General features: G+C 49.0%; 106 protein-coding genes (2 of these 106 cut by a window edge). 65 read left to right on the forward strand and 41 right to left on the reverse strand.

What is annotated here, in order from left to right:
* The 3 genes from KDN34_RS01765 to KDN34_RS01775 all read right to left on the reverse strand — a co-directional run.
* A protein-coding gene (locus KDN34_RS01765; protein ID WP_212595240.1) for a PepSY-associated TM helix domain-containing protein crosses the window boundary here: on the reverse strand, positions 1-131 show its beginning. The gene continues 1,900 nt to the left of window position 1, outside the view; the window shows 131 of its 2,031 coding nt (coding positions 1-131); it begins with the start codon at positions 129-131; its stop codon lies off the left edge, out of view.
* Positions 128-445: a hypothetical protein gene (locus KDN34_RS01770; protein ID WP_212595241.1), complete on the reverse strand. Its 318-nt coding sequence runs from the start codon at positions 443-445 to the stop codon at positions 128-130. The genes KDN34_RS01765 and KDN34_RS01770 overlap by 4 nt, the downstream gene beginning before the upstream one ends.
* A 106-nt stretch (positions 446-551) precedes the next feature.
* Positions 552-2,882, reverse strand: coding sequence for a TonB-dependent siderophore receptor (locus KDN34_RS01775; protein ID WP_212595242.1), 2,331 nt, complete (start codon positions 2,880-2,882; stop codon positions 552-554).
* Between the two features lie 389 nt (positions 2,883-3,271).
* Here KDN34_RS01775 and KDN34_RS01780 point away from each other — a divergent pair, with 389 nt between their 5' ends.
* Positions 3,272-4,555, forward strand: a complete 1,284-nt coding sequence (locus tag KDN34_RS01780; RefSeq protein ID WP_212595243.1) for a hypothetical protein — start codon at positions 3,272-3,274, stop codon at positions 4,553-4,555.
* 557 nt (positions 4,556-5,112) lie between these two features.
* Here the strand turns inward: KDN34_RS01780 and KDN34_RS01785 are convergent.
* The gene (locus KDN34_RS01785) at positions 5,113-6,873 is read right to left on the reverse strand and encodes a DUF885 domain-containing protein (protein WP_212595244.1); all 1,761 of its coding nucleotides are present in this window, start codon (positions 6,871-6,873) and stop codon (positions 5,113-5,115) included.
* A gap of 501 nt (positions 6,874-7,374) precedes the next feature.
* Between KDN34_RS01785 and KDN34_RS01790 the strand changes: the two genes are divergently transcribed.
* The gene (locus tag KDN34_RS01790; RefSeq protein WP_212595245.1) at positions 7,375-8,589 is read left to right on the forward strand and encodes a M24 family metallopeptidase; all 1,215 of its coding nucleotides are present in this window, start codon (positions 7,375-7,377) and stop codon (positions 8,587-8,589) included.
* A gap of 35 nt (positions 8,590-8,624) precedes the next feature.
* Here the strand turns inward: KDN34_RS01790 and KDN34_RS01795 are convergent, their stop codons facing one another.
* Positions 8,625-8,822 carry a hypothetical protein gene (locus tag KDN34_RS01795; protein ID WP_212596717.1) on the reverse strand — a complete coding sequence of 66 codons (198 nt, stop codon included), beginning with the start codon at positions 8,820-8,822 and terminating at the stop codon, positions 8,625-8,627.
* A 239-nt stretch (positions 8,823-9,061) separates the two neighbouring features.
* Between KDN34_RS01795 and KDN34_RS01800 the strand changes: the two genes are divergently transcribed.
* Both KDN34_RS01800 and KDN34_RS01805 read left to right on the forward strand, forming a co-directional pair.
* Positions 9,062-9,643: a sigma-70 family RNA polymerase sigma factor gene (locus KDN34_RS01800; RefSeq protein ID WP_212595246.1), complete on the forward strand. Its 582-nt coding sequence runs from the start codon at positions 9,062-9,064 to the stop codon at positions 9,641-9,643.
* Positions 9,640-9,834, forward strand: a complete 195-nt coding sequence (locus tag KDN34_RS01805) for a zf-HC2 domain-containing protein (RefSeq protein ID WP_212595247.1) — start codon at positions 9,640-9,642, stop codon at positions 9,832-9,834. The genes KDN34_RS01800 and KDN34_RS01805 overlap by 4 nt, the downstream gene beginning before the upstream one ends.
* A 205-nt stretch (positions 9,835-10,039) precedes the next feature.
* Here KDN34_RS01805 and KDN34_RS01810 read toward each other — a convergent pair whose 3' ends face one another.
* The 4 genes from KDN34_RS01810 to KDN34_RS01825 form a co-directional block, all read right to left on the reverse strand.
* Positions 10,040-10,435 carry an HvfX family Cu-binding RiPP maturation protein gene (locus KDN34_RS01810; protein ID WP_212595248.1) on the reverse strand — a complete coding sequence of 132 codons (396 nt, stop codon included), beginning with the start codon at positions 10,433-10,435 and terminating at the stop codon, positions 10,040-10,042.
* Positions 10,436-10,489: 54 nt separating this feature from the next.
* Positions 10,490-11,227, reverse strand: coding sequence for an HvfC family RiPP maturation protein (locus KDN34_RS01815; RefSeq protein WP_212595249.1), 738 nt, complete (start codon positions 11,225-11,227; stop codon positions 10,490-10,492).
* A complete protein-coding gene (locus tag KDN34_RS01820; RefSeq protein ID WP_212596482.1) occupies positions 11,217-12,050 on the reverse strand; it encodes an HvfB family MNIO-type RiPP peptide maturase in 834 nt (277 codons plus the stop codon). Before KDN34_RS01820 ends, KDN34_RS01815 begins: the two co-directional genes overlap by 11 nt.
* A gap of 78 nt (positions 12,051-12,128) precedes the next feature.
* Positions 12,129-12,500 (reverse strand): HvfA family oxazolone/thioamide-modified RiPP metallophore, encoded by a 372-nt coding sequence (locus KDN34_RS01825; protein ID WP_212595250.1) that lies wholly within the window; start codon positions 12,498-12,500, stop codon positions 12,129-12,131.
* 262 nt (positions 12,501-12,762) lie between these two features.
* Here KDN34_RS01825 and KDN34_RS01830 point away from each other — a divergent pair, with 262 nt between their 5' ends.
* A complete protein-coding gene (locus KDN34_RS01830) occupies positions 12,763-13,338 on the forward strand; it encodes a nucleotidyltransferase family protein (protein WP_212595251.1) in 576 nt (191 codons plus the stop codon).
* Positions 13,339-13,350: 12 nt separating this feature from the next.
* Here the strand turns inward: KDN34_RS01830 and KDN34_RS01835 are convergent, their stop codons facing one another.
* The 4 genes from KDN34_RS01835 to KDN34_RS01850 all read right to left on the reverse strand — a co-directional run bounded on the left by KDN34_RS01835 (position 13,351) and on the right by KDN34_RS01850 (position 18,599).
* On the reverse strand, positions 13,351-14,406 hold the full coding sequence (locus tag KDN34_RS01835; RefSeq protein ID WP_212595252.1) for an XdhC family protein: 1,056 nt from the start codon (positions 14,404-14,406) through the stop codon (positions 13,351-13,353).
* Positions 14,407-14,510: 104 nt separating this feature from the next.
* Positions 14,511-16,814, reverse strand: coding sequence for a xanthine dehydrogenase family protein molybdopterin-binding subunit (locus KDN34_RS01840; RefSeq protein ID WP_212595253.1), 2,304 nt, complete (start codon positions 16,812-16,814; stop codon positions 14,511-14,513).
* Entirely contained in the window at positions 16,798-17,280 is a 483-nt protein-coding gene (locus KDN34_RS01845; protein ID WP_212595254.1) for a (2Fe-2S)-binding protein, read from the reverse strand. Before KDN34_RS01845 ends, KDN34_RS01840 begins: the two co-directional genes overlap by 17 nt.
* Before the next feature lie 20 nt (positions 17,281-17,300).
* Entirely contained in the window at positions 17,301-18,599 is a 1,299-nt protein-coding gene (locus tag KDN34_RS01850; RefSeq protein WP_212595255.1) for a cytochrome c, read from the reverse strand.
* Between the two features lie 405 nt (positions 18,600-19,004).
* Between KDN34_RS01850 and KDN34_RS01855 the strand changes: the two genes are divergently transcribed.
* Positions 19,005-20,201, forward strand: a complete 1,197-nt coding sequence (locus KDN34_RS01855) for an MFS transporter (RefSeq protein ID WP_212595256.1) — start codon at positions 19,005-19,007, stop codon at positions 20,199-20,201.
* 251 nt (positions 20,202-20,452) lie between these two features.
* Entirely contained in the window at positions 20,453-21,169 is a 717-nt protein-coding gene (locus tag KDN34_RS01860; RefSeq protein ID WP_212595257.1) for a sulfite exporter TauE/SafE family protein, read from the forward strand.
* A 70-nt stretch (positions 21,170-21,239) separates the two neighbouring features.
* Here the strand turns inward: KDN34_RS01860 and KDN34_RS01865 are convergent, their stop codons facing one another.
* The 4 genes from KDN34_RS01865 to KDN34_RS01880 form a co-directional block, all read right to left on the reverse strand.
* On the reverse strand, positions 21,240-22,520 hold the full coding sequence (locus KDN34_RS01865) for a hypothetical protein (RefSeq protein ID WP_212595258.1): 1,281 nt from the start codon (positions 22,518-22,520) through the stop codon (positions 21,240-21,242).
* A gap of 125 nt (positions 22,521-22,645) precedes the next feature.
* Positions 22,646-23,701: a 4-oxalomesaconate tautomerase gene (locus KDN34_RS01870; RefSeq protein WP_228730394.1), complete on the reverse strand. Its 1,056-nt coding sequence runs from the start codon at positions 23,699-23,701 to the stop codon at positions 22,646-22,648.
* Positions 23,694-24,371, reverse strand: coding sequence for a 4-carboxy-4-hydroxy-2-oxoadipate aldolase/oxaloacetate decarboxylase (locus KDN34_RS01875; RefSeq protein ID WP_212595259.1), 678 nt, complete (start codon positions 24,369-24,371; stop codon positions 23,694-23,696). The genes KDN34_RS01870 and KDN34_RS01875 overlap by 8 nt, the downstream gene beginning before the upstream one ends.
* A 9-nt stretch (positions 24,372-24,380) precedes the next feature.
* On the reverse strand, positions 24,381-25,391 hold the full coding sequence (locus tag KDN34_RS01880; protein WP_212595260.1) for an amidohydrolase family protein: 1,011 nt from the start codon (positions 25,389-25,391) through the stop codon (positions 24,381-24,383).
* A gap of 174 nt (positions 25,392-25,565) precedes the next feature.
* On the opposite strand from KDN34_RS01880, the gene KDN34_RS01885 reads away from it, so the two are divergent.
* From KDN34_RS01885 to KDN34_RS01905, 5 genes are all read left to right on the forward strand, one after another.
* Positions 25,566-26,798: a LysR family transcriptional regulator gene (locus KDN34_RS01885; protein ID WP_212595261.1), complete on the forward strand. Its 1,233-nt coding sequence runs from the start codon at positions 25,566-25,568 to the stop codon at positions 26,796-26,798.
* A gap of 319 nt (positions 26,799-27,117) precedes the next feature.
* On the forward strand, positions 27,118-28,140 hold the full coding sequence (locus KDN34_RS01890; RefSeq protein ID WP_212595262.1) for a TRAP transporter substrate-binding protein: 1,023 nt from the start codon (positions 27,118-27,120) through the stop codon (positions 28,138-28,140).
* 55 nt (positions 28,141-28,195) lie between these two features.
* The gene (locus KDN34_RS01895) at positions 28,196-28,711 is read left to right on the forward strand and encodes a TRAP transporter small permease (RefSeq protein ID WP_212595263.1); all 516 of its coding nucleotides are present in this window, start codon (positions 28,196-28,198) and stop codon (positions 28,709-28,711) included.
* Positions 28,711-29,997 (forward strand): TRAP transporter large permease, encoded by a 1,287-nt coding sequence (locus KDN34_RS01900; protein WP_212595264.1) that lies wholly within the window; start codon positions 28,711-28,713, stop codon positions 29,995-29,997. The genes KDN34_RS01895 and KDN34_RS01900 overlap by 1 nt, the downstream gene beginning before the upstream one ends.
* Before the next feature lie 88 nt (positions 29,998-30,085).
* Complete coding sequence (locus KDN34_RS01905) at positions 30,086-31,345, forward strand: gallate dioxygenase (RefSeq protein ID WP_212595265.1); 1,260 nt, start codon at positions 30,086-30,088, stop codon at positions 31,343-31,345.
* A gap of 314 nt (positions 31,346-31,659) precedes the next feature.
* Here the strand turns inward: KDN34_RS01905 and fis are convergent, their stop codons facing one another.
* The 3 genes from fis to prmA all read right to left on the reverse strand — a co-directional run bounded on the left by fis (position 31,660) and on the right by prmA (position 33,986).
* Positions 31,660-31,965, reverse strand: a complete 306-nt coding sequence (gene fis, locus KDN34_RS01910) for a DNA-binding transcriptional regulator Fis (RefSeq protein ID WP_037441607.1) — start codon at positions 31,963-31,965, stop codon at positions 31,660-31,662.
* A 12-nt stretch (positions 31,966-31,977) separates the two neighbouring features.
* Complete coding sequence (gene dusB / locus KDN34_RS01915) at positions 31,978-32,949, reverse strand: tRNA dihydrouridine synthase DusB (RefSeq protein ID WP_212595266.1); 972 nt, start codon at positions 32,947-32,949, stop codon at positions 31,978-31,980.
* Positions 32,950-33,095: 146 nt separating this feature from the next.
* Positions 33,096-33,986 (reverse strand): 50S ribosomal protein L11 methyltransferase, encoded by an 891-nt coding sequence (prmA, locus tag KDN34_RS01920; RefSeq protein WP_212595267.1) that lies wholly within the window; start codon positions 33,984-33,986, stop codon positions 33,096-33,098.
* 369 nt (positions 33,987-34,355) lie between these two features.
* Between prmA and KDN34_RS01925 the strand changes: the two genes are divergently transcribed.
* The 6 genes from KDN34_RS01925 to KDN34_RS01950 all read left to right on the forward strand — a co-directional run bounded on the left by KDN34_RS01925 (position 34,356) and on the right by KDN34_RS01950 (position 42,400).
* Entirely contained in the window at positions 34,356-35,078 is a 723-nt protein-coding gene (locus tag KDN34_RS01925) for a fumarate reductase cytochrome b subunit (protein WP_212595268.1), read from the forward strand.
* Positions 35,079-35,228: 150 nt separating this feature from the next.
* On the forward strand, positions 35,229-37,217 hold the full coding sequence (locus tag KDN34_RS01930) for a fumarate reductase flavoprotein subunit (protein ID WP_212595269.1): 1,989 nt from the start codon (positions 35,229-35,231) through the stop codon (positions 37,215-37,217).
* On the forward strand, positions 37,214-37,954 hold the full coding sequence (locus tag KDN34_RS01935; protein ID WP_212595270.1) for a fumarate reductase iron-sulfur subunit: 741 nt from the start codon (positions 37,214-37,216) through the stop codon (positions 37,952-37,954). Before KDN34_RS01930 ends, KDN34_RS01935 begins: the two co-directional genes overlap by 4 nt.
* A gap of 232 nt (positions 37,955-38,186) precedes the next feature.
* On the forward strand, positions 38,187-40,349 hold the full coding sequence (gene uvrD / locus KDN34_RS01940) for a DNA helicase II (RefSeq protein ID WP_212595271.1): 2,163 nt from the start codon (positions 38,187-38,189) through the stop codon (positions 40,347-40,349).
* Positions 40,350-40,453: 104 nt separating this feature from the next.
* Positions 40,454-41,326: a 4-hydroxybenzoate octaprenyltransferase gene (gene ubiA / locus KDN34_RS01945; protein ID WP_212595272.1), complete on the forward strand. Its 873-nt coding sequence runs from the start codon at positions 40,454-40,456 to the stop codon at positions 41,324-41,326.
* Between the two features lie 48 nt (positions 41,327-41,374).
* Positions 41,375-42,400: an NAD(P)H-dependent flavin oxidoreductase gene (locus tag KDN34_RS01950; protein WP_212595273.1), complete on the forward strand. Its 1,026-nt coding sequence runs from the start codon at positions 41,375-41,377 to the stop codon at positions 42,398-42,400.
* A 13-nt stretch (positions 42,401-42,413) separates the two neighbouring features.
* Here the strand turns inward: KDN34_RS01950 and KDN34_RS01955 are convergent, their stop codons facing one another.
* A complete protein-coding gene (locus tag KDN34_RS01955) occupies positions 42,414-42,989 on the reverse strand; it encodes a nucleoside triphosphate pyrophosphohydrolase family protein (protein ID WP_212595274.1) in 576 nt (191 codons plus the stop codon).
* 144 nt (positions 42,990-43,133) lie between these two features.
* Between KDN34_RS01955 and KDN34_RS01960 the strand changes: the two genes are divergently transcribed.
* From KDN34_RS01960 to KDN34_RS01980, 5 genes are all read left to right on the forward strand, one after another.
* Entirely contained in the window at positions 43,134-43,484 is a 351-nt protein-coding gene (locus KDN34_RS01960; RefSeq protein WP_212595275.1) for a RidA family protein, read from the forward strand.
* Between the two features lie 27 nt (positions 43,485-43,511).
* Complete coding sequence (locus tag KDN34_RS01965; protein ID WP_212595276.1) at positions 43,512-43,799, forward strand: YciI family protein; 288 nt, start codon at positions 43,512-43,514, stop codon at positions 43,797-43,799.
* A gap of 118 nt (positions 43,800-43,917) precedes the next feature.
* Entirely contained in the window at positions 43,918-44,526 is a 609-nt protein-coding gene (locus KDN34_RS01970) for a glutathione S-transferase family protein (RefSeq protein WP_212595277.1), read from the forward strand.
* A gap of 129 nt (positions 44,527-44,655) precedes the next feature.
* Positions 44,656-45,762: an adenosylhomocysteinase gene (locus tag KDN34_RS01975; RefSeq protein WP_212595278.1), complete on the forward strand. Its 1,107-nt coding sequence runs from the start codon at positions 44,656-44,658 to the stop codon at positions 45,760-45,762.
* 162 nt (positions 45,763-45,924) lie between these two features.
* Entirely contained in the window at positions 45,925-46,458 is a 534-nt protein-coding gene (locus tag KDN34_RS01980) for a hypothetical protein (RefSeq protein WP_212595279.1), read from the forward strand.
* 52 nt (positions 46,459-46,510) lie between these two features.
* On the opposite strand, the gene KDN34_RS01985 is transcribed toward KDN34_RS01980, so the two are convergent.
* The 4 genes from KDN34_RS01985 to putP form a co-directional block, all read right to left on the reverse strand.
* Positions 46,511-47,614 (reverse strand): phosphoribosylaminoimidazolesuccinocarboxamide synthase, encoded by a 1,104-nt coding sequence (locus KDN34_RS01985; RefSeq protein WP_212595280.1) that lies wholly within the window; start codon positions 47,612-47,614, stop codon positions 46,511-46,513.
* Positions 47,615-47,894: 280 nt separating this feature from the next.
* Positions 47,895-49,142, reverse strand: coding sequence for a glutamate-5-semialdehyde dehydrogenase (locus KDN34_RS01990; RefSeq protein WP_212595281.1), 1,248 nt, complete (start codon positions 49,140-49,142; stop codon positions 47,895-47,897).
* Positions 49,139-50,287 carry a glutamate 5-kinase gene (gene proB / locus KDN34_RS01995; RefSeq protein WP_212595282.1) on the reverse strand — a complete coding sequence of 383 codons (1,149 nt, stop codon included), beginning with the start codon at positions 50,285-50,287 and terminating at the stop codon, positions 49,139-49,141. Before proB ends, KDN34_RS01990 begins: the two co-directional genes overlap by 4 nt.
* Before the next feature lie 71 nt (positions 50,288-50,358).
* A complete protein-coding gene (gene putP / locus KDN34_RS02000; protein WP_212595283.1) occupies positions 50,359-51,855 on the reverse strand; it encodes a sodium/proline symporter PutP in 1,497 nt (498 codons plus the stop codon).
* Positions 51,856-52,518: 663 nt separating this feature from the next.
* Here putP and KDN34_RS02005 point away from each other — a divergent pair.
* From KDN34_RS02005 to KDN34_RS02040, 8 genes are all read left to right on the forward strand, one after another.
* Positions 52,519-52,875, forward strand: coding sequence for a metalloregulator ArsR/SmtB family transcription factor (locus KDN34_RS02005; protein WP_212595284.1), 357 nt, complete (start codon positions 52,519-52,521; stop codon positions 52,873-52,875).
* A gap of 51 nt (positions 52,876-52,926) precedes the next feature.
* On the forward strand, positions 52,927-53,922 hold the full coding sequence (locus tag KDN34_RS02010) for a permease (protein WP_212595285.1): 996 nt from the start codon (positions 52,927-52,929) through the stop codon (positions 53,920-53,922).
* 10 nt (positions 53,923-53,932) lie between these two features.
* Positions 53,933-54,169, forward strand: coding sequence for a thioredoxin family protein (locus KDN34_RS02015; protein WP_212595286.1), 237 nt, complete (start codon positions 53,933-53,935; stop codon positions 54,167-54,169).
* Positions 54,170-54,184: 15 nt separating this feature from the next.
* Positions 54,185-55,204, forward strand: coding sequence for an ArsJ-associated glyceraldehyde-3-phosphate dehydrogenase (locus tag KDN34_RS02020; RefSeq protein ID WP_212595287.1), 1,020 nt, complete (start codon positions 54,185-54,187; stop codon positions 55,202-55,204).
* On the forward strand, positions 55,204-56,415 hold the full coding sequence (gene arsJ, locus KDN34_RS02025; RefSeq protein WP_212595288.1) for an organoarsenical effux MFS transporter ArsJ: 1,212 nt from the start codon (positions 55,204-55,206) through the stop codon (positions 56,413-56,415). Before KDN34_RS02020 ends, arsJ begins: the two co-directional genes overlap by 1 nt.
* Before the next feature lie 75 nt (positions 56,416-56,490).
* Positions 56,491-57,924 (forward strand): MBL fold metallo-hydrolase RNA specificity domain-containing protein, encoded by a 1,434-nt coding sequence (locus KDN34_RS02030; RefSeq protein ID WP_212595289.1) that lies wholly within the window; start codon positions 56,491-56,493, stop codon positions 57,922-57,924.
* 141 nt (positions 57,925-58,065) lie between these two features.
* Complete coding sequence (locus tag KDN34_RS02035) at positions 58,066-59,010, forward strand: DMT family transporter (protein WP_267459535.1); 945 nt, start codon at positions 58,066-58,068, stop codon at positions 59,008-59,010.
* 159 nt (positions 59,011-59,169) lie between these two features.
* Complete coding sequence (locus tag KDN34_RS02040; RefSeq protein ID WP_212595290.1) at positions 59,170-60,543, forward strand: alanine/glycine:cation symporter family protein; 1,374 nt, start codon at positions 59,170-59,172, stop codon at positions 60,541-60,543.
* Positions 60,544-60,613: 70 nt separating this feature from the next.
* On the opposite strand, the gene KDN34_RS02045 is transcribed toward KDN34_RS02040, so the two are convergent.
* Entirely contained in the window at positions 60,614-62,419 is a 1,806-nt protein-coding gene (locus tag KDN34_RS02045) for a M4 family metallopeptidase (protein WP_212595291.1), read from the reverse strand.
* Positions 62,420-62,818: 399 nt separating this feature from the next.
* Here KDN34_RS02045 and KDN34_RS02050 point away from each other — a divergent pair, with 399 nt between their 5' ends.
* Complete coding sequence (locus KDN34_RS02050; RefSeq protein WP_212596485.1) at positions 62,819-63,787, forward strand: PDC sensor domain-containing protein; 969 nt, start codon at positions 62,819-62,821, stop codon at positions 63,785-63,787.
* Positions 63,788-63,799: 12 nt separating this feature from the next.
* Here KDN34_RS02050 and KDN34_RS02055 read toward each other — a convergent pair whose 3' ends face one another.
* On the reverse strand, positions 63,800-63,982 hold the full coding sequence (locus KDN34_RS02055) for a PA3496 family putative envelope integrity protein (protein ID WP_212595292.1): 183 nt from the start codon (positions 63,980-63,982) through the stop codon (positions 63,800-63,802).
* A gap of 294 nt (positions 63,983-64,276) precedes the next feature.
* On the opposite strand from KDN34_RS02055, the gene KDN34_RS02060 reads away from it, so the two are divergent.
* The 3 genes from KDN34_RS02060 to KDN34_RS02070 are packed head-to-tail and all read left to right on the forward strand — an operon-like array spanning position 64,277 to position 68,587.
* Entirely contained in the window at positions 64,277-66,415 is a 2,139-nt protein-coding gene (locus KDN34_RS02060; RefSeq protein WP_228730395.1) for a CHASE domain-containing sensor histidine kinase, read from the forward strand.
* On the forward strand, positions 66,412-66,873 hold the full coding sequence (locus KDN34_RS02065; protein ID WP_212596487.1) for a response regulator: 462 nt from the start codon (positions 66,412-66,414) through the stop codon (positions 66,871-66,873). The genes KDN34_RS02060 and KDN34_RS02065 overlap by 4 nt, the downstream gene beginning before the upstream one ends.
* Entirely contained in the window at positions 66,854-68,587 is a 1,734-nt protein-coding gene (locus KDN34_RS02070; RefSeq protein ID WP_212595293.1) for a putative bifunctional diguanylate cyclase/phosphodiesterase, read from the forward strand. Before KDN34_RS02065 ends, KDN34_RS02070 begins: the two co-directional genes overlap by 20 nt.
* Before the next feature lie 186 nt (positions 68,588-68,773).
* Here the strand turns inward: KDN34_RS02070 and KDN34_RS02075 are convergent, their stop codons facing one another.
* The 3 genes from KDN34_RS02075 to KDN34_RS02085 all read right to left on the reverse strand — a co-directional run bounded on the left by KDN34_RS02075 (position 68,774) and on the right by KDN34_RS02085 (position 70,527).
* On the reverse strand, positions 68,774-69,472 hold the full coding sequence (locus KDN34_RS02075; protein ID WP_212595294.1) for a TorF family putative porin: 699 nt from the start codon (positions 69,470-69,472) through the stop codon (positions 68,774-68,776).
* A gap of 278 nt (positions 69,473-69,750) precedes the next feature.
* The gene (locus KDN34_RS02080; protein WP_212595295.1) at positions 69,751-70,023 is read right to left on the reverse strand and encodes an HU family DNA-binding protein; all 273 of its coding nucleotides are present in this window, start codon (positions 70,021-70,023) and stop codon (positions 69,751-69,753) included.
* 198 nt (positions 70,024-70,221) lie between these two features.
* Positions 70,222-70,527, reverse strand: a complete 306-nt coding sequence (locus KDN34_RS02085) for a hypothetical protein (protein WP_212595296.1) — start codon at positions 70,525-70,527, stop codon at positions 70,222-70,224.
* A gap of 197 nt (positions 70,528-70,724) precedes the next feature.
* Between KDN34_RS02085 and KDN34_RS02090 the strand changes: the two genes are divergently transcribed.
* Positions 70,725-71,273, forward strand: coding sequence for a DUF3016 domain-containing protein (locus KDN34_RS02090; protein WP_212595297.1), 549 nt, complete (start codon positions 70,725-70,727; stop codon positions 71,271-71,273).
* 230 nt (positions 71,274-71,503) lie between these two features.
* Here KDN34_RS02090 and KDN34_RS02095 read toward each other — a convergent pair whose 3' ends face one another.
* Entirely contained in the window at positions 71,504-71,818 is a 315-nt protein-coding gene (locus tag KDN34_RS02095) for a prephenate dehydrogenase (RefSeq protein WP_212595298.1), read from the reverse strand.
* A gap of 44 nt (positions 71,819-71,862) precedes the next feature.
* Here KDN34_RS02095 and KDN34_RS02100 point away from each other — a divergent pair, with 44 nt between their 5' ends.
* Complete coding sequence (locus KDN34_RS02100; protein WP_212595299.1) at positions 71,863-72,741, forward strand: TraB/GumN family protein; 879 nt, start codon at positions 71,863-71,865, stop codon at positions 72,739-72,741.
* Here KDN34_RS02100 and KDN34_RS02105 read toward each other — a convergent pair whose 3' ends face one another.
* Complete coding sequence (locus tag KDN34_RS02105) at positions 72,742-73,509, reverse strand: methyltransferase domain-containing protein (protein ID WP_212596488.1); 768 nt, start codon at positions 73,507-73,509, stop codon at positions 72,742-72,744.
* 183 nt (positions 73,510-73,692) lie between these two features.
* Here KDN34_RS02105 and KDN34_RS02110 point away from each other — a divergent pair, with 183 nt between their 5' ends.
* The 4 genes from KDN34_RS02110 (at position 73,693) to KDN34_RS02125 (ending at position 80,872) form a co-directional block, all read left to right on the forward strand.
* On the forward strand, positions 73,693-74,529 hold the full coding sequence (locus KDN34_RS02110) for a MaoC family dehydratase (protein ID WP_212596489.1): 837 nt from the start codon (positions 73,693-73,695) through the stop codon (positions 74,527-74,529).
* Between the two features lie 141 nt (positions 74,530-74,670).
* Positions 74,671-76,377, forward strand: coding sequence for a formate--tetrahydrofolate ligase (locus tag KDN34_RS02115; protein ID WP_212595300.1), 1,707 nt, complete (start codon positions 74,671-74,673; stop codon positions 76,375-76,377).
* A gap of 221 nt (positions 76,378-76,598) precedes the next feature.
* The gene (locus tag KDN34_RS02120) at positions 76,599-77,741 is read left to right on the forward strand and encodes an efflux RND transporter periplasmic adaptor subunit (protein ID WP_212595301.1); all 1,143 of its coding nucleotides are present in this window, start codon (positions 76,599-76,601) and stop codon (positions 77,739-77,741) included.
* Between the two features lie 2 nt (positions 77,742-77,743).
* Positions 77,744-80,872 carry an efflux RND transporter permease subunit gene (locus tag KDN34_RS02125; RefSeq protein WP_212595302.1) on the forward strand — a complete coding sequence of 1,043 codons (3,129 nt, stop codon included), beginning with the start codon at positions 77,744-77,746 and terminating at the stop codon, positions 80,870-80,872.
* Between the two features lie 66 nt (positions 80,873-80,938).
* On the opposite strand, the gene KDN34_RS02130 is transcribed toward KDN34_RS02125, so the two are convergent.
* The gene (locus KDN34_RS02130; RefSeq protein ID WP_212595303.1) at positions 80,939-82,534 is read right to left on the reverse strand and encodes a mechanosensitive ion channel domain-containing protein; all 1,596 of its coding nucleotides are present in this window, start codon (positions 82,532-82,534) and stop codon (positions 80,939-80,941) included.
* Between the two features lie 165 nt (positions 82,535-82,699).
* On the opposite strand from KDN34_RS02130, the gene KDN34_RS02135 reads away from it, so the two are divergent.
* Positions 82,700-83,026 (forward strand): hypothetical protein, encoded by a 327-nt coding sequence (locus tag KDN34_RS02135; protein ID WP_212595304.1) that lies wholly within the window; start codon positions 82,700-82,702, stop codon positions 83,024-83,026.
* Here the strand turns inward: KDN34_RS02135 and KDN34_RS17485 are convergent, their stop codons facing one another.
* On the reverse strand, positions 83,027-83,152 hold the full coding sequence (locus KDN34_RS17485) for a hypothetical protein (protein WP_267459536.1): 126 nt from the start codon (positions 83,150-83,152) through the stop codon (positions 83,027-83,029).
* A 283-nt stretch (positions 83,153-83,435) separates the two neighbouring features.
* Between KDN34_RS17485 and KDN34_RS02140 the strand changes: the two genes are divergently transcribed.
* A complete protein-coding gene (locus KDN34_RS02140; RefSeq protein WP_212595305.1) occupies positions 83,436-84,179 on the forward strand; it encodes a 1-acylglycerol-3-phosphate O-acyltransferase in 744 nt (247 codons plus the stop codon).
* Between the two features lie 30 nt (positions 84,180-84,209).
* Positions 84,210-84,620, forward strand: coding sequence for a ribonuclease E inhibitor RraB (gene rraB, locus KDN34_RS02145; protein WP_212595306.1), 411 nt, complete (start codon positions 84,210-84,212; stop codon positions 84,618-84,620).
* A gap of 65 nt (positions 84,621-84,685) precedes the next feature.
* On the opposite strand, the gene degS is transcribed toward rraB, so the two are convergent.
* Positions 84,686-85,762: an outer membrane-stress sensor serine endopeptidase DegS gene (gene degS / locus KDN34_RS02150; RefSeq protein ID WP_212596490.1), complete on the reverse strand. Its 1,077-nt coding sequence runs from the start codon at positions 85,760-85,762 to the stop codon at positions 84,686-84,688.
* A gap of 159 nt (positions 85,763-85,921) precedes the next feature.
* On the reverse strand, positions 85,922-87,280 hold the full coding sequence (locus KDN34_RS02155; protein ID WP_212595307.1) for a DegQ family serine endoprotease: 1,359 nt from the start codon (positions 87,278-87,280) through the stop codon (positions 85,922-85,924).
* 315 nt (positions 87,281-87,595) lie between these two features.
* On the opposite strand from KDN34_RS02155, the gene zapE reads away from it, so the two are divergent.
* The 8 genes from zapE to rlmB all read left to right on the forward strand — a co-directional run bounded on the left by zapE (position 87,596) and on the right by rlmB (position 95,282).
* Complete coding sequence (zapE, locus tag KDN34_RS02160; RefSeq protein WP_212595308.1) at positions 87,596-88,690, forward strand: cell division protein ZapE; 1,095 nt, start codon at positions 87,596-87,598, stop codon at positions 88,688-88,690.
* A 209-nt stretch (positions 88,691-88,899) separates the two neighbouring features.
* Complete coding sequence (rplM, locus tag KDN34_RS02165; protein WP_212595309.1) at positions 88,900-89,328, forward strand: 50S ribosomal protein L13; 429 nt, start codon at positions 88,900-88,902, stop codon at positions 89,326-89,328.
* A 14-nt stretch (positions 89,329-89,342) separates the two neighbouring features.
* Positions 89,343-89,735 (forward strand): 30S ribosomal protein S9, encoded by a 393-nt coding sequence (gene rpsI, locus KDN34_RS02170; RefSeq protein ID WP_212595310.1) that lies wholly within the window; start codon positions 89,343-89,345, stop codon positions 89,733-89,735.
* A gap of 89 nt (positions 89,736-89,824) precedes the next feature.
* Positions 89,825-90,013: a DUF2065 domain-containing protein gene (locus KDN34_RS02175; protein WP_212595311.1), complete on the forward strand. Its 189-nt coding sequence runs from the start codon at positions 89,825-89,827 to the stop codon at positions 90,011-90,013.
* Positions 90,014-90,078: 65 nt separating this feature from the next.
* Complete coding sequence (locus KDN34_RS02180) at positions 90,079-91,377, forward strand: adenylosuccinate synthase (protein ID WP_212595312.1); 1,299 nt, start codon at positions 90,079-90,081, stop codon at positions 91,375-91,377.
* A 119-nt stretch (positions 91,378-91,496) separates the two neighbouring features.
* Positions 91,497-92,111 (forward strand): tetratricopeptide repeat protein, encoded by a 615-nt coding sequence (locus tag KDN34_RS02185; protein WP_212595313.1) that lies wholly within the window; start codon positions 91,497-91,499, stop codon positions 92,109-92,111.
* Between the two features lie 32 nt (positions 92,112-92,143).
* Entirely contained in the window at positions 92,144-94,537 is a 2,394-nt protein-coding gene (gene rnr / locus KDN34_RS02190) for a ribonuclease R (protein WP_212595314.1), read from the forward strand.
* A 4-nt stretch (positions 94,538-94,541) separates the two neighbouring features.
* On the forward strand, positions 94,542-95,282 hold the full coding sequence (gene rlmB, locus KDN34_RS02195; RefSeq protein WP_212595315.1) for a 23S rRNA (guanosine(2251)-2'-O)-methyltransferase RlmB: 741 nt from the start codon (positions 94,542-94,544) through the stop codon (positions 95,280-95,282).
* A gap of 46 nt (positions 95,283-95,328) precedes the next feature.
* Here the strand turns inward: rlmB and KDN34_RS02200 are convergent, their stop codons facing one another.
* Positions 95,329-96,072, reverse strand: a complete 744-nt coding sequence (locus KDN34_RS02200) for a DUF481 domain-containing protein (protein ID WP_212595316.1) — start codon at positions 96,070-96,072, stop codon at positions 95,329-95,331.
* Positions 96,073-96,277: 205 nt separating this feature from the next.
* Here KDN34_RS02200 and rpsF point away from each other — a divergent pair, with 205 nt between their 5' ends.
* From rpsF to rplI, 4 genes are read left to right on the forward strand one after another with little or no spacing between them, the layout of a single operon-like run.
* The gene (gene rpsF / locus KDN34_RS02205) at positions 96,278-96,694 is read left to right on the forward strand and encodes a 30S ribosomal protein S6 (RefSeq protein WP_212595317.1); all 417 of its coding nucleotides are present in this window, start codon (positions 96,278-96,280) and stop codon (positions 96,692-96,694) included.
* Positions 96,695-96,702: 8 nt separating this feature from the next.
* Entirely contained in the window at positions 96,703-97,008 is a 306-nt protein-coding gene (priB, locus tag KDN34_RS02210) for a primosomal replication protein N (protein WP_212595318.1), read from the forward strand.
* Positions 97,009-97,020: 12 nt separating this feature from the next.
* Entirely contained in the window at positions 97,021-97,248 is a 228-nt protein-coding gene (rpsR, locus tag KDN34_RS02215; RefSeq protein WP_025009344.1) for a 30S ribosomal protein S18, read from the forward strand.
* A gap of 38 nt (positions 97,249-97,286) precedes the next feature.
* Entirely contained in the window at positions 97,287-97,739 is a 453-nt protein-coding gene (rplI, locus tag KDN34_RS02220) for a 50S ribosomal protein L9 (protein WP_212595319.1), read from the forward strand.
* Positions 97,740-98,078: 339 nt separating this feature from the next.
* Here the strand turns inward: rplI and KDN34_RS02225 are convergent, their stop codons facing one another.
* Entirely contained in the window at positions 98,079-101,075 is a 2,997-nt protein-coding gene (locus tag KDN34_RS02225; protein ID WP_212595320.1) for a TonB-dependent receptor, read from the reverse strand.
* A gap of 343 nt (positions 101,076-101,418) precedes the next feature.
* On the opposite strand from KDN34_RS02225, the gene KDN34_RS02230 reads away from it, so the two are divergent.
* Positions 101,419-102,590, forward strand: a protein-coding gene (locus tag KDN34_RS02230) for an IS3 family transposase (RefSeq protein WP_407695781.1) whose coding sequence is annotated in 2 segments (ribosomal slippage) — positions 101,419-101,662 and positions 101,662-102,590 — 1,173 coding nt in all. Because the reading frame shifts where the segments join, the coding sequence is not laid out codon by codon here.
* Positions 102,591-102,687: 97 nt separating this feature from the next.
* Here the strand turns inward: KDN34_RS02230 and KDN34_RS02235 are convergent.
* Complete coding sequence (locus KDN34_RS02235; RefSeq protein WP_212595321.1) at positions 102,688-105,621, reverse strand: TonB-dependent receptor; 2,934 nt, start codon at positions 105,619-105,621, stop codon at positions 102,688-102,690.
* 543 nt (positions 105,622-106,164) lie between these two features.
* Here KDN34_RS02235 and dnaB point away from each other — a divergent pair.
* The 6 genes from dnaB (at position 106,165) to KDN34_RS02265 (ending at position 111,920) form a co-directional block, all read left to right on the forward strand.
* Positions 106,165-107,574 carry a replicative DNA helicase gene (gene dnaB / locus KDN34_RS02240; RefSeq protein ID WP_212595322.1) on the forward strand — a complete coding sequence of 470 codons (1,410 nt, stop codon included), beginning with the start codon at positions 106,165-106,167 and terminating at the stop codon, positions 107,572-107,574.
* Positions 107,575-107,639: 65 nt separating this feature from the next.
* Positions 107,640-108,716, forward strand: coding sequence for an alanine racemase (alr, locus tag KDN34_RS02245; protein WP_212595323.1), 1,077 nt, complete (start codon positions 107,640-107,642; stop codon positions 108,714-108,716).
* Between the two features lie 195 nt (positions 108,717-108,911).
* Positions 108,912-109,667 (forward strand): flagellar basal body L-ring protein FlgH, encoded by a 756-nt coding sequence (locus KDN34_RS02250; RefSeq protein ID WP_212595324.1) that lies wholly within the window; start codon positions 108,912-108,914, stop codon positions 109,665-109,667.
* Entirely contained in the window at positions 109,667-110,113 is a 447-nt protein-coding gene (locus tag KDN34_RS02255; RefSeq protein ID WP_212595325.1) for an LPP20 family lipoprotein, read from the forward strand. Before KDN34_RS02250 ends, KDN34_RS02255 begins: the two co-directional genes overlap by 1 nt.
* Positions 110,101-111,261: a flagellar assembly protein T N-terminal domain-containing protein gene (locus KDN34_RS02260; RefSeq protein WP_212595326.1), complete on the forward strand. Its 1,161-nt coding sequence runs from the start codon at positions 110,101-110,103 to the stop codon at positions 111,259-111,261. The genes KDN34_RS02255 and KDN34_RS02260 overlap by 13 nt, the downstream gene beginning before the upstream one ends.
* 2 nt (positions 111,262-111,263) lie before the next feature.
* Positions 111,264-111,920 (forward strand): hypothetical protein, encoded by a 657-nt coding sequence (locus KDN34_RS02265; protein WP_212595327.1) that lies wholly within the window; start codon positions 111,264-111,266, stop codon positions 111,918-111,920.
* Between the two features lie 7 nt (positions 111,921-111,927).
* Here KDN34_RS02265 and KDN34_RS02270 read toward each other — a convergent pair whose 3' ends face one another.
* Both KDN34_RS02270 and KDN34_RS02275 read right to left on the reverse strand, forming a co-directional pair.
* On the reverse strand, positions 111,928-112,644 hold the full coding sequence (locus KDN34_RS02270; protein WP_228730396.1) for a response regulator: 717 nt from the start codon (positions 112,642-112,644) through the stop codon (positions 111,928-111,930).
* A gap of 2 nt (positions 112,645-112,646) precedes the next feature.
* A complete protein-coding gene (locus KDN34_RS02275; protein WP_212595328.1) occupies positions 112,647-113,426 on the reverse strand; it encodes an ATP-binding protein in 780 nt (259 codons plus the stop codon).
* Between the two features lie 613 nt (positions 113,427-114,039).
* Between KDN34_RS02275 and KDN34_RS02280 the strand changes: the two genes are divergently transcribed.
* Together KDN34_RS02280 and KDN34_RS02285 are read left to right on the forward strand one after the other, a co-directional pair.
* Entirely contained in the window at positions 114,040-114,462 is a 423-nt protein-coding gene (locus KDN34_RS02280) for a MarR family winged helix-turn-helix transcriptional regulator (protein ID WP_212595329.1), read from the forward strand.
* Between the two features lie 13 nt (positions 114,463-114,475).
* Positions 114,476-115,343, forward strand: partial view of an HlyD family secretion protein gene (locus tag KDN34_RS02285; RefSeq protein WP_212595330.1) — the 5' portion only. The gene runs 194 nt beyond the window's last position; 868 of the gene's 1,062 nt are visible here — the first part of the coding sequence; its start codon is at positions 114,476-114,478; its stop codon lies beyond the right edge, outside the window.

Here is a 115,343-nt window from a genome sequence, read left to right on the forward strand (position 1 = left end):
AGCTCTTGCCGATAAAAAGACAAGGTACCTGTGACAAAAATCGCAAACAGTAGCCAGCCCATCAATAAGCCGGTCCAGGTATGCACCCAAGTCATTGATTTACGAAGACTACGTGGTTGATCGAAGTTCATGCTACACCTCCAACCGGTAATAACCACAACATTAAGCCGGCAATGGCAGACGGAACTGCCAGACCGAGTGTGGCACGCATGATGGTGCGGGCCTGGAACGCATAAATGACGGCTAATAGCTGCACAATAAATCCAAGCATCAAAGCGCTCATCGTGGCGTCAGCACTGGTCATGGGGAAGGTTTTTGCTATCAACATGCCAATAATACTGGCAACGGCATAGCCGCCTGGGCCTGCAAGCAAGCAGCGTAAACTAATGTTCAGCCAAGGAGTCCGGTCAATGCTTCCTTGATGAGATATGGCGGATGTGGACATGGCATCTTCTCATAATTAATTAATAATTTATTAGAAATTTTCTACGTTTAGCAAACCGCACTCCACGGAGTGCGGTCAGCATCAAGTGCTAATTCACTGCTACAAATTAAAAGGAATATGTCGCCGAGGCATAGTAAGCCCGCCCCGGTTCGTTGTAGGTATTCGCCCCCTCTGATGCCCCGGTCGATTCTCGGAATAGACGGCGGTCAGTCAGGTTATTGATACCAAAGCCAAAGCGCCATGAATCGTTAAGGCGATAGTTGCCTCCCAAACTGAGCAAGCTGTATGGGTCTCGCTCTCGCAGATAGTCGCCTTCAGCGGCTGCTCCGGTGAAGGTAATCGTTTGTGGCTTTTGCTTTCCGTAGCGCGTCCAGGTGAATGACAACGTCAGATCATCCGTCGCTTCCCAGTCGAGCATGGAGTTAATGGTGTAGCGCGGGATGACAGACAGTGGTTGACCGGTATCTTCATTCCGGTTTTTATTCATATATGTCACATTGGTATTCCAGCTCAGGGTTGCACCATGTTCCCCAATTAGCGGTACTTTCAGGTTTCCTTCCACCCCTTCCACAATGGCCTTGGAGGCATTGGTCCACTGCAATAGATATGCGCCGGATTCTGTCTCACCATAAGGCACCATTCCGGAAACAATTTTGTTGTCATAATCATTACGAAAATAGGTGACACTGACATTCCAGCCTACATACTGGTATTGCAGTCCCAACTCTTTATTGATGCTGGTTTCCTGTGCCAGATTATCATTACCTAAGATGTAGCAGCCGCTACCTTGACTCGGATAATCGTTCGGGCAGCCAGTGCCACGGGTGTAGTACAGATAATTGGGATTAGATTGATACAGATTGGGTGCCTTAAATGCCTTGGCAATGCCAACTCGGAGTGTCAGGTCGTCAGTTAGCTCGTAAGCACTACTGAGATAAGGGCTCCAGTTATTGCCAAACTGATCATAGTGATCTAATCGCAGCCCCGCCGTCAGCATCCATTTATGGGTCAATTCAATGTTATCTTCAGCATAAAGCGCCTGGTATTTTGCTTCAGACTTGCCATCCCGATCGCTATCGCTGATCCCCTCGATGCTGCCGCCTCCGGAGGTAGTTTGCGATGTAGAATAAGGGTCATCTAACTTATCCTTACCGATTTCGAACCCAACGGTAGTGTTGTGGGCACGGTGCCATCGTTTAAACGGCACACTCGCGCTTCCAGTTAACAGTAAGGTTTCATAAGTTGAGGTGGACCAGCCACTGTCGTTAATGCTGCCTTCGACGCCGCCAACTAAACCTTCATTCATTCGGTAGTTGCGGGTATTTTCGTATGAGATGCTGAGGTTGGTATCACCCCAATCCCAGCTACCGCGATGGCTAATCGCACCGCTACTGCGATACATAACATTAGTTTCAGCCCCTTCATTCGCAAGGTCGGTCAAGGTTGTGGAGCCATTGCTATTTACCGCACGGTCACCGGAGTAGATATTGCCCTGACGGCTATACGATGCCTCAAATTCAACAACTTGTTGTTTGTTGGCATCCCAGCGGAGTAAGCCGCTGATATCTTTATTGCGTACACCTTCTCGGCCCGCGGGGGCGGTGGCGGTATCGCTGGTGGCGTATTTAGCGTTTAACAGCGGACTGTCGGCATCAGTTTTATTGATATTGCCGTAAGTCCGAAATGACAGATTGTCGGTTACGCCACCGGAGAGATTGAATCCAGCGCGCTCACTGCTGCCCTCAAGGTCATCTTCGGGCTGGCTGGTATAAAGATTAACCGATCCCTTCCAGGTTTTTGTGGGCGCTTTGGTGATGATGTTCACTACGCCTCCCGATGCGCCGGAACCGTAGCGAGCCGCCGCTGGGCCACGCAGGACTTCAATGCTTTCGACCGCTTCCGCTGGCACCCAATTGGAGTCGCCGCGACTGTTACGCTCTCCTGACTTGCCCATGCGCACGGAACTGCGCGATGACACAGGCTTACCGTCGACAAGGATCAGCGTATTTTCTGGCCCCATACCACGCAAATCGATTTGGCGGTTGTTACCATATTGCCCCGAGGCGCTATTACCGGTGAGGTTAACTCCGGGCATTTTGCGGATCAGTTCGGACAAATCGTTGGCCGGAGGTCGGCGTTCCAGGTCATCCGCAGTGATAATTGATACACCCAGTGATTGCTTTATCTGCTGTTCTGCAGTGCCAATGACGGTGATTTTTTCAATTTTCTGCTTAGCATCTTTTTGATGCTTTTTGCCCTTGTGGCCGTGATGCTTGTTGTTTTCATTGTCACTGTCACTGCTGGTTGTGCTACTCGTTGTTTGATCAATTACACTTTGACTTTCTGTATGATCTTCTGCCGCAGTGGCCATAGATGCACACAGCGCAATAGTGAGTGCGCTTGCCACTGAGATAGAGGTTGGGACTAGACGAGTCATTAATTACTCCATTTTAAATATTAATGATAATCGTTATCATCCGTATTCTTAACAAAATAGCGTTTTAATACAATAAAAAAATTGTAAATGAGCGATTGTGTGGTAGTTATTCGATGGTTATAGGTTTTTACGTCGGAAAATTTGGCGTGAGGTCATCTGAAAATACACAAGTCCAGCCGCATGCAAAACGCGATTTTTAGCGAAACTGCAATAACGCATAACCCCCATTGTTGCTACCAAAGATTGTGCTCTGCCAATCGCGAGAAGGTCATAATTGTTGCGCTGATGCCCATTATTCACTGGGGTAAACCTGTTACAATGGGCCAATTCCCGCGTTTTTGGACTGGTAGCGGGGCCAGGCCAGCGCAGTCCGGGTTTCAGGAAGGTTCATGTCATCGCTGTCATCTCATTTATCCCATAGTCAATTGGCTGGCTGGCTCATATTGGCTACCTGGGGTTTGTATCTGTTGGTACTGGCTTTAGGTTGGCCTCCTTATCTACCGGCACTGGCGGCTTGGTTGGCGATTGGCTATTGCTGGAATGTGCTGAGCCGCTCTGCGCGTAAGCAGTCTGCTATTTTGTTTATTGCCGGAGTGGCGATGCTGATCTGGGGCTTGGCGCATGGGGTTGGCCTGGATATTTTTAATGCTACTACCCGCAACCTGCCGTTGTTGTCGATGTTTGTCGCCGTGTCCTTTCTGGCGCTGACCAATCCTGAGCAGGAAGATCAATCACAGCCGACGGGCAACAAGGGTTTTTGGTCGACGATTCTGTCCTGTCATCTATTGGGCGCAGCGATTAACTTGTCGATTATCTTTGTTGTCGGTGATCGTTTGGTACGCAAGAGTCCGTTGACCGATGAGCAGATCCGCGTATTGATGCGTGGCTTCTGTGCTGGCGCTTATTGGTCACCATTCTTTGTCGCCTTTGGGGTCGCGATGACTTATGCCCCAGGTGCGCAGTGGACCTCTACGTTTCTGCCTGGGGTGATTATGGCGGGTCTGATGTTTGCACTCACATACTTCGAAGCCAGCCGTGGCAATCTGCAGACCTTTCGGGGTTATCCCTTGAAACGCGACAGCCTGGTGATCCCCGGATTATTGGCTGTGGTGGTATTGACGCTGCACAGTTTGTACGAACAGATCAATATTCTGACGATCATCAGCGTTGTGGCGCCGGTGGGAGCTGTGCTGTTTTTACGCGGCAGACCTCGCCGCCAAGTGTTAGTCAATTATGTAGAACAGCGTCTGGCGGGTGTCGCTAGTCAGTTCTCGTTGTTCCTTGCCGCAGGGGTCTTCTCCACCGGGGTGGCAGCGATTATCACTTGTTATCCTGAACTATTTAGTTTTTCCGCCACGCATCTGACCCCGACATTATTCTGGGGTATCAGTGCCATTATGATTTTAGCGGCACTCATCGGGGTGCATCCGGTGGTCAGTGTGTCGCTGGTGGCGCCATTGCTGCTGCCGTTGGTGAGCAACATGAATCAGCTGGCTTTCCTCTATCTCTCCGTCTGGGGTACTGCCACTGCCGTAAGTCCGCTGTCAGGGGTGGGCTTATCCATGGTGAGTCGCTATAACGCCAGCAGCCGCACTATTTTGCGGCAAAACTGGCGTTACATGCTGGCTATGTGGTTAGCCGCGGGTGGCGTCAATGCATTGTTGTTTGGCTAGACTAGTGATATTGAGTCCCTAAAGATATCAGGGTATCTGTAGGGAAAATCCACAGGCTTTAACTGCGTTGCACCTCATGCGGAAATAGCTTCTGAAAATCCTTTGTAAGTCCTTTGTAAGATTGGTCATGCGTCATACTCCAAAAATCTCAGTATCTGGAATTATTTAGAGCGATATGTACCCAAGGCGACCATCAAAAAGTGGTCGCTTTGGACATATAACGCAGTGAGATAAATTCTGAGGTGCGAGTCATCGCTATTAGAAATCCTGCCAACCGCATATCTGAACCATTTAATATTGCTTATATCATTGTCGCTATGCCGTCTTGCAAGCATTAGGCTAACTGATAGTTGCAAATATCTGGGATTTGCCACTCCCATAGCTCAATTGTGACAAGGATGTGTTGTACAGCAAAAGCTTATAACTTCATTGCTCTCTTCTGTATTGCCACGAGTCTCTGAACAAGGTAAAAGACGAGGCGGCGGTTTGTGGACATCCATGTCCTTTACGATATTAGGCATCCTGCCCTGAGCTGGCTTCACGGTAACGCGTGTTAATTAATCATCCTGATACGGTGATGGGCCGCCATCGTTAATGAACTGATCAATACGCGCATCTAGCACTTTCATAGGGACTGAGCCAAGTTGCAGCACGGTATCGTGGAAATTGCGGATATCAAACTTGCTGCCCAGCGCAGTTGCTGCTTTGGCGCGATTTTTTTCAATATCCATTTCACCGAGATAATAAGACAGTGCCTGCCCTGGCCATGCAATATAACGGTCAACTTCGGTAGTGACTTCATGTACTGACAGTGCCGTATTATCCAGCATAAAGTCTTGGGCCTGCTTGCGTGTCCAGCCTTTGGCGTGGATCCCGGTATCCACGACCAGTCTTGCTGCTCGCCACATCTGGTAGCTCAACATGCCGAAAATTTCGTATGGCGTGTGGTAGATGCCCATCTCTTCACCCAGTTTTTCACAGTAAAGTGCCCAGCCTTCACCATAGGCAGAAATATAATAGTTGCGGCGAAACTCCGGCAGGGCTTTGTTCTCAGCCGCCAGTGGCATCTGGAACGCATGTCCGGGCGCAGATTCATGTAGCGTCAGCGCTGGCAGTGAGTACAACGGCCGCGATGGCAGATTGTAAGTGTTAACCAGATAGATCCCTGGGCCCCCACGACCGCCAGTGTAGAAGGGGGCTAAGTCATCCGGAACTGGCACAATTGCAAAGCGACGGCGTGGCAGCCGGCCAAACCAGTCGCCAGCGACTGCGTCAAATTCCTTGGCAATCCAGGCGGCGCGATCCAGCAGCGCTTGCGGAGTTTTGACATAAAATTGCGGGTCGGTGCGCAGGAAATCCAGAAAGGCTTTCAGGTCGCCTTTAAAACCCACCTGTTGCATGACCTGATGCATCCGCTCACGGATCTGGGCGACTTCATCCAGACCTATCTGGTGGATCTCATCGGCAGTTAAATCCAGTGTGGTGTATTTCTCAATCTGGGATTTATAAAAGGCTTTGCCATCAGGCAGGTCGTAGGCTGCCAAGGATTTTACCGCTCCTGGGATGTATTCCTGACGCAGAAAGCTCAGCACTTGTTGGTGCGCCGGGATCACATAATCGCTCATGGCTTTGAGGCCTGCGGCCTGCAGTTGGGTCTGCACCTCTGCCGGTATTGTGTCGGGCATTTTGGTAAAAGGTTTGAAAAACACGTTGTCTGCCGGTGTGGCAGTGGCAACGGATTCTGCGGTGGCATCACGGCCCTGCAAGGTAATTTGCGGCAGGGTAAAGCCACGCTGTAAACCGGCGCGCATATTATCAATGTTTTGCTGGAAGTAGCGTGGCATGTCAGCTAACCACTGCAGATAGTGACGATAATCTGCTTCGTTATGAAAGGTCTGATCCGTCATATAGGTGAGATCGCCCCAGAATGAGGTGTCACCAGATAGCGGTCGTTCATAGACTTTGTTTTCAATGTCAGACATTAACGAGCCAATTTGCTCTTTATAAACAGCCAGATTGATTTTATTGGCCGCGGACAGTTTGCTGCTATCGAGCTTGGTGAGCTGCTGTTCGACCTGCTGCCAGTATTTCAAGTGGGCTTGTTGTGTGTTGAAGCTGACATCCGGTAACGAAGAAGGGACGGTATCCAGATCACTGTCTTCATCGACGCTGTTCTGATTTTGGCGCCATTGCCATTCGGTGGAATAAATTTTTTCAAATTGTTGGTTGGCATCAGCGGCCACGGCGGTGTATACCGGCTGCAACAGTGCACAGGCCGCCAGTAACATCGCACGGGAGCCCACGGCAAATTTCGGCACGTTCCTTCTCCTTGGGTGTTAAATAAAAAATGTATCTATCGTATACGCTATGAAAACCAAAATTAGAATCTTTGTTGTTGGGTGACATCAACCAGCCAAGATGTGCCACCGTTATTGGCAAGTTAGCCGATGCCGGGGTTGGCGAGGCAGATTGGCGTTGCTGGCACTCTCAGCCATCTCATTGTGTGGCTGTCATAGTTGGCAAAAGATTACGGTAACTGACCGCCCATTGCTACTGACGGCGCAAGTGATAGTGTTGCAAACTGTGTGATGACGTGTTGCTGATTTCCAATGCGTGCTGGAAGACAATCGTGGCTAACTGATGCTATTGGTGCCTAGCTGTCTGCTGCATAATGGGCATTGTTTAGTGGTCTCAACCCCAAATGCTCGGTAATTTAACCCGGCTGTCGCCAAGATAACATGACAGCCCTGATGGCGGTTACCGGTTACTGCTGGTGACCGCCTTTGTTATTAATGCCTGCGTACAGGCAAGGAGAATTCATGTCAGACAATGGCATTGGCGGCAAAACCCGCGAACAGGCATTGGCCGCGCTCAGCAACATGACCGCAGATGCAGTGGCAATCAGCCGTGATGAATATCAGGCGCGAATGTACAAAGCGCAATTGTATATGCAGCAACACGATATTGCCGCGCTTTACCTTAATGCCGGCACCAATCTGCGCTACTTTACGGCGCTGGAGTGGGGCACCAGTGAACGGCTGATGGGCGCAATTTTGCCCGCAAAGGGCGATTTACTGTATCTGGCTCCCGCGTTTGAAATCGATACTATCCGTGAACGACAGGTATTTGCGGGTGACATCTTCGGTTGGGAAGAGCATGAAAGTCCTTATGAATTACTGGTGCGAGTACTGGCCAAGCAGGGGATTGTTTCCGGCAAGTTAGCGTTGGATGAGTCCACTGCCTTCTTTATGGCTGACGGTATTGCTAAAGTCGCTGGTGGCCTTAGTCTGATTAATGGCGGTGTGGTGACTGCCCATTGCCGTATGCATAAGTCTGCGGCCGAGATTGCTTTAATCAAACAAGCCATGGCGATGACACTGGAAGTGCATAAAGCCGCCGCCAGTATTTTGCATGAAGGCATCAGCACCACCGAGGTAGAGCAGTTTATTGAAGCTGCTCATCGCAAAGTGGGCGCCTCGGGTTCCTATTTCTGCATTGTGCTGTTTGGCAAAGCCACTTCATTCCCGCATGGCGTTAAAGATCCACAGATCCTTAAAGCCGGTGATATGGTGCTGATTGACACTGGCTGTCGTTTGCAGGGATATCATTCCGACATTACCCGCAGTTATGTGTTCGGTGAAGCGACGGCACGGCAACGGCAGATTTGGCAGGCCGAACAGAACGCACAATTCGCCGCATTTGCGGCAGCAAAACTGGGACTGCCCTGTGGGGCGGTAGATGATGCGGCGCGCACTTCTTTGCAACAGGATGGTTTAGGCCCAGATTACTGTTTGCCGGGGCTGCCACATCGGACCGGTCATGGTCTGGGGCTGGATATTCATGAGCAGCCTTACCTGGTGCGTGGCAACACCATCCCGCTGGAAACTGGCATGGTGTTTTCTAATGAACCCATGATAGTCGTGCCTGGGGAATTTGGCGTGCGTCTGGAAGATCACTTTTATATGGGTGAGCAAGGCCCTGAGTGGTTTACCCTGCCTAGCACTTCTATTGATGACCCATTCGGTAGACTGTGAGTCAGCTGCTGTAACCGGTGATTACTATCGATGTTTTACTGGTTGTCACTGTTCGCCGTGCTCTCGAATAGCGCGGTGACAACCTCGGGTAACTGTGCCGCCATGCCACACTTTTTCAGGCAATGGCGGCATTTGTTACGTTTAGCACAACTCCATAAACACAGTTGCCATAACGCTTGTTTGGATTCCCGATCCAGACACTGTAAATCTGCCGCACAAAGATGCCCAGCCATTATCAGCTCTGCCAATTTGGTGTCACTGATTGCGATATGGATTTGTCTCGCCATCATCATCCTCGCTTGTATAATCACAAATGATAATTATTATCAATTATGATGCAACTTATTGCATTTGCTGTCCAGCTTGCGGAAATTTTGTGAACTGAAACAAATTTTTGGGTGATTAAGCAGAACTGTTGTAAGTAAGTTACCCTTAACAACGACTAATCGAGTAATACAACCGGAAGGATATTGTGGCCCCAGAACTCCAGACGATTGTTGATGATGCATATATGAGTCAACTTAGACAACAGATGCTGAAATTTGCCTGTTTGCAGCTGCGCGATGAGCATCTGGCGGAAGATGCGGTGCAGGAAGCCTTGATTGGCGCGATAAAAAATATCGGCGATTTTCGGCATCGCTCGGCGCTGAAAAGTTGGGTTTTTGGCATTCTCAAACACAAGATTGCCGATGTGCTGCGACAACGGCAGCGACAGTTAGACTTTAGTGAACTCGACGAGACTGAAACGATGCTGGAACAGCTGTTATTTGACAGCCGCGGTCACTGGAACGCCGGCGAGCAACCGCAACACTGGCAATCACCCCAGCAGTCAGCCGTGGATGAAAATTTCTGGCAGATCTTTGAGGCTTGTCTGGAGAACCTGCCGGAAGCACAAGCGCGGCTCTTTATGATGCGCGAGTTTATTGAGTTGGATTCAGAGGAAATCTGTCAGCTCCATGACATCAGCCTTAGCAACCTCTACGTCATGTTGTATCGGGCGCGCTTAAGGTTGCGGGAATGTCTGGAGATTAAGTGGTTTCAGGAGGCGCTATGATACTGAACTGTCGTGAAGCTGCGCGTTTGTTGTCTGAGGCGCAGGAGCGAGAGCTATCCTTAGGCGAGCGGTTAGCGTTACGGTTACATTTAATGTTTTGCGCAGGTTGCCGTAATTTCGGGAAACATGTCAATGTGTTACGTGATCTTTCACGGCAATATGCGAGCGGTCGTCGGACCGATGGTAAGTAGGGGTAAGCGCGCGGTTGAGCCAGAAATCGATACTGATATAACGGCCTGCGCCATAGAAAAGCAGCATTAACAACATCACAAAGTAAGTGGCGGTAAATTCAATACCATTTTTCAGGATAGTGATACTTCCGACTTCAGTGAGTTGTGCATAATTTCCTTGCTGCTACACTAAAGCGATCACCTGTTGTTTGTGCACCGCCGCCTGTTACAACAGATCTTCTCGCCATTCCCAGGGCACTGTAAGCGTGGTTTCCGGCAATACATGCCAGCCGTTCTCCCAATGTGCGGTAACCGCAGCGACCACCATAGTGATCATCAGCGGCATAGAAAAGAGCCGGACACCGATACCCAGCAACAGCGATATTCCACCGATTAACTCAACGGAACCTGCCAGAATTGCCATCAGCATCGGCGCCGGCATATTCAAGTATTCACTAAAATAATAGGCGGTATCTTCAAGTGCCGCGAGCTTTCCCCAACCTGCCAGGATAAATATCGGCGCCAGATATAGACGTAACAGCAGCTGTCCCAAGAAATCCAGCTGACTTACCCGTTGTGATAACGTGGTCAGGTGTCGATAACCTCGAAGCAAGATTGGCATCTGAACCTCCTGTTAATAGCGCGCCAACGGTCATCATCGCCTTGATGGACAAGGTCACTGACCGATGATGCCTCGCTCTGACAATTCAGGGAGTAACGCGAGTAGTCCCCGTTGCAATTGGGCCTTAGGCCACTCAGGATAATGGGCAGCGATTTCCAGCAGCCACTGTTCAGTATTGGCTCCCGGATGGCTGCCGAGAATATGTAATGCCTGGCAAAGCAGGGGGGTGATGCTCATAAAGGTGACATCATCATTCGCATCACGATAGAGCAATAAGCTGGTGGGGGCTGCCGGTGCGTGTAGCGGTTGATATGCCTCACCAATCAGCTGCACTGGAAACGTGTAATTTACCGCAATCGCCGTCGCGCTCAAATATACCGGCGCTGTTAGCGCACCACGCCACTTGTGAAGCGGCGCAGCTTCACAAGTGGCTACCGCCAGTTCCAGCCATTCGTAGTGCAAGAGTTCCGGCAGAAACGGTTTGTCTGTCAGTCCCTGCGGATAGTGCTGTTGGATATAACTGACAAAAGTTGCCGGAATATCCAGAAACAGCGGACTGCTACAATGGTGTCGCGCAATAAACTCCATGAGTAACGGCTGCCATAACTCCCCGGTTAACTTACGACTCAGTGGGAATGTGTTGTTGATAAAACTACTGATATTGTTCGCCACCAGCTCACGATATACCTGTAACCGTCGCGGATTGAGTCCGTCAGCCACCGGCATCTCTGGTTGGCGCAGTTGTGCGGCAAACTGGTACTGCTGTTCACGAAAGTCGCGGTTAACTGGCATCGCGAACCTCCTCAACCTCGTGCTGATAGGTCGTTATCTGGGCTAACTCTGTTAGTAATTGTGTTAATGGCGGAATATTAAAATCCCGCTCCAGCAATGTGGGTTTGACTCCGTGAATGGCATACGTCTGTTGTAACAGGCACCACACGGGATCAATAACGCTGGCACCATGTGTATCAATCAGCAAGCCATCGTCTTCGCGGAAGTGACCGGCCATGTGCAGGTAGCTGATCGCGGCGCTGGGCAGCGCTTGAATAAACGCCAATGGATCGTAGTCGTGGTTGCAGGCGTTAACATAGGTGTTATTAACGTCGAGCAGTAATTGACAACCGGAACGTTGTTGTACTTGCAGCAAAAACTCCAGTTCGGTCATTTCGGCACCGGGTGCCAGGTAATAGGAGGCATTTTCCAGGATCAACGGTTGTCGGAGATAATCCTGTACTTGCTGAATCCGTGTCACCACATAAGTCACTGCTGCTGGGGTAAAGGGGATCGGCAACAGATCGTACAGGTGACCATCGGCACTGCAGTAACTTAGATGTTCCGAGTAAATGCTGATTTCATTCTGCTGCATAAAGCGTTTGATTGATGCCAGTAATTCCATATCCAGCGGGTCTGGGCCGCCAATCGACAGCGACAGTCCATGGCAGATTAACGGGTAACGTTCGCTGACCCGCGCCAGTTGCTTGGCGTAGCGCCCCCTCAGTCCTAACCAGTTTTCCGGTGCTAGTTCCCAGAAATCCACTTCAGTGGGTGATGTGGTTAATACTTCATCCAGCAGTTGTCGTCTCAGACCAAGTCCGGCACCTTGCGGCATTTGCATCATCTGCGCTCCTCTGCGATAAAGTGAATTGGCGAGCGACAAGCCACTCGCCATTGTCGATTAACCGCTGCTACCGGTTCACACGGTTGTCTTTGGATCGGCAGGCTTTTCCTCTTTCTCAGGTTTGGTTTTTTCGGGCATTTTTTTGTTGGTACCACAGGTCGCTTCCTGTTTCATTTTCTGCTCCGCACCACACTTACCTTCGCCACATTTTCCTTCCTGTTTCATTTTTTGCTGTGGCACTTTGGTGGCTTCTTGCAGCTTTTTATTAGCACCGCAGCTGGCCTCTTCCGTTTTCTTGGCCCCGCAATTACCTTCAGCCGCGACGAGCTGATAGCCACTACTAAGTTGGGTCATGGCAAATGGATTCGCCAGCGCCTGGGGGGCAACAGTTGCTGCGGTTAAGCCGGTCAGTGCCAGTGCCATAGTAGATACTTTTAACTGATTCATGGGTCTTTCCTCTCGTTGAATGGGGCTGGTACACACCGACAACTCGCAGACGTGTGTTGCTTGCCACCGAGTGGCAGTCTTTGCCTGTACTCGGTGGTCACATTCTTCTGTCGTGACTACCGCGGAATTTCTTACAACAGACGTGGAAAATTTTGCCGTAATTGCGTGATTAACCTGATTGGCGTGCTATCAAAGGCTTTAAAGTTCAGCTACAACCAGCGAAGATACCGCTAATCTTCAAGGAATTAACTGAGTCACAGAAATGGTAGATCCTCTGGGCATTTTGCTGCTGGCTGCGGGTAAGGGACAGCGATTCAAGGCGGCCGGCGGCGTTGGCAATAAACTGCTGGCACCTTATGCCGATGCGGCAGGTCAGCAGCGTCCTTTACTGGCACTGACGCTGGCACAGGCGGCAGCTTCTGGTTTGCCACTGCATCTGGTGACTAGGCCACAGTCTGAGGCGATTGTTGATCTCGCCCAACAATTTGGTGCAACGGTGACCTTATTGGAAAGCGGCGGCAGCGGTGATTCCATTGCCGCTGGTGTGCAGGCTACAGCGAATTGGCGTGGTTGGCTGGTCGCGCCGGCGGATATGGCGTGGCTCTCGGCAGATGATTATCTGAAGGTTGCAGCCGCGCTGGTGAATGACAATGCTCAGGCACGATTGATGTGGCGGGATATTCCGGGGCATCCGGTGGGATTTGGGCGAGCCTATTTTGCCGGGTTATCGGTACTGCGGGGTGATCAGGGCGCACGACAATTACTGTTGCCGCAATACTTGCAGTTACTTCCCGGACATGCGGGGGTGATTAAGGACGCGGATCTGCCACGTCCTTAATCGGTAAAACAATTAAATGGCGCAGCTGGCAGCGTCTTCGCTGATACTTTCCAGCGTGTCCAAGGTGCCCTGAACCACAGGGGCGGGTGTCAGGTGACCAAGATTCTTCACCCGCACAATGTCGGCCATAATCGCTAAAGCGATTTCCGCTGGTGTCTTACTGCCGAGCGCCAGTCCGATAGGGGCATGGATCCGTGCCAGTTCGGCGTCACTGAGTTCGCCAATGCGGATCAGTCGCTCGCGCCGTTTTCCCGAGTTGCGCGCAGAGCCCATTGCACCAATATAAAATGCTGGCGTATTAACCGCTTCCATCATGGTCAGATCATCCAGGCGCGGATCATGGGTTAACGCCACGATAGCAGTGTTGGCATGACAGCCATTTTCTTCCAGATACTTGGCAGGAAACGTCGGCAAAAGCCGCGCACCTTGTGGCAGTTCTGTTTCCAGTTTCTGTAACTGCTCAGCGCGTGGTTCACACAACAACACTTCAAATCCCAGCGCATAACCAAATTCAGCACAGTAATGAGCAACTGGTGAATAGCCTGCCAGCAACAGGCAGGGGGCCGCCGCCATATGGATATCGATGTCAGGATACTGACAACTGATGACGGTGTTACCGGAGTAATCACTGGGGACAATACTGTGGCAGGCATTGGGCAACGTGAGCTTTTTGACCAGCGCCTGATAACCTTGCACCGCTTGCAGTTGTTGGTGCAGATAGTCAACGGTTTGTGTTCCGACGGGTAAGTATTCGACCAGCACATCCAGAATACCACCACAGGGCAAGCGCACTTCTGGCGCTAGCTCTCCGTCACCATAACGCACTACCTGGCTGGGTTCGGTCCAGCGCCCCGCAGCGATTTGGGTCAAGAAATGGTCTTCTACACAGCCGCCAGACAAAGAGCCACAATATTGGCCATCATGCCGCGCCACCAGCAGTGAACCTGGAGAACGTGGCGATGATCCCCAAGTATGTAACACAGTACATAACCAGATAGCATCATGAGTAGCCCAGGCGCTGGCCTGTTGCAGCACTTTGGCATCGAGGGGCTGGGAAGATTGAGACATACATCGGTTCCTGTCAGCGACTAAGCAGAATAACAACTCGCCGCTTAGCTTAGCGATTGATGAAATAAAGCCCGACACAATCATCGGGCTTTATTGTCTAAGGCTTATGCCTTAAGTGCAGTTTTAACGTCATCCGGCGTCATCGGGATTTTTCTCAGTCTTACCCCAACCGCATTATAGATAGCATTGGCAATCGCCGGTGCTACAGGGGTTACTGCCGGCTCACCTAAACCAGAGGGGGCCATCTTGCTGGGCATAAACTCGATTTTGACTTCCGGAGTCTGGCCAATACGCAGCGGTGTGTATGTATCGAAGTTACCATCTTTGAACTTGCCATTAACCAGTTCAGTTCCTTCGTACAGTGCCATCGATAAGCCCCAGAGTGCAGCGCCCTGGCATTGGGCTTCTGCACCATTCGGGTCAACAATAATGCCGGCATCTACCACAACGTACAGCTTCTGCACATCTACCAGCCCTGTTGCTTTATCAACATGCACCTGCGCGGCAACCGCTACCCAGGTTGGCATATCACGTTCCTGACCAAAAGTGGACGCGATGCCCAGTCCGGTACCTTCTGGTTGCGGGGCACCCCAACCAATCATTGCGGCAGCCTTTTTCAATACGGCAGCCTGACGACTGGCGCCACCGGCAGCGATTGGACCACTACCCGCATTACGACCTTCAGCCGTCAGCAATCCCAGACGAAACTCCAGCGGATCTTTGCCTGCGTGGTGAGCTGCTTCATCCATAAAGCTTTCTACCGCCCAACCTACCCAACCTGGGCTAACTGAACGTAACCATCCGGGACGGAAAGAATCGTTCGCCAAGTCGTTGGAAACGGCACGTACCTTTTGCGCCCCGACGGTGTACCAGTGATCCGCTCCAGCGATGGAGAACGGGTCAAACGGTTGACCATTGATGCCTTTAGGCATAAATACCGGGATCATCACTTCGGTTGGCCAGCCCGCAGTGGCAGAATGTTCCATCGCGATCACGCCTTTGTTTTCGTCAAAGGCCATTTTCAGTTGCTGTACGGATGCAGAACGTGGGCTGTCGAACGCCAAATCTTGTGGTCGCATCATTAGCATCTTGACCGGTTTTCCGCCCAGCGCCTTAGAGGCTAATGCAGCGGGAACGGTGTAGTCACCGTTCAGACGGCGACCGAAACCACCGCCGAGCAAATACGCCCGAATGGTCACTTCATGTTCACTGACACCCAGAGCTTTGGCCACCACCGGCGTGGTCAGCGATTGCCACTGACAACCCGAATGAACTTCCCAAATGCCGTCCTGATTTTTGAACACCAGGGCATTCAGTGGCTCCATCTGTGCATGCAGTACAGTTGCCGTCAGATATTCATGTTCAATGGTGTCGCTAGCTTTGGCAAATACGGCATCGGTATTGGTATCACCGGTATCAAGAATGGCGCCTTTACTGCTGTCTTTCAGCAGCTCACGGCCATGATTGATAATATCCGCTTCTGATACTTTCGCTGCAGCACCCGCCTCCCAGCTGACTTTCACTTTTGCGGCAGCTTTTTGTGCAGCCATAAAGCTGTCGGCAATCACCATCACCCAGCCTGGGACTGTGCCACTTGGGTCGTCCAGAACGAGTGTCTGCTGGTAGCCTTTCACGGTTTTGGCTTCGCTATCATCCATTTGGGTGACTTTGGAACCATAACGGGTTGGCGGCAGCAAAGGTGCGGCATACACCATCCCCTCGACTTTGGCATCGATACCAAAAATCGCTTTACCGGTGGTTTTGTTGGCAATATCCAACGAAGTCACGGCTTTACCAACCAGCTTCAAATCATCATTGGGTTTCAGCGGCAATGCCTTCAGTTCATCAGCGGTGAACTGACGGGTCAGTCCCATCGCGACTAAATCACCGTAGCTGATCTCGCGGTTGCCAGAGATGACTTTACCATTGTGGGCTTCACAGGCGTGTGGTGAAACGCCCCATTTCTTAGCCGCTGCTTCAATCAGTGCGGTACGGCCGGCTGCCCCTGCCTGACGGTATACTGGCCAACTCTGTGATACTGACCAGCTACCACCAGTGACCATCAATCCCCATTTCTTGGCGCTATCAACGTGAACAATTTCCACGTTTTCCCAAGGTACTTCGAGCTCATCAGCCAGAATGCGGGCGATAGAGGTCCCCACATGCTGGCCCATCTCTGCACGGATAATGTTGACTTTAACTTTGCCGGCCTGATCGATGGAATACCACAGTGACGGTTCGTACAGCGAACCTTCATCTGGCAGAACTTTGCCATCGGCAGTTGCCGGGTCCATTGCAGCAAACACGCTGCGCGGGAAACCAAAGCTAACACCAACCGCCGTCATTGCCACCAGGAACCCACGACGGGTCATGCCGGAGGCTTCACGTTTATTAGACAGCCTGATCATCTTTTGCTCCCTGTTTCATCGCGTCTGCGGCTTCATGAATCGCTTCACGAATACGCACGTAAGTCATACAGCGACAGAGGTTGCCGCCCATTACCGCGTCAATTTCAGCATCTGACGGATTAGGAATATCTTTCAGCAGCGCAGCCGCCTGCATGATCTGACCTGATTGGCAATAGCCACATTGCGGCACCTGATGTTTTTGCCAGGCTTGTTGCAACGGATGATCACCTTTTTCAGACAGACCTTCGATAGTGGTAATGCTGGCTCCTTCTACCGCCGATATCGGCGTAATACAGGAACGGGTAGCTCGGCCACCTACATGCACTGTACAGGCACCACAAGTACCGATACCGCAACCAAATTTGGTACCAGTCATGTCCAGTTCGTCACGGATCACCCACAGCAAAGGAGTGTCGCCATCAACGTCAGCCACCACTGGCTTACCATTTAAAATAAATTTCGCCATTTGTTCACTTCTCCCGTGAATTACTGCTCGAACCGGGGTTGATGACGGATCAAACCCACTTGCTGTTGTAGATTTGGCCAAGGTTGCTCGCCTGCGTTATGTCGCAGATATTCGGCAATGGCAGCAATTTCATCATCGCTAAGCGCATGGCGGAATGCTGGCATAACTACGCCAGGAATACCTTGGTTGCTTCTGACACCATCAAGCATCACGTTCACTAAGTTAGTTGGTTCATCCAGATGCACCGCACTGCCCAACGCCAATAATGGCCGACCTTTTTTCAAGGTGTTGCCACTAAAATGGCAGGACGCGCAGGCGGTAGCATAGAGGCGGGCACCCTGGTTGATACGGGCATCAGGCATTGGATGTTGTGCCTTAATGGCCGCTTGCAGTTTCGGATTTGCAGCCGGATCGTCGCTGTTATTACCTGCTATATCACCGAAATACACACTCAATGCTTTTAAGTCACTATCGGACAATGCGGCCAGACCGTGATGGACAACGGGAGCCATTGGTCCTGCAGCGCTACCGTGGAATGGTGAGTTACCGGTACGCAGATATTCATAAAAATCCTGTTGGCGCCACGGTAATGGTGAGGTGCTGGTCGCTGTCAGTGATGGCGCAATCCAACCATCAATCGGCGCACCTTCATACATATGACTGTACTTTTCACCACCTAAAGAATTACGCGGAGTATGGCAGGCACCGCAGTGGGCAATCCCTTCAGCCAGATAGGCCCCACGATTCCATTCTGCGGATTTGTCGGTATGTTCCGCAAAGGCGCTGGTGTCAGCAAACAGCATTTTCCAGCCGGCTTGCAGGAAGCGGATATTCAGCGGGAACGGAATGCCGTTAGCTTTTTTCTCCTGCTTAACCGCGGGCACAGATGACATGATATAGGCATAGATCGATTTGATATCGTCATCAGTCATCTTGTTGAAATGTTCAAAAGGGAAGGCCGGTAGCAGATGATGACCATCGCGGCTGACACCAGTGCGCATGGCACGAATGAATGCCGCTTCAGACCAGTCACCAATGCCAGTCTCTGGGTCAGGTGTAATGTTGCTGGAATAGATAGTCCCGAAGTCGGTATTCATCTGATAGTTACCAGCGTACTCCTGACCACCTGAGGCGGTGTGACAAGTACTGCAATAACCAGCGGCAGCCAGCATCTTTCCATGAGCGATGGTTTCTGCTGAGAATTGATCCTTGGCTGGTGGCGTAATAGGTGCAATTTCGGGGTGCCAGGCGTAGATACCGAACAACACTAGTCCGGCAACCACCACACCACAAATGCTATAAATGATGCGCTTACGCATATCACATTGCCTCACAATTGAGTGGATGATAAAAGGGTAGGGTGAAAACCTAAAAATCCCTTTTTAAATTAATACATTATATTTATTTGCTGAATTCCTTGTCGCTACATTAAGATGTGCTTAATGTAACGTTTTCTGTTATTCATGTGATCTGGATAACAAAACGAGTTTAGTTTAATACAAAACCTTTTTACTGGTAAGCCTTTATGTCGCCGTGTGTGTAATTTCTGAATATTTATTCGGCAGTTATCATGTTGACCTGTATTAGTTGATTGGAATGCGGAGTGAAGGTCGACTAACATGCTGCACTTTTATTAAGACGCCACGTCTAATAGTGTCGGCATCTTAATCTGGCAACAAACCGCCCACTTTGGGCACCATTGATTTCAGCGTAAGGGTGTGAAGATGACTTCAGGTAGTACACAGATAGCTTCAGGAAAACAGATGGTGTTAATCCTGATTGCGCTGGCGATGGGCACTTTTACGCTGGGGCTAACAGAGTTTTCGGTGATGCCAATGCTGCCGCTGGTCGCCGATAGTTTCGCGGTATCTGCGGCACAGTCAGGGCATATTATCAGTGCCTACGCGTTAGGGGTTGTCGTAGGTGCGCCGTTATTGATGCTACTGACACCAACGCTGAACCGACGTACCGCCTTGGTACTATTTGCATTGATGATCTTTGTCTTTAATGGCCTGAGTGCAGCGGCTGCCTCATTTGAACAAATCGTGCTATTCCGCTTTTTAAGTGGTATTCCCCATGGCGCATATTTTGGTACCGCACTGTTATTTGGCGCGAAGTTGGCCCCCGAAGGTCGCAGCACCTTGTACATGTCGCGGGTATTTACCGGGCTGACCATTGCGACGATTGTCGGTGTGCCGGTGGCAACGTTGCTGGCACAACATTTCAGTTGGCGTTGGTCGTTGGTACTGGTGTCGTTATTGGCATTATTGACCTGCTTACTTCTGTGGCGGACCTTACCTTCGCTGCAAGCCGATAGCCAAGGATTACGCAGTGATCTCGCGGTACTGAAAAATCCCCTGGTGTGGCCAATTGTCGGTATCGCTGTGATCGGATTTGGTGGCGTGTTCTGTCTCTATACTTATCTTGCCGATACGATGTTGGACGTCACCAAGGTGCCGGATTACTACATCTCGATTGCGATGGTGATTTTCGGGGTTGGTTCCACCGTGGGTAACTGGCTGTTTGGTCAGGTGAGAGATCGTGTGGTTGCAAAAGTTACCGGCATTGGGTTGATCTATTGTACGGTGCTGGCGCTGGTCTACGTGCAAGCGGCAAACAATGTATGGTTTTTGTATAGTGTGGTGTTCCTGCTGGGCGCCAGTCTGGGGTTAACTACCGTGATCCAGGCAATGCTGATGCGGGTCGCCAAAGGCGGACATGCGGTTATTGGCGCGCTGCTGCAATGTGCCTTTAATAGCGCGAATGCCATCGGCCCCTTGGCCGGCAGTATGGTGTTGGCAAAAGGCTATGCGGCCAACTCCACGGGGTATGTGGCGGCTGCTTTGTTTGCTGGTGGTTTTGTGATGTGGTTTGTCAGCCGCGTGCAACGGCAAAGACAGGAACGACTGGCCGTCGGTTAGAGACCAAAACTACTAAAGTTGTCTGGTGTTGGTTGCTGTACCTGCGGATGTTGGCCAAGGTCAGCAAAGTAACAAGCGTTCGAATTTACGATAAAAATGCCGAGTCTTAATCTCGGCATTCGAAATCAGCACCTCAGCACCTCAGCACAAAATCCGGCATGCTATGCACCACTTATTTCATCATTCGTTCAGCAGTCACGTTATTATGTTGATACTATTGGATAGCCGTGTTTTTCCACTCTGGACTCGTTGTGCCCATTGAGCTTGCTTTAGGATTAATTGCTGCCGTCACTTCAATTGTCACCGCCATTATTGGTTTCGGCGGTGGTATGTTGCTTATCGCTGTGATGCCGTTGTTTCTGCCCGCGGCGGTGATTATCCCCATTCACGGCTTTACTCAGTTGGCCAGCAACGCCTCTCGGATGGCGTTTGATCTGCAAAACGTTAATCGTCAGCTGCTATGGCCATTCTTAATTGGCTCTATCGCCGGTATCGCCGTATTTGGTTGGCTACTGCTCAATATTCACAGTGATTATATTCCGCTGGCGATTGGTATCTATTTGTTACTGAACACCTGGAGTACCTGGTTTGCACGGTTGATCCTGCGTTATGAAAACTTCTATCTGGTGGGCTTTCTGCAAACAGGTTTAGGATTGGTGGTGGGCGCCACCGGCCCGCTGGGATTAAGCATTCTCAATAAACACATTGATGATCACAATGAGGTGATCGCCACTAGTTCGATGTTTATGACCATTACCCATCTGTCCAAGCTGGCGGTGTTTGGCGTGATGGGATTTGCGTTGTGGGATTATTTGCCAGTGTTACTAACAATGACGCTGTGCTCCATTGCAGGTTCATTTATCGGTACGCGCTTACGCCACAAAGTGCAACGTGAGCAGATAAAGCCGGTCATCAAAATATTGCTGACGTTATTGGCGCTTAACATGATTGCCAAGGTATTGTTATAAAAATAAAAACGCCCTTCGCATCATCACTGAATACGAAAGGCGGGAGCACAACTATTAGATTGCAGGCTGATTAGAAGCTGTAGTTCACCATGAGCTTCATGTACGTCATATCATTATCTTCAACGTCACTGCGGTCGTAGTTCATCAATCCCAGCTGTAAACGTGTCATCAAGCCCGGAACTGCGGCAAATTTGTAGCTCAAATCCAGGTTAAGCTCTGAACCCCCATCGTAATGTTTGCCGCTAGCCGCCATGCCTTCATCACTTTGGTTCCACATGGCGTAAGTCACTTGTGGCTTGAAACCCTCGATACCGAAATCATAGCCAACTGTGAATGAGGTCGTACCCAAGCCTGCGAAAATGTCATCAGTGATGGTATCGCTATAACTGCGGAACTGTGGCACATGACCCAAAGTCCCGGGGAAGTTATTGGCATCGTCTATCTTGGTGTATGCGGCTTTTAACGAGAATTTATCGAGCTTACTCTTGGCTTGTACGCCCCACGCGCCAGAATCTTTCAAGGTGTCATACTGCGCGGTCATATATTTGGCCGACAGCGTCAGCGGCAAGTTCGGCAGCTTATAATCGATACCGGCAAAACCGGTCTTATATGCATCGGCAGTCACGGCAGCGGTTGGTGGGTCGCCCACTGGTGTGTTGTTATTGTTATCTAACCACTGCAACTCGATATCAAGACCGGTGATCGATTTGTTCATCAAATACACAGACCATACCGGGTTGTCATAACGCTTGTCGGTTTGCGTGACAGAACCGTTAGAGTCATCGCCATAACGCATCAACCAGCGGGTGACGTACATAAAACGAACTTCGGTTTGCGGCAGATCTTTGTTGGTAAATACCACTGCGTCGAAAGCGTCTTTCATCGGCCAAGCGCTACTGTTCATCAACAGAGGGCTGACGATATTCTGACGACCTACACGGATACTGGTGTTAGTTATGGCCTTGTCAAAGTCGTAATTGACATAACCTTGGATCAAACCTGTCGAGGTAATGGTGTTACGCGTTTCATCTTCACCGCCAGTCACGCTGGAACCGGTACTTTTATCTTGCAACCCCCAATCGATACCTGACTGGAAACCTACCGCAAAGGTTAAGCCATTCCACGCTGCGGTTTGATAATTGACGCGTAGTGCGCTGCTGCCGGTATTGTTGTTATTTAGAGGGCCTGCTTCAGCCTTGGCGTCGGTGTAAGAACTTTGCGTAACCACGTTACGTACTTCACCATCGACCTTACCGCTTTGCAATGCCTCGCGAAACGAAGTGTCAGCTTGAGCCGTCGCCATAACACCAAGGGTGGCCCCCAGTAACAGGCTAATTTGGGTTAGTTTCATGTTGATCTCCAAGTACTTGATTTTCGCTGACGCCCACGCCATGTAGCTGATTCCCCAAAGGCCAACCCATGACCACCCGGTGATTGTCGCGATCGTTGTTGTTGTAAATTTTTTTTGGCCGGTCCTTAGCCAAATACCTCTCCATCGAACAGCTTTCTCGCGGTTCGCAAAATTGCGGCGCGAAATTCCTGAGAATCTTTGGTAGGTGTCAACACCACGGTCATCTCACCTGATGGGTGTTCAACACTGAGTTTTTTGTGATCGCCAGCGGGTAGCTGTGCCAGTTCACTGGCAACGGAATCTTCCAGTAGACAAGCGGTCGCGACACTGACAGCCCCCAATACGCCAATGGCGTCGTGGCAGCGATGCGGAATAAAGGTGCGAGTCGTGAGACAACCACCATGCTGTGGCGCACTGATGAGGCACATTTTCGGCACTGACTTTTGGCTGACATCGCCAAGGTTCATCAGTGATCCTGCTTGCAGGCGGATAGCTTCCAGCCGTTGCCGCAGTCGCGGATTTTGTTCCAGCGTTTCTGGCGCTTCGTTGCCACTGAGCCCGAAATCTGTGGCGGCTAATAGCACCACCGGCATGCCGTTATCGATGCAAGTCACCGCAATCCCATCAATGAGGTCGCGTTGATTACCGGTGGGCAGCAGTGCACCACAGTTAGCACCCGCGATATCGCTGAATTCAATCAGGATTTCAGCAGCTGTGCCGGGTACACCATCGATGCGTGCAGAGCCTTGATAATTCACTTTGCCCTTGGGCGTACTGATGAGAGCCGTGGCGATCTGGCCGCTGTTCTGTGTAAAAATCCGCACTGGTGTGGTATCTGCCTTGGCCGCAACTAAGCCACGTTCAATGGCGAAAGGGCCAACTCCGGCGAGAATGTTGCCGCAGGGCTGGGCGTCGGAGACGATGGCTTGATCGACAAACACCTGCAAAAACAGGAAGTCGACATCAATGCCAGATTTTTCAGAGCGTTGCACCAAGGCCACTTTGGAGGTCAACGGATTCGCACCGCCAATACCATCAATCTGGCGCGGATCCGGCGAACCCATGATCCGCAGTAAAAACTGATCACGTTCGCTGCGCTGTTGTGGCAGATCTTCTGCGAGGAAATAAGCGCCTTTGGAGGTACCTCCTCGCATCCACATGCAACGGGCGGAATCAGACATATTTCAGTCCTTTCTGTGCCAGGCGTGGGCGCATGTCATAGATATCCAGTCCCAACTCACCGTTGGCCAAACGCAGGCGCTTTGCCTCTTCGCGGGCTTCACGCGCTAGCGCTTCTTGCAGCACCACTTCCGCTTCTTCGCGGCGCACCACCACCACACCATCATCGTCCGCCACAATGATGTCGCCGGGATTGATCAGCTCACTGGCGCAGACCAAAGGCAAGTTCACCGAGCCCAAGGTTTCTTTGATGGTGCCTTGAGCGAATACATGGGCAGACCACACCGGAAACTGCATCTGCCGCAGAATCCGGGTATCGCGTACACCGCCGTCGATCACTAGGCCGACGACGCCGCGTGCTTGTGCCGAAGTCGCCAGTAAATCGCCAAAGAAACCATGGTTCGACGGTGAGGTTGGGGCGAACACCAGAATGTCACCGGCTTGGCACTGTTCAATCGCCACATGCATCATCCAGTTATCGCCCGCAGCACCGGAGATGGTAATGGCTGAACCCGCGACCGCCACATCTTGTTGGATCGGTTTTAACTGCTCACCCAACAGGCCTTTACGCCCTTGCGCTTCATGAATAGTGGCTACGCCTAACTTAGCCAGCGCATCGATAGTGGCTTGCGCTGCTCTTGTAATTGTCTGTACTACGAGATGTTGTTGCATCACGGCTCCTTACACGGCTAAACGACTGAATACACGACGGGCATTGCCTTCAAAAATCTGCTGCTTTTGGGCAGCGCTGAGCTTGCTGTTGTTGTCGATATAGCGTTTGGTGTCGTCAAAGAAGTGGCCGGTTTCTGGGTCAACACCACGCACCGCACCGATCATCTCTGAAGCGAATAAAATGTTGTCGATAGGGATAATATCCAGAAGTAAATCAATACCTTTCTGGTGATATACACAGGTGTCGAAATAGATGTTCTTCAGTGCGGATTGCTCCAATGGCGCATACCCCTGATCCTGCATCAAGCCGCGGAAACGTCCCCAGTGATACGGCACCGCACCACCACCATGTGGAATAATGATTTTCAGGCTAGGGAAGTCTTTAAATACGTCGGACATCACCAACTGCTGAAAGCCGGTGGTATCAGCGCCGAGGTAGTGCGAACCCGTGGTGTGAAAGCAGCTATTGCAAGAGCCACTGACATGGATCATCGCCGGGACGTCGAGCTCGCACATCTTTTCGTACAGTGGATAGAAAGCGCGGTCGGCCAATGAGGGGCCATGCCAGTGTCCACCTGATGGGTCGGGGTTCAGGTTGCAGCCGATAAAGCCCATCTGTTCAACACAGCGCGCCAATTCGGCAACGGATAACGCCGGATCGACGCCTGGCGACTGCGGTAACTGCGCTACCGGCGCAAAATTTTTCGGAAACAGATCGCAAACACGGCGGATCAGGTCGTTTTGATGCTCAGTCCAGTACTGACTGGTGTAGCGATTGCCAATGTGATGCCCCATCCAACTCGCACGGGGCGAGAAGATCGTCAAGTCGGTGCCACGTTCCCGCTGTAAGCGCAGCTGGTTGCGCTCAATGCTGTCGATGATTTCATCATCGCTAATCGGAATTGTGCCTTTCTCACCACTAAACAACGGATCGGCTTCCACTTCCGCAATTTGGCGTTGCCGATAATCGCCGACGGCTTTTGGCGTTGTGGTGTAGTGTCCATGACAGTCAATAATCATCTGTTTTCACTCTTGTTTTTACTAAGCGACTGATGACCGTTCAACAAAATTTGTTGGGTCGAAGGTAGGCTGAGTATTGGCAGCACTCGCCTAATTGACTATTTCAATTTCGGTGGAGAGGTATTAGTTTTTGAGATAGGACACCTGCAATTAACAAAAAAAGCACATCTAAAAATGATAGATAAATTACTAAATATCAGACACTTGAGAGTTTTTTGCGAAGTTGCAAGAACTAAGAGTATTAGCAAGGCTTCCGAGAACGTTTTTCTATCGCAGCCGGCGATGACCCAAGCCATTGCCAAATTGGAGCACTTGTTAGAAACGAGTTTGTTCCAGCGGAAACACGAAGGCATGTATCTCACCGACAGTGGCGAGTTGTTGCTCGTGCGAGTGGAAAGCGCCTTTAAGTTGTTGCATGAGGGGCTGCGTGATGCACTGAAAAACATTGATAATCAACGCTGTAACCTGTTGCTCAATGCATTAACTACCACACAATTGCGGGCACTAGTGGCGATGGCGTCAGCGCGCAGCATCAGCGAAGCCGGCCGCAATATCGGCATTGCCCAATCAGCAATTCATCGCTCCATCAAAGAGCTGGAAGCCCTGCTGAAGATACAACTATTGGAAAAAACCAGTACCGGCATTAATCCAGGCAAGGCTGCGTTGATCCTGTCGCGCGCCAGTAAATTAGCCTTCTCCGAAATCAATCAGGCGTGTGAAGAGATTGCGTCGTTGCACAGTCGGGAAACTGGTCACTTGCAAATCGGCAGTATGCCGCTGGCTCGAACTTCGGTATTACCCAACACCATTTTGCATTTCAGCGAGCAGTATCCCGATTTTACCATTTCGGTGGTAGACGGCCCTTACAGCGATTTGCTGCACCATTTGCGGCACGCCAATATCGACCTGTTGATTGGTGCTTTACGCTTCCCGGTGCCCACTGATGACGTAGTACAGGAAGCGTTTTTCCAGTCGGAAGTGGTGATAGTCGCTAGGCCCGACCATCCGCTAATGCAACGTCCAGTGACGATGGAGGATTTAATTCAAGCCTCCTGGGTAGTGCCGCATCAATGGACACCGACACGTGCCATCTTCGAGCAGTTCTTTGCTAACGCCAACAAACCCTCGCCGAAACGGTTGGTGGAAACCTCATCGCAAATTCTGATCCGCAGTTTGCTGGAAGGCAGTGACCGCTTAACTGTAACCTCATCACATCAGTTTCAACGCGAACTCGACGAAGGCTGGCTGGCGATTTTGCCGTTTCGTATTCGTGATGCTTACCGGCCGATTGGCATCAGTATGCGTAAGGGTTGGCGCCCCACGGCAACCCAGCAAGCTTTCATTGAGATGTTGCGGCAACAGGCGGGCAGCGTGACTGGCTACCATCCGCATTCTGACGGCGAATGAACCTGAATTTATTAGACTTATGGCTAACAATGACTAACTCATGAATATGGATGTATAAATATCATATTGATTTAAAACGATTTAAAAAACTAAAAGATAATGTGCTTGAGAGATCTTATATCAATTTTGAATAGCTGGTGGGATTTACGAATTGTTCTCTCGAAAAACCAGATGCTAGGTTTCAACTCGCAGAAGCAAAACATAGCACTTCAGCATAGTCTGCCGAATTGCGGTTGGGGACCGGTAGCACGGAACCGCAGGATTCGGGTGAGGCTGAACTAAGCGCTACAAGCGCATACAAGAATTACAGGAGCTTCAGATGCATCGCAACATGATTAAATTGGCTGTGGGTTTAATGGCTGGGTTAGGTATCAGCTGCAACAGTATGGCCGCCGAATATACGCTGCGGTTTGCGCACCATTTTCCCGCTGTTTCATCGCCACACAAACAGATTTTCCAAGCCTGGGCCGATGAGGTTGAGCAGGCGTCCAATGGCCGCATTAAGGTTGAACTGTACCCTTCATCAACGTTGGCTAAGCCACCGGCACAATATGACGCTGTGGTTAACGGCATTGCCGATATTACTGCAACCATTCAAGGCTATACCGCTAACCGTTTCCCACTGACGCAAGTGGTAGAACTGCCTGGTGTCGCCAAGAACGCGGAAAACGGTTCCTGCATCATCGAAAACCTCTACGATGAGGGGCTGATTTCGCAAGAATATAAAAACACTAAGCCACTGTTTTTATTCACTCATGGTATGGGGCTGATCCACACCACCGATAAGACCATCAATACCCCAGAAGACCTAGCGGGCTTGCGCATCCGCCGTCCATCGGCAGTGGTGGCGAAGTTTCTGGAGCAAGTGGGCGCTCAACCTGTGGGGATGCCTGCACCAGAGTCATATCAAGCCATGCAAAATGGGGTGATTGATGGTGTGAGCTTACCCTGGGAAGGCGCATTAGTGTTCCGTCTCAATGAGTTGACCAAGAAACACACAGATATAGGTGGTCTATACACACTATCGTTTATCGTCACCATGAATAAGCGCAGCTACAACAAGCTGCCCGCGGATCTGAAAAAGGTGATTGATGAGCACTCAGGTTTGGCTTGGTCAAAACGTGCGGGTGCGGTGTTTGACGAATTGGATAAAAAAGGTCGTGCACAAGCGGTGGCGCTGGGCCAAGAAATTGTTGAAGTCAAAGAAGGCATCAACAATCCCGCCTGGAAACCAGTGTTAGACAAAGTGACGGAAGAATATCTGTCAGAACTGGAAGCCAAACATCTACCGGCGCGCAAAGTGTACGCTCGAGCGAAAGAGTTATCGCAAACCTGTCAGTAACAGAGAGTCACAGTACGCGATTGCTGGCTAATCGCGTACTTCGGGGGGAACCAAGATGTTAAATTCCGCCAGTAAACTGCTGTATCCATTAACCCGTACCATGCAAGCCATCAGTGGTGTCACGCTTGTATCGATGATGGTAGTGACACTGATGGATGTCGTGACGCGCAAACTATTTGAATGGACCGCAGGCAGTGTTGATTTCACCTTTATTGGTGGCATTGAACTGATTAAGTATGGCCTGTTGATCACCGTGTTCTTTTGCTTACCACATACAGTTGCTTCATCGCAGGTTACGGTCGATCTGTTTACGGCCAAACTCAGCGAACGTCGCAAGCAGTTAATTCAAGGACTGTTTTTGTTGGGTTACGTGGTGCTCGGCGCAGCGATGAGCTACCAATTTGCCATTTCCGCCCAAGAGGCTAAAGAAACCCTGGAAACCACTCAAGATTTGCATATCTCGGTGGGGTATTTCTACAACATTATTTCGTTCGCCAGCGCGGTGTTATCGCTGTCGGCACTGATCAACGGTCTGCAAATGATTGTCGGCCACGAATTGGAGACGCACTGATGGATTCCGCAGTAATTGGTGCCATCTGCATTTTGGTAATGCTAGTGGTCGTATGTTTTGGCTTACCTATCGCGCTGGCGATGTCACTGACGGGGTTTATCGGTTTTGCGTTGATCGTTGCCTTTGAACCCGCAATGAATATTTTGGGTAGTGGTCCATTTGAGATGATGTCCAGCTATAGCTTCAGCCCGATTCCGATATTTATCTTGATGGGGGTGTTTGCCTCCAAATCGGATATGTCTAAAGAACTGTTTGAAGGGGCGCGTGCATTTTTTGGTAGCTGGCGCGGTGGTATGGCATTAGCGGGGGTGGCGTCATGCGGTATTTTTGCAGCCATTTCAGGTTCATCCATGGCGACAGCTGCCAGTATGGCACGGGTTGCATTACCTGAGATGGAAAAAAATGGCTATGACCGCTCCTTTGCTTCAGGCACCTTAGCGGCGGGTGGCACCTTGGGGATCATGATCCCGCCATCAGTAGCGCTACTATTATATGCGCTGATCACTGAGCAATCGGTGGGGCAGATGTTTATCGCTGGCTTCTTCCCTGGCATGTTGGGACTACTGCTGTATTTCATTACCATCGCCATCACTGTGATGCTCAAACCTGAGTTAGCACAACCGGGCCCCGCGACCAACTTTAAAGAAAAACTGCTTGGCCTGAAAGGTTTCATCCCTTTTACCATTGTATTCGGCGTGATTATTGGCGGTATCTATGGTGGCTTGTTTACCGCCACCGAAGCCGCCTCAATTGGTGCGGTCGGCACTTTAATCATCGCCATTATTCGCGGCATGACCTTTAAACAGTTTCGTGAATGTGTCCAAGAAAGTCTGCAGATGTCGGCGATGATCTTCTTCATGTTGATTGGTGCAGAGATTTTTGGTTACTTCCTGTCGGTATCACGTATCTCGTTCTCACTGGTGGAATTCGTCGCTAGCCTGCATCTTTCTCCTTATATGGTGCTGTTTGCCGTACTCGCATTATTCGTCTTGCTCGGCTGTGTGATGGACAGTATGGCGATGTTGCTGCTGACCGTCCCTGTGGTGTATCCGCTGATCGAGTCCGCTGGCTTTAACCCTATTTGGTTTGGCATCGTGGCGGTAATTACCGTGGAATTAGGGCTTATTACACCGCCAGTTGGGATGAACGTATTCGTGATTAAATCGGTGCAACCTAATCTAAAAATTACCGAAATTTTTAGAGGTGTATTGCCCTTTGTCATGTCGGACATCGTCCGCCTGGCACTGCTGATCGCCTTTCCGGCGATTGCGTTGGGATTACTTTAAGGTCTGAGTGGTGGCAGCACTAACCTCCGTTAACCTGCCACCTCTGACTGAATAACAAAAGACATATCAAGCACTTCAAGGATTCAACATGGCCAAAATTATCGGTGGCATCGGCGCATCACACTCCCCGACCATCGCATTTGCAAAGGACCACGATAAAGCGGCTGACCCGGCATGGTCACCTATTTTTGACGGTTTTCGTCAGGTCCAGCAATGGGTAGAACAACAGCAGATTGATGTGCTGTTTATGATTTTTAATGACCACATCACCTCGTTCTTCTTTGACCACTATTCAGCCTTTGCACTGGGGGTTGACGATTGTTATGTGACTGCAGATGAGGGGGGCGGTGCGCGCAACTATCCTGCGGCCAAAGGTCATACGGAATTATCACGTCATATTGCCAGCGCGTTGGTGGCTGATGAGTTTGATCTGTCGGTATTTCAGAAAAAGCCTCTCGACCATGGTTTCTTCTCGCCATTGTCGATGATTGCTGCCAGTGACACTGGATGGCAAGGCACAGTCGTCCCGTTACAAGTCGGAGTATTGCAGTTCCCGGTACCTAGCGCCAAACGCTGCTACAAGCTAGGTAAATCCTTACGTAAAGCGATTGAAAGTTTCCCTGAAGATCTGCGCGTAGCGGTGGTAGCCACTGGCGGCTTATCTCACCAAGTCCATGGCGAGCGTTGCGGCTTTAACGATGAGGCGTGGGATAACGAATTCTTAGCGTTGCTAGAAAGCGACCCTGAAAAACTGACTGAGGTTACTTTAGCCCAATACGCTGAACGCGGGGGGATGGAAGGCGCGGAAGTGATTATGTGGTTGATTATGCGTGGTGCGCTGTCAGATAAAGTGCGCAAAGTGCATCAAACCACCTATCTGCCGTCGATGACCAATATCGCCACGGTGATTTACGAAGACTTAGGTGAAACACCTGATGTTGCTGCAATCCAAAAGTATCGTGACCATATTAATCATCAGCTCGCGGGGGTTGAAAAGCTTGAGGGCACGCATCCATTTACGCTGGAGCGCAGCCACAAGGCATGGCGCATCAATGCTTTCTTGCATCAGCTAATTGAGTCTGAACATCGCCGCCGTTTCCTCAACGATTTAGAGCTACTGATGCAAGAGTATAAATTAACTGCTGAGGAACAACGGATGCTCCGTGAACATCAGTGGATTGAACTGATTCATTACGGGGCGATTTTCTTTGTGTTGGAAAAGATGGCAGCCGTATTGGGTGTCTCCAATCCACAGGTTTACGCCAGTATGCGCGGGCAAACCCTGGAGGAGTTCCAGAAGACCAGAAATGTGTCAATTCAATATTCGGTCTCAGGAACTAGCAAATAGATGTGTCAGCTAGTACAGAAAATTTTTGTTAAGGGTTAAGCTTTCACGCTATTGCAGCTTCAACTAGAAGCGCCCCTTGGTCGGGAAAATGGTTGTAGTCATATAAATTGGAGCCTTTCCTCCTGTACAACAACCTACATAGCCGTCAGTGGAAATAGCGGGTGTTATCGGTTTCCACTGGGATATTTCACGAGAAATGCTAGCTGAATGACCGCTGTAGAGTGACGTAAATTTTGTGCAAATACGAAAAGCAAAAGGCCTTTCTTGTTACGGAAAGGCCTTTTTATTTTAATTTAATACATTATGAAACGATATTAGTTCATGCCGTATTTTTTCAGTTTCTTGCGCAGAGTGCCGCGGTTGATACCCAGCATGTTAGCGGCGCGAGTCTGGTTGCCACGGGTGTGCTGCATAATGATATCAAGCAGAGGTGCTTCGACTTCGCAAAGTACCATTTCATATACTTCCTGAGCTTCCTGACCATCCAGCTGTGAGAAGAAGTTGCTGACTGCGCGTTTTACAGCGTCGCGCAGCAACTGCGGCTTGATGGTGCCGTTAGCGGTTTCAATTTTGCCTACGGTAAGCGGATGAGCTTCTGTGTGAGTTGTCTGATCAAACATTCGTTTCTGCTCTTATTTATCTAGTACACATTCATCAAAATAATGTTCCACCATGGAACACTGTTCGGCAGCACTTTCCAGCTGATTAAACTCAGCCCGGAATTGGCGCTGTTCTTCCTGGTTCAGATACCAACCTATATGTTTTCTGGCAAAGCGAACGCCTTTATATGCGCCATACAAATCATACAGTTTGGACAAATGCTCCAGCATCACTTGACGCTTTTCAGCATTGTCTACAGGTGCCGGCAACTTGCCGGTGTCCAGGTAATGCTGGATCTCTTTAAAAATCCATGGTCTTCCCTGTGCGCCTCGGCCAATCATCAGAGCATCCACCCCGGTGTAATCCAGCACCAGGCGGGCTTTCTCCGGTGAGGTGATATCCCCATTGGCGATAACTGGTATCGAGACATTTTGTTTGATTGCCTTGATTGTGTCGTACTCGGCTTCCCCCTTAAATAGGCACTGCCTTGTACGGCCATGTACCGCCAGGGCGGTAATGCCACTCTCTTCAGCAATCTGGGCGATTTGAACACCATTCCTGTGCTCTGGGTCCCAACCCGTGCGAATCTTCAGCGTTACCGGTACATTCACTGCTGTTACCACCGCATCCAGGATGCGTTTCACCAGTTCCGGTGATTGCAGCAGCGCTGAGCCAGCGAGCTTTTTATTCACTTTTTTTGCCGGACAGCCCATGTTGATATCGATAATCTGGGCACCTTGCTCCACGTTGTAGCGGGCGGCCCAAGCCATCTCATCGGGATCTGACCCGGCGATTTGCACCGAGCGTATGCCTTCTTCGCCGGAATGGCTCATGCGCTGGCGACTTTTGTCCGTATCCCATAACTCAGGATTGGACGAAAGCATCTCTGACACTGCCATGGCAGCACCATAACGGAGACAGAGATTACGGAAGGCCTGATCGGTGACACCTGCCATTGGTGCCACGATCAGCTGGTTTGTCAGTTGATAGGGGCCAATCTGCATTTCGCGGTTTCACCTAGCGCTTCAAAGGGGCGCTATAGTACGCCTTTTTGCTAGCCATGAAAAGGTCAATAAATAACCTAAAGTAAAACTTTTTTTCTTGACTTTTAAAACCTAAGAAATCAGCCGTGGCGCGCCTTGGCGGCCCATTACAGCGATTTGCGTACTCCTGTCAAGCGGCTCCAGTCTTCTTTGTGAGCAGGGGCGTCCATGGTAAACCATTCGCTATAGATTTCGCGGAGTTCCTCGGCTTGCTCATTGAGCAGACCTGACAGTGCGAGTTTGCCTGCAGGTTTCACCAGCGACGCGATTTGCGGCGCTAACTCTCTGAGTGGGCCCGCGAGAATATTGGCAACCAACACATCGGCCTGAATACCTTTCGGTTGATCTTGTGGCAGGTAAAGGCTGAGTCGATCTACCACTTGATTACGGGTGGCATTGTCACGTGATGCATCAATTGCCTGATAATCGATGTCGATACCGATAGCCGATTTTGCCCCGAGTTTTAGCGCTGCGACGGCGAGAATGCCGGAGCCGCAGCCAAAATCGATCACTTCCTTATCTCTCAGCTCCAGGCTGTCGAGCCATTGCAGACACAAGGCTGTGGTGGGATGGGTGCCGGTACCGAACGCTAAACCTGGGTCAAGGATTACATTGACCGCATTCGGATCTGGGATCTCGCGCCAACTGGGGCAGATCCACAGGCGTTGCCCAAATTGAATTGGGTGGAAGTTGTCCATCCATTCACGTACCCAATCCTTATCTTCGATCTGCTCGATTTTGTAGTTGAACTGTTCTTGGAGAAAAGGCAATTGCTGCTGCAGCTCTGTAATGACTGGGGCCAGATCGGTTCCGGCGTCAAACAGTGCGACAACCACGGTATCGGCCCACAACGGCGTTTCACCTAGTTTGGGCTCAAAAATCGGTGTGTCTTTACCATCTTCAAAGGTGATAGACACACTGCCGAGCTCCATTAACAGGTCGCTCAGTGCGTCAGCGTGTTCGCTGTTGCTGTGGATACGGAGTTGGATCCAGGGCATGAAAGGCATCTCTTGGTATGAAAATAAACCCGCATATTGTATGGCAAGGGCTGGTTATCTTGCCAGCGCCTTAAAGGCTTCAGGTTACCTAGCGTGATGAAACTGACTTTCATAAGTTGCCTTTAATATACCTAAAATCCGTATTCTGCTTACACTTTGGTTGGTTTTATTCATTTAAACGACTGATTAATAAGGGGTAATTGGTCTTACCATTACCACCGGTTACGAGTCATAAATGTGACGTATGTCAGGCTGGATCTGTGGAAATATTGAACAAGATCACATAAGGCGATTGAGACAGTTGGCAGGTAGGCGAGTTGCGATATGTTGATAGACTCACGGATTTGACCTTAAATAACTTTAATAACTATGTTAACTAAATATCGTATCGGTGAGAAATGGTTGGGGTATCCGCAAAGCCATCGCTGGTCAGCAATTGCAGATGTGCTTCAGAGTAGCTCCGGCCTTATTCTGGGATTGTTTCTGCTGGCACACCTGCATTTTGAATCTACTATCCTGCTGGGCAAAGAAGCGTTTTACCGTTTGGCGAATGTACTGGAGGGCGGCTGGTTTACCAGCAGCGGCCACGGCTCCTCTTTGGTCACGCAAACTTTTTCCATGTTCATGCTACTGGTACTCGTTGTTCACGCTGTGACTGCGCTAAGACGTTTTCCGGCACAGATGCGGCAGTGGCAGGCGCTACGCAACCACAACATACTCATCAATCATCAGGACAGTCGTCTGTGGTTCTGGCAAATGATCACTGGCTTCATGATGTTTTTCCTGGTGCCGATGCATTTGGTCACCATGATCACTAATCCGGAAATCGGTCCGCATCTGTCAGCCGAACGGGTTTGGCACGATAACTACTGGCTGGTCTACATCGTGCTGTTACCCGCAGTCGTCATTCATGCCATGTTGGGCTTGTATCGCTTAGCGCTGAAGTGGGGTGTCAGTTTTCGTCGGGAAGGCTTACGTACCTTAGCCAAAGTGCTGATTGGCTACTTAATCGTACTGGGACTTTGTAGTTTAACGGCCTATCTGGTGATTGGTCGCGGACTCACAACCCCGGTAACACCATTTATTCCCTGATAATTCAAAGCATAAAAACTGAGATAGCGGCTATTGCAGTCTCGGGAGTTCCTTTCCTATCTCAGAACTATTTTTCCCGCGTGGCGACGACGGGTGAGGTGTTAAAGCAAGCAGAGTTCGGGATGTGGTTTATCCCGCAAAGGAGAGAGTGTGAAACTCATTTATACCGATGCACTGGTGGTGGGGGCCGGACTGGCGGGGCTGCGCGTGGCTATTGAGGCCAAACAGCGGGGTCTGGATACACTGGTGCTGTCACTTATTCCGCCGAAGCGGTCGCACTCGGCGGCGGCGCAAGGCGGCATGCAGGCGAGTCTGGCGAACACGGTGAAAGGTGAAGGGGATAATGAAGATATCCATTTTCAAGACACGGTAAAAGGCTCGGACTGGGGCTGCGATCAAACTGTGGCACGCATGTTTGCGCATTGTGCGCCCAAAGCGGTGCGGCAAATGGCCAATTGGGGCGTGCCCTGGACGCGGGTAACCGCTGGGCCGAGGCAAGTCGTGGTCAACGCCGAACGGGTGACGCTGGAAGAAGCGCAGGCGGCGCATGGTCTGATCAATGCTCGTGATTTTGGCGGCACCAAAAAATGGCGCACTTGTTATACCGCCGATGGTACCGGGCATTCATTGCTGTATGCCGTCGATAATAAAGCGATCTCTTTGGATGTGCCGGTGCATGAGCGCATTGAAGCGTTGAAGATCATTCATGATGGTAAACGCTGTCACGGGGTGATTGCCCGGTGCTTAATCACCGGCGAGTTGCGCGCTTATATTGGCAAATGTACCACTATTGCGACCGGCGGTTATGGTCGCATCTATGAAGTCTCTACCAATGCCGTGATTTGCGAAGGTATCGGTCAGGCGCTGGCGCTGGAAACCGGCGTAGCAACGCTGGGCAATATGGAAGCGGTGCAGTTCCACCCTACGGCGATCGTGCCCGTGGGCATTCTTACTACCGAAGGTTGCCGTGGCGATGGCGGGATCTTGCGGGATAAAAATGGTCACCGTTTTATGCCTGATTATGAGCCGGAGAAAAAAGAGCTGGCTTCTCGTGATGTTGTGTCGCGGCGTATGACCGAACATATGCGTAAAGGTTTCGGGGTTGATAGTCCTTATGGACCGCATCTGTGGCTGGATATTACCTTACTCGGTCGCAAACACGTTGAAACCAACCTGCGCGAAGTGCGCGAGATTTGTGAAAACTTCCTCGGCATCGATCCGGCGGATGAATGGATCCCGGTGCGGCCGACGCAACACTATTCCATGGGAGGCATTCGCACTAAGGCTTCGGGTGAGAGTCCACAACTTAAAGGGTTATTCAGTGTCGGCGAAGCCGCGTGTTGGGATATGCACGGTTTTAACCGCCTTGGGGGGAACTCACTGGCAGAAACGGTAGTCGGCGGCATGATCATCGGCAGCTATGTTGCCGATTTCTGTGAACAGGAAGACTTACAAGTCGATACCCATCTGGTGGAACAGTTTGCTACTGAGCTGCAACAGGAAATCGATACCCTGTTGGCGACCGATGACGGTGAAGATGCTTTTGATCTGAAACTGCATATGCAGCGCACCATGATGGATTATGTCGGCATTTTCCGTAATGGCCCGGAACTGCAAAAGGCCGTCGATGAATTAAAAGCGCTGTTGGCACGTTCGCGCCATATCCGCCTTAAATGCAAAAAGCGTCATGCTAATCCGGAACTGGCCGAAGCACTGCGGGTGCGGCGCATGCTGAAGGTGGCATTGACGGTTGCCTGTGGGGCACTGGCGCGGACCGAAAGTCGCGGCGCTCATGCCCGCGAAGATTTTCCACAACGCAACGATAAAGACTGGCTGTGTCGTACCCTTTCCCGCTGGCCGGACGCCAATGCACTGGAGCCGAGTCTGAGCTATGAAGCGCTGGATGTGATGCAGATGGAATTACCACCGGGTTATCGTGGTTATGGCGCCGATAACGCCATTGCGCATCCTGATACCGCCAAACGGCAACAGCAGATTGCTGATATCCAAGCCGCATTGGGGCTAGATGCCACGCCGCAGCAGCGGCAACAGGCATTGATGCCGTTTGATTTACCGGAACATCTGCAACCGCAGAATCAGCGTTTAACTGACCTTTTAGCCAGCGGAGAAAAATCATGAGCCGTAGTCTGACTTTCAGGATCTTTCGTTTCGATCCGCAACTGCCGGGTGATACCCCTAAAATGGTGGACTATCAGTTAGATGAAACGCCAGGAATGACCGTGTTTATCGCGCTGAATCGGCTGCGGGCAGAACAGGATCCGTCATTGCAGTTTGATTTTGTCTGCCGCGCCGGTATTTGTGGCAGCTGCGCCATGGTGATAAACGGTTTTCCGACTTTGGCTTGCCGTACGCTCACGGCTAAATACCGTGACGCCGTGATCACGTTGATGCCATTACCCGGCTTTGAACTTATCGGCGACTTGTCGGTAAATACCGGTAAATTCATGCGTGAACTGGCGGAGCGTTTGAAGTTGTGGCTGCATCCTCAGCCGCAACAGGCAGACATTCATCATTTGGAAGCCCCGATGGACCCGGACGAAGCGGCCAAGCTTTACGAGCTTGAACGCTGTGTGGAGTGTGGCGTGTGTGTTTCTGCCTGTGCTACCGCGCAGATGCGTGACACCTTTGTCGGTGCGGTGGGAATGATGAAAATTGCCCGCTTTGAACTGGATAGCCGCGATGCCCGTACCGTAGATGATTTCTACCATGTGATTGGCTCGCAAGATGGGGTATTTGGCTGCATGACGTTGCTGGGCTGTCAGGACAACTGTCCGAAAGATCTGCCGCACATGCAGCAGATCGCCTATCTGCGTCGCAAAATGGCCGGAACATTGATAGCCAGTTCCAAGATGTAAACTCTCCTTAACGCCGGGAATTACCCGGCTTTTTAATTTCAGCCGGGCAGGTGAATTACCATCATCCTTGATAAACTCGCCATCAATCTGCACCTGCGATTCACACCGCATTTAGTGTGGGCAGTGCTGAGTCGGCTTCGTTGTGGTCTGGACTAGCGACACTGTATAAGTCATACGACCGCCCGACCTTTCTTGCTATAATGCGCGCTTGTTTTGAGGGGGAGTGTCGTTAATGGATGTTTCATACCTGTTGGATGGCTTGAATGACCGACAGCGCGAAGCGGTGGCTGCATCACAGTCGAGTATGTTGGTACTGGCCGGGGCTGGCAGTGGCAAAACGCGGGTGTTAACCCATCGTATTGCGTGGTTGATGCAGGTAGAAAACCAGAGCCCCTATTCCATTATGGCGGTGACCTTTACCAATAAGGCCGCCACAGAAATGCGTGAACGGGTTGAGCGGCTCATTGGCCACAACATGAATCGGATGTGGATCGGTACTTTCCATGGGCTGGCGCACCGTCTGTTACGTACCCATTGGCAGGAAGCAAATCTGCCGCAGAACTTTCAGATCCTTGATGGCGAAGATCAGCACCGCCTGATCAAGCGCATCATTAAAAGTCTTAATCTCGACGAAAAACAGTATCCACCACGGATGGTGCAGGGTTATATCAACGGTAAAAAGGACGAAGGATTAAGACCTTCAGCGATCGATGCCGGGCCGTTTCCATTAGAGCAAAAACTGCTGGAGCTGTACCGTGTCTATCAGGAATCCTGCGATCGCGCCGGCTTGGTGGATTTTGCCGAAATTCTGCTGCGGGCACACGAGTTATGGCTCAATAAGCCGCATCTGCTGGCGCATTATCAGGAGCGGTTCCGTAATATTCTGGTGGATGAGTTTCAGGACACCAATGCCATTCAATATGCCTGGATCCGCTTGCTGGCCGGCAATACTGGTCACGTCATGATTGTCGGCGACGATGATCAGTCGATTTATGGTTGGCGTGGCGCACAGGTAGAAAACCTGCACCGTTTCCTCAAAGACTTTCCGAATGCGGAAACTATTCGTCTGGAACAGAACTATCGTTCCACTGGTAATATTCTGAAAGCCGCTAACGAATTAATCGCCAATAATCCAGGGCGTCTCGGCAAAGATCTGTGGACCGAAGATGCGGAAGGCGAGCCTATCTCGGTCTACTGCGCATTTAATGAATTAGATGAAGCCCGCTTTATCGTCGGCCGTATTGCTGATTGGCAGGAAAAAGGCGGCAATTTAGCCGACTGCGCCATTCTTTATCGATCTAATGCCCAGTCGCGGGTATTGGAAGAGGCGTTACTGCATAAAGGCTTGGCTTATCGCATTTATGGCGGCTTACGCTTCTTTGAACGCCAGGAAATCAAGGATGCCATGAGTTATCTGCGCTTGATGGCGAACCATGATGATGATGCTGCGTTTGAACGGGTGGTCAATACACCAACGCGGGGCATTGGTGACCGCACGCTGGACATTATGCGCAGCACTGCGCGTCAGCATCAACTGACTTTGTGGCAGGCGGCCGGGCAGTTACTGGAACAAAAGGTGCTGAGTGGCCGCGCAGCGACGGCTGTCAGAAGTTTTATGGATCTGATTGTCGGTCTGGCGCATGACACTGATGAAATGGCCTTGTATCGCAAGACCGACCATGTGATCCAGGCGTCTGGCCTGAAAACCATGTATGAACAGGAAAAAGGCGAAAAAGCACAAAGCCGGGTAGAAAACCTCGACGAATTGGTCACTGCCGCACGCACCTTTGAGGTGCCGGAAGAACTGTTGGATATGGGAGAACTCAACGCCTTTTTATCCCATGCGGCGCTGGAAGCCGGAGAGGGGCAGGCCGATGAGCATACTGATGCGGTGCAACTGATGACGTTGCACTCCGCTAAAGGGCTGGAATTTCCCGTGGTGTTTATGGCCGGGGTCGAAGAAGGGATTTTCCCTAGTCAACTTACCTTAGAAGAAGGCGATCGTCTCGAAGAGGAACGCCGGCTGTGTTATGTCGGGATGACCCGGGCGATGGCACAACTCTATATCACCTATGCTGAATCACGACGAATTTATGGTCGGGAAAATTACGCCAGACCTTCGCGGTTTATTAAAGAGATCCCACCGCAATGTATGACTGAAGTCAGGCTCAAGGCACAGGTATCCACGCCGGTGTTTAATACCCGTTTCAGCCGCAGCCAGCAGTTTGACGACAGTGGCTTTCATCATGGGCAACGAGTTTTTCATGCTAAATTTGGTGACGGCACGGTCACCAACAGTGAAGGCAGTGGCCCCCAGGCGCGGGTGCAGGTAAATTTTGATGATTTTGGCAGCAAGTGGCTGGTAGTGGCCTACGCTAAATTACAACCGCGGTAATCTCGGCGGGACAAAAAGTTATTTTGTGGTGTAAATCACACTGTGACTGCGTCATAATGCACAACTGTAGTGCACAGGCTGAAGTATTTGGAGTGAGCAGGCCCATGAATCTTAGGGAAAAATTCGACGCATATGCGCGTCTTGCTCGTATTGACCGTCCAATTGGAACCTTTCTGCTGTTGTGGCCCTGCCTGATGGCCTTGTGGCTGGCGGCGGGAGGATTACCTGACGTAAAAGTTCTGGTGATCTTTATCCTTGGCGTGTTCATCATGCGTGCCTGTGGTTGCATTATCAATGATTATGCTGATCGCCATCTAGATACTCACGTGGAACGCACCAAATTACGGCCATTGGCCAGCGGCGAAGTCACCGTTAAAGAAGCGTTGCTACTGTTTGTGGTGCTAGGGCTGGTAGCGTTTTGCTTGGTATTGATGTTGAATCCGCTGGTCGTGAAACTGTCCTATATCGGTATGGTACTCACGGTCATTTATCCGTTCACTAAACGTTTTACCAACATGCCGCAGATGTTTCTCGGCATCGTCTGGAGCTGGTCAATCCCAATGGCCTATGCGGCTCAGACTGGCGAGGTACCTGCTGAAGCCTGGTGGTTGTTTGCCGCCAACTGGTTCTGGACTATCGCCTACGACACCATGTATGCCATGGTAGATCGTGACGATGACCTGAAAGTCGGTATCAAATCCACGGCCATTCTGTTTGGTAAATATGATCGGCAAATCATCGGCTTATTTCAGCTGGCGGCGTTAACCTGCTTTATGACCGCCGGGTTCGTAGCAGATCGCGGCCTGATGTATCTGGTTGGCTTGCTGGCATTTATCGGTTTCAGTCTGTACCAGCAACGGCTGATTTTTGGTCGTGAACGCGCGCCGTGTCTGAAAGCCTTTTTGAACAACAACTGGGCCGGGATGGCGTTGTTTCTGGCACTAGGCATGGATTACCTGATGGGCGTGACCATCTAATCATTCGCATCGTGATGCCCAATCTTTACCGCCGAGCAGGAGGCAAGGATGCAGTTATTAGACGTTAAATGGCCGTTAATTCAGGCGCCGATGGCGGGGGCTCAAGGCATAGAACTGGCCATCGCTGTAGCGACTGCCGGAGCGCTCGGTTCCTTGCCGTGTGCCATGTTAAACGCGGCACAGATCCAGCAAGCGGTTACTCAGTTCCGTCAGCGTGTTAATGCGCCCATCAATCTCAACTTTTTCTGTCACAAGTCCCCGGCTACACAACCTCAACAGCTGCAACAGTGGCAGCAACAACTGCAACCTTACTATCAGGAATTGTCAGCAACATCAGTGCACAATGTTGCTGAGCGTCGGCCATTTGATGCCGCCATGGCAGAGGCCATTGCGCCACTGCGGCCAGAAGTGGTCAGTTTTCATTTTGGTTTACCAGCGCTTTCATTGTTGCAACAGGTAAAATCCTGGGGCGGCAAAGTGATCGCCAGTGCCACCACCGTAGCAGAAGGGTTATGGTTACAGGCTCAGGGGGTGGATGCCGTCATTGCGCAGGGACTGGAAGCCGGTGGTCATCGCGGCCATTTTCTCAATGATGATCTGTCGCTGCAGCTGGGTATTTTCGCGTTATTACCGCAATTGGTGGCTGCATTGAACGTGCCGGTGATTGCTGCTGGTGGCATGGTCGATGCGACAACGATTGCGGCTGCCATGAAGCTCGGCGCCGCGGGTGTGCAGGTAGGAACGGCCTATCTGTTATGCCCGGAAGCCACGATCAGTCAGCTGCATCGTCAGGCATTGGCAGACTCACAACGCAACCCACATACGGCGCTTACGCGAGTGTTTAGTGGCCGCCCGGCCCGAGGCATTGTCAACCGCTTGATGCAAGAGCAGGCTGATGCTGCAATTCCGGATTTTCCGTTGGCGGCCAATGCTATTGCGCCATTACGCCGTGCGGCAGAACAACAAGGCAATAGCGATTTCAGCCCGTTATGGTGTGGTCAGAATGCCAGTGGCTGTCGGGCAATTCCGGCTGAAGCACTCACCCGCCAGCTAGTGAGCGGATTTCAGCGATAAAGCTAAAGCGCTTCTAACTAAGCAGTGACCGCAGATCTGCCGGGCGGTAGTAGACAGATTTCAAGACCTTGCCGCGGCGCACTGTCTTTCCGGCCATGACTACGTCTTTGGCGCATTTGGCGATCAGGTAGTCCCCGTTGCGGCTACCACTGATCTCGATCCCTTGTTCGGCATAATGGGCGATAGTCTCTGCAAGTTCTTGCTCGGTGCGACAGACTTTGCTCATATTGCTGCTATGCACTTCATCCCAGCAGGGCACAAAGTCGATACCACGGTTGTTGGCCACTTGGAGCAGCAGATCCACCAGATAACTGATCTCCAGCCGTTGCTCCAGTGCGGTGGCACCCAGATGCACCAGCCGTCCCATCAGTACATAAACACTGTCAACGATTGCATCGGCTTGCGCTACTTTATCTGTCGCCTCGGCCAGCTCCGTTAATTCTTCGCTGATCAATGAGGTATGTAACTGGTCTTGTTTGTCATCCAAAGACTCAGGCATTGCCACCGGCAGGTCAAAGGTTTGGCGAAACTCGCGGATATCGCGATAAAGTTTGTCGTACAGCGACTGGGTCAACAGGGTTAGCTTCATTTTCAGTTCCAATATAAAACACTGTGGCGATCATAGGGAATTGCCGCGGCTAACGCAAAAGGCGGGTAAAACTCTCGGGAATGGTTCGGATGTTGCGCCTGTTTCCGCTACCATAAGTGTTTTCTCAATATGATGGAAAGATGGATGCCTATTCAGCGAATTAATCCCTGCAAACGTTGGTCAGATGTAACCATTTACAATGGCATTGCCCACTTTGTCGAAGTTGCCGAGAGCGAGCCGTTAGGCGACATCCGCGAGCAAGTGACTGAGATTCTGGCTCAGGCGGATAACAAACTGCAGCTTATTGGCAGCGACCGGAGTCAGGTGTTATCGGTGACGATTTATCTCACGGATTTTGCCAACGCTGCCGTATTGAATGAGCTGTGGGAGGCCTGGTTTCCAGAGGGCTGTGCTCCTAGCCGCGCCTGTGTGAAAGTCGAACTGGCCGATCCCCAGTATCTGGTGGAAATGGCCTTTGTTGCTGCTGCACCTTAATCCAGCTATTCAATAAGAGAGCAAAACATGTTTGTCGTATCGTTAACTTATACCTGTGAACTTAGTGAGATAGAAAAATATCTTGCGGCCCATATCGCTTATCTGGAACAGCAGTATGCGGCGGGCCATTTCCTGGCTTCTGGTCGCAAAGTGCCGCGTATTGGAGGGGTGATTTTGGCGCAAGCTGATAGCAAAGCGCAGTTGATGCAGATCCTGGCGCTGGATCCTTTTAAGCAGCAGCAACTGGCGGATTATGATGTGATTGAATTTATTCCCAGTAAAACCGCGGATGCTTTGGCATTTCTAAAGCAGTAATCCGCGCATTGGCGATTCTTCAAGGAATGTAAAATCGTTAATACGGATACCTTTAAGGTTTGGGAAAGCGCAGAATATTAGCTAAGGTAAAACTAATTAAACTCTCAGGGTAATGTTCATGGCGGTTTTCAAACTCTATGGCGATGCGCAATCCGGCAACTGTTATAAAGTGCAGTTGTTGTGTTCGTTGTTGCACCTTGATTACCAATGGCAAGCGGTCAATATTCTTGCTGGTGATACGCGGGTTGCGTCGTTTCTTGAGAAAAATCCTAACGGAAAAATTCCGTTGCTGGAGCTTAGCGATGGCCGCACGTTGTCCGAGTCAAATGCCATCATTAATTATCTGGCTTACGGCTCTGCTTTGTTGCCCGCTGAGCCGTTTGCGCTGGCCAAAGTGCAGCAGTGGCAGTTCTTTGAACAATACAGCCACGAGCCTTATATTGCGGTGGCGCGCTTTATCGCGAAATATCTTGGTTTGCCGGCTGAACGTCGCAGCGAATATGATGCCAAGCAAAAAGGCGGTCATAAGGCGCTGGCAGTGATGCAGCAGCAGTTGCAGTGCACGCCGTTTATTGCGGGCGATAATCTGACCACGGCCGATATCAGTTTGTTTGCCTATACACATGTGGCAGATGAGGGTGGTTTCTCTCTGGAACACTATCCAGCCATCGATGCCTGGCTCGACCGGATCAAAGCGTTGCCTGATTTTATCCCATTAGGTTCATAGTTTATCGCTGATAATTGCCGCAGTTGGCCGCAACCCTGTCGCTGACTGCTCCGGCCTGTGCCATCTGCGGCTTTCCCGTGTTAACAAAAACAGTAGAATAGCCACTTCGCGATAGCTGGAGCTTTTATCATGTACCAAGATTTTGCCGCAGAGTTGGCTTGGGCCAGTCTGCATATGACCCGTACCCGCGCAGCCGTGGCTGCTTTACCGGATCTGCACGGCGTCAGACTCGCCTGTAACATGCACCTCGATTTGAAAATGGCACCGCTGGTGGCCGGACTGCTCGATAAAGGTGCCGAGGTATTTCTGACTACCTGTAACCCGACAACCGTGCAGGACGATGTCGTGAAATATCTGGTGGATAAAGGTGCTACTGCTCATGCCTGGCGTGACATGAGCGATGCTGACTGGTCGGATTCTTTTGATAAAGCACTGGCGTGGGAGCCCACCCACTTGTGTGAGATGGGCGCTGACCTTACGACGCGTCTGCATCAGTCGGCTACCGGCCCGAAAATTGTGGCCGGGCTGGAAGCCACCGGTTCCGGTATTAACCGCCTTGGCGGTGTGCATCCGCGTTATCCGATTTTTAACTGGGACGATCTGCCCGTGAAAGAAGGGCTGCACAATCGTCACATGGTTGGGCTTACTGCTTGGCATACTTTCTTCCAGACCACGCATCTCACCTTGCATGAAAAAACCGTTATCGTCATCGGTTATGGCTTGGTGGGACAAGGCGTAGCCGCGGCAGCAAAAGCCTATGGTGGCCAGGTGCAGGTGGCAGAACTGAATCCGGCGAGAGCGCTGCAAGCCAAATATGATGGCTGGCCGGTGGTGGACTTGGCGGACGCCGTGACGCAGGCCGATGTGATTGCCACGGCTACCGGTGCCTACGGCGTCTTGAGTGCCAAGCATCTGAAAGCGATGAAAGATGGGGCGTTTATCCTTAACGTGGGCCATGTCTCCCAGGAAATTGATGTGCTGTTCCTGAAACAACAGGCCAGCCACAGTTTGCCGATGCCTTACGTCGATGCCTATGAATTTGATGGCAAAACCTTGTATCTGCTGGCGGATGGTTCGATGTTTAACCTGACTGCCGGATATGGTGATAGCCTCAATGCATTTGATGTAACGTTGGCGGTGATGGCGGCTGGCATCGGCCACATTGTTGGCGCAGGGGGTTCGCACGAAGCCGGCCTGTATTTGTTACCAGAATCTGCCTGGATGCCAGTTCTGTAACTGATTGTTTACTGGTGTGATCCACGAGTGTTGTGGATGTAAAAGTGCGTGACCTGTAGCCCGAGTTTTGCCAAACTAGCTAGCGTTTGGCCGCATCTTTTGAAGTGACGTCATAAGTGCCAAACCAACGCCATTTTCGATTTGACAGGCTGAGGATCCATCATGAAGTATGCCTTGATTACGTGTATGACGCTCACTTTCAGTGGCTGGGTGATGGCGGCTGATGTGCCGCAGGATGAAACTGAACTCGATACGAGTAACTGTGCTCGTATCGATCAGTTATGGCAACAGGATGGCAAAGCAGGTATTGGCCCATTATATCTGGGCATGTCGGCCGCAGAAGCAGAGCAAAGCGGCCACCTGTTGTATGACAAAGCCGCCAGCAATAGTTGTGCGGCATTCAGTGCTCGATTTGTGCAGGACGATGGCTCTATCCTGGTGCTACTGGATAGCAACCAGCGGATTATCAGTTTGAGTACCGAAGCGGGTGATGAGCAGTGTGATGTAAAAAGTCAGACGGAGCAGGCGCGGGTGATTTTTCCACAGATGAGTTACTTGCCACCAGTCAATACTCCGGAGCTCACCGAGACTGCCGATCCGGCGCCACATTATCGTATTGGTGATGAGCCAGGCATTGCACGGTTGTTATTGAAGGATAACGCGATTCAACTGGATAACGGTCAGTGCAGTAACTGAATAGCAAACTAAAAAGGCGCTAACTAGCGCCTTTTGTTTGAGGGTATATCAATCAATCGACCAAGCCGTAGCGACTTTTAAGGATCGCGATAATCTCAGCTTTAGGATTTTCTGACAGAGTGATCGGCTGACCAGTGACTTTTTCCGCAACGCCCGTATAGGTTTTAGAAACCGCCATCATTGAGTCCAGCGGCAGATCGTTATCACGCGCTAAGGCCTCACGTTCCGGCATCCGTTTCTTATTCAGCAAAATATCGGGGTCCGGGAAGTGGTGCAGCAGGAATTGCCGGAAGCCTTCTTTGGAGTTTTCCAGGATCTTGCCTTCACGATAGGCAGCTCCATCCCAAATGCGTGAGGAATCTGGGGTGCCGACTTCATCCATATAGATCAGTTTGGACTGGCCGTTTTTGTCGGTGACATAGCCAAACTCAAATTTGGTATCAACAAAGATCTGATCGATGTTGGCCAACGCTTGGGAGATTACCGCAAAACCTTGTTTCAGCAGTTGCTCGTACAGGTCAATATCTTCAGGTTTTTCAAAACCAAATGCCTGCCAGTTGGCTTCTAAGTCGGCGCGGCTGATGTTGACATCATCCTGTTCCGGCACGCCGGGAATACCTTTAAGAATGCCTTTCGTGGATGGCGTCAGCAGCAGTTCTGGCAATTTTTGATCTTTTTGCAGACCTTCCGGCAGGGTGATGCCGCAGAATTCCCGCTCGCCTTTTTCATAAGCGCGCCACATTGAGCCGGTAATGTATTGACGAATAATCGCTTCGACTTTAATCGGGCGGGCTTTTTGTACAATCCACACCAGTGGATGGGGGATATCCAGAATGTGGCTATCAGCCAGCCCATGTTGCTTGAACAGACTAAACCAGTGATTAGAGATAGCATTCAGTGCAGCGCCCTTACCGGGGATACCCTTCAAGCCACCTTCGCCATGAAAAATACAGTCGAAGGCAGAGATACGGTCACTGATCACCATGATTGCCAGTGGGGTATCGGCTGGCACATCGTAACCTTGCTCACGGATCAACCGGGCGCTGTCGGCCTCTGTTAACCAATAAACACTACGGACTTTTCCACTATGAACTGGCTTGTCGGTACGGATAGGCAAGTCGTTATTAACGGCTAAAACGGAATCAGCAAGACCCATGACAGGAGTTCCTTTGATGATAGGGGTTAAGGTTAAGCCCGGCGGGTAGGATAGTCGTTGTGGCCGGACAGACACGGGCAGGCAGCCGGTATGGCATTAATGATATGCAGTGACAAGGCAATGGGAGCTGTTCCACTTGCAAACCGGCCCGTGACAAAAGATGGCTTATTCTACCGCAGCCATCGTGATTTGCCACGGGCGACTTTTGTTGCAGATCACAACACAGCGTTCGCTGTTGCAAACATCTGCCGACAAAGACCTATTTTTCCGGTGAACAAGTTCAGGCGCGTACTTGCCCTGCGCCATTCACCAGGTATTTCTCCGTCGTCAGTGCATCCAGCCCCATGGGGCCGTAGGCATGCAGCTTGGTGGTCGCAATACCAATTTCGGCGCCGAGTCCTAACTCGCTGCCATCACTGAAACGAGAAGAGGCATTGGCCATCACTACCGCAGCATCCACGCCTTGTTGGAATCTGGCGGCGGCTTGCAGATCCTCCGTGCAGATCACTTCGGTGTGATGGCTACCAAAGCGGGCGATATGATCCATCGCTCCGTCGAGACAGTCTACCTGGCGAATGGCAATTTCCAGTCGAAGGTATTCTTCACCAAACTGGTGTTCTGCCAGCACGGTCGCCTGCTCAAAATAGGCGGCAGATGCAGCATCGCAATTGATCTTAACCCCTTTGTCTGCCAGTGCCTGTGCCGCAATCGGTAGCCAGACCGGAGCAATATCTTTATGCACCAGTAAGCCTTCCAGCGCGTTACACACGCCGGTGCGCTGAGTTTTGCCATTGAGTAGCAGATTCAGGGCTTTTTCCACGTCGGCGGAACGATCCACATACAGATGACAAACCCCTTTAAAATGCTGGATCACCGGAATTTTGCTGTTGTCAGTGACGAAGTTAATCAGGCCTTCGCCACCGCGGGGAATGACTAAGTCAATGTCATCCCGTTGTTGCAGTAACTCCAGCATTAACGCTCGGTCCGGATCAGGCACGACTGTTATCAACGCTTCTGGCAGATTGAACAATCGGAGCACCTGCTGCAGCACGTCAGCAATCGCCATACTGGAGCCGAGCGCTTCTTTGCCGCCACGCAGGATCACTGCATTACCGGATTTAAAACACAAGGCACCAGCATCGGCGGTGACATTTGGCCGCGCTTCATAAATCATACAGACTACGCCTAGTGGCACTCGTAACTTGCTGACTTTGATGCCATTTGGCCGAGTACCCAGTTCGCGCCGTTGGCCTACCGGATCTGCGAGGCTGACGATAGTATCGATCCCGTCCGCCATGGCGTTGATACGCGCTGGTGTCAATGCCAGTCGGTCGAGCATGGCCTCGCTCAGGCTGTTGGCTCTGGCCGCTTGCAGATCCCGGGCGTTAGCCGCAAGGATACTCTCCTGATTGGCCCGGAGCGCGTCACTCATGGCGCTCAATACCTGGTTTTTGCTGTCAGTGTCCAGCGTTGCCAATTTACGCGAAGCTTTACGGGCAGCTTGAGCTAATTCAGTTATCAGACTCATGATGTTTCCTCCATCGGGTTGGCCTTGGGAGACAGCAGGGCGATATCCTGCGGCGCGATAAGGCTGCGCTCGTGAGTAAAACTGTCCATCAGTTTGGAATCGTCCTGCTTGGCGATAAATTTCAATAAACGGCTACTGTAATTGCTGCGTGCTTTCGCCAGCCGTGTGCCATCGTCACTGCGCAGTAAGATGGTATCGCCTTCCGAAAAATTGCCTTTAACATCTAACACTTCATCACTGGATAAATTGGCACAGTCTTCGGCGGAATGAAGCTCATCAGCCGCCGCAATGATGACCTCACCCTGGGCGCGAACGGTGTGGGTAAACCAGTGCAGGCGTTCCAGCATTGGCGTGGCGGAACCGCGAAACAGGGTGCCGGGATTCTTCCCGGCCAGCAGTTCGTTAAAGCTGGCTTCTTTGAAACCGTTGACAATATAGGTGTCGATACCGTGAGAGACAGCTTTCTCCGCGGCCTGGATCTTGGTCAGCATGCCACCGGTGCCCACATCGCTGTGACTCCCCCCGGCCATGGCATAGATACTAGCGTCAATTTTGGTCACTTCCGGGAGCAGTTTGGCATCGGCATTGAGGTGAGGATTTTTGTCGAAGAGACCATCAATATCCGAACAGATCACTAAACTGCGGGCATCGGCGGCGGCTGCCACCATGGCTGACAGGTTATCGTTGTCGCCCACTTTTAGCGCATCGGTGGTCACCGTGTCGTTTTCATTGACGATGGGTAAAATGTCGTGGTCTAGCAGGGTGCTGATGGTCTCACGAATGCTGAGGTACCGCTCCCGATCGCGCAGATCGGCATGGGTTAACAGGATTTGCGCTGTCGGGAAATCGAAGAATTTGTCCCAGGTTGCCATCATCTCCGTCTGTCCTGCGGCAGCCATCGCTTTTTTCAGTGCCATCAGCGCTGCAGGACTGGTGCTATTTTCTCTAGCATTAATCGGAAAACGATGGGCGCCGGCGGCGATAGAGCCGGATGACACTAAAATAACCTGCAGTCCCTTGGCGCGACAGCGCACGATAAACTGGGCAATTGCCAGCAGGTAACGGGAACTACAGCCCTGTCGCTCAGGTGCGATCAGGGCACTGCCGACTTTGAGCACAATACGTTGTTTGCTGTTGGCGTTCATAACGTCCTTGAGTTGTCTGGCTGGAGTTAAATGATGGGGCAGCCATTAACTGCCCCGGAAACAGGATAGAACTATATGAGTTCCTGAAGTTTTTCATTGGTGGCGTGAAACGTCTTTTGTACCGCTTTGGACGGATCTTTACCGAAATGGCTCACCAGAATGATGGTGGCGGAGCTGACTAAAAATCCTGGCACAATTTCATAAATCACGCTGGAGAGGGTTTTGCCATCTGGCAATACTGGCGCGTAAATCCAGAACAGCACGGTTACGGCCCCGGCGACAATACTGGAGACTGCGGCGGTGTGATTCATCTTGTGCCAGAACAGGCTGAACAGCACCAGCGGGCCGAACGCCGCACCAAAACCAGCCCAGGCGTTACTCACCAGATCCAGAATACTGCTAGAACGATCCATCGCCAGCAGGGTCGCTACCGCAGCAACCGCCACTACCCCAATGCGGCCGATGTTGACCAGCTTTTTCTCGTCAATGTCCTGATGGAACATGGCGCGATACACATCTTCGGTCAATGAGCTCGACGACACCAGCAACTGGCTGGAAATGGTACTCATCACTGCAGCCAGAATCGCCGCCAGCAGAAAACCCGTGATCAGCGGATGGAATAGGATCTGCGAAAAGACGATAAAAATAGTTTCTGGATCTTTCAGCGCCAGTCCGAATTTATGCACATAAGCCACACCTACCAGCCCGGTTGCCAAGGCTCCGATAATGGTAACCAGCATCCAGCACATACCGATATTGCGGGCAATTTTAATATCCTTGACCGAGCGGATCGCCATAAAGCGCACAATGATGTGCGGCTGACCAAAATAGCCGAGTCCCCATGCCAGACTGGAAACGATAGTCAGCAAACTGATGTGACTCATGGCGTCTGACAAAGAGTCGATGGTGCTGCGGGCATTGAGCAACATATCTTTGCTGCTATCAAACTGTTCGTAGGCGACATAAGGCACCAGTACCAACGCGACAAACATGATACAACCCTGCACAAAGTCGGTCATACTCACCGCCAGAAAGCCACCTAACAGCGTATAAGCCACCACCACGCCGACGGTTACAAATAGCCCCATTTGATAGTTCAGATGGAACGCGGTTTCAAACAGCTTGCCTCCGGCCACCAGACCGGATGAGGTATACAAAGTAAAGAACAGAATAATAACTGCGGCGGAGATCATTCGCACTGGGCCATTATTCAGGCCAAAACGTTTACTGAAAAAATCCGGCAAGGTAAGGGCGTCATCTGCTTCCACGGTATAGACCCGCAAGCGAGGCGCCACCAGCAAATAATTGAATAACGCCCCAATCAGCAGTCCGAGGGCGATCCAAATAGTGTTAAATCCTTGGACAAACATGGCGCCGGGTAAGCCCATTAACATCCAGCCACTCATATCAGAGGCGCCAGCGGATAATGCCGTTACCTGTGGGCTGACTTTTCGGCCGCCAAGAATGTATCCGGAAATATCATCAGTGGAATTTCGGTAGGCAAACAGGCCTATCGCTAACATGACCAAAAAATAGATGGCCAACGCAATATATGTTGAATAATCCATGTAATGAGTGCCTGTGTTTATCTGCCAATTGCTTGGTTAAGTTTTTGTCTGCACACGGGGAACAAATAGGTCGCGAGCAACAGCCAGAAGCAGCCGAGTTGTAGTAGATACACAGCTTGTTCTTTAAGACTAATGCGGTCAGTGGATGGATGACTGTCAGACTCCTGGGAGTAAGTGGCATTCATCGGAAGTTCTCCTTGAGTTATCGAGGTTCAAAACATTTCTTCGGAAAACCATTTGAGTACTAACCAAATAATTAATTAGTGTTCAAATAGTTTTTAAGGTGGCGCTATTATTGAATATTTGACAAGAATTATCAACTTTACCGCAATGGTACGTGTTTTTACGCTAGCAATAAAATCATTTAACTATCTGTTTATTAATTAATTATAATTGTTTTAAAAGATTTTTTAGTTATTTGATAAGTCTGATTTTGGCAGAGGTTTCAAGCTCCTTATTGTAGGCTTTTTGTTTGGCAAATCAGGATAAAATAATTCGAACTAAAAATAATTTTGTTGATTGTTTTTAATAGCTGCCTCAGATCACATTGTCATCAAAAATTCATGAACATATATGTTTTTGCGTATATATTGATATCCATATATTTACGGTCATTCACCGCTGTGGTTGCGTGTGGCGTATTGACCCATGGTGGAGCTTCCGATGGAACCAAGCGTATTTTTTAAGGCGATGGCGGATGATACCCGGTTGTGCTGTCTGCTGCTGATCCAGCAGCAAGGGGAGCTATGTGTCTGTGAGTTAACTGCGGCATTGGCGCAGAGTCAGCCCAAGGTCTCCCGCCACCTGGCGCAATTGCGGAATCAGGGAATTTTGCAGGATCGCCGTCAAGGGCAGTGGGTGTTTTATCGTTTTGATGAATCCTTGCCCGCTTGGTGTCGGCAGGTGCTGGCCGCGACTTTAGCAGAGAATCAGCCATTACTGGTTGAGCCGGTTACGAGGTTGCATGCCATGAACTGGCGGCCTGAGCGCTGCTGTGCGTCAGCGAAATGCAGCAGCTGACGGCGATTGGCTGACTGCCCAAGTTAATGACAAGTTATTTGAGGTACCGAGATGTTTGCAATCTTCACCGCCTTCGCAGATTGGTTGGTTTACGGCGTGCTGTCACTGAACCCTCACAGTCGTCTTGGCGAAGCGCTGCACTTTTTTGTTGAAGACACCGTCAAGATCTTTGTGTTGTTGTTGTTGATGATCTACGTGATTGCCTTGCTGCGCGCGTCGCTGAATGTCGAAAAAGTCCGCGATTATCTCGCCGGTAAAAATCGTGTTACCGGCTATCTGTTAGGTTCGGCTTTTGGTGCCGTCACGCCTTTTTGTTCCTGTTCCAGTATTCCGGCCTTTCTTGGCTTCACCTCCGCCGGTATCCCGGTGGGGATCACCATGGCGTTTCTCATTACCTCACCGCTGATCAACGAAGTGGCAGTACTGTTGCTGGTGGGACTACTGGGTTGGCAATTCACTGTGGTGTATGTGCTGGTGGGGATGCTGGTGGGTATCGTTTCCGGTGCATTTTTGGATGCAATTCATGCCGAGCGCTGGTTACAGTCGTTTGCGGCGAAAGCCTTGCAGCGGGGCCAACAGCAAACCAGTTGCGGAGCTAACTCACAAATACCGCAGCGGCTGGGCTGGCAGCAACGTCACGACTTTGCTGCCGCGGAGACCAAAGAGATTGTCGGTCGAGTCTGGAAATGGGTGTTTATCGGTGTCGGACTCGGCGCGGCGTTACACGGTTTTGTACCGGACGGCTGGGTGGAAAATCATCTGGGGCAGGGCCAATGGTGGTCAGTGCCGCTGGCGGTGTTAATAGGTGTGCCGCTGTATTCCAACGTCACCGGGATTGTGCCGGTGATGGAAAGCTTGCTGCAAAACGGTTTACCGGTCGGGACTACTTTGGCGTTTTGCATGGCGACCGTCGCCGCCAGTTTCCCGGAATTTGTGTTACTGAAACAGGTGATGCAGTGGCGTTTATTAGCCAGTGTGTTTGGCATCTTGCTATTGGCATTCACGCTGATCGGTTGGTTATTTAATCTGATAGGACCTGTGCTTTAAGGAGCAAAATATGAAAAATATCATTGTGTTAGGAAGTGGTTGTACTAAATGTGTCAAAACCGCAGAACTGATTGCTGAAACAGTGAAAGAACAGGGGGTTGATGCCACAGTCACTAAAGAAACTAACCCGGAAGTGATTATGGGTTATGGCGTGATGAGTACGCCTGCAGTCGTGATTGATGAGCAAGTGGTGCACAGCGGTTCTATGCCTCAAAAAGCGCAGATTGAAGCCTGGTTGACTAAATAAGTAAGAGGATATCCGATGACGATCCGTGTAGGAATTAATGGCTTTGGCCGAATTGGACGACTGGTATTGCGAGCCGCCTGGGAATGGCCCGAGTTGGAGTTTGTGCAGATAAACGATCCCGCTGGCAGTGCGGCTACGTTGGCTCATCTGCTGGAGTTTGATTCTGTGCACGGTCGCTGGCGGCGGCAGATTGGTGTCAATGGCGAGCAGATACAGATCGATGGTAAAACCATTGCTGTTACCGCCAACAAGGCCATTGCCGATACCGATTGGTCCGGCTGTGATGTCGTGATTGAAGCTTCGGGTAAAATGCGCAGCAAGGCGCTACTGCAAGCTTACCTGCAACAAGGGGTAAAGCGGGTAGTGGTCACCGCACCGGTAAAAGAGGACGGGGTGCTCAATGTCGTGATGGGGGTAAACCAGCAGCTGTTTGATCCTGCCCTGCATACCATCGTCACCGCGGCTTCCTGTACCACCAACTGTCTGGCACCGGTCGTTAAAGTGATCCACGAGAAGCTGGGGATCCGTCATGGTTCAATGACAACCATCCACGATTTGACTAACACGCAGACCATTCTTGATGCGCCGCACAAGGATCTGCGTCGTGCCCGTGCTTGCGGTGAGAGTTTGATCCCGACCACCACGGGTAGCGCCACCGCGATCACCCATATCTTTCCGGAACTCAAGGGGAAACTTAACGGCCATGCCGTAAGAGTGCCTTTAGCCAATGCTTCGCTGACCGATTGCGTGTTTGAACTACAACGGCCAACCACGGAAGCCGAGGTCAATCAGCTGCTGCGCGCAGCGGCTGAAGGGGAACTTAAAGGTATTCTCGGTTATGAAGAGCGGCCTTTGGTGTCAGTCGATTATCGCACCGATCCACGCTCCAGCATCATCGATGCTTTGTCCACTATGGTGATCAACGGTACTCAACTGAAGTTGTACTGTTGGTATGACAATGAATGGGGCTATGCCAACCGTACCGCCGAACTGGCGTTATTGGTAGGTCGGGCTGACAGTGGAGCTGCCGATTAATGACTTTTGTGAGTCCGGCGCTGCGACAGTATTTGATCATCACCGGTAATTATTGGGCGTTTACCCTTACCGATGGCGCACTGCGCATGCTGGTAGTGCTGTATTTCAATGACTTGGGGTACAGCGCCCTGTCCATTGCCATGCTGTTTCTGTTTTACGAGTTTTTTGGGGTAGTGACCAATCTGGTCGGCGGCTGGCTCGGCGCCCGCATTGGCCTCAATCGCACCATGAATATCGGCCTCGGCGTCCAGATCATTTCACTGGCGATGTTACTGGTGCCTGCTGCCTGGTTGACTGTACCTTGGGTGATGCTGGCACAGGCCATGTCCGGCATTGCCAAAGATCTCAATAAAATGAGTGCCAAGAGTGCGGTAAAAACACTGGTGTCTGGCGCAGATGCTCAAGGTCGGCTTTATCGTTATGTGGCGCTGCTGACTGGCTCGAAGAACACGCTCAAGGGCGTAGGCTTTTTTCTCGGCGGTGCACTGCTGACGTTGCTGGGTTTTGAAGGTGCCGTGATGGTGATGACGCTGGCACTGCTGGTTGTCTGGCAGATGTCGCTGATCTTATTGCGGCAGGATTTGGGCAAGGCGAAGAACAAGCCAAAATTTCGCGATATTTTTTCAAAAAGTCGCCCGGTGAATATCCTGTCTGCGGCACGCTTGTGTTTATTTGCGTCCCGTGATGTGTGGTTTGTGGTGGCGGTGCCGGTTTATCTCAGTAGTTATCTGGGTTGGGATAACTGGCTAGTCGGCTCTTTTCTGGCGAGCTGGGTCATCGCTTATGGCATCGTACAGGCGTTGGCTCCGATGCTGACGGGAGCCGTGAAAGGCTCGGCCGAAAACATTCCAGGCCGTACTGCGGCGGTGGGCTGGGTGGCATTGTTGATGGCGTTACCCGCGATGATTGCGCTGACGTTGCAATCCGGCGGCGACCCTCACTGGTGGTTACTCGGGGGCTTGTGGCTATTCGGTGCGGTGTTTGCGGTGAACTCCTCGCTGCACAGTTTTCTGATTGTGCATTACGCCAGTGAAGATGGCGTGTCGCTGGATGTCGGCTTCTACTACATGGCGAATGCGGCCGGGCGTTTGCTGGGTACCGTGCTTTCCGGTTTGTTGTATCAGCAATATGGGTTGAATGCGTGTTTGTGGTTCAGCAGTGGTCTGTTATTGCTGACATTTATCATCTCGTTTGCGTTACCGGAAAAGTAAAAAGTCGGCATAAAACAGGCATTTTGCCGCAATTGGGCTTAGGATTAACACAGGAGCACTGGCGGAGATTGTGTTATGACCATGACGCTGCAATGCCTGGGAGCTACCGGCGAAGTTACCGGTTCCTGCCACCTGGTGGAACTGAATGGCGTGCAACTACTGCTGGATTGCGGTTTGATCCAAGGCGGGAAAAAAGATGAATTGCGTAATCATGAGCCATTCTCTTTTAACCCGAAAACCCTTGGTGCGGTGTTGCTCAGCCATGCCCACATCGATCACTCTGGTCGTTTACCCTTGTTGATGAAGCGAGGGTACGACGGTCCCATTTATACCCATAAAGCCACCGCAGAACTCTGCGCCTTCATGTTGCGAGATGCCGCATCGCTGCAGCAGCGGAAAGTTGAACGTGACAATGAAAAGCGTGAAAAGGATGATTTGCCTGTATTGGAGCCGCTATATACCGAAGCGGATGTCGAAGCTGTCATGCAGCATTTTGTGCCACTGGAATATGATGTGTCATTTGAGCCCATCCCAGGGGTGAAAGTGTGTTATCGCGATGCCGGGCATATCCTTGGCTCAGCGATGCTGGAACTGTGGCTTAATGATGGGAAGCAACAGAAAAAAATTGTGTTCAGTGGCGATCTTGGCCGTGCTGGCATGCCACTATTACAGGACCCAAGCCTGATAGATGAGGCTGATTTAGTGCTAATGGAAAGCACTTATGGCGATCGTTGTCACCGTAGTTGGGAAGATACGCTCGAAGAGCTGAAAGCCATTTTTGCTAAAGCCATCAGTGAGAGTCATGGCAATATTTTAATTCCAGCGTTTTCCGTCGGGCGCTCGCAAGAGCTGTTGTATCTGTTTCACCTCTATGCCAAAGAATGGGATTTGGGCCGCTGGCAAATCTGTCTCGACAGCCCGATGGCTATCGAAGCAACCAAAGTGTATGTGCGTAATTACCCGTTAATGGATGATGATTTTCGGCGATTAGTGCAACTTCAACCCGGTAACCACCCACTGCTGAGCAACGTGCAGTTTGTGCAAAGCACTGAAGAATCGATGGCATTGAATGAAATTCATCGAGGGCTGATCATCATCGCCGGTAGTGGCATGTGCAATGGCGGACGTATTCGCAGTCATCTGGCACACAATCTGTTCCGGCCAGAATGCGACATTATTATCTGTGGCTTCCAGGCACTTGGTACGCCTGGTCGGTTGCTGGTAGACGGTGCTACGGAACTGACGGTGCATGGCAACACGGTGCCAGTAAATGCCCTGATCCACACCGTTGGTGGTCTGTCGGCTCATGCCGATCAGCAGGAATTGCTCGGTTGGTATCGGCATTTTAAACAGACGCCACCAGTGATATTGGTGCATGGTGAACCCCAGGCCCAGGAAACCTTCCAGCAGGTATTGCGCCAGGCGGATCCTTCGCCGCAGGTTGTGATCGCCAACATGGGGGATAAAGTGGATCTCAGTGCGCTGCCGACACTGACCTGGTTGAGCTGAATTTTTACACTGAAAACATTTACTCCCTAGACAATAGCGCTTGGCGTGATGCCATTGCTTTGGCAAAATATGGCCGTCCGGCACTGTCGCTGTTCGCGAATCCCTCCCTGCAGTTGTGCCTAAGTTGTTCCGGAGTTTCCCTTGTCTGCCAGTGCTGCCCGTCTAGGGTTGATATTTATGTCCACCACGGTCATTTTCTGGGGGGTAATGCCTATCGCCCTGAAATTGTCTGCGGAGTTTATTGATCCTGTCACTTTGACCTGGTTCCGCTTTGGCGTCGCTTTTGTGGTGACATTATTGCAACAGTGGTGGATGGGCGGACTTGCCGAATTTACTCGGTTACGACGCCGCGACTGGGTCAAATTGGGGCTGGCGGCATTGCTGCTGATAGGCAATTATGTCACCTTTGTGTTGGCGCTTAAGTATCTGGCGCCAGGGACAGTACAACTGAATTTCCAGACTTCTTCATTTTTCCTGGCATTAGGTGGCGTACTGTTTTTCGGTGAGCGTTTCTCTCGGATACAGTTACTCTGTTTCTCCGCGCTTGCTGTTGGCATGCTGTTGTTCTTTAATCCGTTTTTGGCAGGTGCCAGCGGTGGCGGCAAAGTGCTGCTGGGGGTGGCTATCGTGCAGCTTTCGGTGATTAGCTGGGTAAGCTATGCCTTACTACAGAAATCCCTTGGTCAGCGTTTGTCTCCGGTGAATGTGTTGCTCTTTATCTACGGTTTTTCTGTGCCGGTGTTATTGCCGTTCGCGCATCTGCAGCCGTTTATGGTAATGAGCAGCGATCAGTGGTGGATTGCCATTTTCTGTGCTGTCAGCACCTTAGTGGCATATGGCTGCTTTGGTCAGGCAATGAAATACTGGCCCGCTGCGCAAGTCGGGGCGTTAATGACGCTGACGCCGGTGCTGAGTTTTCTGGCAACCGATTTAGTCGTGCAACTTGGCTGGTGGCAGAACAGCTTTGCGTCTTCACACCTCAATTTGTTGTCGAAGATGGGCGTAGTGTTGATTGTGATGTCGGTGATGTTGGTGCAGCTGTTGCCCCACTGGCAACAACGCCAATTACGCTGTCCGCAAAACTAGCAGATTCAAATATCGCCTTACAGAACACTCGCGGTGTTATTGACTATTTCCAATTGTAAACCATTCGTTGTAACCTGAGGCTTCATTGTGCCTGAAGATGAACAATAAGATTCATCGAGCGCATAACGTCTATAAAAATAACAATGAAATGAGGTTTGGATGGAAGTTATAGTCTCTATAGTTAATCAAGTTAACTCCTTGGTATGGGGCGTTCCCATGCTGGTCATGATCCTCGGTGTAGGTTTGTACCTGTCACTTGGTCTGAAACTCATGCAGCTGACCAAATTAGGTCGCGGTTTCAGATTGCTCTGGTCCGGTCGTATTCCTGAAAAGGACGAAGATGTTAAAGGCCAGATTAGTCCATTTAATGCGCTGATGACGTCACTGTCTGCGACTATTGGTACGGGTAATATCGCCGGGGTCGCTACGGCGATTGCTGTCGGTGGCCCAGGGGCGCTGTTCTGGATGTGGTGTACCGCGCTGGTCGGTATGGCGACCAAATTCTCTGAGGCTGTACTCGCCGTTAAATATCGTGAAGAAGATGAACACGGTAACCACATTGGTGGTCCGATGTATTACATCAAAAATGGTCTGGGCAGTAAGTGGACCTGGCTTGGCACCTTATTCGCATTTTTTGGCGCCTTCGCAGGATTTGGTATTGGTAATACCGTGCAGGCCAACTCAGTAGCTGATGCCTTGTCGGCGAACTTTGGTGTTGCCCCTTGGCTTACTGGTATCGTCATGATGATTCTGGTCGGCGCAGTATTAATGGGTGGCATCAAGCGTATTGCGGATGTTGCCGGTAAATTAGTACCGCTGATGACCGTTTTCTACATCGTATGTGGTTTAGCAGTGCTGATTGTTTATATTGATGACATTCCAGCCGCGTTTATGTTAGTCGTTAAAAGTGCCTTTACGCCTACTGCCGCACAAGGTGGTTTTGCTGGTGCTGCCGTATGGGCGGCGATCCGTTATGGTGTCGCTCGTGGTGTTTTTTCTAACGAAGCTGGTCTTGGTAGTGCCCCAATCGCTCACGCAGCCGCACAGACCAATAATCCCGTCACGCAAGGATTAGTGGCAATGCTGGGTACCTTTATTGATACCATCGTTGTTTGTTCTATTACGGGCTTGTCGATTGTGGTCTCTGGGGCCTGGAGTTCTGGTGAAAATGGTGCGGCATTAACCTCTTACGCATTTAGTCACGCCTTTCCAATCGGGAACTATGTGGTGGCGATCGCCCTGGCAATTTTTGCGTTTACCACCATTCTTGGCTGGAGTTTTTACAGCGAAAAATGTGTGCAGTTTTTGTTTGGTGTGAAAGCGATAAAGCCTTTCCGGTTAATTTTTACCTTGGTGGTTCCTATTGGCGCTATCGCTAAACTGGATTTTATCTGGTTGTTGGCGGATACCCTGAATGCGATGATGGCATTACCTAACTTGATTGCCTTGTTACTCTTGAGTCCGGTGGTGTTCCGCCTGACCAGAGAGTACTTTAAAAAGCAGAAGGCATTGGCTGCGGCTAGAGCACAATAATGGACGGGACAGCGTGTCCAATGAAAAAGGGCAGCTTAGGCTGCCCTTTTTGATGCTGATGGCGCTGAGATTAGTATGAGCCAGTCAGGGTTACGCCGGAATATGCGGCATAGCCTTTCAACATAATGTAGAAGGTGCCAGCACTTGGGCGTCTGAAGGTACAGCTTTCATTATTACCACTGCGGTATGGTCGGCAGTCGTAACTGCTGGTGGTGGGTTCACTGCCATACTTCACGTAAAGATCCACATCGCCGGTACCGCCACTGGTTGCAATCGTGAGGGTTTTGACACCGGCAGGAACTGCAAAGGTCCATTTCTGTTCAGAACCACTCGCGCCGGAAATATCGGTCACAGGTTGCCCTTTGATCAGCTCTCCGGTGGTTGCAGGTGGTGGGGGAGTTGTGGCGGCGCAGCTAGCATCAACATCAACGCCGGTGAACGCGGTTTCTACATCGCTGACGCTGTAGCCCAGATCGGTAGCTGCCTGTGCCACACCACATGCTGCATCATCAAAGCCAGAATCGGCATTCCAATATAGCTGGTTCGCTTTTACAAAAACCTCAAAAGCCTTTTTGGTATCCCAGCCGGAGGTGGTGGCTAACAGGTAAAACGCGCGGTTAAACACCCCAGAGCTGTAATGCACGTCCAGTCCATCATAATAATCATTAGCGCTGTCGATGGAGGTTCCATCACGACTTGGCTGATCCATGTAGCGTAATGCGCCAGTGCCTTTGAAAATCTCTGCACCTACCATCCAGTCATTACCGCCTTTCATATAAAACTCGGCGGCTTCACCGGCCATATCGGAGAAGGCTTCGTTAATACCGCCGCTTTCGCCAGAATAGGTCAGGTTGGAATTCTGCTCAGTAAAGCCGTGGGAGACCTCATGTGCAGACACGTCGAGGCTGACCAGTGGATAGAAGGTCGTAGCGCCGTCACCGAAAGTCATCCCGGTACCATCCCAGAATGCATTTTCATAGTTACGGCCATAATGCACCCGCATCTGCAGTTTAAAGGTCAATGGTGAGGTATTGAACCAGTCGGAATACATATCAAAGATCACACCACCAAAATAGTGCGCATCGTTTTCGGCGGAGTAGGCGCCATTGATATAATTTTCCGGATTGTCTGGACAAGTAAACTGCACTACGGTGCCACTGCCGCTAGTGCGGTTGTTCATGTTCAGCGTGGTGACGTTAGTGTTATCCATCTGGCAGCTATCGTTAACAACCAGATAGCCATAGTCTGTACCGTAAAAGTATTCTCCGGTTTTCTCATTACCACCAGGACCGGTTGCCTGTTGTGCAAACGTCAGTTGCTGCCATTGTTTCAGCACGGCACCACTTTTCGCATCAATAACGGTCATCGGGCGACTGGGTGTTGGCGCAGCCACAAATACATCAACCAGGTAAGCCAAGTGGGCTTGTTGTGTGTCGTCCAACCAGATATACAATTTGGCAGTGTTGCGTTCCGCAGTATCAAGATGGTTCGCTTTAAGTGCCAGTGCAATGGCCTGTTGGTCATTGAATGCGGGTGTTACATCTGTCACCTCTGCATCCAACCCTTTGACATACTTCCCAGAGAAATTGGAGTAAACCCCCATAGGGCTGACATCTGCCGCCATGGAGACTCCAAAAACCTCAATGCCTTTGTAGAACTGGCGGATTCTTGATTTTGTTAACTTGCCGACGGCTACCTGACTGCCTTTAAAACTTTGGCTATCAGATAGTCCCAGTGCTTTACCAGGGGTAGCCGAGGGTGCCAGTGATTTCGCTTTAGCTGAGCCTGGTGCCACGTGAATTACCGACGCAGCAAATGCCACGGGGGATAACATGCTGGCAGCGATCAATGCTGCCGATAGAGCTTTTATCTTCATTGGAAAGGATCCTTCCTCAGGGTCATAGTTATTCAGTTTTTACAACTGAATGTAATGAATAATTAATATAAAGTTAAAAATCAATTAAAAAATAGTATATTTTTTGTTTAATTTAAAATTGAGGTAGATACAGTGTGTAAAACGTCAAAATAATATTTTTTGTCAAAATAACAACATGTTGAATGTGTTACTCCGCGCATGCCGATCTATTAAATGTTAAATTAACGTTAAAAATATAGAGGGTGGAATCTATCACTCCTGCTTACTTTTGGTGCGCCTGCTTAACATTGTGTCAAATAAATGAGAATAATTATTTTTAATGTATTGATTTAAATGATTTTTATGATTGGCATTAAAGCTGCTTAATGTTTATGAGGTTTGGGTTGCAAGGACCAGATGATGGCAAGCATGAGCTACCTCAGTGTGATAGAGCGTTACCATGAATATGAGCCGCTGGTACATGAACTGTTGGAATCGATACTGACAGGAATGTCCGATACTCAGTTGTTTGAAGACACTGGCAAAGCCATCAAGATTTTCAGTGAGGTGGCGGCACGTTATCCGTTTGTAGAACTGATGTACTTGCTCGATAACGCTGGGCGCCAGATCAGTCCTAATCTGGCATTGGTCAACCAACAAGTGAAGTTATTGTCGGTTGGCGAGAGCCCAGATCGTAGTCAACGTCCTTACTATCTGAATGTCAGAGACAAAACCGGCGTTCAAATTACTCAGCCATATTTATCAAATGCTTCTGGTTTATTGTGCCTCTCTGCATCGCTGGCACTGACATTGTCCTCCGGACAAAAGGGCTATGTGGTGGTTGATATCAATCTGACACGGTTGATTGAATTCATGATGGGTGACAGTACCAGACGTAAGGTCACCCCATTATTCAAAGCAGTTTATGCACTCTTGGTGCTGGGGCTATTTATTATCGTCGCGGTGTTAATGTTAATTGCTGCCCGAGATATCTGGCACTTATTGACGTTAGAGGCTGATTTACAACATGATTCACTTAAACCATTCGGTATCATCATTTTCATCACCCTGGCGTTGGCAGTCTTCGATTTGGGCAAAACCATTCTTGAAGAAGAGGTGCTGATGCATAAAGATATTTTCCGTCATAGCTCGACACGCCGGACGATCACGCGCTTTGTCTCCACCATCTTGATTGCGATCTCAATCGAAGCATTGCTCACTATGTTTAAAGCATCGTTAGGTGAAGTGCAGTATATTCAGGGGGCGATTATGATGATGCTGGCGGTTGTGGGCTTGCTGATTGCTCTGGGGCTGTATGTGTACCTAGGTGCTAAAGCAGAGATGCTGCTGACTCAGCAAAATCACAATTTGAAAGGAAAACAGGGCTGATGCCCTGTTTTGTTAAAATTCTTCGTCGTCATCCAGCCCTAGCGCTTTGCGCAACTGCATTCGTTCCAGATAATCCTCAAGACGGCGTTTCACTTCGCGCCGGTGCTTAAGCACTCTTTCTGCCTGACGGTTTTTAGGGACGGTCATTGCTTCGATTTCTGCATCGTCGGGCACTACATCAACTATATGGGCCATAAAGAACTCCTGTATGACTGATATATGTGAGATTTCTAGCCAAAAATCATGCGGCTGCAAAGCAAAAAAATTTCATCGGTACAGCAAAAGATTTTTATTGCTCTCTGGCAATCACTGTTTTCCTTTTGATGCTAATTTAGCAATGCGATGAATACTAAAGTGCGATCGTGCCAGCAATTTGTGAATCTACTGCCATTGGCCGGTGAACGTCAGTTCTCAACTGTGTGAAATCTTGATTTTTTTTAGTTAACTACCAGACTTGATCTGTTGCTCCCTAAAGGATGATAGCTGCGCATGGTAAAGGATTACGCAATTACGGATCCCCAAAAATTGGAACAGGAATTTCCGGAGTTCTCTATTCCACTGTCGGTATGGCTGGTGATGGCTTTTGCGTTGGTGTTCATTCTGATCGGCGGCTACCTGTTTAATTTTTATATTGAACAACGTGGACAGGAACGCTTTGAGTTTCAAACCCGGCTATTAAAAAATGCCATCAGCGAGCGTATGCGCACCTATGAGCAGGTGTTACGGGGCGGGCTAGGGCTATTTATGTCTTCGAGTAATGGTGTCACCCGTGAGGAATGGCACCATTACGTGCTTAATGCTCGTCTTAATGAGTTTTATCCTGGTATTCAAGGGTTGGGGTACAGTCAATTCATTACACAGGGCGAAATTCAGGGGATAGAAGCTGCCGCGCATACAGAAGGGGTGTCCGATTATGAGGTCTATCCCTCTGGCGCGCGACCACGCTACCTCGTCATTATCTATCTGGAGCCGTTTGATTGGCGTAATCGCCGCGCTTTAGGTTACGACATGTATGCTGAGCCGGTGAGGCGTAACGCTATCGATCGTGCCATAGCGACCGGCGAACCCTCCATTTCCGGAAAAATTACCCTAGTGCAGGAAACGGGTCAGGATCAGCAATCCGGATTTGTCATGTACCTGCCATTATATCAAGTAGCAGACAATGGCCAGCGTGTCGCGCAGGGAATGATCTATGCGCCATTTCGAATGAATAATCTGATGGACGGCATTGCCGGCGACCATTTCTCTGCATTGCAATTAGAGATTTACGACGGGTTTCCAAATGATGACAGTTCGCTGATGTTTCACAGTCGGCAACGACCAACAGAGGTTTTCTATCACAGTGAAGTTCCGTTAGATATTGGCGGTCATCAGTGGACATTGGTGACACGTAGCAGTAGTAGTTTTATCTCTTCCACGGAATCGCTTCAACGTGCGTTGTTAATAGCTTTTGGCGGTGTGTTTTGGGTATTGCTGTTTTATTTCCTATTGCATAACAGCAAAGCCCGCTTCAAGGAAATGCAGTTTTCGCGCGAGTTGCTGGCAAACGAAGAGCGCTTCCGTCTAGTGATAGAAGCTTCACCTTCCGCGTTGATAATAGTCAATCAAGAAGGCTTCATTACCTTGGTCAATGCCCATGCAGAACAGCTATTCAAGTATTCGCGCGAAGAAATGTTAGGGCAAAGCATCAATATGCTGCTACCAGAAGCGCAACGAGGCCAGCATAGTTACTACATGGCAGAGTATTTTCAACAGCCTATCGCCAAGAACATGTCGCGCCGGGACGACCTTTACGGGCAGAGTAGTGATGGTGGATTAATTGCGGTTGAAATCGGCCTGACGCCCATCATGTTCAGTGATGGTGCCGCAGTGTTAGCCACTATCAATGACATTTCCATCAGGAAACAAGCTGAGCTCGAAAAATCGCGCCATACCGCAGAATTAGAGCGAATAAATAAGGAGCTGGACAGTTTTGCTTATATCGCTTCTCACGATCTCAAATCACCCCTTAGAGGAATTGAGCAGCTCTCTGACTGGCTGACAGAGGATTTGGCTGACAATGCCAGTGATTCAGTTCAGAAATACTTGCAGTTGATCCGCAGTCGGGTGCAGCGAATGGAGTTATTGCTTGAGGGGTTGTTAGCATTCTCACGCGTAGGCAGAAAAGATGTGCAGCTAACTGCGACCGATACGGCTAAATTGGTGCAGGAAGTGTTTTCTTTGGTGAATTTGCAACCGGATTTTCACTTGGAGATGACGACAAGTATGCCGGACATTGTCACTGCCAGAGTGCCGCTTGAGCTAATTTTCCGCAATCTGTTTAGCAATGCTATTAAGCATCACGATAAACACCAAGGTGTGATCAAGGTAAGTTGCGAAGAACGTGAACAGCAGTTTTGCTTTTGCGTAGAAGATGATGGCCCGGGAATTTTGCCAGAGTTTCACGATAAGGCTTTTGCAATTTTTCAGACATTACGTCCTCGGGATGAGGTGGAAGGGAGTGGATTAGGCCTATCTCTGGTGAAGAAGTGCGTAGAGGGCGTTGGTGGCCGAGTCTGGCTCAAATCCGAGGGGCGCGGGTGCCGATTTTACTTTACCTGGCCCAAGGTGATGAAGGCGCACCAATGACCACTTTGCCATATAAAGACGTTTCTATCCTGCTAATTGATGACGACGATATTGATCATATGGCGGTGGCGCGGGCGATGACGCAATTGCGCTTACTCAATCCATTAGTCCGCGCACGGGATGGTGTCGAAGCGCTTGAGTTGCTGCGCCAGCAACGAGTGAAGTGTCCTTACCTGATTTTGCTGGATCTCAATATGCCACGAATGAATGGCATAGAGTTTCTTGAAGAATTGCGTCATGAGAAGGGGCTGTCGCAGTCAGTGGTCTTTGTGCTGACCACCTCAGCGGCAGATGAAGATAAGGTCGCGGCATATGAACATCATGTGGCCGGCTACATGGTAAAACACCACATTAAAGATGAGTTTTTAAGTATTTTCAATATGTTGGAAAATTATTGGCGGATTGTGGTATTGCCATGTGAGACGGGAGGTGATGACTATGGACCTGTTGCTGATTGATGACGATGAAATCGACAGAACTGCCATTGTCAGAGCGCTCGCTGGTTCAGATACCCACTTCAGTGTTGTTGAAGCTAACTGCGCCCGAGAGGGATTAGCCTGCGTTCGTCAACAACGCTTTGACGGCATCCTTCTGGACTATCGGTTACCAGATGCTGATGGCTTGGCGCTGTTACACAATCTGCATGCCGCCGTAAGCGATACCACGGCAGTTGTGATGATTTCTCGCTATGAGGATGAAAATCTCGCTGACCGTTGTATCGAGATGGGCGCTCAGGACTTCTTGTTGAAAGATGAGGTAAACACCCGAAGGTTAACTCGTGCCATTCGTCTAGCGAAACAACGTGCCAGCATGAGCCGAGCACTGCAAAGAACCCATGAGCGTTTGCGTGATCTGGCTGAACATGACTCTTTGACCGAATTGCTCAATCGTTACGGATTTGAGATTAGTCTGAGTCAACAGTTGGCCAATGCCCGTACCCGCAATACTGAACTCGCGTTAATCTTGTTAGATCTGGACGATTTCAAAGAAGTTAATGATACCCACGGGCATCAGATGGGGGATCGTTTATTAGTCCAAGTAGCCGAGCGGTTACAGCAGATGGTCCCTGCGCAATATCAATTGGCCCGAATTGGCGGTGACGAGTTTGTGGTGTTGTTATCCGGTATCGAAGTGTTACACGGTGCAGCGCAATTGGCGAATGAGCTGTTAGACGTTTTGCGTCCGGTGTTTTATATCGATAAACAACCGTTATTTATTGGGGCATGTGCCGGTATCGCCAGTTATGGCGATAAAGCTTCCGACAGTTATCAACTGCTTAAGTGTGCCGATATTGCACTTCATAAAGCCAAACAATTGGGCCGCAGCCAACTGCAATTTTATTCAGAAGCATTAGATGCCGCTGTTCGCCAACGTCACTATATCGCAACCGGCTTACGGTCAGCGCTGGAGCAACAGCAGTTTCAATTATTTTATCAGGGGAAATTTAATGCTGGCAGTGGTGAACTGGAAGGCATGGAAGCGCTGATACGCTGGCAACATCCGCAGGATGGCCTGATTGCTCCAGATTGCTTTTTACCTGTCGCCGAAGCATTAGGGATGATGGATGCTATTTGTGAATGGGTATTGCTAACGGCTTGCAAGCAAACACAGCAGTGGCAACAACTTTTGCAGGGGACTGCGCGCAAGCTGACCGTTGCCGTGAATTTATCGGCCTCACAAAATCTGCGCGATAAGTTATTAGCGCAGGTGCAGTCCGCGATCGCTGAGAGTGGATTAGCGCCAGCGTTATTGGAGTTGGAGATTACTGAAAACGCGTTGATTGAAGAACCTGCAAAACTCGCAAAAGTACTGGAACAGGTTGCGGCAATGGGGGTGACATTGTCGCTGGATGATTTCGGTACTGGCTTTTCATCATTGGAGCATATTAAAGACTTTCCGATCAATATCCTGAAAATTGATAAAAGTTTTGTTTGTGGTATTGAGCAAGATGAGCGCTCCAGACGGTTGTTGGCGGCATTGATTAACTTTGCTAACGGCTTTGATGTGATGTCGGTGGCTGAAGGTGTGGAAACTGAAGCTCAGGCCAATTTTTGCCGAGATCATGGCTGTTATCTGTTACAGGGTTATCTCTACTGCAAACCGATGCCAGCCGCAGCATTTTATCAACAGCATATCGAACCTCTGTTGAAGGCCGCGTCCGTTGATCACTAGGCGACAATCTCTTTTACTGGCGATATAGAACAAAACCCGCCATCCGCATAGCGGATGACGGGTCAAGATTCAGGCACGGCTGAAAGTCTATCAAAGATCATAAAAGTGGCCTTCCTGGCAGCACCTTGATCTCATTAAATTGTTATTATTATTTATCGTCGTTTTTATTTTAATTCATTGAAAATATTAGAATTCAAATTCGTAAGTATAACCCAGTACGAATTTGACATCGTCGCCTGGCAGATCGGTGTCTGCTAATTTGAAGGACACGGCGCCGATACTGGTATCTTTGGTGACAGATACGTTGTATTCAGAGTAGTTATCTACACCATACCAGCTGGTGATAACGTCACCGGTAGAGTAAGCGTAATAAGCGCCCAGTGTAATACTGTCAGCCAGAGGGTAGCTGGCAGCAACGTGGTAGTAAGTGTAATCTTTGTCATCCAGGCCATCGGCAGCAACATCGCTACCAGCGGTAACGAATTTAGCCACACCGAATTCCAACCATTTCCAGGTCAGTGAGCCGTAGAGTTCACCAAAATCGATGGAACCGGAAGCGTCTGGATATCCGTAGTACAGATAACCAACATCGTAGCTCCAGTCATCATTGATGGAATTAGAGAAGCCGCCATAGATGTCCATCTCGTAAGTGGTGTCGCCATCATCACCAAAGTCGACGTTAGAACCCCAAGTACCGATGTAAAAACCAGACTCGTGAGCGTAATCAATGCCACCCTGTACGGCTGCACCATTAGCAGTCTGAGTAACACCACGCCACAAATAGTTTGAGGTAGCACCGATATTTCCGGTTACGGTCGCCTGACTCATTGGTGCGATTAACATTAGACCAGCTAGTGTTCCCAACGACAGCAGTGTTTTTTTCATTCTCATCCCCTTTTCCCTTTTTTAAAGTTGCCGGAGATCCGGAAATTGGCCGGAACGTCGGCTTTTCATTTTGTTGAGTAAATCCGTGGAGTGTAGAGCTAAAGCCGTGCCAAAAGTAAATCTTTATTTTTTACATAAGCTTAACGAATTCATGCCGTATATACGAACAATTGTGTGCATCAATTTGGCACCATATGCACAGAATTGGTGCAGTATGATTGATGGCTAACCTAATAAAAACGCCTCATAAAGAGGCGTTTTTATTGGCAAACTGAATTTCAGTTCACGCTGTCTTTTAATGCTTTGCCAGCTTTGAATTTAGGCACAGTGGCTTCAGCAATTTGAATTTCCTGACCTGTCAGAGGATTACGACCTGTTCTGGCAGCGCGAGTTGATGTTTCAAAAGAGCCAAACCCCACAATAGATACTTTATCACCGGCTTTGAGTGCTTCTGTTACTGCAGATTCTAAGGACTTAAGTGCCAGAGTGGCTTCAGCTTTTGTAAGTTCAGCTTTCTCTGCCATGTTGGCAATGAGTTCAGTTTTATTCATTTTTATACTCTCTTCTCTTTTCTTTCCGTAGATATTGTTATAGCCATGTTAACTTGCCACAAGGCGCAGGCTAATGAAAGTGAATTTTCCATTTTTGCTGTGGACGTCTTGTAACTGCGTCACTTCGCTTGGTTTAACTAATATGAATGGTGCCAGCGGTCGTTAGGAAACATGCTGTCTTTATCTTAAGCGCCGCCATCAGTGATTGCGCATCTCTTCGCACACATATCCCTGGCGTCGAGAATCAAAGCGACAACCACCTCCACATTCCCAAGGCGAATTTTCATATTTCGCTGATTGAGTTGTCGCGTATTCCCGACATTGTTGATAGCTCGTAAATCCTTCCTTTTTGAGATAGTTAGCTGAACCAAAACCGTGGTGATAGACAAATGCGGTCCAGGTGTCGGGGATCGTTTCCTGGGAATTTTGGTTAATCCAGAAAATTGCACTGGCAAATGCAGCAAAGAGCGCAATGGTCAAAATAATCGGTGCGGATAGTTTCACAGAAGCTTCTCCAGATAAGTATACGCAAGGAACGCTGTAAAAAATGATAAAGTTTACTTAATCTTGGAACTAGGGGTTAAATGTAATATCCAATCTTTTGGAATAAGTTTTGAGTAATTCGTAACATCAGAGGGTCACCGGGTTCTCGTTAGATCGACGATCTGCGGCGATCTCCTGCTGCCGACAAGGAGGCAAACATGAAAATTGGCTATCTGTTATTTGCAGGCATGCTCGGTGTTATGAGTACCGGTTGTGCTGTCGCAACGGAAGAAGCGGCTGACGCGGCTGCGGCGAACCCGATAACGACTGTTGGAAAAGTTAAAATTGAATGGCAGAACCCGGATAAGTATCGCGATATACGCACGGCTTCAGAACTGCAGAAACGGTTTCAACAACGAATGTTTGAAAGTTTGACTAAGGCACTTGATCAGGCTTCAAGCAAAGTTCTGAAAGATAAAGAAAAGCTTGAGTTAGTGGTGACTGATGTCGATTTGGCCGGGGATTTACGTCCGACCTTTGGTAAAGCCGCCGTCAGTGAAATTCGTGTTGTCAAAGATATCTATCCACCACAAATTAACTTCACTTACCGGGTACTGGATGGTGATCAGGTGATTATGGTGGGATCTGAGAAATTGCATGATCTTATGTTTATGAATCGTATCTACGCCAACGATAATACGACCTTCAGATATGAAGAAGGTATGCTCAAAGACTGGTTTAATAAAACCGTCGCTCCCAAATTGTAATTGCCTCGGGCAAATCGCAATTCATCTCTGTAACAGGCAAAATTCATCAAAAGATGAGTTTTGCCTGTTTCTTTGCTAGTAAACCAACACTCGTCTGTGATTATGCCGGATTAGCGCAAATATTCGCTCAAAGGCTCGGATAACCGTCATTGCACCGGGCGCGGTTACTTTTAGCATTTCAGTGAAAAACAGTGGCACTTGGCGAACGGCTTCAAAAATGGCCTAAGTAATTACTGACGACGCTGTTCCTTAAACAAGGACAATGTTTGCAATAAAATGGCGAGTTGCTTGACCACATGTTCCAGATCTTCCTGAGACGGTGCTTTGTCCTCTTCCAGTTCTGCCACCGCTTCAGCCAATTCCTGTACATAGGGTAAAAAACGCGTACTGGAGGTGCTAAATCCCTGTTCATTAGTGAAAATCTGGGCAAATTTTGCATGCCCTTGTTGTTGCAGCTGATCAAGACCGTTATCAGCATCTACTGCCTGCCGGTAAGCGAGCTGCAAGTTGGTCTTCAGTTGCGCTATGACCTTGGTATATGGCATAACGGATCCCTTTAGTAAATTTATGGGAATTATAAGGAACCCCAATGGTGTCAACAAGCCGCTGGATAGGATTGCTATGGGGTTTTGCCCTATTTTTGAACACAGCGTATGCCGCTGCACCGCCTTTGACGCCATTATTTTACCAAGTGGAGTTACAGGGAAAGACGGCTTGGATTCTGGGTTCTTTTCATGTGGGGAAGGCCAACTTTTACCCGCTGCCACCACCGATAATGCGCGCCTTTCAGCAATCCTCTGCGTTGGTACTTGAGGCCGATGTTCGTGATCCCAAAATCTCTCAATGGGTTGCGCAATATGGGATGCAACCTGCTGAGGCTGATGCCCCGACCCGCAAGCTATTGGATGCATACTGTCAGCCATTAGGGATCTGTCAGCAGCTTGCGCAGTTTTCACCTTGGCTACAATCAATTCAAATCAGTATGTTGCGTTTTACTCAAATGGGGTTGTCGCCCCAATTTGGTGTTGAACAGCAACTATTGACTCTTAATGGTGCGCGGCCGTTGTTGGAATTAGAGAGTACTCGCAGCCAACTGGCGATGTTGTCTAGTTTTGATATGGATATTCAGTGGGCAATGGTCAGAGACAGTATTGAAGCTCCGGATACGGATATTCAGGCTTTGGTAGATGCCTGGCGCCGTGGTGATGAAGCCACCATTGCTAAATTAATGCGCCAACAGCTGGAAACCGAAGGTGGATACCAGATGCTGGACAAAATGCTCTGGCAGCGTAATCGCCAGATGGCTGAGCGTTTGCAGCAACTGTTAGCACAGCAATCACAGCCACTGTTTGTGGCCGTTGGTAGCGGTCATCTTGCCGGAGATCGCAGCTTGCTGCAGTATCTGCGACAGGCAGGCGCTAACATACGTAATTGCTGGCAGCAACCATGCGATATTAGTGCAAACTAATCAGTGTTTGTGGCCGATAAAATGGATATAACGTCCTAACGACAGATAAGGTTCACGCCGGGAGTATTCGAGTTCAATATCGATCAACTGGCGTTCATCATAGTTATCAGGCATCCGTTTGTTCATATAGTCGTGAATGACACGCACACCGGATGCGCACCGTAACGTCAATGACCACTCATCGAACCATTTCCGGACCGTCGGGATTTCCAGCGGATGTTCTGGGCTCAGACGATTTTTCTTTTTGGATTTAAGGCCGTTGCGCACATAGTCAAAATTACCGGCGGTGAGTGCATGGAAGCGCATCGCTTCCTTGTTGTAAAACATCAGCGAGAACAAACCGCTGGGTTGCAACAGCGTCAGCAATTGTTGCAAGGTATCCTTGGCGTCCGCTAGCCATTCAGCGACAGCATGACAGAGAATGAGATCAAACTGGCCCAGCTCTTCCGCTTTCAACTCTTGAATGGGCGCGTGAACCAGTGAAATATCCACAGCGGATGGCTCTGCATCAATCAATTGCTGTGCTTGCTGTAACATCGCTTCTGAGATATCGCATAGCACTACCTGATGACCCAGCTGTGCGAGCTTCAAACTGAAATAACCAAAGCCGCCGCCAGCATCCAGAATACGCAGGGGCTTTTGGCCCAATAATGGTAGTTGCTCCTGCAAATCACGCCAAAGCACTGCCATCCGGATATCACCTTTGGTGGTGCCGTAAATGTTATGGGCAAATTTTTGCGCCAGTTTATCGAAGTTCTTGTCCTGCACGACGGAATAACTTAGGGTGTGGAAAGTGCATAGTGTCTCATACTCAAAGATCATTGGCACTGGTTACCGTTGCTGAACGTGAATTCGTACTAAGACCTGAAGCAAAGTATGGTTATAATACTCATCTGTGTGAAATAGGAGTGGTAGACGTTGGTGATGGAATCCTGTTTGGAATTGCGGGCAATGCCCTCGTTGTTTTCCTTATATCGCAAGATTTTCTTTGGGCGCAAGCCAGGCTGGGATCAGCAGCCTTTGCCACATCTTCAGGTGAGTGCCCGTCAAGTACAGTTATCTGCGGTTAAAGTAGCAGAGTATGCTGACGTGTGCGGCTATGCGTTTGATGGACAATTCCTGCCTCCCACCTATCTGTATGTCGCGGCGTTTCGATTGCATGCCACTATCTTTACTCATGACGCGATTACCTTCCCGTTATTAGGGCTGATCCATTTACGCAACCAGATCCGTTGCTATCGGGCCGTTGCAGTAGATGAGTGTCTGGATATTGATTGTTCTGTTGGTGCTAGTCGTGAAACTGATTCTGGACTGGAGTTTGAATTAGTCTCCAAGATATACAACGGTGAAGCGTTGGTGTGGGAAGCGTCTTCTGTTTACCTGTACCGCATGGACAAGCCAGGCCGCCGGGCTCGGCCACCCAAGGGTTCCGATATGGATTGGCAACAACCGGTGTTCTGGGAACTGGGTGAAGATCTTGGCCGTCGTTACGCCAGAGCTTCCGGTGATTACAATCTCATTCATCTACACCCATTGTTATCAAAGCGCTTTGGTTTTGACCGAGTGTTAGCACATGGTATGTGGTCGAAAGCGCGCTGTGTCGCTGAGCTAATGCCACAAATCCGTGACCGTCCCGTCGCCATTGATGTGGAATTTAAGTTGCCATTGTTTATGCCTGCACGGGTAAGTTTTAATGCGGAAACTTCCGAGACGGGCATTCGCTTCGAATTACGTGATCAAAAAGGGCGTCGGCCCCATCTGATTGGTCAGGTAACCTTTTTGGACTAAGGCAGTTGCCAGTAAAGACCGCTGTTTTTTGATATGGATTGTGTAATTTTCTTCTGAAACTGTATATCACTTTTACCGGAGCACGGATTGCTCTAGTATGCGCGCTCATAATAAAACCCGCCAAAGAGCAGGAACCCCTACATGTTGTCTGATATTGAAATTTCCCGTCAAAGTCCCAGACGCCCCATCGGCGAAGTGGCCCAGTCGTTAGGGCTGACCTCGCAGGAATATCATACGCTCGGTGATGCCAAGGCCAAGGTGCAGCTCAACGTATTACCGCGGCTGGCCAATAAGCCCAGCGGCAAATTTATTGTGGTCACAGCCATCAACCCCACACCTTATGGTGAAGGTAAAACGGTTACCAGTATCGGGTTAACGCAGGCGCTGCATGCGCTCAATAAAAAAGTCTGTGTCTGTTTACGTCAGCCGAGCATGGGGCCGGTATTTGGGGTGAAAGGCGGTGCTGCCGGCGGTGGTTACGCCCAAGTGGTGCCGATGGAGGAGTTAAATCTACACCTGACGGGCGATATTCATGCCGTGAGTAGCGCGCATAATCTCGCGGCGGCAGCGCTGGATGCGCGTCTGCACCACGAGACCCGCCTCGGCGCAGAGGAGTTTCAACGTCAGAGTGGGTTGTCGCCGTTGCATATCGATCCCGAACGGTTGTTGTGGCCGCGGGTGACGGATCATAACGATCGCGCATTAAGGCAGATTGAAGTGGGACTGGGGCGTAATAATGGTCCTCAGCACTCCGCCAGTTTTGCAATTACTGCGGCATCTGAATTGATGGCAGTATTGGCGCTGAGTTGTGATCTCAAAGATATGCGTCAGCGTATCGGACGGTTACTGCTGGCCTACGATAAATCTGGTGCCCCCATCACTGCCGAGATGTTAGGCGTCGCTGGCGCTATGACGGCGGTAATGCGTCAGGCGATTGAGCCGACATTAATGCAAACACTTAATGGCGCACCTTGCCTGATCCATGCCGGACCTTTTGCCAACATTGCCCATGGCAATTCCTCTATTATTGCCGATGAAGTTGCACTGAAACTCGCTGATTATGTGGTGACCGAAGGCGGTTTCGGTTCAGATATGGGCTTTGAAAAATTCTGTAATATCAAGGTGAGAGCCTCTGGACATCAACCGGATTGTGCGGTGCTGGTGGTCACCTTGAAAGCGTTAAAAAGTCATGCAGAGGTGCATCAGCAGGATATCAATGCAGCAGACTTAACGGCATTGCAGCAGGGATTTGCCAATCTGGCATGGCATCTAGCCAATATTCGTCGTTATGGTGTGCCAGTGGTCGTGGCGATCAATCGTTTTCCTCAGGATTGCGAGCAAGAGTTAGCCTGGCTGCAACAGGCTGCAATTACTGCGGGGGCGAGTGACTGTGTTGTCAGCGAAGCCTTTGCTAAAGGCGCGGCGGGTGCGACCGCGCTGGCTGAAGCGGTATTGACTGCGCTGCAGCAACCCGCGCAATTCCACTATCTGTATGACCCTGATGCTGGATTAGAGCAGAGTCTGGCGACGCTCACGGAGCTGGGCTATGGCGCCGCAGGGTTTTCGCTGTCAGCGAAAGCACAACAGCAATTGCAGGAAATCAAACAGCTTGGTGCCGGCTCGTTACCTGTGTGTATGGCGAAAACGCCGATGTCTATCAGTCATGATGCCAAGCTTAAAGGGGTTCCCCGCGGTTTTACGGTGCCGATAAACGAACTCAAGTTAAATGCGGGCGCCGGATTTGTCACCGCGTTAGCGGGTAATGTGATGACCATGCCGGGACTCGGACTGAATCCGGGATACCTGCATATTGATGTGGATGACGACGGTAATATCTGCGGTTTATAGAGCAGTTGCGAAGATTATCATTTATTTAATGATTATCTATTAAATTTCAATAATTAACATGTTTTACAGCGTCTAATTTCGCTTTGTTATTATGAATGTGTTAACACTTTGAAATAATTATTATCGCAGATTTACCGATTTTCCCCTGTTTGAGACTTGGCGATAAATCACTCTTGCTTTATCGTGCAGTCTGTTTAAGTCGTCTGATAAGAACCCACCCCATGATAAAAACAATAATTATGTCTCTCGGCGTCCTTACAACTGCCGGTTTGCTGACCGCCTGTCAGGAACAACAAAAAGCTACCGAAACCGAAGCGACGGTTGGCGTAGTTAAAGTGATTCAGCAATCTTTTCCGCTAACGATTACTTTGCAAGGCCGAACCGTGGCCTCGCTGAGCGCAGAAGTGCGTCCTCAGGTAGGCGGGATTATCCAGCAACGCCAGTTTACTGAAGGCGCTAAAGTCAATGCTGGCGATGTGTTGTATCAGATAGACGCTGCGACTTACGAAGCTGCATATGATAAAGCTGACGCTAATCTGCGTACGGCAATGGCAACGCTGGAAGCTGCCAGATTGAAAGACACTCGCTACCAAGCATTATTGAAAGAAAAAAGCGTTTCACATCAGGATGCTGAAGATGCACATGCAGCCTTTATGGAAGCCGATGCCAGCGTAGCCGGGTATCGGGCGGCACTGAAAAGTGCCCGCATTGACCTAGAACGAACCAAAATCACCGCACCGATCAGTGGTTATATCGGCATTTCTAACGTTACTCCCGGCGCACTGGTGAGTGCCGCTCAAAGTACAGCTTTAACCACTATCAATACTTTAGATCCTATCTATGTCGATCTGAATGAATCCAGCAAGGATATGTTGCAACTGCGAAAAATTCTGTCACGGGCTGGCGTGGAAAAGGGCAATGCAGAGGTCAGTCTGATCCTGGAAGATGGCAGTGAATATGCGCACAAAGGTAAGCTGAAGATGCGCGAAGTGTCTGTCGATCGTTCTACCGGTTCGGTTGTCTTGCGGGCTGAGTTCGCCAATCCGGAGGATGTGCTGCTCCCTGGCATGTTTGTGAGAGCTAAGTTGCAAGTGGCTGTTGATAAACAAGGGATTAAGGTGCCGCAGCGCGGTATCGCGCGCGACAATCAGGGACAGGCATATGCATTAGTAGTGGGCAAAGATGGCAAATTAGCTAAAAAGCTCGTCACCACGGAGCAGGCCATTGGCGATCAATGGGTCATTACTTCAGGGCTGGAAGCGGGTGATTTGCTGGTCGTTGAAGGGTCAAATAAAGTCCAACTGGGACAATCGGTAAAAGCAGAAACCGTGACATTAGAAACCGGTAGCCAGGAAGGACATTAATTATGTTGGCTCGTTTTTTTATTGACCGTCCGGTCTTTGCCTGGGTTATTGCCATTATTATTATGCTGACGGGGGTATTTTCAATTGTATCCCTGCCGGTGGCGCAATATCCCGATGTCGCGCCCCCCACCATCAATATCGCTGCAAATTATACCGGTGCCGATCCACAAACCGTCGAAAACAGCGTGACGCAAGTGTTGGAGCAGCAGCTCACTGGTCTCGATGGCTTACTGTATTTTTCCTCTACCTCAAGTACCGGTCAGAGCAGAATTTCTGTGGTTTTTGAGCAGGGAACTGATCCAGATACGGCTCAGGTTCAGGTTCAGAACAAAGTGCAGCAAGTGACGTCGCGATTGCCCACCGCGGTGCAGTCACAAGGGGTCAATGTGACCAAATCACAAAGCGACTTCCTGCTGGTTTTCTCGATGTTTGATACCACGGATAAAGCCAGCTCATATGATGTGGCGGACTTTATCGTATCGAACATGCAAGACCCTATCGCACGTTTGCCTGGTGTTGGCGATACTCGGGTGTTTGGTGGCCAACATGCTATGCGGATCTGGTTGGATCCCACCAAGTTGGCCGCGTATGACCTAATCCCTTCGGATATTGTTTCAGCATTAAAAGTCCAGAACGCGCAGGTGGCTGCCGGGGGCATTGGTCAGTTGCCGTCTCTCGCCGATCAGGAACTGAATGCGACGGTCACGGCGCAGTCAATGATGCAGACTCCGGAACAGTTTGAAAATATCATTGTTAAGCACAGTGATAGTGGCGCGGATGTTAAGCTCAAAGATGTCGCTCGAGTAGAATTGGGTAGTGAAAATTACAGTAGCCAACCTCGGGTCAATGGACACCCGGCTTCCGGTATGGCGATTATGCTGGCGCCCGGTGCCAACGCGTTGACCACTGCTGAATTAGTTAAAAAGACCATCGCCAATTTCAATAAGGAATTGCCGGAAGGCTACCAAATCGCTTTCCCCCGTGACAGTACGGATTTTATTCGTGTCTCCATTGAAGAAGTGGTGAAAACGCTGTTTGAAGCCGTGCTATTGGTAGTGGTGGTGATGTGGATATTCCTGCAGAACTGGCGCGCCACATTGATCCCGGCAATTGCCGTACCTGTAGTATTGCTGGGTACCTTTGGCGTATTGGAAGCTTTTGGCTTTACCATTAACACTCTGACCATGTTTGGCATGGTGTTATCCATTGGTCTGCTGGTGGATGACGCAATTGTGGTGGTGGAAAACGTTGAACGTCTGATGCGTGAAGAGAAGCTATCGCCGCGGGCTGCTACCATAAAATCCATGAAAGAGATTAGCTCGGCGCTGATCGGTATCGCAGTGGTGCTATCTGCAGTGTTCCTGCCGATGGCCTTTTTTAGCGGTTCCACCGGGGTAATCTACCGTCAGTTCTCTGTGACGATTGTGTCTTCCATGTTGTTGTCTGTAATCGTGGCCTTGACCCTTAGTCCGACTTTGTGTGCCAGCTTGTTGCAGCCCATTGATCATGAGAAGCCTTCTCGGGGATTGTTTATATGGTTTAACCGCACTTTTGATCGCTTCAGCGAACGCTACGGTCATCAGGTCGCAAGTGTGCTGCGTCGTCCAATACGCTGGATGATGGTGTACCTGTTAATCATTGCCGGTTTGGCGGCAATGATGACCCACTTGCCCAAAGGTTTTCTACCCAATGAAGACCAGGGCATTTTGATGGTGCAGTATAACTTGCCGACTGGTGCGTCTGTGAAACGTGCGCGAGAGGTTGCGAAACAGATCCAGCATTATTTTCTGACTGAAGAAAAAGCCAATCTAAAAACCATTTTTACCATCTCTGGCTTTAGTTTTAGCGGTTCCGGTCAGAATGCCGGGATGGCATTCCTCGCGTTTAAGAACTGGGACGAGCGTCCTGGTGAGCAAAATAGTGCGCAGGCTATCGCCGCTCGTGCCAACCGTTATTTTACGACGATCCGCGATGCCCGCGTATTTGCGATGGCACCACCACCCGTGCGCGGTTTAGGACGTAGTAGCGGTTTCTCCTATGAGTTACTCGCTAATGTGGGCGTTGAACGTTCACAGTTAACCGAATACTCCAAAACATTATTAGCTGCTGCGCGTAAAGATCCGTTTTTGACCTCGTTACGTGAGGGCACACTCAGTGACACCCCGGAGCTCAAAGTACATATTGATACCGCTAAAGCGGCAGCGTTGGGTCTGAGCTTGTCGGACGTTAACAGCACCCTCAGTACGGCGTGGGCAGGCAGCTATGTCAATGATTTCATTGATAAGAACCGTGTTAAGAAGGTCTATGTTCAAGGCGATGCTAACTATCGCTCGCAGCCGGATGACCTGAGATTCTGGTTCGTCAGAGGCAGTGACAGTCAGGGCGACGTGTCGATGACACCATTCTCGTCATTCAGTGATGTTGTCTGGGGCTCCGGGCCGCAAAGTCTGACTCGGTTTAACGGCAACGCTTCTATTGAAATTCAGGGTGCTGCTAACGGCGTCAGTTCCGGCGATGCCATGGATGAAATTGTCAAACTGGCGAAGCAGGTGTTACCCGAAGGGGCAACGTCTTACGCCTGGAGTGGTTTGTCCTACCAGGAGCAGATCGCCGGCAGCCAGTCTACCTTGCTGTACAGTATTTCCATTCTGGTGGTGTTCTTATGTCTGGCAGCCTTGTATGAGAGCTGGACCGTGCCGATGTCGGTGATTATGGTGATCCCTCTCGGGGTGATCGGTGCGGCGGCGGCGGCCATGTTGCGTGGGTTGGAAAATGACATTTTCTTCCAGGTGGCGTTGTTGACCACCATTGGGCTGTCATCCAAAAATGCCATTTTGATTGTTGAATTCGCGGAAGTTGCCTATGAACGCGGTAAATCAGCATTTGATGCCGCATTGGAAGGGGCTAAATTGCGCTTACGACCGATTCTGATGACCTCATTGGCCTTTATTTTCGGTACGTTGCCGTTGGCGATTTCAACAGGTGCCGGAGCGGCAAGCCGTATGTCGATAGGTACCGGGATTGTCGGTGGTACCATTACCGCAACGGTTTTGGCGATTTTCTTGGTGCCGTTGTTCTTTATCCTGGTACGCAAAGTATTCCCGGCGCGGCGACCCGTGCATGACGACTAAGGCGTTCTGAATGCAATGGTATCCGCATAAAAAAGTGACAGCATGATGCTGTCACTTTTTTTATGGTTAGCCGCGATAAAAATGCACATCCCGTTGTGGGAATGGGATGCTGATCCCTTCCTGATCGAAACGCATTTTCACGGCGCGGGTGATATCCCAATAAACTTCCCAGTAATCATCCGGAGCCACCCAAGGCCGTACGATAAAATCGACAGAAGACTCGTTCAGCAGATGTAATCTGACATTGGATTCTGGGAAAGTCAGTACTTTGGGATGATTTTTGACAATCTGTTTCAGCACGTTTTCTGCCTGTTCTATATCGTCGCTGTAGCTGATGCCAAAGGTCATGTCGATGCGGCGATACTGCTCGGCGGTGATATTGTTGATGGTATCGCCCCAGATTTTGTTGTTAGGCACGATCAGCCGCTGATTATCGAGCGTTTTAATGGTGGTGGATACCAAGCTCATATGGCTGACTCTGCCAGTGACTCCGGCAGCGACAATCAAATCGCCGACGTCGAAAGGACGATAGATGAGGATCATCATCCCCGAGGCAAAATTCGATAATGTATCCTGCAACGCAAACCCGATAATCACCCCGGCAATACCAAAGCCCGCCAACAATGGGCCAAGTTCAAAACCTAACTGTGACAAGGCGATCAGCAGTCCAAGTGTCATCACCACCTTACCGGATAACCCGGTAAAGAAGTCTTGCAGTAACATGCTGAAGTTTAGTTTGGAAGTGCCGACCGCTTTGCGTACCAAGCGTTCGGCTAATCGTGCCAATAAGTGGGCGCAGAAAAGAATTAAAAGGAAAATTAGCAGCTTAAACGCAATTCCTGGGCCGCCATCGATAAGTTTGGATTCTGCGGTTTCCAACCAGTGTTGAAACAGATTGGAAATAAAGCCGACGTTGAGTACATCCTGAGTGATGTTGCCTGAAACAGAGAACAGGGTTTGTTTTAGTTCTGCAGTATCGGCATCGAGTTCGTCTAGCATGGCGATATCGCTTCTGAGCCCGTCACTGTTGTTATTCAGCCGTTCCTTGAGCTGGGCCAATGCGGCCTTCTGCTCATTACTGGCATCGGCGCCGGCAACACTGATTTCGTTATTTTGTTGCGTGATCTGCTGTTGGTTGTAGCTGATGAGGCTTTGTAGGCGCTGCGCACGCGTTAGCAGCTGTTGCTTAAGTTGTTCCCGAGACTTGCTGGTATCGGCGCCAAGGCTTTGTTCCCATTGCAACAGTTCCAGCTGATCGCGGAATATTGCATCCTTTTCAAGTCCCCGGCGGCTTATTGCTAACATCAGCTTGGCATCATTGCCCTGACCAAGTTGCTGCGCTATCGCCGCAAGCTCTTTGTCAAAATAACGGTCAAACGCTTGTAACTGCTTTTGTTGTTGATCAATCAGCGGCAACAGCTGTGCTGTGGAGGCATTATCCTCATCCATCAGTGACTTAAGTTCATCTCGCAAGGCTTGTGTTTGCTGTTTGATGTGATACTCGGTGACCGCTTTCAATTCACCTTTTGCCTGTTGCAATTCCTGGATACTTTGGCTCAAGCCCTGTTGCAGCTGCTGTAGCGTCTGGAGTTCATGCGCCTCCTCGCTCAATGCTGGCACTGCCACCATCAGTGCAGCAGCTAGAATGAATTGTCTTAACATGGGCTCTCCACTTGCATTTTATGACGTTCGTTTAATGCAGCATAAAGCAGGATGAAGGCAGACGTAAGGAAATTGTTATGTTAAATCAGTGGGGTGACAAAGTTGATGGTGTGGCTGTGCTTCTTTGTTAGAATAAGCGCCCCTTGGTAAAAGAAAAGGTAAGTCGTGATCTGTTCACATTGCGGAAAGAGTATTCTTCTAGACCATATCACACAGCGCGGTAACGGCCTTAGCGCCGAAATCCAGTGTCCACATTGTCAGGTATGGCTCGGTCGTACCCCATGGGTGCTGAAGCTAAAAATGCTGAGTTTTTATCTGCTGCTGATCTCCGGTGTTGTCGTTTGGTGGTGGCCCCAGACCCGGCATCTGGGTATTCCAGTGGTCATTCTGGCCATGATTACCTTGTTAGTGACTCACCTAATGGATCAACTGAAAGTAACCGAGATGCCACCGAAGCCTGATGATAGTGAACAACGACATAAATATCGCTGATCAGTTAACAACTCGTTCCTGTGATTCGAGAGAATGTTCCACGTAATAAATACCGCCAAATACCACGCCGAAAAACAGAATGGCAAACAGGATAATTCCTAGGTTATTACGGATAAATGCCAGCATAATCAAGTCCTCTGATACAGTCATTAAACCCGGAAAAAGTCTATCGATGACGGCTTAAGTTGAACTTAAGCCTATCTGAAGTTGCATAGGGTGAGTGTACTTCAGCGCTTAAGCCATGGCGTGACTCTTCAGGCTGCTGTCCACCTTACGCTGCATTCAATGCGGGTTCCAATATTTATTTTAGTATTTCATAAATTAGGCCCCAAAGAGCTGGTTTGAACCGCGCGTTGAGAGTTCTCGGCTTGATGGTATACTGGCGCCCCTTCCTGTGAGGAGCGAGATAGTGCTGTTAATCTTCAGAAGCTTGCTGTTGGTGTTACTGCTGGTATTGCTGTTCTGTTTTAGTGTCGTGCTATGTGTATTGCGTCCCTTACACCGGGACAATGTCTATGTATTAGCACGCTGTTTCGCCGCAGTCACTCCGCTGCTGGGCATTCGGCTTGTCATCAGACACGTTGAACGTAACCAGTTTCAGCCCTGTATTTTTCTGGCGAATCATCAGAATAGCTATGATCTGTTTACTCTGGCGAATGTCGTTCCCAAAGGAACTGTATCGCTGGGTAAGAAGAGCCTGCTGTGGATCCCCTTATTTGGCATTATCTATTGGTTGTCAGGTAACTTACTGATCGATCGTAAGAATCGCTCACGGGCAATGGCAACCCTGAAAAAAGCAGCCCATAAGATTAAGCAGAAAAAACTCTCACTGTGGGTGTTCCCGGAAGGGACTCGCAGTCGTGGTCGTGGGTTATTGCCGTTTAAGATGGGGGCGTTTCATACCGCAGTGGCAACCGGAGTTCCAATTGTGCCAATCATCGCATCAAGTCAGAACCATATTCGTCTTGGTCAACGTAATAACGGAGTGGTGATTATCGAACTGCTGGAACCGATTGCTACCGAGGGGATCGGCTCCGGGCAGATCCGCGAATTTGCGGCTGACGTGCATCAGCGCATGGCGAGTAAACTGGCGCAATTAAATGCAGAAGCAGCACAAATGATGGCTGCTGATCTTAATCATCCTGAAGTATAATCAGCGGCATTGCGCCAACTGGAGATAATTATGAGTATTCAACAACAACTGCAAGCCCAGAAGCAGGAAAACCGCGATATTGTAGAGTCGTTGCTGGATGACGGTTCTGACGCTGATGCCGAGTACACCATTGAGCATCATTTCTCTTCCAGTGATTTTGATCGTCTGGAAAAGGCTGCGGTAGATGCGTTTAAATTAGGTTTTGAAGTCAACGATGCTGAAGAAGTTGAGTTAGACGATGGTGATGTGCTGTTTTGCTTTGATGCAATTGCCTACCATTCTCTTGATGTCGCGCTGCTGGATCAGGCTTGTGAACAACTGTTGGCATTGGCGGCCAAGCACAAGGTTGATTATGACGGTTGGGGCACCTATTTCATGGGTGACGAAGAGCTAGAAGACGACGAAGCTGATGATGAAGAACCGCAGGATTGGCGTCACTAAGCTGTTAGGGTCATTCAAATAAAAACACCGGGCATTGCCCGGTGTTTTTATTTGACGATCGCCGCTCAGTTATCTCGGGAAGTCTTTTCACCCATGATAACGGGGATGTCCATGGTTTTGCCGTCGCGGATAATCTGCACATCCACTTTGGTCCCCGGTTTGGTTTCGGCAATGCGATCCATCATCATTTCAACACCGGTGACATCTTCATTCTGATACTTGATGATGACATCACGTGGTTTCAGACCTGCTTTCGCTGCCGGACCGCCAGCATCCAGATTGGTCACGAAGATCCCTTTAAGATCGGGCAGATTTAGGATCTGAGCGATAACTTGATTGACGGGTTCACCGGAAATACCCAGTGCGCCTCGGATTACCCGGCCGTCTTTGATCAATTTGCCCATCACTTTATAGGCCAGCTCAATAGGAATGGCGAAGTTAATGCCATGACCTGCTTTGTCATCGTTGGTGAGTTGATAGGCCGCAGTATTAATACCGATCAGACTGCCGGTGGTGTCTATCAAGGCCCCGCCCGAGTTACCGGCGTTAATGGCAGCGTCTGTCTGCAGAAAATCGAGATAACGGCTGCTTAAACCACTGCGGCCCGTTGCACTGATGATCCCTTGCGTAATAGTCTGCCCGAGGTTATAGGGGTTGCCGATAGCGAGCACCACGTCACCGACTCTGGGGGAATGCTTGAGGTTGATCGGCACCACGGGCAGATTTTCTCCCTCAATTTTGAGTACTGCGAGGTCGGTTTCTGGGTCCATACCGACAACATCTGCACTGAATTTGCGGCCATCTTGTACGGCAACCACAATTTCATCGGCTTTGTTAATCACATGGTAGTTGGTGATGATGTAGCCTTCTTTGCTCATTATCACCCCTGAGCCTAATCCCTGTAGCTTGCTGGAATTTAACGGCTGATCCTGGTTAACGCTGAGGCTGTAAATGTTAACTACTGCTGGGGCGGCTTTGCGCACTGCCGAAGCAAAGGATAATTCACTACTGCCGTTACCAAACTGCAGTAATCCGCCATTCTGATTGCCGGTAAAGTGGGTAAACAGGATAAACACAGCAGCCATTACCAGGCCGAACGCGACGGCTTTAGCTAGGTAAATCAGTGATGATTTAAACATTATTGTTGGCGGTCCGTGTTGGCGTTAAATGGAAAAATTTCGAGTCAGATTAACATGTTTTGTAAAGTATCGCTCACATAATAGTGTCAGACGCAGTAAAGCTGTGGACCGGATAAAAAAATGGAGTCGCAAGCGCGACTCCATCATTTATCCAGCGATCACTTAACCACGCAGCACCAAGTATAGCAAGCTGTTACCACGACGGATCTTCAGTGCAACGCCGCCATTATTCTGATCTTTCAGCGCTTCTTTTAGCTGCTTCAGATTATCGATACGTGTGCGGTTTACGCCGATGATGACATCATCTTTCTGTAGTCCACTCATCGCGGCCGGCGAGCCTTGGGCAATCGCGGTAATGGCCACCCCCTTATCGCCATTTTCAAGGGTTGCGCCTTCCAACATCGGATGCACATCGCCAGCGGAGGCTTCTTTCATTTCGCCGGCATCACCCAGCGTTACCTTAACTGTCTTGGTGTCACCATCGCGGATGATACCAAGTTGCACCTGAGTACCCGCGCCCATGGTGCCAATCTTGGCTCGCAGTTCCTGGAAGGTCTTCACTGGACGACCGTCAAGGCTGACTATCACGTCACCGGCTTTGATACCGGCTTTAGCTGCCGGGCTATCGGCGACAACTTCGTTAACAAAGCCACCATGTTGTGACTTCAGACCAAAGCCTTCGGCTAATTTACTATCCAGATCACGACCCATGACCCCGAGAACCCCACGGCGTACCTCACCATGTTCGATAATCTGATTCACTAGGTTGTGTACCATGTTTGCCGGAATCGCAAACCCAATCCCGACGTTGCCGCCATTCGGTCCCACAATCGCGGTGTTAATCCCAATCAGCTCACCCTTAAGGTTTACCAATGCGCCGCCAGAGTTACCGCTGTTGATCGCCGCATCGGTCTGGATGAAGTTTTCCAGCATTTCGATCCCCAGACCGCTGCGGCCAAGGGCACTGACGATACCGGAGGTTACGGTTTGTCCCAGACCAAAGGGGTTGCCAATAGCTACCGCAAAGTCACCAACACGCAGCGCATCTGAATCAGCAGTTTTGATGGCGGTCAGGTCATCTGCTTTAATCTGCAATAACGCTACATCTGATTCTTTATCAGTGCCCAGCAGTTTGGCGGTGAATTCACGACCGTCATGCAGCCCGACCTTGATTTCATCAGCACCATCAACCACATGGTTGTTGGTCACAATATAACCTTTGTCTGCGTCAATGATCACTCCGGAACCCAGACCGCGGAAGGGCTGTTCCTGAACTTGTTCCTGTGGTGCATTAGGACCGAAGAAATAGCGGAAAATATCCGGTACTCGTTGGCGCGATACATGGGTGCCGGAAACTGCAACTGATACGACTGCGGGAGTGACTTTCTCCAGCATCGGGGCCAGGCTCGGCACATTCTGACCATCAACCGCCTGAGGGATTGATGCCTGAGAGACTACAGGTGTTAGCATCAGGCTTGCCCCCAACAGGGCGGCGGAAATCAGTGATAATTTGGTTTTCATCTATTTATTGCTCCTCATCCGGAATCAGTCAGATGTTTTGCTCTGCCATATGGCGGCGAATTCGTTAAAAAAGCTCAGTGAGCTATCTGTACTTAATCCGACTGACTGCTGTTTTGAAAAGTTCGAGTCATTAACAAAGATTAATTATATCAAGGCGATTTTTATTGGGGGTTTTCATAAAAAAATCCATTAAAACAATAGACTAAACCCATGATGTCAGAGGCCATCTGTACCGGGTTCGCGTTGACGTGTTAACATTTGCCCTATTTTTTACCGGCTATGTTTTTCACATAGGGCATAAAGAGAAGATTTCAAGTGTCACAAATAACGCCGTGGGAACATTATCAACAAGATCTTACTCGCGAAGATTTTAGCTATGATGCCGCTCAAGAAAGAGCCGTGAGAGCGTTACAACGGGTCTATGATTTGCTGCAAAAGCCAGCAAAAAGAGGGTGGCGACGTTGGATTGGCCGAGGCAAACCGCAGCCGGTGCAAGGATTATATCTCTGGGGCGGAGTTGGCCGGGGTAAGACGTATCTGATGGATATTTTCTTTGAGTCGCTGCCGGATGATCGCAAACTGCGCGCCCATTTTCATCATTTTATGGCAAGAGTGCATCAGGATTTAGGCGGTTTAAAAGGGACTCGTGATCCATTGCTGGTCATTGCTGAACGCATGGCAAAACAGTATCGGGTGATCTGCTTTGATGAGTTCTTCGTCTCGGACATTACTGATGCGATGCTCCTCGGTACACTTTTTACGGCGCTGTTTGAAAAGGGCATGGTATTAGTCGCAACTTCCAACATTATCCCAGATGAGCTTTATAAAAACGGATTGCAGCGAGCCCGTTTCTTGCCAGCCATTGCGCAAATCAAGCAGCATTGTCAGGTGCTCAATGTGGATTCTGGCATTGATTACCGGTTGCGCACGCTGGAACAGGCAGAGATTTATCATTTTCCATTAGACCAGCAAGCTGAGCACAATTTGCGGTCCTATTTCAGTCAGTTGACCGATGGCACAGAAATCACTGCGGCACCACTGGATGTGGAAGGGCGGCATATTCCCGTGCAGCTGCGTAGCCAAGGCGTATTGCTGGCAGATTTTAGAGCGCTTTGCGACGGCCCCAGAAGTCAGCGGGATTATATGGTGTTGGCGCATCAGTTTCATACTGTATTAGTTCGCGGGGTCGAACAGATGGGCGCACAACAGACTGGCGATGATATAGCCCGTCGCTTTCTGGCGTTGGTGGATGAGTTTTATGAAAGACGCGTTAAACTGATCATTTCTGCAGCAGTTCCCTTGTCGCAAATCTATACTCAAGGACAGTTGACCTTTGAATTTCGCCGTTGTCGTTCAAGACTGGTAGAGATGCAGTCCAAAGAGTACTTGTTGCTGGAACATCACCCCTGATTTTAAGTGTAAAAAATATTGGGTTGGCTGTAAAAAGCAGATGATTTTTAGTTCAGCTTTGTCTATAATCCTGCGCCTGCCCACGTTACTCCGTCCTTTGTTGGGCGGTTAAAACCAATGACATGCTCGAAGGGGCATAGAAACGGTATATAGTGTTGTCTGCATCCGCGGCAACATGTGACAGAATTTAACTTTGGGTTTTTGTAATAATGAAGACTTTTACTGCCAAGCCAGAAACTGTAGCTCGCGACTGGTATGTTGTTGATGCCGAAGGTAAGACTTTGGGCCGTATCGCCACTGAAATCGCATTGCGTCTCCGTGGTAAACACAAGCCTGAATATACTCCTCATGTTGATACTGGTGATTACATCATCGTGATCAATGCTGAGAAAGTGACCGTTACCGGTAATAAAGCTTTGGGCAAGACATACTACTCCCATTCCGGCTTCCCGGGCGGCATTAAGCAGATCAGCTTTGAGAAGCTGCAAGCTCATAAGCCAGAAATGATCATCGAGAAAGCAGTTAAAGGTATGCTGCCAAAAGGCCCTCTGGGTCGTGCCATGTTCCGTAAACTGAAAGTTTACGCTGGCGCAGAGCATAACCACGCTGCACAACAACCTCAAGTTCTTGATATCTAAACGGGATTAAGCAAATGGCTGCAACTCAGTACTACGGCACTGGCCGTCGCAAAACTTCAACTGCCCGCGTATTTGCCAAAGCAGGCAGTGGTAATATCGTAGTAAACAAGCGTCCTCTGGATGTTTATTTTGGTCGTGAAACTGCCCGCATGGTAGTTCGTCAGCCTCTCGAGCTGGTAGAAATGACTGATAAACTGGACCTGTATGTAACCGTTAAAGGCGGTGGCATCACTGGTCAAGCTGGCGCTATCCGTCACGGTATTACCCGTGCGCTGATGGAACTGGACGAAACTCTGCGTCCTACTTTACGTGCTGCTGGCTTCGTTACCCGCGATGCTCGTCAGGTTGAACGTAAGAAAGTGGGTCTGCGTAAAGCACGTCGTAAACCACAGTTCTCTAAGCGTTAATATCGCTTTATGTGTTCGCAAAAACCCGGCAGTTATGCCGGGTTTTTTTATGGCAAAATAACAGCTGTCTCAGACGAGAGGAACCTATTATGGGGTGGCAACTTTGGCTAACGGCCTTGGGCATTGTACTGGTGTTGGAAGGTCTCGGCCCACTATTGTTTCCCAACCGTTGGCGCAGTTATCTGCAGCAAATCGCGGCAATGCCAGCGACTAGCATGCAGCGACTGGGCGCGGCTTTGGTACTGGTCGGAGCGGCAATATTGATTATTTTTTCGTAAACACTTGCACCTCGGCGGCGAAAATCTGTTAGAATCCTGTTTTAACCGCAACCTTGCAGCAAACAATGGGCAAAAACGTAGTTGTTCTCGGCACTCAATGGGGTGACGAGGGAAAAGGTAAGATTGTCGACCTTCTGACAGAACAGGCAAAATACGTGGTTCGGTATCAGGGTGGCCATAACGCTGGTCATACACTGGTCATCGATGGTGAAAAAACCGTTCTTCATCTGATCCCATCTGGTATTCTCCGTGATAACGTCAAGTGCGTCATCGCCAATGGTGTTGTGTTATCACCAGAAGCGCTGATGACTGAGATCAAGATGCTGAAGGATAAAGGCGTTCCTGTTGAAGAACGTCTGTTGTTGTCTGAAGCATGTCCGCTGATCCTGCCATTCCATTGCGCACTCGATGTTGCTCGCGAAAAAGCGCGCGGCAATAAAGCTATCGGCACTACTGGTCGTGGTATTGGCCCAGCTTATGAAGACAAGATCTCCCGTCGTGGCTTGCGTTTAGGTGATTTATTCAATCCTAAGCAGTTTGCCGAAAAGCTAAAAGAGGTCATGGAATATCATAACTTCACCCTCACTGAATATTACAAGTGTGAGCCAGTGGATTATGAGAAAACCTTAGAAGACTCATTAGCTCTGGCTGATTACCTCAAGAGTATGTGTGTTGATGTCACTGAGTTACTCGACAGTGCACGTAAGAATGGTGACTCCATACTATTCGAAGGTGCTCAAGGCACCATGCTGGATATCGACCACGGTACCTATCCGTTCGTAACATCATCCAACACTACTGCAGGTGGCGTTGCTACTGGTAGTGGTTTAGGCCCACGTTACATTGATTATGTCTTGGGCATTATCAAAGCATATTCTACTCGTGTGGGTGGTGGTCCATTCCCAACTGAATTAACTTGTGAAATTGGTGAACATCTTTCTACCAAGGGACATGAGTTTGGTGCGACTACTGGCCGTAGACGTCGTCCAGGATGGTTGGATGCTGTTGCCATGCGCCGTGCAATTCAGATCAACAGTTTGAGTGGCCTGTGCTTGACCAAGCTTGACGTGTTAGATGGTCTTGAAGAAGTGAAAATCTGCGTCGGCTACCAACTGCCAGATGGCACTGTTAGCAAGGTGACTCCTTTAGCGGCAGAAGGCTATGAGCAGGTGACACCGGTATATGAAACTCTTCCTGGTTGGAGTGAGAACACGTTCGGTGCAACTTCTTTGGAACAGCTGCCTCAAGCAGCGATTAACTATGTTAAGCGCATCGAGGAGCTGTTAGAAACGCCGGTGGATATTATTTCTACTGGGCCAGATCGCAACGAAACGATGATTCTGGTGAATCCGTTCAGCGAATAAGTTTCAGAAAAGGCCGCGTAAGCGGCCTTTTTTATAGGTAACCCTCTTCGGGAATTCCTATAGAATTGCGTTATACTGCCGATGATAAGCAATAGGTGCCCTTAGCGTTGGAAAGATTTATGTTGCGTATGGTTGTGGTGTCATTAATGCTCCTAAGTATCCCGGTGACGGCAGAGACCCGGGCTGTGGATATCTATAGTCAGGCGCAACTACTGCATATGATCCGCAATCATACTTATCTGCAGCGTATCAAGGCCGACAAGTGCCAGATCGTTCAAGATATTGAGGCTCATGCTGATGTGCTCAAAGAACCCGTGTATCAGTATTTATGGGGCGAGATGCTGAATTATGGCGTGTGTGTCAAAGCTGATCCTGCGCACGGTATGCAATTGCTGCGCAACGCCGCAGAGCAGGGCAGTGCTGAGGCAATGGTACGCATAGCACAATATTATTCTGAAGGAAAATTCCTGATCCAGGATAAGCAACGTGCGGTGCAATATGTTTATTCAGCGGCTGCCAACGGTGATCTTCCTGCACAAATGATGTTAGTGGAATTATTTGGCGAAGGTTACGGTAGTCCACGAGATTATTTGATGGCCTATCATTGGTTGTATAACCAGACGTTTAATGATAGCGCCACCCAAAAACGGGCCAGTGAATTACTGGCTAAACTGGCAACCAAGATGCCTGCCAGTCAAGTAGAACAAGCAAGAAAAACCACCATACACAGGTAAGTTGTAGTGGTTAATGAATAGATGGAAATTGAATGATTAAAGATCCTCATTTTGAGAGAGAACAAGAGAAGTACAACAATCCCATTCCCAGTCGGGAATATATACTCGAATACCTAAAAAGCCAGCCCTCTCCTTTAAATCGCGATCGAATCGCGGAAGCGTTAGATATCCACGACGAAGAACAACAGGAAGCTTTGCGTCGCCGTCTTCGCGCCATGGAGCGTGATGGGCAGCTCGTATTTACCCGTGGCCAATGCTACGGCCTGCCTGAACGTATGGATCTGATTGCGGGAACCATTATTGGTCATAAAGATGGCTACGGTTTCTTTCACCCTGATGAAGGCGGTGAAGACTTCTATATTCACCATGGCGATATGCTCAAATATTTCCACGGTGATCGGGTATTGGCGCAAAAAGCCATTGGGCGTGGCCGCACCGAAGCTCGTATTGTGCGTTTGCTGGAAGAGCGAACAGCACCATTGGTTGGGCGTTTTCATCTGGACTGTGGCATGGGCTTCGTTATCGCTGATGACAAGCGTGTCACCCAGGAAATTCTTATTGATAATGCCGATCGTAATGGCGCGCGTGAAAATGATGTCGTTGTCGTTGAATTAACCCGACGTCCAGGGCGCTATGTAAAAGCGGCAGGCAAGATTACCGAAGTATTGGGCAAAGATATGGCGCCGGGCATGGAGATTGAAATTGCCCTGCGAAATTATGATTTACCCCACACCTGGTCGGTCGCGATTGAAAAGCGGTTGCGGAAAATCCCTGATGAAGTGCTAGAGACTGATAAAGAAGGGCGTATCGACCTGCGGCAGTTACCGTTAGTGACAATAGATGGTGAAGATGCCCGTGACTTTGACGATGCCGTATACGCTGAACGCAAACGTGGCGGGGGTTGGCGTCTGTGGGTAGCTATCGCTGATGTCAGTTACTATGTGCGGACTGAGTCAGTGCTCGATATTGAGGCTCGTGCTCGCGGAAATTCCGTGTATTTCCCTTCTCAGGTGATCCCGATGTTGCCTGAAAAGCTCTCTAACGGATTGTGTTCGTTAAATCCTGGTGTTGACCGTTTATGTATGGTGGCGGAGATGACTATCGCCGCGACGGGGCGATTGTCTGGTTACAAATTTTATCCGGCAGTGATGCATTCTCACGCGCGGTTTACCTACACCATAGTGGCCGACATGTTGGAGAGTGGAAACGTTCCTGAGCAGTATCAGGATCTCTATCCGCATCTGCAGGTATTACAAGAGCTTTATCGGACACTGGATGAGCAACGACAGGCGCGTGGTGCGATTGGCTTTGAAACTGAAGAGACTCAGTTCATCTTTAACGCACAACGTAAGATAGACCGCATTGTGCCTCGCGTTCGTAACGAAGCTCATAAAATCATTGAAGAATGTATGATTATGGCGAACGTTGCAGCCGCCAAATTTGTGAAAAAGCATAAAGGTCATACGCTATACCGTGTGCACGAAGCACCATCAGAACAAAAGCTGACGCAATTTAAAGAGTTTCTTGCTGAACGTGGTTTGAAACTAAATGGTGGATTAGAACCACAACCCGCAGATTATCAGGCATTAATGGAGCAAGTGCGGGAACGGCCAGATGCACAATTGATCCAAGTGATGTTACTACGCTCTATGCGTCAGGCGATTTATACGCCTGATAATGACGGTCATTTTGGTTTGGCATTAGAAGAGTACGCTCACTTTACCTCGCCAATTCGGCGTTACCCTGATTTGGTATTGCATCGGGTTATTCGCTACCTGTTGGCAACATCAGCTGCGGATGTTCAGGATAAATGGACGCCGGATGGTGGTTACAATTATCAACTGGAAGAGCTGGATTTACTCGGTGAGGAATGCTCCAATACCGAGCGCCGTGCTGATGAAGCAACGCGAGATGTTGCCGATTGGCTGAAGTGCGAATTCATGCAGGATCATGTCGGCGACGTATTTGAAGCGGTAGTGGCTTCAGTGACCAGTTTTGGCTTGTTCGTGCGACTGAAAGATCTGTTTATTGATGGTCTGGTGCATATTTCCACGTTGGGCAGTGACTATTATCAATACGACCCGCTACGGCAACGTTTGATCGGCGAGCACACAGGTAAGAGTTATCAGATAGGTGACCCGGTAACTGTGAAAGTAGCGTCGGTTAATCTGGATGATCGCCAGATCGAATTATTGATGGTTGATGATATGGGTCAACGCAGTCGTGGTCGCAATCGTAGCGGCAAACGACCGATGACCGCCAGGGAACGGGTGAATATAGAGGGCGCTAAACTCACAGCCAATAAGGGACGAAGTCGCAACAGCAAGGACAAGAGTAAAAAAGTATCTGCGGCAAAATCAGCACCTAAATCAGCAGTAAAGTCCGATAAAAGCAAAGCCGTAAAACGGCCGAAGAGAAAGAAATAAATTGATGAAAAAACCAGAAATGGTGTTTGGCATCCATGCCGTTACCTCATTATTTGAAAATGCTCCGGAACGTATTCTGGAGATGTGGTTGCTTAGCGGTCGTCAAGACGAGCGTATTCAGCCGTTATTGGCACTTGCAGAAAGTGTCGGTATTAAGCCGCAACAGGCAAACCGTAAAACACTGGATGACAAGGCCGAGAGTACCCAGCATCAAGGGGTAGTGGTTCGTGTTAGGCCTGCCAAGATCCTCACCGAGAATGACCTAGAGGATTTGTTGGATAAGACGGATATACCATTTTTACTTATTCTTGATGGAGTGACAGATCCACATAATTTGGGCGCCTGTTTGCGCAATGCCGATGCTGCCGGCGTACATGGCGTGATTGTGCCGAAAGATAACTCGGCGGGATTAACGCCAACGGTCAGTAAGGTAGCTTGTGGCGCAGCAGAGACCGTACCCTTGTATCAGGTGACCAATCTGGCACGTACCATGACGCAATTGCAGGAACGCGGCGTGTGGATTGTGGGTACGGCTGGCGAAGCTGATGGTACTTTGTATCAGGCAAACCTGCGTGGACCATTAGCGATTGCGATGGGCGCAGAGGGTAAAGGATTACGCCGTTTAAGCCGCGAACATTGTGATTCCTTAATTTCCATTCCCATGGCGGGTAGTGTATCGAGCCTAAATGTGTCAGTGGCAACGGGTGTGTGCCTGTTTGAAGCGGTGAGACAGCGCCAAAGCTAAAGGTAACGCTGTAGTGAAAAGGGATGGCCTTGCCATCCCCTTGCCATTATTGGAAGGTGTACAGCAGGTTAAAGGTGGTAATGGTATCGGTCTGTTTACTACCTTCTGGCACGATTTCAGTGTACTTAACGTAAAAACCGACTTTAAAGGCCCAGTCCTGAAATAGGGTATTTTTATAGCCCATATCCAGCGTCACTGTATTATTGTTTTCACCAACTTCCGCCGTTAAGTCGGCATTGAAGGTGGTGTATTCGTGAATTTTTTGCTCGAATTTAGCGGCGGTACGCAGGATCACATCTGTTTCAGAAGACGGATTTGGTTCGTCTTCAGTTGCAATGGGCAGGTTGTAACGGTAACCAGGGCCAACTTCCAAACTCAGTTTAGTCCGTCCGGTACTGACGGCATCAAAACCGTAACCACTGGATATGGTATAAATATCGGTATAACTGCCAAACTTGTCCCAGACAAATTCGCCTCGACCAAAGACATATCCACTTTTTAACTTAAAGTTTGATTGCATCTGTAGGTCGTACTTCTCAGAGGTAGTACTTTCGGAATCGGCAGCATAATAAGCTTTGAAAGTGCCTTCCTGAGTTGTCTTTGCTGTGTCATACACCATTTTGGTGCGGCCGTTGAAACTGGTAGAGTCCGTATTACCTGTATTTAACTGAAAACCGGCTTCGACTTCGGCGGTAAACTTATTAGTAGGTTCATGATAATCCGGCGGAACCAGAGCCCAGGTTGGCGATGACAAAAGTGTAGAAAATGCGAGTATGGAAAATCTTGTCATTGTATTGGGAGTCTTAATGCTGTTACTGCTTAAAATCAGCGTCACATAATAACCTTGAACTGTCTATAGGCAAAGTTATTGCTTGAGTTTGCCCTTCCCTTTATGTACTATTTCGCGCCTAAATCAGTCACTTTATTTTCGTTCCTTGCCTCGTAGGGGTTTGACTGAGCCACAAAAGAGGCTAAATAACCGTAAGGAGCAATAAATGCGTCATTACGAAATCGTATTTTTAGTTCACCCCGATCAGAGTGAACAGGTTCCTGGCATGATCGAACGCTACACCGGTACTATCACTGCTGTAGGCGGTAAGATCCATCGCTTGGAAGACTGGGGTCGTCGCCAACTGGCATATCCTATTCAGGACCTGCACAAAGCCCACTACGTACTGTTGAACGTAGAGACTACTGCCGAGTCTATCGAAGAACTGGAAACTGCTTTCCGTTTCAACGACGCTGTTCTGCGTAGCCTGGTTATGCGCACTAAAGCTGCCATCACCGAAGTTTCTCCAATGGCCAAAGCAAAAGATGAACGTGACTCACGTCGCGCAGCCAACAGCGACAGAGCTGTTGACGAAGATTCTGCTGAGCTGGATGAAGAAAACGCTGAAGAGATCGCTGAGTAAGTTTTTCTGTGACCACCAACCATCTGGAATTATCCGGAAAGATCATACGTTGTCGGCATTTTAGAAGTCCTGCAGGTATTGAACATACGGTGATTCAGTTGGAGCACAAGTCACAACGTTTTGAAGCCGAATTGCCGAGAAACGTCTACTGTCTGCTCCAAGTGGTAATGAGTGGTGAACGCTTTAATAGCGTAACAGAAAAGCTGAAAGCGGGTGTGGATGTCCAGGTCAGCGGCTTTCTGACTCTACAACAGAGTCGCAATGGCCAAAGTCGACTGGTATTACACGCCGAAAATGTCGAATTGAAAATTTAGGAGACTGTCAAAATGGCACGTTATTTCCGTCGTCGTAAATTCTGCCGTTTCACTGCTGAAGGTGTTACGGAGATCGATTACAAAGATATCGCTACGCTGAAAAACTACATCACCGAAAGCGGTAAAATTGTTCCTAGCCGTATTACCGGCACTAGCGCTAAGTATCAGCGTCAGTTGGCTCGTGCTATCAAGCGCGCTCGTTATCTGTCTCTGCTGCCTTACACAGATCTGCATCAGTAAGCTGGCATTGATCCAAATCGAATTGAGAGGAATTGATAATGAACGTTATTCTGCTTGATAAAATTGCCAATCTGGGCAATCTGGGTGACCAGGTTTCTGTAAAAGCTGGTTATGCTCGTAACTATTTGCTGCCTCAGGGTAAAGCAGTTGTTGCGAACGATGAAAACGTCAAAGTTTTCGAAACTCGCCGTGCTGAACTGGAAGCTAAAGTAGCTGCTGAGTTAGGTGCTGCCAATGCTCGCGCTGAGAAAATTGCTGCACTGGAAGCTGTAGTTATCGCTTCTAAAGCTGGTGATGAAGGCAAACTGTTCGGTTCTGTTGGTACCCGTGACATCGCTGATGCCGTGACTGCCGCAGGCGTTGAACTGGCTAAATCTGAAGTGCGTCTGCCACTGGGTGCTCTGCGCACCACTGGTGACTTCGAAGTTGAAGTTCAGTTGCACTCTGAAGTAAAAGCAGTAGTTAAAGTTTCAGTTGTTGCTGAAGCTTAATAAGCTTTTTACTTAAAAAACACCGCCTTATGGCGGTGTTTTTTTATCCGTTTTAAACCACCACGAATGGTGGTGGTGCTCATTCGTGTTGGGCTTTGACCGTAGAATGCTCCTGCTAAATACTGTCTCAGTTTGTTACCAGCAAATCAAGGAGCGGAGCTCGTTCAATACATCCCATGACAGTTCTTTGCGCATGAAGGAACCACCAACACGAGCAATCAGAGATACTTAAAGATAAAGCGGCAAGTCATTGGGTGGGTTAGAATTTGTCTTCTTATAAAATCAGGTAAAAAAGCCACCGTCTTCTGAAGGTGGCTTTTTGATCAATGCAAAGTTGTATTAGAAACGAGCAGAAATAGAAAACTCTACGTATCTAGGTGTCTGCCAATCATAGGCTGCGCCGTAATACTGGTTCTTAGTCCCTTCTGCTCGGTAACCTTCATAGTGTTCGTCTTGAGATACAACTTCTTGAATATCCAGAACGTTATACACTTTAACGGAGGCAACCATATCAACATCACTGATGTTGAACTTGTAGTTTGCAGACAAGTCCACTCGGAAGTTCCAAGGTGTGCGTCCTACCGTTCCGCGGGTGACTTGGTTATAGATCTTCTCATCTTGCTCACAAGTACCATCGCCATTAGTATCTGGACATTGACCAGTATACAGATAGAAGGTATCACCATAACTACCATACAGGTGTGGGTCGTTAGAGGGGTAACCTTGACCGAATGCGCTCAGAGGACGGCCACTAGACAACACACTATTGAAACCAATGCTTAGATCGTCAGTCAGATCATAGGTGCCGAACAGTTTGAACACATGCCGACGGTCGTTAGCCTGATAACCATATGCACCATCCATCAGTGCTGGGAAGTCAAAGTCCTGAGTAATGCCAGGATCAGCCTGACCAATATCAGATTTAACCGCACCTTCGAAGTTACCTTCACTCTTACTCCAAGTGTAAGTAAATGTCAGATGCATATCATCGTTGTTGTACTGAACTTCAGTTTCAATGGCTTTGTAGGTGTTCTTGGCTTTAGGTAAGCCAATTTCTTCAGCAGTATAAGTGCGACGGCTACCTGGATCCGGGACTGAGTCGAAGTCGTTATCTAACTGCCATGTTGCAGTTTCTCCCGGGTTCAACAGAGTACAAGTGGCCTGAGAAGCCAAGTCTCCACAATAGTCGTCAAGTGCTGATACTACTTTACGATAAATACCTTTAACTGATGCTGTTGTAGTATCAGTCAATTGCTGTTGGTACCCAAGAATATATTCATCTTTGGCAAACGGCTCTGCTTCTTCACTCTGGAATGCTTCCTGAATGGTTGGGTTAGGCACACTGTTTACCACAGTAGAGTTGCTGCCGTTAATAGGCGTTAAACCGGTTGGGGCGCCAGTACTGTCGTGTCCAGTGAAGGTGTAATAAGTTGTACTATCACTAATACCTGAAGCTGCACGATAGTTAGTATTGTTAGGTACTGGCAGATAGTAACGGCCATAAGTACCAAACAATTTTGAAGCACCATCACCTAAGATATCCCAAGTGAAGCCTAAGCGTGGGGCAATATCAGTATCAAAAGAAGAGAATACCAAGCCAGTTACACCGGAGTTCTCAAACTTATCTTTGCGGGCCCCAATCTGTAGCATCAGGGTATCGGTGATCTGCCAGTTATCTTCCACATAATAAGCAGTTAGATCTGAGGAGAATGAACCACCGCCAGCAAAAATACGATCCTGAACGATGTCCAGATCTGCTCCGGTATCATTCATATAGATAGGACCATCGTTACCCTGAATAGAACCGTCCGCTGCAATCGTTGAGTATGTCCAGCTATGGCCGGTAATAGGCGCAGAAGTATGCATAGTATCGCGTTTCTGTTTATCATAGCCGGCCTTCAACAAGTGGTCGCCCAATACGTACTCTATATCGATGCGAGTCTGTTTGTTTTTATCAACGTTTTCACCATAGGAGCCGCCAGGACCGCAGCTAGTAATTATTTCTGAGTCAGGGACATCACGTGTATCAGATACTGTAGGACAATCAAGATTACCAGGAACGTTGGTGTAATTAGTTTTGATCTCACCGTACATTGCGGTTATCGAGAGGTCTTCAGTGATTGCGCCGTTATAAGTAATACTCTTGGCATCGCCACCGCGTTTCAGAATAGTTGTACCAAGATAATCACCTACTTCTTGGCCCTCAGCATCGTAACGGTATGTGTCAGATGTTGTATCGCTTCTGTTTGAATATGCGAATAAGCTCAAAGAGTGGTTATCAGTGATGTTCCAGTCTACCTTAGCACCCCAGAACAGGTTGTCAGAACCATCTGAGCTGCGTTTTATAAACTGAGAAACTGGATTGTATGCAAGTCTTCCAGTATAGGTTGAAAAGTCATCTTGAACATCTCGAGGGTTAATCAATGCGTAGACGAACAGTTTGTCTTTGATGATTGGACCACCAGCAGAGACTGTATATTCCTTCAGATCATATTCATCGTTACGAGTATCGCGGAAAATGGTGCCAACACCACCGCTACCACGTGAAACTTTTCCTTCGGAAGCTAATGAAGCTGGTCGCCAATGAGCCGTAGCGCCAAATTCCCATTCGTTGGTACCACTTTTGGTTACGGCATTCATGACACCACCAGTGGTTCGACCAAACTTGGCAGAATAACCACCGGTTTTCACTTGGAATTCTTTATAAAATTCAAAAGGAACAGAGCCACATCCCAACCCCTGACTGGTGTTGGTCACTTCTAAACCGTTAATGTAGCAAGAGTTTTCTGCAACTGATGAACCACCAAATGATGCGGTGTTACCAAATTTGCTATCGCCGGAAACTGTACCGGGAGCCAGCAATGCAATGGATGCAAAATCGCGGGCTACGGGCATCAAGTCGATACTGTCTTTGTTAATAGTTAAACCTGAGTCAGCATTGGTCAAATCAACGCTGTTCACTCTTGCACCTACAACAGAGAGAACTTCCATTCCCTGTGTGGCCTGAACATCAAACTTAGCGTTAGCGTTCACACCCAAAGAGACAGTTATAGTGTCTCTCGCGACAACAGTGTCTCCTTTAGAGATTGTTACTTCATATGTACCAAATGGCAGTTTGGCAAAGCGAAAGTTACCATCGGCACCAACTTCGATATTTCGGGTAAGACCAGTTTTAGGATCATGAGCTGTGGCTGTGTATTCGTTGGCTTTAGCGCCAGAAACGCTCAGTACACCGTTGATTGTCGACGTTGTGTTATCTGCAAATGCAATTCCCGAAATTCCGAATCCAAGGGTTGCAGCGATTGACACTGCAACAATCGTCTTTCTTAAATTCATCAGCTTCCTTCCTTAGGTATGTAGTTATAGTTGTTAAATATTTAATCAATTGTTAGTCATTTGTGTGCATGACTGAGCATTGATACATTTTTTTTATTTTAATGTAAATAAAATATTTAATTAACGAAGATATAACTTTACCAAAACGATACATTTGATTGTCTGTGTATACATCTATCACATAACAAAGATAAGAAGCTGTACGGATTCAGATAGTTTTATGCTTGGGGGAACTTATAGAATGGAATGGACCTCGTTCAGTAGACACCCTATGACTATTATTTGGAATGGACCTCGTTCAGTAGACACCCTATGACTATTATTTGAGCATAGGAGAACAGCCATGAGCAATCAGAGATATAGCCCCGAATTTAAAGATGAAGCAGTAAGACAGGTCATTGATCGGGGATACTCAATCAGTGAAGTTGCTGAGAATTTAGGGGTATCCCAGCACAGCCTTTATAAGTGGGTTAAAGCCTGCCGCCCATCACCCGAGCACTCAAAAGACAACGAGTTGATCGAAGCTAAAAAGGAAATCCTTCAATTACGTTCTCAACTCAAGCGTGCTGAAGAAGAAAGAGACATTTTAAAAATACCCGAGGGGCACACCGAGGCCGCAAGGTACTTTGCAAGCCAGCCAGAGTAAAGTACCAGTTCATTAACGAACATCGTCGTATGTTTCGCATTGCGGTTATGTGCCGCATACTCGGTGTTGCCAGGGCTGGCTATTACTTTTGGGTTGAACAGCCGCTGTCAGATAGAGCGCTGGAGGACCTTCGTATCCTCAAGCTAATCAGGGACTCTTATGGTGCCAGTCATGGAGTCTATGGTTATCGGCGTATCCATCTTGATCTCAGAGAACTCGGAGAAACCGTCGGTAAGAATCGCGTACTGAAGATCATGCGTCATCATGACATCAAAGCGGTACGGGGCTATAAACGGCATCGATATGGCGCAGGACGGCCTTCAATTGTGACGCCTAACTTGCTACAGCGGGAGTTTAATGTCACCACGCCAAATCAAGTGTGGGTAACCGACATTACCTATATACGCACTTGGCAGGGCTGGTTATACCTTGCCGTAGTCATGGATTTATATGCCCGGAATATCGTCGGTTGGTCGATGAAACCGACCTTGGCCCGAGAGATTGTGATTGACGCGCTCCTGATGGCTGTTTGGAAACGTAAACCCAAAGGAACGGTTATGGTACATTCGGACCAAGGCTCTCAGTATGGGAGTGACGATTGGCATCGCTTTTGTCGGACTCATGACCTCACGCCCAGTATGAGTCGCAGAGCGAACTGTTGGGACAACGCGGTAGCCGAATCATTTTTCAGCAGTTTGAAGAAAGAACGGATTAAAAAGCGCATCTATAAAACACGCGATTTAGCTCGAGCCGATATCTTTGACTATATCGAAGTGTTTTATAATCGTAAGCGTAGGCACAGTCACCTCGGCGGTATGAGCCCGGAACAATTTGAACAGCCTTATTTTGAGGCATCAGGGTGTCAATGAAATACGGGCCATTCCAGTCTAATAGTTGTATTTACAACTATTGCAGAACAAAAACACCGCCAGTTGGCGGTGTTTTAACAAGGTGGCATGGATTAGATTAGAACTTGATGCTGGCGCTGAACTCTACATAACGAGGAGTTTGATAAGCTGTGGTCGTGCCATAATTAGGATCTAACTGGCCTGGGTCACCCTGTTCATAGTACTCATACTCCCGAATAGTGGCATGAGAGTTAAATACGTTATAGACGTTTGCCTTCAAGATAACATTGACATCATCGGTGATGTCCCAGTTATAAGATGCTGATAAATCGAGACGGTATACCCAATCTGTTCGTCCAGCACTACCGCGTTGGTTCCAGGTGTAGGTTCCATCTTCATTTAACGTATAGTAGGTATCACCATAGTCAGGAATGCCGTATGGGCTACCGATACCGAATTTGTTAAGAGGACGACCAGATTCGATACTTACGTTGGCACCGACAGTCAGGTTTTCAGTCAGCTGATAAGCGCCAAAGACTTTGAGCATATGACGGCGGTCATTTGGTAGGTAACCATCGGCACCATCCATCAGTACTGGGAAGTCAAAGTCCTGAGTCAGACCAGCATCAGTTTGAGCATTATCAGACTTTACCAGACCTTCAGTATTACCATAGCTCTGAGACCAGGTATAAGTAATATTCATGGTCCAGTCATCAGCCCAAGAACGACTTAAGTTCAGGTCAATCGCATTGTAAGTACGTGTAGCTTTTGGATAGCCCAATTCATCACCAGGAATGGTGACCATTTCGTAATCACCATTGCCGGTAGTGTCAACCTTTACTGTCATGTCTTCGCCAGGGTTACCCAAGACATAAACACTTGAACTTGGGGTATAGCCGTAGGTCTTTTCAATCCAGCCATCAATGGTCATATCGTCAATGGCGCCATTCAACTTACGTTGAGTGCCTTTGATGCCCCATGACCAGTCTTCATTGATCATTGCCTGATAACCAATGATGTACTCATCCTGATACATCGGATCAAGGTTTTGGTCCACGATGGTCTCTGTATCTGGAATTTCGCCATTAGCTAACACAGAATCTCCACCTATCTTGTCTCCAAGAATGGGTGTTGGCACCATCACACCATTAATCTCCTGCATTTCAGTGCCTTCCAATACATAGTACTGGCGCACATCATATTCGTTACCTGACAGTCGTACGTTTGTGTTACTAGCCACTGGCAAATAGTAACGACCCACGTTAGCAAACAGTTTTGATTCACCGTTGCCATTGATATCCCATGAAACACCAATGCGAGGTGCAATCATATTGTCGATTTTTGCAAACGAATCACCGTTGGAGTTCATATTGTCAAATGAGTCCCAACGTAACCCCAGATTTAACGTGATATCGTCGGCAATCGTCCAAGTATCTTCGACATATAGCGCTTCGGATTTGGTCTTAAAGCTGCCGCCGACAGTGCGTTGACGTGAGCGAGCATATTGGGTTACACCAACGGGAGTTGTAGCCCCGTTAGCTAATGTAGCACCAACAGTTGGATCTCCTACATCGTAATAAACCCAATAAACCCCGTCTGGGCCGGTATAAAATTGGTCACTGACTGATTTATTGTTTTCCTGATCGTAACCAAATGTCAGTGTGTGGTTTTCGTTGATTACCCACTCGAAATCGGCCCGAAATTCTTTACGTTCATCTTCTCCGGTACTTACGAAGTAGGCGCTCGGGCTGACACAACCGTTGTAATATGAGCTAGCTTCATCGCGAACGTCGATGATCATATTACATTGATCTATAGTCTCAGAATCGGTGGTTGAAGAGAGATTGTACTTGTTAACACCATAGGTAAACTTTGCTGTGAAATCATCAGTCCACTGACCGGTATAAGTGGTTACATAGTTATCGCCACCTGTTTTGTCAATAGCATCAGAAGAACCAGATGTTTGTGTAGTTTGCTTATCCGAGTCAGAGAATGCTAAAAATTCCAGTGTATGGTTTTCAGCAATGTTCCAGTCCAGTTTTAAACCCCAGAACGGATTATCTGATTTTGCACTGGATATCAGTTCAGAATTTGTTTCGGCATAGTCCTGCTTTTTGCTATTCGGCTGATACATCGCAAAGAAGAACAATTTATCTTTAATGATCGGACCGGAAGCATAGATATTTCCTTCTTTGACTTCATTAGAGTCGTGAGAGTTATCTATATATAAGTCACCTTCGGAGTTGTAACTGTTAGGCGCATGTTCGCTTAGCGAATCGGGACGCCATCTAATGTTGCCGCCGAATTCCCAGTCGTTACTACCACGTTTTACAACGGCGTTTACTACACCACCGGTGGAGCGTCCAAACTCAGCTGAATACCCGCCAGTTTTGACTTCAAACTGATCATAAAAATCAAATGGCACATTGGAGAAACCTAGGCCATTACGGAAGTTTGTTACGTTAAGACCATTGATATAGAAGGCGTTTTCAGCAACGGATGCACCGCCAAAAGAGGCAAAGTTACCAAAGCGAGCGTCACCACGGGTGGTCCCTGGCGCTAACAACGCGACGCTGGTCACGTCTTTAGGTAGCGGTAAACGTTCAATCTCTTCTTGTCCAATAACCAACGATGATTCTGAAGAGGTTGTATCAATAGCGGCAACACGGCTACCAACTACAGATAGTCTTTCCATACCAGTTTGATTCATCACCGAGGTAACGCTAGCGTTACCGCCAATGGTGACAACTACATCATCAATAACTTTATCGTCATATCCATCTGCTGATACTGTAACGGTATAGGTTCCGATAGGGAGTCTTGGAATACGATATTTACCGCTGGCATCAGCACTGACACTACGAGTTAACCCGGTGTCTTTATTTTTGATGACAATATTGGCATTACCCAGAGGAGCATCAGCAGTGGTTATAACTGCCCCCTGAATTGAACCGTCAGTGTTACTTGCTGCAAAAACAGGAATGCTGATTGCAAACAAAGCTGATACTGAGGCGGCGACAAGGGTCCGCCTGAAAGTAGCTTTCTTCATCATTATTCTTCCTCGTGTTATTGGTTCTTATAAATTTATTGTTTAACTAGTGTTGTCAAACCGTAAAATTGTTACTTTTTAGGTCGCTGTCTAACAAATACATTTTCAATAACACGCAGAACATTTGATTAACTTTAATTAATTGATATTTATTGATAAAAATTTACGTAACTTATCATGTGATATTGGCATTTGTTACGTAATTAATTGAAATTTAATAGAATTAACGTTAAAGCGCGATGCTTGTTGTTTGTGGCTAATGTTAGCTTTTTACGCTCAAGAAATAGGGTAGAATATGCCGATTCGGTTTCTGCGTTATCGGACGATGCACGATAAGGTGCTGGTTGCTGTTCGCTCAGTTTTGGTGTGGGATAATAATGGCAATCTGGGTCGCAGGAAGAAGAAGCTGAGATTTATAACCCCAGATAATGTTGTCAACATTTTGATAATCATTGTTTTTATCAAATGGTATAGCAAATATAGATGTTATGCACAGGAGCTGTGCATAACTGTGAACTAAAGAGAAAATCGGAGATCCCCAGATTTATGCCACAGCAAAGTGCTTTCAAAGCCCGAGGTGACAAACGTAAAGAGGCGCAGGTTGATGCGCTCAAGTTGCCTCCCCACTCTATAGAAGCAGAACAATCTGTGTTGGGTGGTTTGATGCTGGAAGCGGAAGCCTGGGATAAAGTGGCCGAAGTGTTAGTGAAAGAGGATTTCTATTCTCGTTCGCACAAGCTGATTTTTAGTGCAATGCAGCGGTTGGTCGATGGTGGTCAGCCGATAGATCTAATCACAGTGTCTGAGCAACTGGAATTAACCGATGAGCTGGAAGATGCTGGAGGCTTTGCTTACTTAGGGGAAATTGCCAAAAACACTCCGAGTGCTGGCAATATTCTGTCATACGCTGAAATCGTGCGGGAACGGGCGGTGGTGCGCGAGATGATCCGTGTCGCGCATGAAATTGCCGACGCTGGCTACAACCCAGAGGGGCGCGATTCCGGGGCATTGTTGGATTTGGCAGAAACCAAAGTTTTCAAAATTGCCGAACAGCGCGCTAATGCCAATGAAGGTCCAGAGGGCATTAAAAGCATTCTTGAAAAGACCGTCGATAAAATTGAACAACTCTACAATAACCCGCATAACGGCGTGACCGGTGTGTCGTCGGGCTTTGCCGACCTTGATGACAAAACTGCGGGTTTTCAGGCTGGCGATTTGATTATTGTTGCAGCTCGCCCTTCTATGGGAAAAACCACTTTCGCCATGAATCTGTGTGAATATGCCGCGCTTAATGAAGACAAGCCGGTGTTAATCTTCAGTTTGGAGATGCCTTCAGAACAGATCATGATGCGTATGCTGGCATCGTTAGGACGGGTTGACCAGACGCGCATCCGTACAGGTAAGCTGGACGACGATGATTGGGCGCGAGTATCGTCCACCATGGGCCTGATGCTAGAAAAAGGCAAAATGTATATTGATGATAGTTCCGGTCTGACGCCTACAGAAGTTCGCAGCCGGGCGCGACGGATTGCCAGAGAAAGCGGCGGATTGTCGCTGATCATGGTCGACTACTTGCAGTTGATGCAGGTGCCTGCGCTGGCGGATAACCGTACGTTAGAAATCGCTGAAATTTCGCGTTCATTGAAAGCATTGGCAAAGGAATTGGAAATCCCGGTAATCGCGTTATCACAGTTAAACCGGTCCTTGGAACAACGTTCCGATAAGCGTCCGGTTAACTCGGATCTGCGTGAATCCGGTTCTATCGAACAGGATGCTGACCTGATCATGTTTATCTACCGTGATGAGGTTTATCACGAAGATTCTCAAGACAAAGGCGTTGCTGAGATTATCATCGGTAAACAGCGTAATGGACCTATCGGTAAGGTCAGACTGACCTTCCAGGGACAATATTCTCGTTTTGACAATTATGCCGGGCCACAATTCGACGAGGACTAACCTCCGCCCGACCATTCCGGAGCGGAAGATGCCGCTCCAAATTTATTCGTTAATGAAGGTATTAATTGAAACCCTTTCCCAGAGCAGAAATCAGCAGTCAGGCACTTAAGCACAATTTAACGCGCCTTCGAGAAGTTGCTCCTCATAGTAAAGTGATTGCGGTTGTTAAAGCTAATGGCTATGGCCATGGCTTGTTAAATGTTGCTAACAGTGTACCTGATGCCGATGGTTTTGGATTGGCACGTTTGGAAGAAGCATTAGAAATGCGTGCTGGTGGCGTCAATGCTAAGTTACTGCTACTAGAGGGCTTTTTTAGACAAGAAGACCTATCTTTACTGGTGCAACATAACATCGACACCGCTGTTCATCATGAATTCCAACTGCAAATGCTGGAACAGAGTCGGTTGGATAAACCGGTTACTGTATGGATGAAGTTAGATACCGGGATGCACCGCCTGGGTTTCTCCCCCGCGCAATTTCATGAAGTTTATGAGCGATTAATGCGCTGTCCTCAAGTTGCCAAACCAATCAACTTTATGACGCACTTTGCTTGTGCTGATGAATTAGAGAAAGATTATACCCAAAAACAGCTGGCCATTTTCAACGAGCTGACTGTCGGATTACCAGGTGAACGGACCGTGGCTAACTCTGCTGGGACCTTATTTTGGCCATCGAGCCAGGCTGATTGGATCCGTCCGGGGATTGCATTGTATGGTGTGTCTCCGGTCGACGGTGATCGTGGCGCGAAGCATGGATTGATCCCGGCAATGACGTTGGTTTCTCAATTGATTGCGGTGCGTGATCATAAGGCCGGAGATACGGTGGGCTATGGTGGTCATTGGCGAGCAGAGCATGATACACGTCTCGGTGTTATCGCGATTGGTTATGGTGACGGCTATCCACGTAACGCGTTGCAGGGGACGCCAGTGCTGGTGAATGGTCGTCGGGTACCTATCGTTGGGCATGTGTCGATGGATATGCTGACAGTCGATCTCGGTCCCGGCGCCACCGATAAAGTAGGCGATGATGCCATTTTATGGGGCCCGCAGTTACCGGTAGAAGAAGTTGCCGAGAAAATTGGTACTTTTGCCTATGAATTAGTGACCAAACTAACGCCGCGCGTGGCGGTCTGTTTAGATTAAGTATCTTTACCCAGTGTGTGCGGGTCAGCATCGGTTGGATGAGAGAGTCGAGTGCAATGCACTCGACTTTTTATGCGTGATCTCACACTTTTCGGCTGTTCCATAATGTTTGCATAATGTTTGTCGTTTTTTTGCAATTTCTGCCTTTAGATTTCATTCGATTGCATCAATAGAAATCTGCATGGACTTAAGGCAATGCATACCAAGACGATGATCGTGCTGGCGATGACGCTCTTGCTGGGCGCATGTGCTAGTAGTGGGCAAAACACTGCAGGTACCAATGGCTCCGGATCCAAGGTATTCCCTCCGGCAGGCACGCCTGTGCAACAGATGGACGATGCGGATCCTAACGACCCATATTACGCTTCTGTAGAACCGAACGATGAACCGCTGCATGCAATCCCTACCGGTTCTATCTTTAATGTCGATGCTGCGCAAAGTCTCTATGTTGAACAGTCCCATTTTCGGGTGGGTGACATTATTTCTGTGAAGTTAGCCGAGTCCACTAAGGCCAGTAAAAGTGGTTCTACTCAATTAAACAAAAGTACCGATTTCACCTTAGATCCCATTGCGGTTCCCGGCGGCAACCTCAAAATTGCCGGCAAGGACGTCAATCTTGATTTAAGTCAGCAACAGAAATTCAAAGGCGACGGCAATTCCAGCCAGTCTAATGACTTTGAGGGTGAAATAACCGTCTCCATAATGAAGGTGTTGAAAAATAACAATTTACTGATCCGTGGTGATAAATGGCTATTGATCAATAATGGTAAAGAATTCATTAGATTAACGGGTGTTATCCGCGCCAAGGATATCCTGCCAGACAATACTGTGCCTTCAACTAAAATCGCTAACGCACGTATTGAATATTCAGGTAATGGTGAATTGGCCAATAGCCAACGCTTGGGATGGTTAACTGACAAATTGAATAACCCGACGGTGTGGCCTTTCTGATGCGTAAATTACTCATGTTGATAACAGTTTTACTCTTATCGGGTTGCACACATGAACAACTAGTGCGCTATGAGTTAGTTGCGCCGAATAATGCCCAAGTATTGCAGGCAACCGGCTACGCGCCGATTGCTTCTCAGACCGGCCCGAGTTATGAAGAGAAACTGATGCAGGCGATGGAAGCGTCACGATTGGATGCCTATCGGCGGTTAGCCGAACAACTCTATGGCCAGCAATTACGTGCTTATACCCGCATGACCGGGGAAACCACCAGCCGTAAGACTATGGATGCCAAAGTGCAGGGGGTTGTGCGGGGGGCAAAAGTCGTCAATCAAAGCGTTCAGGGAGAGTTTTATACTACCGAACTGTCTCTGGATACCAAGGTTCTGGCAGATCTGGGGTCCGTCGAAAATAAGCCGGTGGAGACAGAAAATAAATGGTGGTACTGAGAGCGCTGTTGCTGCTGATGTTATTGCCTGCCCCCGTTTATGCGGCTTGGTATAAAGGTGTTGGTTCTGCGCCAATTATTAATGGTAATGAGGACTATGCTAAGGAACAGGCTGCGAGAGCTGCGTTACGTGATGCCATATTGCAGGCGGGGGCCTCGGTATCGCTCCTAACCGAAGTTGACGAAGGTAGCCTCAATGGTAACGCCTTTCAGGTACGCGCTAACGGCCATGTGAACCAAATTCAAAAATTGGATGAATACACCAAAGATGATCGGGTGACAGTGACCCTACGTGCTGATATTTGGAACGATGGTGCACTCTGCGAAAACCAGCATCTGACTAGCAAGTCGATCATCATGGCGCCATTGGTATTGGTCGACAAACAGTATGCTGTTTATGGCGGATTAGAGGACATTTCACAGGAAGTCTCACAACGACTGTTTGCTGAATTTGATAAGGCCAAAGCGGATTTTTTAGCGAAAAGTTTGATGACGCATCCGTTAGCGGTCGACCCTGATCGGATGTCCAATGATGACCAACAACAGTTGCAATACTTGTCTGAAGCGTCGCGTACTCAATATATCATCATGGGAAAAATTACCGACCTCTCTATGGGCAAAGTAGATGGTAGCTTGCTCAGTGGTGATAAATTGGTGAGAGAGTTTGGTCTCACTGTGTACTTGATTGACGGAGTATCTGGCTTACCAATTATGACAAAAAACTACCATTCACGTACTTATTGGCCTTTTTCCTTAACGGACCGTGTCGCCCCTGGGAGCGACCAGCTTTGGCAGTCAGATTACGGACTGGAAGTGACGCGAATACTAAAGACTGCGGTTGAGGATATGAGTGATTTACTTAAATGTGCCCACCCTAAATCCCGCATTATTCGCATCGGTGCCAATACGCTTGAAGTTGCAATGGGTGGACGCCAGGGCGTCAAAGTTGGCGACATGTTTAAACTGCAATACCAATACAACTATGTCGATGAACAAGGCGTGAACTACGCTAATTTCAGCGATGAACAAGTACAATTTGAAGTCGTAAAAGTCTATCCGGATCATAGCCAACTGGTACCGATAAATAACAATATGCCACTGGGAATCCAAATCCGTGATGTTGTGCAACTGGATAATTTCTGGAACTGACTATGGAAATGAGTGACCTGATCCCTTCATGGTTTAGCAACGCCTCTGCATCTACCGCATCTAGCAGTAGCAGCAGTGTGGATCTTTCGTCTGGATTGGATTCGCTGTTTGGACAGGTAATGCAAGATGCGTTAGGTAAAGTCTCATCAAGTGTAACCACCGTTGCCAGTGCTACCTCTGGCACAGTGGATAGCATGGGACTGTTGGGGGAAGGCTTAGCTGGCGGCTTACTAACGTCATTTTATCAGTCCAAGGTGAGCAACAGCCTTGCTGATGTGTTTAATGAACTGAATACTGAACCTACATCTTCGAGTACTAGTGGCTCAGTTCCCACTTATAGTTCCGGCACGGTCTCTGTAGGGGGCTCAACCACCACTGATAGCAGTGATATCACGCCTTTCGCCGATGGACAAAGCTTTAGCTTTGGGGACGCTTTGGATGTGATCAACCCGCTGCAACATATTCCGATACTCAATTACTACTATCGAAATCTCACCGGGGATCAGATAGGCTTTGTACCTCAAGTGGCGGGTAGTACGCTTTATGGCGGCGCATTAGGTGCATTTGGCTCTTTACTGGAAGTCGGTGCAACCAGTTTACTTGGGGAGTCTCCCGTGGAATATGCTGTGAATGCTGTTTCCGGTGATAATAAAAGTTGAGAAAAAGTTAGTCGATTTGACGTAATTTTGGCGCTCGCCCCCGATAGCGATAGCCAGCACCATAACAGGATTCAATCAGTTCAGTAGTCGGCTCAAGTTGTAACAGCTTTTTACGTAGCTTTTTGATATGACTATCAATTGTTCGTTCAGAGACAACACGAAAATCACCGTACATAGCGTTCATTAATTGATTACGCGAGTAGATCCGTCCTGGATGTTGCGACAACGTCTTCAGTAATTTAAATTCGATTTTGGTCAATGATACGGCAGCCGTTGATAAGCGCGCCTCATACCCCGCCTCGTCAATAATGAGTGCTGCTGTAATCGAAGGCTGTAGCGTCATTGACCACTGGCCAGTGGTTCTTCGTAACAATGCCTGAATTTTGGCTACCAGTTCTCTTGGGCTAAAGGGCTTACTGATAAAATCATCAGCTTCAATAGCCAAACATTCCAGGCGAGCGGCTTCATCACACATCGCGCTTAACATGATGATAGGGACGGTCGAGGTTTTACGGATTTGGCGGCATATATCTAACCCGCTGACATGTGGCAGGTTAATGTCCAATAGCACCATGTCAAATGGTTGCTGCTGAAATTCTGCCAGCGCATCGTTACCATCGGTCACCCACACCATGGGTATCGCTGCTGCGTTAAGGTAATCTCGAACCAGTGATGCTATTCGGGGTTCATCTTCAACCAACAACACCAAGTGAGCAGAATTCACTATTACTCCCGATGAGCCAGGGGAAGTTGCATCGTGACTTTCAGTCCACCGAGTTCACTGTGAGTAAAATCAATGCTACCACGTAGCTGTTGTACCAGTTGGCTGATACTGGCGAGTCCTAAGCCACAACCCTTAGCTGCGTGTGTCATCGGCAACCTGGCTCGAAATCCCGTCTGGGTTAACTTAATTAACTCATCTTGCTGGGGGGCAGGCGCAGAATCTTGCCATTGCAGCAGCAACTTGTCTGCTGTGGTTGTCAGTGATATTTGAATTAGACCCGATGCCTCAGTGTATTTCAGACTGTTGCTCATAAGATTGTGAAATATACGAGACAAAGCTGCCGTCGTACCTTCAATAAACCTGGCGGGTTCAATCTCCTGTTTGAGGATTAGCCCCTTGGCAGTGAGCTCTGCTTCATGGTGTTTTAAGGTGCTAAGTAGCGTAGCCGAGGCATTACACAACCGATGAGACGTTGGTATGCTTTTTCGCGGCAATGTGGGCACACTGTCGAGCAATTCGTTCAGCTGTTCTATTTCATGCAGTAACAGGGAAATTTTTTCAGGTGTAAATGGTCTGATACCATCCTGAATTGCTTCTAATTCCCCTTGCAATAGTGTTAGCGGTAATTTGAAATCATGGATGAAATTACGCCATTGTTGTTCTTGTTTAGCAATTTCTGATGATGGCCTTCTGCTTTTTGTAAGCGGATCGAAACTAAGCTCTCCTTTAAAAAAAGCAGCGTGGTATAGATGGCTATTTTGATCGGCAGAGGAAAAATTCATCAATATAATTCTTACTTGTGTTGGAATTGCATTTGCTAAATTATGTATAATGATTTTCTGTATAAAAATAACATAAATCAATTACTTAAAATTATTATTACTGTCAATAATTAGCATGTTTTTATCGAATAAGTCAGTGCAAAAATAATCATTTAAATTAATTTATATTTTAATTAACAATATAATTTTATATTGATTTTTATCATTATTGATAATACAGAGTGCTGTTTCAAACGCAATTCAGGAAATGTTAGTTAACGTAAAGAATGGGCAATATAAAAAAGTGAACGAAAAAAATGTAAATAAAAATGAGTTATTTATGTTAACTAATTGACTGAGGTTGACAGCTGAAATAAAAATAACTGAGGGAATCGCACTATTGCTACTTATCCCCACTGATATCAATTTCCACAATGTGTCTCAGAAAAATTTTAACATTTCACCTTGAGTACATGCTTGCAGTGCTGTTGATTGTCTGGCCGTAATTATCATTGAGATTGTTGCGCGGATTCACCGCGACTGTCACGTCAGGTGAATTAGTCAGCTTGACATATAATAAGTAATGCTTACTATTTGCCACCCATTATCTCCTTGAGCAATGGTTGGAGGCCTTATGCCACAACAAAGTATTGGCTACCTCATGGCCGATGTAATGCGGCTGCTACGCAGAACTTTTCAGGAACATTCGCAACTGAGCTGCTTAACACTGGCACAAGCGCGTACGCTTAAATGTGCATCGTTGCATGAAGGGATCCGGCAGGTCGAGCTTGCCGAGCGTCTGGATATTAAACCAATGACGCTGGTGCGAGTAATTGACCAATTAGTCGACGCAGGATTTCTGGTCAGAGAACGCGATCCGGCAGATCGCAGAGCACATTTGATCCATACCACTGCAGCAGCAAAACCTATCCAGGATAAAGTGCTGGAGGTGTCCCAGGAAATCTGGGGTCATGCATTGGAGGGACTAACAGAACAGCAAGTCGATGATTTTGTTCTGGTACTGCAAACCATCCACAATAATTTATCAAAAGAATAAGCAGGATATTTCTATGTCTGCCACAGACGCCATCGATGAAAATCAAATATCTAATAATTCCCGCCGCAAAATGAAACGTCTGATTTTGTTGTTTGTTGTACCCGTGCTGGGGGTTGGTGCCGCCGTTGCTTTCTACTTGCATGGCGGGCGCTATGTCGAGACAGACAATGCATATGTTAAAGCAGATAAGACGGTGATCAGCAGTGAAGTTGCTGGCAAGGTGATCAAAGTACTGGTGAAAGAAAATCAACCGGTAGCCGCGGGACAATTGCTGTTTCAAATCGATCCAAAGTCCTACCAGATTGCCGAAACAGAAGCTGCAGCCAGCCTGAAAGATACTGCGGATTTACTCAATGTGCTCAAGGCTAATGTCAAAACTAAACTGGCGAGTATTGCAGCCGCCAAGAGTCAATATCAGTACCTGTTACGGGAACAGCAACGTAAGCAAAACCTGTTGCAGCAGCACTATATCTCAGATTCGGACTACGATGCAGCCAGGCAGGATACTGAGCAGGAAAAACTGCAGATTGAGGCTCTCTACACCCAGTTAAAATTGGCGGTAGAAGGTTTAGGTGGCGACGTTAATGCACCAATAGAGTCGAATGCTAAGTACAAAAAGGCGTTAGCTGCCTTAGATAAGGCGCGTAACGATGTTCAACATGTGGATATTTACGCGCCATCGAGTGGCATCGTCACTCATATAGTAAAGGATGGTGAATTCGTTACGCCGGGCAGTAGTGCGATGCTGCTAGTAGCAGATAGTCATCTGTGGGTTGAAGCAAACTACACCGAAAAAGACCTTACCTATGTGCGGGTCGGACAAGATGTTGAGATCAAAGTCGATTATCAGCCCGACTATATCTGGCACGGTGTGGTCAGTA

Origin of the sequence: Shewanella yunxiaonensis (genome assembly GCF_018223345.1) — a bacterium.
Taxonomy (GTDB): Bacteria; Pseudomonadota; Gammaproteobacteria; order Enterobacterales; family Shewanellaceae; genus Shewanella; species Shewanella yunxiaonensis.

Bases quoted from the DNA above. Each gene is read 5' to 3' on its own strand.
- KDN34_RS01825 (WP_212595250.1), bottom strand. From the start codon at position 12,500: ATGAATCAGTTAAAAGTATCTACTATGGCACTGGCACTGACCGGCTTA.
- KDN34_RS02080 (WP_212595295.1), bottom strand. From the start codon at position 70,023: ATGAATAAAACTGAACTCATTGCCAACATGGCAGAGAAAGCTGAACTT.
- KDN34_RS01970 (WP_212595277.1), top strand. From the start codon at position 43,918: ATGGCGGTTTTCAAACTCTATGGCGATGCGCAATCCGGCAACTGTTAT.
- rpsR (WP_025009344.1), top strand. From the start codon at position 97,021: ATGGCACGTTATTTCCGTCGTCGTAAATTCTGCCGTTTCACTGCTGAA.
- KDN34_RS01770 (WP_212595241.1), bottom strand. From the start codon at position 445: ATGTCCACATCCGCCATATCTCATCAAGGAAGCATTGACCGGACTCCT.
- KDN34_RS01780 (WP_212595243.1), top strand. From the start codon at position 3,272: ATGTCATCGCTGTCATCTCATTTATCCCATAGTCAATTGGCTGGCTGG.
- arsJ (WP_212595288.1), top strand. From the start codon at position 55,204: ATGACTTTTGTGAGTCCGGCGCTGCGACAGTATTTGATCATCACCGGT.
- dnaB (WP_212595322.1), top strand. From the start codon at position 106,165: ATGCCACAGCAAAGTGCTTTCAAAGCCCGAGGTGACAAACGTAAAGAG.
- KDN34_RS02075 (WP_212595294.1), bottom strand. From the start codon at position 69,472: ATGAAAAAAACACTGCTGTCGTTGGGAACACTAGCTGGTCTAATGTTA.
- KDN34_RS01905 (WP_212595265.1), top strand. From the start codon at position 30,086: ATGGCCAAAATTATCGGTGGCATCGGCGCATCACACTCCCCGACCATC.
- KDN34_RS02115 (WP_212595300.1), top strand. From the start codon at position 74,671: ATGTTGTCTGATATTGAAATTTCCCGTCAAAGTCCCAGACGCCCCATC.
- KDN34_RS01900 (WP_212595264.1), top strand. From the start codon at position 28,711: ATGGATTCCGCAGTAATTGGTGCCATCTGCATTTTGGTAATGCTAGTG.
- KDN34_RS02015 (WP_212595286.1), top strand. From the start codon at position 53,933: ATGAAAAATATCATTGTGTTAGGAAGTGGTTGTACTAAATGTGTCAAA.
- KDN34_RS01955 (WP_212595274.1), bottom strand. From the start codon at position 42,989: ATGAAGCTAACCCTGTTGACCCAGTCGCTGTACGACAAACTTTATCGC.
- KDN34_RS01895 (WP_212595263.1), top strand. From the start codon at position 28,196: ATGTTAAATTCCGCCAGTAAACTGCTGTATCCATTAACCCGTACCATG.
- KDN34_RS02100 (WP_212595299.1), top strand. From the start codon at position 71,863: ATGGTGTCAACAAGCCGCTGGATAGGATTGCTATGGGGTTTTGCCCTA.
- KDN34_RS02200 (WP_212595316.1), bottom strand. From the start codon at position 96,072: ATGACAAGATTTTCCATACTCGCATTTTCTACACTTTTGTCATCGCCA.
- KDN34_RS02110 (WP_212596489.1), top strand. From the start codon at position 73,693: ATGCCCTCGTTGTTTTCCTTATATCGCAAGATTTTCTTTGGGCGCAAG.
- prmA (WP_212595267.1), bottom strand. From the start codon at position 33,986: ATGCCCTGGATCCAACTCCGTATCCACAGCAACAGCGAACACGCTGAC.
- KDN34_RS02265 (WP_212595327.1), top strand. From the start codon at position 111,264: ATGGAAATGAGTGACCTGATCCCTTCATGGTTTAGCAACGCCTCTGCA.
- rpsI (WP_212595310.1), top strand. From the start codon at position 89,343: ATGGCTGCAACTCAGTACTACGGCACTGGCCGTCGCAAAACTTCAACT.
- KDN34_RS01890 (WP_212595262.1), top strand. From the start codon at position 27,118: ATGCATCGCAACATGATTAAATTGGCTGTGGGTTTAATGGCTGGGTTA.
- KDN34_RS01950 (WP_212595273.1), top strand. From the start codon at position 41,375: ATGCAGTTATTAGACGTTAAATGGCCGTTAATTCAGGCGCCGATGGCG.
- KDN34_RS02045 (WP_212595291.1), bottom strand. From the start codon at position 62,419: ATGAAGATAAAAGCTCTATCGGCAGCATTGATCGCTGCCAGCATGTTA.
- KDN34_RS02070 (WP_212595293.1), top strand. From the start codon at position 66,854: ATGGACCTGTTGCTGATTGATGACGATGAAATCGACAGAACTGCCATT.
- KDN34_RS02020 (WP_212595287.1), top strand. From the start codon at position 54,185: ATGACGATCCGTGTAGGAATTAATGGCTTTGGCCGAATTGGACGACTG.
- rpsF (WP_212595317.1), top strand. From the start codon at position 96,278: ATGCGTCATTACGAAATCGTATTTTTAGTTCACCCCGATCAGAGTGAA.
- KDN34_RS01790 (WP_212595245.1), top strand. From the start codon at position 7,375: ATGTCAGACAATGGCATTGGCGGCAAAACCCGCGAACAGGCATTGGCC.
- KDN34_RS01980 (WP_212595279.1), top strand. From the start codon at position 45,925: ATGAAGTATGCCTTGATTACGTGTATGACGCTCACTTTCAGTGGCTGG.
- KDN34_RS01975 (WP_212595278.1), top strand. From the start codon at position 44,656: ATGTACCAAGATTTTGCCGCAGAGTTGGCTTGGGCCAGTCTGCATATG.
- putP (WP_212595283.1), bottom strand. From the start codon at position 51,855: ATGGATTATTCAACATATATTGCGTTGGCCATCTATTTTTTGGTCATG.
- KDN34_RS01960 (WP_212595275.1), top strand. From the start codon at position 43,134: ATGCCTATTCAGCGAATTAATCCCTGCAAACGTTGGTCAGATGTAACC.
- KDN34_RS02250 (WP_212595324.1), top strand. From the start codon at position 108,912: ATGCATACCAAGACGATGATCGTGCTGGCGATGACGCTCTTGCTGGGC.
- KDN34_RS01985 (WP_212595280.1), bottom strand. From the start codon at position 47,614: ATGGGTCTTGCTGATTCCGTTTTAGCCGTTAATAACGACTTGCCTATC.
- KDN34_RS17485 (WP_267459536.1), bottom strand. From the start codon at position 83,152: ATGCTGGCATTTATCCGTAATAACCTAGGAATTATCCTGTTTGCCATT.
- KDN34_RS02185 (WP_212595313.1), top strand. From the start codon at position 91,497: ATGTTGCGTATGGTTGTGGTGTCATTAATGCTCCTAAGTATCCCGGTG.
- rplM (WP_212595309.1), top strand. From the start codon at position 88,900: ATGAAGACTTTTACTGCCAAGCCAGAAACTGTAGCTCGCGACTGGTAT.
- KDN34_RS01840 (WP_212595253.1), bottom strand. From the start codon at position 16,814: ATGATCAGGCTGTCTAATAAACGTGAAGCCTCCGGCATGACCCGTCGT.
- KDN34_RS01885 (WP_212595261.1), top strand. From the start codon at position 25,566: ATGATAGATAAATTACTAAATATCAGACACTTGAGAGTTTTTTGCGAA.
- KDN34_RS02235 (WP_212595321.1), bottom strand. From the start codon at position 105,621: ATGATGAAGAAAGCTACTTTCAGGCGGACCCTTGTCGCCGCCTCAGTA.
- dusB (WP_212595266.1), bottom strand. From the start codon at position 32,949: ATGCAGATTGGCCCCTATCAACTGACAAACCAGCTGATCGTGGCACCA.
- KDN34_RS02040 (WP_212595290.1), top strand. From the start codon at position 59,170: ATGGAAGTTATAGTCTCTATAGTTAATCAAGTTAACTCCTTGGTATGG.
- KDN34_RS01855 (WP_212595256.1), top strand. From the start codon at position 19,005: ATGACTTCAGGTAGTACACAGATAGCTTCAGGAAAACAGATGGTGTTA.
- KDN34_RS01845 (WP_212595254.1), bottom strand. From the start codon at position 17,280: ATGGCGAAATTTATTTTAAATGGTAAGCCAGTGGTGGCTGACGTTGAT.
- KDN34_RS02255 (WP_212595325.1), top strand. From the start codon at position 109,667: ATGCGTAAATTACTCATGTTGATAACAGTTTTACTCTTATCGGGTTGC.
- KDN34_RS02030 (WP_212595289.1), top strand. From the start codon at position 56,491: ATGACCATGACGCTGCAATGCCTGGGAGCTACCGGCGAAGTTACCGGT.
- KDN34_RS02065 (WP_212596487.1), top strand. From the start codon at position 66,412: ATGACCACTTTGCCATATAAAGACGTTTCTATCCTGCTAATTGATGAC.
- KDN34_RS02155 (WP_212595307.1), bottom strand. From the start codon at position 87,280: ATGAAAACCAAATTATCACTGATTTCCGCCGCCCTGTTGGGGGCAAGC.
- KDN34_RS02055 (WP_212595292.1), bottom strand. From the start codon at position 63,982: ATGGCCCATATAGTTGATGTAGTGCCCGACGATGCAGAAATCGAAGCA.
- KDN34_RS02280 (WP_212595329.1), top strand. From the start codon at position 114,040: ATGCCACAACAAAGTATTGGCTACCTCATGGCCGATGTAATGCGGCTG.
- KDN34_RS02010 (WP_212595285.1), top strand. From the start codon at position 52,927: ATGTTTGCAATCTTCACCGCCTTCGCAGATTGGTTGGTTTACGGCGTG.
- KDN34_RS01775 (WP_212595242.1), bottom strand. From the start codon at position 2,882: ATGACTCGTCTAGTCCCAACCTCTATCTCAGTGGCAAGCGCACTCACT.
- rlmB (WP_212595315.1), top strand. From the start codon at position 94,542: ATGAAAAAACCAGAAATGGTGTTTGGCATCCATGCCGTTACCTCATTA.
- KDN34_RS02180 (WP_212595312.1), top strand. From the start codon at position 90,079: ATGGGCAAAAACGTAGTTGTTCTCGGCACTCAATGGGGTGACGAGGGA.
- rplI (WP_212595319.1), top strand. From the start codon at position 97,287: ATGAACGTTATTCTGCTTGATAAAATTGCCAATCTGGGCAATCTGGGT.
- KDN34_RS01870 (WP_228730394.1), bottom strand. From the start codon at position 23,701: ATGTCTGATTCCGCCCGTTGCATGTGGATGCGAGGAGGTACCTCCAAA.
- KDN34_RS02260 (WP_212595326.1), top strand. From the start codon at position 110,101: ATGGTGGTACTGAGAGCGCTGTTGCTGCTGATGTTATTGCCTGCCCCC.
- rraB (WP_212595306.1), top strand. From the start codon at position 84,210: ATGAGTATTCAACAACAACTGCAAGCCCAGAAGCAGGAAAACCGCGAT.
- KDN34_RS02130 (WP_212595303.1), bottom strand. From the start codon at position 82,534: ATGTTAAGACAATTCATTCTAGCTGCTGCACTGATGGTGGCAGTGCCA.
- uvrD (WP_212595271.1), top strand. From the start codon at position 38,187: ATGGATGTTTCATACCTGTTGGATGGCTTGAATGACCGACAGCGCGAA.
- KDN34_RS01865 (WP_212595258.1), bottom strand. From the start codon at position 22,520: ATGAAACTAACCCAAATTAGCCTGTTACTGGGGGCCACCCTTGGTGTT.
- rnr (WP_212595314.1), top strand. From the start codon at position 92,144: ATGATTAAAGATCCTCATTTTGAGAGAGAACAAGAGAAGTACAACAAT.
- KDN34_RS01990 (WP_212595281.1), bottom strand. From the start codon at position 49,142: ATGAGTCTGATAACTGAATTAGCTCAAGCTGCCCGTAAAGCTTCGCGT.
- KDN34_RS01835 (WP_212595252.1), bottom strand. From the start codon at position 14,406: ATGTCTCAATCTTCCCAGCCCCTCGATGCCAAAGTGCTGCAACAGGCC.
- KDN34_RS02125 (WP_212595302.1), top strand. From the start codon at position 77,744: ATGTTGGCTCGTTTTTTTATTGACCGTCCGGTCTTTGCCTGGGTTATT.
- KDN34_RS01925 (WP_212595268.1), top strand. From the start codon at position 34,356: ATGTTAACTAAATATCGTATCGGTGAGAAATGGTTGGGGTATCCGCAA.
- KDN34_RS01850 (WP_212595255.1), bottom strand. From the start codon at position 18,599: ATGCGTAAGCGCATCATTTATAGCATTTGTGGTGTGGTGGTTGCCGGA.
- KDN34_RS02175 (WP_212595311.1), top strand. From the start codon at position 89,825: ATGGGGTGGCAACTTTGGCTAACGGCCTTGGGCATTGTACTGGTGTTG.
- KDN34_RS01880 (WP_212595260.1), bottom strand. From the start codon at position 25,391: ATGATTATTGACTGTCATGGACACTACACCACAACGCCAAAAGCCGTC.
- KDN34_RS02060 (WP_228730395.1), top strand. From the start codon at position 64,277: ATGGTAAAGGATTACGCAATTACGGATCCCCAAAAATTGGAACAGGAA.
- KDN34_RS01875 (WP_212595259.1), bottom strand. From the start codon at position 24,371: ATGCAACAACATCTCGTAGTACAGACAATTACAAGAGCAGCGCAAGCC.
- KDN34_RS01830 (WP_212595251.1), top strand. From the start codon at position 12,763: ATGGTAGATCCTCTGGGCATTTTGCTGCTGGCTGCGGGTAAGGGACAG.
- KDN34_RS01815 (WP_212595249.1), bottom strand. From the start codon at position 11,227: ATGCCAGTTAACCGCGACTTTCGTGAACAGCAGTACCAGTTTGCCGCA.
- KDN34_RS02095 (WP_212595298.1), bottom strand. From the start codon at position 71,818: ATGCCATATACCAAGGTCATAGCGCAACTGAAGACCAACTTGCAGCTC.
- KDN34_RS02120 (WP_212595301.1), top strand. From the start codon at position 76,599: ATGATAAAAACAATAATTATGTCTCTCGGCGTCCTTACAACTGCCGGT.
- KDN34_RS01810 (WP_212595248.1), bottom strand. From the start codon at position 10,435: ATGCCAATCTTGCTTCGAGGTTATCGACACCTGACCACGTTATCACAA.
- KDN34_RS02275 (WP_212595328.1), bottom strand. From the start codon at position 113,426: ATGAATTTTTCCTCTGCCGATCAAAATAGCCATCTATACCACGCTGCT.
- KDN34_RS02090 (WP_212595297.1), top strand. From the start codon at position 70,725: ATGAAAATTGGCTATCTGTTATTTGCAGGCATGCTCGGTGTTATGAGT.
- KDN34_RS01935 (WP_212595270.1), top strand. From the start codon at position 37,214: ATGAGCCGTAGTCTGACTTTCAGGATCTTTCGTTTCGATCCGCAACTG.
- KDN34_RS02005 (WP_212595284.1), top strand. From the start codon at position 52,519: ATGGAACCAAGCGTATTTTTTAAGGCGATGGCGGATGATACCCGGTTG.
- KDN34_RS01795 (WP_212596717.1), bottom strand. From the start codon at position 8,822: ATGGCTGGGCATCTTTGTGCGGCAGATTTACAGTGTCTGGATCGGGAA.
- KDN34_RS01965 (WP_212595276.1), top strand. From the start codon at position 43,512: ATGTTTGTCGTATCGTTAACTTATACCTGTGAACTTAGTGAGATAGAA.
- proB (WP_212595282.1), bottom strand. From the start codon at position 50,287: ATGAACGCCAACAGCAAACAACGTATTGTGCTCAAAGTCGGCAGTGCC.
- KDN34_RS01820 (WP_212596482.1), bottom strand. From the start codon at position 12,050: ATGCAAATGCCGCAAGGTGCCGGACTTGGTCTGAGACGACAACTGCTG.
- fis (WP_037441607.1), bottom strand. From the start codon at position 31,965: ATGTTTGATCAGACAACTCACACAGAAGCTCATCCGCTTACCGTAGGC.
- KDN34_RS02050 (WP_212596485.1), top strand. From the start codon at position 62,819: ATGGCAAGCATGAGCTACCTCAGTGTGATAGAGCGTTACCATGAATAT.
- KDN34_RS01805 (WP_212595247.1), top strand. From the start codon at position 9,640: ATGATACTGAACTGTCGTGAAGCTGCGCGTTTGTTGTCTGAGGCGCAG.
- ubiA (WP_212595272.1), top strand. From the start codon at position 40,454: ATGAATCTTAGGGAAAAATTCGACGCATATGCGCGTCTTGCTCGTATT.
- KDN34_RS02225 (WP_212595320.1), bottom strand. From the start codon at position 101,075: ATGAATTTAAGAAAGACGATTGTTGCAGTGTCAATCGCTGCAACCCTT.